Below are 115,343 nucleotides of genomic sequence, written 5' to 3'. Positions count from 1 at the left end.
TAACAAAACCGACCGTGCAGGGAGTGACCCTGAGCGGGTCCTGGAAGAGATCCGGCAGCTGCTTAGCGGCGATGCCTTGCTGTTGCCGGAGCAGCCGGAAGCTGCGTGGACCGAGGAGATGAAATCGTTCCTTGCCGAACGCGAGGAGACGCTGCTGGAACCCTATCTTGAAGGCAGGCTGACAGACAGCGGTTGCCGCATTGCACTGAGGTCTATGGTAAAGCGCGGAGAGATTTTCCCATGTATGCACGGCTCTGCGCTGCTGGACCGCGGGGTGAGTGAATTTCTGGAGATGCTGGATGCGCTCACGTTCACGGAGTACGATCATACGCTGCCTTTTGCCGGGAGGGTCTACAAGATCCGCCACGATGCCAGAGGTACGCGTATCACCTACATCAAAGCGCTGCAGGGCGTGCTGAAGAACCGCGAGAGCTTGGCTTATGGCGCAGAAGCGGAACAAACCTCCGAACGGATTACCGGAATCCGCAAATATAACGGTACTGCTTATAGCGCTGCTGACTGGGCTGCCGCCGGGGAGCTGTTCGCCGTTGTCGGCCTAAGCTCCGTGCTGCCGGGTGCGGGAGTAGGCGAACTTCAGGACGCGCAGAGCAGCGGACTGATTCCCACCTTGAAATCCAAGGTGCTCTTCAAGCCGCCCGTGCACCTGAAGGAGCTGATGCATGCCTTCGGACAGCTTGGCGCGGAAGATCCGTCACTGAATGTAAGCTGGGATGAAGATCTCCAGGAGCTGCATATTCATGTGATGGGCGGGATACAGCTTGAGATTCTGGAGCAGATCGCGGCGGAGCGGTTCCAGCTTAAAATCTCGTTTGGCCCGCCGGAGATTCTCTATAAGGAGACTATTGCGGGTACAGTCTATGGTTGCGGGCATTTTGAGCCGCTGGGCCACTACGCCGAGGTGCATCTCATGCTTGAGGGCGGGGAACGCGGGAGCGGGATCACGTTCATGAACCGCTGCCACCCGGATGATCTCACATTAGGCTACCAGCATCAGATTGAGCAGCATCTGCTGGAGAGCGGCCATCACGGCCTGCTGACCGGTTCCCCGCTGACGGATCTGAAGATCACCTTGCTGACGGGAAAGGCACATAATAAGCACACGAGCGGCGGTGATTTCCGGGAAGCAGCTTACCGCGCCTTGCGACAGGGGCTGGAGCAGGCAGATAATCTGCTGCTGGAGCCGGTCTACGACCTGAAGATCCGGATAGATCCGGACGATGTGGGAAAGGTTATGAGTGATATTCAGCAAGCCGGCGGCCGCTTCAATCCCCCGGATATTTCACCGTCCAAGGCGGTAATTACGGGCATAGTTCCGGCGGCAAGCTTCATGAATTACGGGGTGAGACTGGCGGCGATGACGCAGGGCAAGGGATCGATGTCGCTCAGAGTAGCCGGATATGAGCCTTGCCACCAGACCGGGGCGGTGGTGGAGCAGCGGAATTATAATAAAAATGCAGACCCGGCCTACTCCTCGGCGTCTATTTTTTGCGCTAAAGGTGAGGGATATGCTGTACCCTGGGAAGAGGCCGGACAGCATATGCATATTCAAGCAGCAAGCAGGAACGGGTACACTGTTCTTAAACGGGCAGTTCCGTTTCAGCGTGACGCAGAAGGAAAGGTGCAGACTAACAATGAGTAATGTAATAGATAAGGTAGCCTGGATCTATGTTGTGGACGGCAAGGTACTGGGCGCGCGTTCCACAGGCAAGGACACTTATTATTTCCCCGGCGGTAAGCGGGAGCCCGGCGAGAGTGATGCCGAGACTCTCATCCGCGAGATTGAGGAGGAGCTGTCCGTTCAGATCCTGCCGGAGACGATTGCAGCGTTCGGAAGCTTTGAGGCTCCCGCCCATGGCAAAGCGGAAGGCGTGCTCGTGCGGATGACCTGCCTGACCGCAGATTTCACAGGCGAGCTTGCCCCGGCTTCGGAGATTGAGGAGCTGGCCTGGTTAACCTATAAGGACATAGACAGGGTATCGGCGGTCAGTGTCATCATCATGGACAAACTGCGGGAGATGAGCCTCATCTCCTGAGAGTCAGACGTAAACCCATCTTGTCCGAAAAGTCTATGAAAGCCCGTTTTGAGCCGGAATCCGGCCTGAAACGGGCTTGTTGTCTCTTTAGCAGGGCGATGCAGGCGGCGCGGCTAGCAGACTTTTACCGAATAGGACATATGTCCTTCCCGAATCCGGCGAACTGGCTTTTAATAAGTAGAGAGAAGCAAAAAGAGGAGAGAGACAGATGAAAGGAATACTATTCGCATTTATGGCCGGGGCCTGCATTACACTTCAGGGGGTAGCCAATGCCAGAATCAGCCAGGATATCGGCACGTGGCAGGCGGCAACCATTACCCAGCTTACCGGATTCATTATGGCGTTAGCGATAGCGCTGGTGGTACGGGACGGCAAAAAGCACGGCTTCCGCAAGGTACATCCGCTATACATCAGCGGCGGCGGTCTGGCCGCCTTCGTGATTTTCAGTGAGGTGACGGCGATTCAGAACATAGGGGTTACACTTACGATCTCGGCGCTGCTGATTGCGCAGCTCTGCCTGACGTTCATCATTGATATCCGGGGCTGGTTCGGTGTCGTCCGGCAAAAGATGAAGCTGCCGCAGTTTATCGGCATCGGGATGATGATTCTCGGGGTAGTTGTACTAAAGTTCTAAACGAAGGGGGTAAGAGATATGTTAGCAGGATTAGTACTTGCACTGATCGCGGGCGCGCTGGTCAGTTTACAGAATATTTTCAACGCCAAGGTTAATGAACACACAGGCTCTTGGTCGACTACAACACTGGTACTAGGTATGGGTTTCGCCGCATCCCTCGTCATGGGGCTGATTATGGAAGGGAAAAATATGTTCACGCTGCAGCACATGCAGCCCTGGTACTGGTTAAGCGGAATGATCGGCGTGGGGGTCGTGATCTGCCTGGTCCAGGCCACCAGAATCCTTGGCGCAACTTATGCCATCTCGATTGTACTAACTGCCCAGCTCGGCTTCGCCTTGCTGTGGGATTCACTGGGCTGGCTGGGCCTGGCGAAGGTTCCGTTCTCGTTAAACCAGCTAATCGGCGTGCTGATCATTGTCGGCGGCATCCTGGTCTTCAAGCTGGGCGGCACAAGCGATGCTAAAGAGCCCGCCGGGAGCCAGGGTTCCGGCAAGCCGCAGGGGGCGCTGCATACGGATTAACGACGAAGCATTTGCAGTAACGGACAAGAGCGTGCACCGCAGGAATGCGGATGGCACGCTTTTTAGTGTGTGTGGAACACCGATCTCCCACTCTCATCCCTGTCCGAGTGGAGCAACTCTGCTGCCCGTCATTGCGCGATGCCAGCGCTGATACGTCTCCCAGGCCTGGCCGTTGTCCAGCAGAGGCTTGCAGGTATAGACGCCTTCTTCAATCGAGTTCACACGCCCGGCGGCATGCAGTCTGGCGGCGGCGTTAAGCAGCGTCTGGTTGTAGTAAGCCATATGCCCGCCGCCTTGCAGGACTTCTTCGGCCGTACGGAGCTGCCGCAGAGCCGTCCATTCCTGCTCGACAGGTACGGGAACCTCCAAACCAAGCGAATCGGGGTCGATGATATCCAGCTCCGCCGCTCCGTCCTGAATCCGGTATACGCGGTTCGGCCGGTCAATGTACAGGTCCTCCGAGCCTTCCACGCCCTGCACCACCAGTCCCCGCTGATAGCCGAGCTTCGCAATGAGCCGGGAGCTCCGGTCGAATACCGTATTATGGAATATCCCGAAGACAATAAACGGTGAACAGGAATAGTCGATCAGCTTCTCAGCCGTATTAAAAATCGTCCGCATCCCAATGTCCTCACGGAGTCCGCGAAGCTCACCCAGCGGCGGGCACCACTGCTCCGACTTCACAAACAGCACCCCGCCGGCTTCGGCGGCATGAACCGCGTCACTGCGGCTCAGTCCGGCTACATCCACTCCCCCGGCCTGGATGATATCCTGTAGCGTAATGCCCCATTTGGGCGGCAAGCCCGCTGAACCATGCAGGGTAACCGGCAGACCTGCGGCCGACAGCAGAAAGGCCGTGGGGAAGGTTGCAATGAAGGAATGTACCCTGCCGTCATACGGACCGGCGCAGTCAATTCCCTGGTGAACAGGCTCACGGAAGGCATATTTACGGCAGACTGCTACAAAAGCCTCCAGCTCCTCCAGGCTCTCCAGCTTCATGCGCTCTGCGATCAGGAACGCGCCAATCTGCACCGGCGAAGCGGACCGGGTGAGTATGGCCTCGGCCGCATATTCAGCTTCCCCGTAGCTTAAATCCTTCGCACCGCGTTTGCCGCGGGCAACTTCCCTCAGAATATTAATCATATGGCGTTCTCCTTAAGTTTGATCCTGCAGCATCTGGTAGACCTTGACGATGGAGGTTGCTACATCCACGATCCGTTTGCGTTCATTCATTGCCTGCTTGCGCAGCAGGTCATAGGCTTCCGATTCACTGATATTCTTGGCCTTGGACAGAATGCCCTTGGCCATGTCGATCCATTTGCGTTCTTCAATCCGGGAGAGCAGCTGCTCCCGTTCCTTCAACCATTGCTTGCGCTCGAAGCATTGCCTGGCACTGAAATGCAGCGTCCAGTGAATCTCCGGCGGCTTCATAGCAGGGGATAGAATGCCGTCCACCATAATATCGTCGCCGCAGGCAGAGACGGAGAGGTTAGCGGTATGCGGGGTACACCACCAGATTACTGGCGCAAGCTTATGCTGCACCAGCAGGGTTCTCCAATGGCTGATATCCGTCACCGGAAGATTGAGGATGAAGGCATCGGCATCGCCGATGAACGGGGCAGCCTGCTCCGGTGACGCTGCGCTTCCTACTACATAGCCGCAAGAGCTTAGGATGTGGTCAGGTCCTTCAGAGGAGCGCGCTTCTGCGGGATTCTCTGTTCCAGCAGGTTCTATTACGAGCAGGGAATGCATGGGGACGACGCTCCTTTTACCTAAGAATAGAGACATCTTGTATAATTGCTCACAATCTAATTTACAGGATAGTTAATGTTATATTATATAACACAAAATCAACGTTCTTGTCGATAAATTAAATTAATTAAATTTTATATGTCATAATTATTGACGTATCGTAGACGGCTGTAGTATAGTCGTTTTAACAAATTCAACAATTCACGAATACAACGATGTATTCGGCTGAAGCGGCAATGGCGCCTGCTCTCACTTATAACGCTTACGGGAAAAGTATCTTTTCCGGGCGGAGTGAAGCGGGCTATTTCTGTTGTGCACCTGGAGAGGAGAGAGATACAGATGACAGTGAAACGTAAAAAACTGATATTAGTCGGCAATGGGATGGCGGGGGTCAGAGCCATTGAGCATCTGCTCAAATTGGCGCCGGAGGCGTACGAGATTACGATTTTTGGCACAGAGCCTTATCCCAATTATAACCGCATCATGCTGTCTTCCGTGCTGGCAGGCGGGGCAAGCCTGGATGAAATCGTCATTAATGATCTCGAATGGTACCGCAGCTTCAATATTACCTTATACACAGGACACACAGTAACTTCTATTAACACTGCTGCACGTACAGTCAATACGGATAAAGGAGTTACGGCTGCGTATGATGAGCTGATTCTGGCGACCGGCTCCAATCCCTTTATGCTGCCGATCCCCGGAACAGAGAAGGAGGGCGTTATTGCCTTCCGTGACATCAAGGATACTCAAATCATGCAGGACGTATCGCAAAAATATAACAAAGCGATAGTCATCGGCGGTGGTCTTCTCGGACTTGAAGCGGCCAGAGGGCTGCTGCACCTGGGGATGGACGTCTCGGTGGTTCACATCCACGAGTATATTATGGAGCGTCAGTTAGACGAGACCGCTTCCCGGATGCTGCGGGGAGAGCTCGAAGCTCAGGGCATGAAGTTCCTGCTGAAGAAGCAGTCGGAAGCCATTCTCGGCAAAAAGAGAGTCAAAGGCCTGCTGTTCGCAGACGGCGAGATGGCGGAGGCTGATCTGATTGTGATGGCAGTCGGCATCAAGCCGAATGTGGAGCTTGCCCGCAGCAGCGGGATTGAGGTGAACCGGGGCATCGTGGTGAACGATTATATGGAGACCAGCCTGCCCGGCATTTACGCCGTCGGGGAATGTGCAGAGCATCGCGGCATTGCCTACGGCCTGGTAGCCCCGCTGTATGAGCAAGGCGCTGTGCTGGCCAAAAGACTGGCAGGCGCTCCCACAGAGGGCTACGCCGGTTCGGTGACCTCGACGAAGCTGAAGGTGTCCGGCGTCGATGTTTTCTCGGCGGGACAGTATATTGAACAGCCCGGTACGAAGGCGCTCCGGTTCCAGGATGAGACGGAAGGAATCTACAAGAAGCTGGTCATTCAGGATGATAAGCTAATCGGTGCCGTGCTGTTCGGGGATACCAATGACGGCGCGCAGCTCTTCTCAATGATTAAGAAGGGCGAGAATATCAAGGGGCGCGAGAAGGAGCTGCTGCTCGGCCTTCCGGCCGATGCGCTGGCTTCGCCCAAGGGCAACCGGCTGGAAGGGATGCCGGATGACGAGATCATCTGCGGGTGCAATGGTGTAACGAAGGGAACCATTGCCGAAGCGATTACCGCCGGCGGCTGCACCAGTGTCGGCCAGATCAAGGCCTGCACCAAAGCATCCGCCTCCTGCGGGGGCTGCAAGCCATTGGTAGAGGGACTGCTCCAGCTCTATGCCGGAGAGGCGGCCGTTACGGTCAAGGAGGGAATCTGCGGCTGCACGACGCTTGGACGGGATGAGATTGTCGCCGAGATCAAGCGGATGAAGCTGACCACGGTGAAGGAAGTCATGCATGTATTGTCCTGGAGCAATGAGGAAGGCTGCCCGAAATGCCGCCCTTCGCTGAATTATTACCTGGGTATGCTCTGGCCGGAGGAATACGTGGATGAGAATGAATCCAGATATACGAATGAGCGCTACCATGCCAATATCCAGAAGGACGGGACGTATTCAGTAGTGCCGAGAATCTACGGCGGGGTCACTTCTCCCGCAGAGCTGATCAAGATAGCGGAGGTGGCGGTGAAATACGATGTGCCGCTGGTCAAGTTCACCGGCGGGCAGCGCCTGGATTTGCTGGGCGTGAAAAAGGAGGATCTGCCGAAGATGTGGGAGGAGCTGGATATGCCCTCCGGCCATGCTTACGGCAAAACGCTGCGCACCGTAAAGACCTGCGTAGGCTCCACCTTCTGCCGGTTCGGGACCCAGGATGCGCTGGGGATGGGGATTCGGCTGGAAAAGGCTTTTGAACGGCTGAATGCTCCGGGTAAGGTGAAGCTGGCCGTATCCGGGTGTCCGCGCAACTGTGCGGAAGCGACAATCAAGGACTTTGGGGTGGTGGCGATAGACGGCGGCTGGGAGCTGCATGTCGGCGGCAACGGCGGCGTCCATGTCCGGGCGACCGATCTGCTCTGCGTGGTGAAGACCGATGATGAGGTCCTGGAATGGGCAAGTGCGTTCCTGCAGTATTACCGCGAGCAAGCCGGATGGAATGAACGGACTGCACAGTGGATCGAGCGCGTGGGTCTGGACAGCATCAAGCAGGCGCTGGAATCCCCGGAGGAACGGGCGGCGCTGGTGGAGAGAATCCAGAAGACGCTCAGCCTGACTACTGATCCATGGAAGCAGATTGTAAATACGCCGGAGCTGCGCAAGAATTTCGAAGCGATCTCGTTACCCGAGACGGTCTAAGGAGGAACCCGAAATGACAATGACCAAACTGCTAATCGGCAACCTGAATGAGGTAGATATCAAAGGATCACGTAAATTGCGGGTAGGCGATACCGAGATTGCCTTGTTCCGGCTAAGCAGCGGAGAGGTGCTGGCGGTGGAGAACCGTTGTCCGCACAAGGGCGGGCTGCTCTCGGAGGGCATGGTCTGCGGCTCCAAGGTGCACTGCCCGCTCCATGACTGGCGGATCGAGCTGCATACGGGTGAGGTGCAGGCCCCCGATACGGGACATGTGACTACCTATGAGGTGGAAGTCGATCACGCCACAGGCAGCTTGTACTTAACGATCTGATTCATTCATACAGGGACACGTATAAAGGGGGATTCATCAATGGACTATGTCAAACCAGGCGAAGTGCTGGGCTCCATGATTGAAGCGGGAAAAACCAAAGCAGAACTGGGCATCATGCAGCTCATTGTCCGCGGCAGTCTCGGCGGTGCCATTCTGGCATGCGCGACCACACTGGCCTTCACCGCTGCGGCACAGACCAAGATCCCTATGGCGGGCGCGATTCTTTTTCCGGTAGGCTTCGTGATGATTATTCTCCTCGGGCTGGAGCTGGTTACCGGCAGCTTCGCCTTGATTCCGCTGGCTGTACTGGAGAAGAAGACTACCGTCAGGCGCATGCTGGGGAACTATTTCTGGGTGATTCTCGGGCATTTGATCGGGTGTGCCGTCTATGCCGCATTATACGGGCTGACAATTACGAAGATGGGCACTGATCTGTCGAACCCCATGGTGCAGACGCTCATTACGGCAAGTGAAGGGAAGACGAAGGCTTATCAGAGTCTGGGGGCAGAGGGACTGGGGCTGGCCTTCATCAAGGCAATGCTCTGTAACTGGATGGTTACGCTGGGTGCAGTGATGGCGATGACCTCGAAATCCACCTCCGGCAAAATCCTCGCCATGTGGCTCCCCATCCTGACCTTCTTCGGACAGGGCTTCGAGCACACGGTTGTCAATTTCTTCGTCATTCCGGCGGGGATGATGCTTGGAGCGAATGTGACTATAGCGGACTGGTGGATCTGGAACGGCATTCCGGTGCTGCTCGGCAACTTCGCCGGAGGACTGTTGTTCACAGGCCTTCTATTCTACTTATCGCAAAAAAGCAGCAGACCTGGTGCTTCTGCGGCAGCGGAGCTTCCGGGACGCGGAGAAGCGGGGCTCCCGGGCACACCTGCCCTGGAGAAAAGCCTATGAAGCAGGGCAGCATATCCATTGTTGGTGCGGGTCCAGGCGATCCCGAGCTGATTACATTGAAGGCGCTGCGGCGCATTCAACGTGCCGACGTAATTCTGTACGACCGGCTGGTGAATGAGGAGCTGCTGGTCTATGCCAGAGGCGATGCCCTGCGCATCTACTGCGGCAAAGCGCCGGGTCTGCATTCGATGCCTCAGGAGGCAACGGAGCGGCTGATGATCCGCCATGCGGCAGCCGGAAGCCATGTAGTCCGGCTGAAAGGCGGCGACCCGTTCGTGTTCGGCAGGGGCGGGGAAGAAGCGTTATCCGCAGCCGCAGCCGGTATTCCCTATGAGGTGATTCCGGGAATCACCTCGGCAGTAGGCGCAGCCGCTTCTGCGGGCATTCCGCTGACCCATCGCGGTGTGGCGGCTTCCTTCGCCATCGTGACCGGCAGCCGCTGCCAGAGCCAGGATTCGCCGCTGCGCTGGGATGCACTGGCCCATAGTGTAGATACGCTTGTGATTTATATGGGTGTAAGCAAGCTGGGGGAGATCTGCAAGGAACTGCTGGCCCACGGCAAAGATCCGCAGACTCCGGTTGCATTAATTGAGAACGGAACAACGGTGCACGAACGGATCGTGACCGGCACGCTTGGCCATATCGGCAAGGTCGCCGCTGCGATGAAGATCAGCAATCCGGCCATGATCATTATCGGTGAGGTGGTCCAGGTCAGAGCAGAGCTGCTAAGCCTGGAGGAAGCCGTACGTTCGCAGATCGGGTGAAGCAGAATAGAGCAGGCGTTGGCATTTCCAGGCTGCGGGCCGGGTTATGGCAGCGCCTGTTTCTGTGTTATATTCAGGAAGGAGATTTTATCGATGACTTGGCATGCTGCGCTGAGAGTCATATTTTCACATTCATAGTGACTGCTGTCACACGGGTCTGCGGAGATTAGGGACTATACTTGTCGCCTACAGATACAGCATACCGGGCAGAATGTCCTGAGAGGAGTAATTGCAGATGCAAATTGAGCTTAATAGCATGACCCGCGAACGGCTGGAGCAGAGTTTGGCCGGGAAGCCTGGGCAATTCAAAATGTTCTATGATACGGAGGACTGCGGCTGTAACGGCATGCTGGTCATCCGCGTAGTCAGCGAGCCTTCGCCGACCGATATTGTGTTTCAGACTGAGCCGTTCACCTTCCTGTGTGACCGCCAGCAGGAATTGCTGTTCGATGACGTGATGCGGCTCGAAGCAGAGGCCGGGTATCCGGCCTATAAGCTGACAAGTGATTCCACCTTGTTCGGGAGTAATATCAGGGTGCAGGATGCTCGGAGCTGAAGGAGATTTGTAAAAGGCCATCTACTCGAAGAGGGGAGATGGCCTTTTTTTAAGAGAAAGCCGAACATATTGGGGATGCCGAAGACTCGTGAGCTGATTGTAATCGAAAAACCGATTACAATTGGACTGGATACGCCGCGTAGGCTGAATGTAATCGATAAAACGATTACAATTGGACAGGGCACGCCGCGTAGGCTGAATGTAATCGAAAAACCGATCACAATTGGACAGGCCACGCCGCAGCGTTTGGTCGTCTGGCTCTGGCCCAAAGGTTGCAAATGAGGGTGCTATTTCGCAATAGTGCCCTTCATTTCGTTTGAGGCCCTCAGCTTAATAAGCCGTCCACCCGCCGTCTGCGGTAATGACTGCTCCATTCACAAAGCCTGCTTCCTCTGAAGCCAGGAACAAGGCGAGTTGTGCGATTTCAGCGGGCTGGCCCATCCGTGGATTTAGTGCCATGCCAGGCTGTGTACGTTCCATGCCAAAAGGATTAATATGGGTCATGGTAGAACCAATATTGGTCTCCACACCGCCCGGCGCAATCGCATTGCAACGGATTCCTTTGGCAGCATACATGAATCCGGTATTCTTGGTAAAGCCGATAACCGCATGCTTCGAGGCTGTATAAGCCGCACCGGCCCGGGCACCGAACAGACCGCCTACCGAGGCAACGTTAATAATTACACCGTGTTGTTTTTCCAGAAAAATAGGCAGTACCTTACGCGTTGCACGCATCACCGAAGTTGTATTAACGGCGAGCACCCGCTCCCAGCTCTCATCCTCAATCTCACCCGCCGGTTCAAAATTATCCATGATTCCCGCATTATTCACCAGAATATCTACAGTGCCATAGGTGTTGACAGTACTGTCGATCAGATTTTGGATGTCAGATTCGTCTGCAACATTCGCTTGTACTGCTATGGCTTCCCCGCCGTCAGCTTTGATGTCACCGGCTACCGTCTCTGCAGCCTCCAGATGAATATCCGCCACGACAACCTTAGCCCCTTCCTTTGCAAAAAGGACGGCAATCGCCTTCCCCATCCCTGACGCCGCCCCGGTAACTACTGCCACTTTGTTGTGAAGTCTCATTTATGTACCTCCGTTTATAGTTATACTTTCTCTGTTCTAGTATCTTTTGCTTCTTAGTGTTTTATGCGCCTGGTTGACGCTATCCTTCGCGAAGGCTTAACATATGGCTATACAACAGGGAAGAGGATGGAGCCTATGATTACGGCCGGACTAGATATCGGAACTACATCCATCTCCGGGCTGCTATACGATCTGGAGAAGCGGACGATTCTGCATAGCCTTACGGAAGCGCATGCGAGCCTGCCCTTCAGTCTGAATCAGGAATGTGAGCGGCTGCAGGACCCGGAATTGATTGTGAAGCAGGTAGAACATTTACTCGAACGTCTGCTGGCGCACCAGCCGGAAGTAGCGGGCATTGGCTTAACCGGGCAGATGCATGGGATTGTCTATTTGGATAAAAGCGGAAGGGCACTAGGTCCGCTGTATACCTGGCAGGACGGACGGGCGGGACAGCTCACCGGAGGGACTGGCAGTCCTACCTATGCGCAGCAGTTCAGTGACCTTACCGGTTACACTGTAGCTCCCGGCTACGGACTCGCCACCCATTACTTTAATATTTGCAGGCAGCTTGTCCCGGAAGATGCAGTCAGCTTCTGCACGATTGCTGACTACATTGCGATGAGGCTGGCAAACTGTGATGTGCCGCGGATCGATGCAACGCAGGCAGCGGGAATCGGGGGCTTCAGTCCAAGGATAGGGGATTTCGATAGAACAGAGATTAGTCTTGCCGGTATCGATCCTTCGTTATTGCCGCAGGTCGTACCCTCCGGTACGGCAATCGGTAGCACATCACAAGGCATTCCCGTGTATACCGCGCTCGGGGATAATCAGGCCAGCTTCCTGGGGAGTGTGCCGCAGCCCGGAGAATCTCTGCTGCTGAACATTGGCACAGGGAGCCAGCTCTCGGCTTGGGTACCTGAGTGTGATAACCCTCCTTCCGCGATGGAAGTACGCCCGTTCCCTGGCGGTGGGGTGCTGATGGTCGGTGCAGCCCTGAGCGGCGGCAAGTCTTATGCTCTGCTGGAGGGATTCTTCCGGCAACTGATTACCGCATACACTGGAGAAGCGCCGACAGATATCTATTCCCTGATGTCCAGGCTGCTCAGTGAAGAGGTACCGGGAAGCGGCAGCACAGGACTTACGGTGAACACACAGTTCCTGGGGACAAGGACAGATCCGGGGAAGCGCGGCAGTGTGGAAGGAATCACGCTGGAGAATTTTACTCCCGGCGGGCTGGTCCATGCTTTTCTGCGAGGAATGGTAGATGAACTGCACGGCTTCCTGGCAGTTCTGGAACAGCAGGGCGCAGGCACATTCAGCCGCCTTATAGGCTCCGGCAATGCGCTGCGGACGAATCCGGTGCTGTGCGCCAAGGCAGAAGCTGCCTTCGGGCTACCGCTTGAGCTTGGTGAACACGCTGAGGAAGCGGCTGTAGGGGCAGCGCTCTGTGCTGCTGTCGGCGGCGGGGAGATTCCCAGCTTCAGTGAAGCGGGTGCTTATCTTAGAGCAGAGTCTAGCTGAGTTATCTTAAATAGCGGAGCGTCCACCCAAGTGCTAACGTAGATTCTTCCCATTCTCCCGATCTTCCCTGACACCGTCTGTCAGGGGAGTTTTACTATAATAGGCTATATCAAATAGTGATGGGAGAGTTGCAATATGCAAAACAGACAAGCTTATCTATATGTATTCAATACGATGTCAGACTGGGAATACGGGTATTTGGCCGCAGAACTGAACACAGGAAGGTACTTCAAAAAGGGGACAGCACCCTTAAAAGTCATCACAGTATCCGCCACCAATGAATCGGTTACAACTATGGGCGGACTGACGGTACAGCCGGATCTCACCCTGGATGAGTGCAGTTTGGCAAGCGGCGATCTTTTGATTTTACCTGGAGGCAATACGTGGGGAGAGGCGGAGAATCAGCCGGTCTTGGATAGGGCTCACGAAGCGCTCAAGCTCGGTGTGGCTGTTGCTGCGATCTGCGGGGCGACCATGGCGCTGGCGGATAAGGGGTATCTGGATGCTGTGCCGCATACAAGCAACAATCTGGATTACCTGAAAATGGTCAGCCCCGGCTATAAAGGGGAAGCTTATCATGAGGATGGGCCTGTAGCTGTCAGCGGGAAGCTGGTCACGGCATCAGGAATCGCTCCGCTGGAATTCGCGAGGGAAGTGCTAAGGGTCTTAGAGGTATTTGCTCCAGCGACCTTGGATGCATGGTACAGTCTTAACAAGACACATGAGACCGAATACTTTTTCCAGCTTATGGGCTCGTTAGATCAGGGGTAAACAGGAAATATTGTAACATCTATCATTGACAAAAAATATTTTATATGCTATAATTTACATATTAATATTTTCTGTATATAATAAGGTTCTCCTGGCCAGGGGGAATCTTATTTTTTATGGAGGAACCACCAATGAAGCAGAACAAGTCCAGCATAACTGCCTTAGTGTCCGCATTTGGCCGCGCATATCACAGTCAATTTGACAGTCCGAAGATCATCGATGATTATGTCGCACAGAAGCTGATATCACCGCAGGAGTTCGCGGACATCCGCAGGAATATGGTGCAAGGGATTACGTTCTTCAATCCTGAGATTGCGGAGAAATACCCGGATGATCCTGAAGCCATCTTGAGATGGATTGTCCAGGTTCAGTTATCCCCCACACCGCTGGCACGTGCTGCCTACTGTGAGAGCATAGTGCTGCATGAGATGAGTCTTGGGCTGAAGCAGTATGTAATTCTTGGTGCGGGGCTGGACAGCTTTGCCTACCGTTATCCTGAACTAGGGGAGCAGCTGGAGATCTTTGAAGTGGACGCTCCTGCTACCCAGGCATCCAAACAGCAGAGGCTTAAGGAAGCACAGCTTGCGGTTCCCGGCAATCTTCATCTTGTTCCCATGGACTTTACGGGCGGATTCGCTTATCCCAGTCTGCTCGCACAGGGGTTCGATCCTGATGCCTTAACCCTATTCAGCCTCCTGGGGGTATCCTACTACCTCACCAAGGAGGAGAACGCCCGCTTGATCAGCGCATTGTTCGCGAATCTGCCTGCCGGAAGCTCCATCGTGCTGGATTATGCAGATGAGCGGCTATGGGAGGAGCAGGGCTTGTCTGGCCGGGTTGGCAAAATGGTTCAGCTGGCTGCCGCCGGCGGCGAACCCATGCAATCCTGTTTTTCTTACGCGGAGATGGAGCAGTTGCTGGCTGAGGCCGGTCTGCTGGTCTACGAGCACCTGTCCCCGGAAGCCATCCAGGACCGGTTCTTCGGTAACCGTTCGGATGACCTTGCTGCTTTTGAGACAATTCATTATATTCATGCGGTTAAGAAGTAGCTTCTTCTTCATAAATAAAAGCTTCCACCGCCGCTACCGCGACATTCCGGTCAGGGTGGGAATTGTCGATCTGCGCCACCTGTGCAGGCGGGAGCGGCCAGGCTACGGTGCGGTGGCCTAGCGAAGCGCTGAAGTTCTCCCAGTGGGCGAACTTCCAGGCGTCGAGCGCGGAATGTCTGCCTTCAAGCCGTTCACGGAACATGGCCGCATCCGCAAGTCCTACCATGACGACTTTGACCTCAACCTCCTTCAGTGTGCGCCCGATGCGCGCCAGCTCGCGGCCGATCCACTCCGGATCGGCCGCTTCTTTGGTGAAGGGACCCACCACATAGATATCGCTGGACAGGCCGATATTATCGAGCGCGGCATCCATGGTGATGCGGTAGCCGAGATCGCGGCATAATCTTTTATACTCATCGGAATCTCTGTCGTCAGGGTCAAGCCCGTGCATAGTCATGATCGCGGTTGCTGCCGGACGCAGCAGAATGTCCATATCGAACACCGCCGCCGTACGCCGGGCTGCAACAGCCTTGGCTAAGGTGGTTTTGCCCGCCCCTCCGGAGCCAAGAAAAAATACCAGTCGGTTCATCTGTTTCACTCCTTATTTTGCTTGCAAATTCCAGTATAGCAGGCGCAACGTTCAGCGGGAAATGATATGATAGATTAGCTGTACATGAAGCAGGAAACGAAGCAGATAGAGGATAAAAGGAGGACAAAGATATGATTACCATCCGCCCCATTGAGCGCAGGGATAATGCGGCCATTGAGGGGATTATCCGGGAATGCCTGATTGAATTCGGCGGCAACCGCGAAGGCTTGGCCTGGGCAGATGACAGTCTGCATGATTTATATACCTATTATAATAGCGCGGAGAACCGGGCGTACTGGATTGTAGAAGTGGATGGAGAGGTGCTTGGCGGCTGCGGGATTGCAGCTTTTGACGAAACGCAGCAGATCTGTGAATTACAGAAAATGTACCTGTCCGCAGCTGTCCGCGGCCAAGGCGTTGCAGCAGAGCTGCTGGATAAAGCTCTTGCCTTCGCTAAGCAGCATTACCGCAAGTGTTACCTGGAGACGCTGCTGACGATGCAGGCGGCTGGCCGCTTCTATGTCAAGCACGGGTTCAGCCCGCTGGATGGCCCGCTTGCCGGTTCCGAGCACTATGCCTGCGATGCATGGTATATCCGGGACTTACATATCTGATTTCCTGTGGGAATATGGACACTTCTCAGGGGACCAGCAATATTTCGTATCCAAGCTTGTATTTTACTCAGAGCGGGTTTGGGATGTTGATGTTGATTCAGTAAAAGAAAAGCGGAAGGAGCCAGAAGCAGATTGCTGCTTGTGGCTTCTTGGGCATGCCAGGATTCTATTTTGCCATAATGAGCCCATACCTGTACATCTTCACCATTTGTTCAAAATCAAGCTGTGTCCATACAGACAATAACGCATATCTATGTTAATATACCTTATGAATGAATTAAATAATATTCATTCATAATCAGCGCATAGATGAATTAGAGCCACTATTTTGTATTCTAGTCTGGAGGGACAATCATGAAGAAGGTTATCGCAATCATCGGCAATCAGCAAAAGAACAATACGTACAGAGCGGTCTGCGAATTCGAGGCTCAGCTCCGCACCTTTGGGGAGATAGAGGTTGAGTATATTTTCCTGAAGGATTACAGGCTTGAATTCTGCCGGGGCTGCAAGGTGTGCTTCAATAAAGGTGAAGAGTATTGTCCGCTGAGGGATGACCGGGATGTGCTGATCGAGAAGCTGGAGCATGCGGACGGTGTGATTATGGCGGCTCCCAATTATGCGTTCCATGTTCCGGCAGCGATGAAGAATCTGCTCGACCGGCTGGCGTATGTATTCCATCGGCCGCAGTTCTTCGGCAAGACCTATACGCCGATCGTCAATCAGGGAATTCACGGCGGGAATGCGATCCGCAAATATCTAAGCAGTATGGGAGAGAACTCCGGGTTCCAGGTGACCCGGGGCTGTGTGCTGCAGACGATGGAGCCAGTTCCCACGGCAGCCGCACAGAAGAATGCTGTGAGAATCCGCAAGGCTGCGGCCCGCTTCTACAAAGGTCTGATGCGTCCGGCACCGCCGGCTCCCACATTGTTCCGCTTGCTGATGTTCCGGCTGTCCCGGACCAGCATTCAGCATATGCTGGATGAGCGGTCGAAGGATTTCCGGCATTACCAGGCTAATGGCTGGTTTGAAGCGGCGTATTATTATCCGGTCTCGCTGGGTCCTGTCAAGAGCTTGGCCGGACATCTGTTTGACCGAATCGGTAAAAGAATGGCTAAACGCGCTTGAAAATGAATGAACACAATTATATTCATTCACAGCGAGGGGGATAAACATGAAAAAGAAGGGGAAACGCAACCTGCTGCTGTTGTTTTTTACCGTGGTTCTCTTGAGTCTAATCGGTTCAGGCGCGGCCTTGCTCTATACAGAGAAAGAGCGCCGGGAAGCGAGGACCGTAGAGATTGATAGAGTGAACTTCAACAAGCTGCATGCGGGTGAGTATACAGGTGAATATGCCGGCGGAATGTATAAATGGAGGGCGAATAAGGTTATCGTAACCGTCACGGCTCACAAAGTTACAGCAATCAAGCTCCTGGAGCATGCTGAGAATCAGTCGACAGCATCTGTAGATGAATTGTTCGGCAGAGTGATTCAGGCTCAATCGCTTCAGGTAGACAGCATCAGCGGTGCCACGCTTACAAGTAAAGCCTACCTCAAGGCTATTGAGAATGCCCTTCACAAGGGCGTTGAAAGGTAACGAGTATTTTGTAATACTATATAGATTGAACTAAAAATTTAAGTTAAAGGAAAAGTGGCGGAGGGGAATTTTGGAACTGGAGGAGCGGTAGCGACCGCCTGAAAGCTTTCCGCAGGAAAGCTCGCATCGTAAGCACCAGCAGTCTACGGATTTCAACCATTAAAAATGGTAACAAATCATGAAATCTGTAGAAGGGCAGCGGCCGGAAGTCCAAAACTTCTCTGGAGTCACGGCTAATTCCAAAACATAAAACATTAGTTCAATTTATATAGCTATATCATTACGAGATCCTTATACAAAAAAAGAAACCAAAGGAGCAATCCAAATGCATATCCACCCATTATCCGCCATCGCGGCGGGACACCGCCATTCCGTTGCACTTTTGCCGGATGGATCAGTATGGGCTTGCGGCGAAAATACATACGGGCAATGCGAGGTAAGCGGCTGGAAGGATATTGTTGCCGTTGCAGCAGGCAATGCTCATACAGGGAATTCGCATACAGTAGGGCTAAGATCGGACGGAACGGTGATCGCGGCGGGTTATCTTCATACCATTGGACTCAGAGCAGATGGTACCGTAGTCAATACAGGGCTGAACAAGCGCGGACAAGGTGAGGTAGGCAGCTGGTGCAACATTAAGGCCATCTCAGCTGGCAGTCATCATACAGTAGGCTTACAATCCGACGGAACTGTGATAGCTACAGGCTGGAATGATTACGGACAATGCGAGGTAAGTGAGTGGACAGATATTGTGGACATTGCCGCAGGCTGCACCCACACGCTTGGTCTTCAGCAGGATGGCACCGTAGTTGCGGCGGGAAGTAATGGGTATGGGCAATGTGATACAGCCCTGCTGCATGGACTATCATCTTAATACAATCTTAATGCCACAGCCGAATCCGTAATACTATGCTCATTATGCACATGCTATACTAACGCTACAGTGTACAATGGCTGGTCTATAGATGGGCTTAGCGGGAAGGAAACCTTCAGATGATAGGGGAAAACACAGCGAAGAAGCGGCGCGGAAGGCTGAGGATATTCTTCAGTTATGTACCGGGAGCAGGGAAGACCCGGGCGATGCTGGAGGCTGCCTATGCGGAGCAGAAGAACGGCCAACAGGTGCTGGCAGGCTACATTGCAGCCCATGACAGAGCAGATATAGCGGAGCTTATTAACGGTCTGGAGCTGCTGCCGCCGCTGGACATTTCTGTAAACGGGATCATCGTGCATGAATTCGACCTGGACCAGGCGATCTGCAGGAGGCCGGACCTGATTCTGCTGGATGAACTAGCCCACATCAATGCTCCGGGAGTGCGCCACAAGCGGCGGTATCAGGATGTGGAGGAGCTGCTGCGCGCGGGAATAGATGTCTACACTACGGTTAGTATAGAGCAACTGGAAAGTATGACCGATGTGGTAGCATCCATGACCGGAATGGCTGAACCCGCGCATATTCCCGACAGTGTGTTCGATCGTGCGGACCAGGTCGAGTTCATTGATATCAGTCCGCACGTTTGGCTGGAGCGTCTGCATGAGGGGCGAATCTTTTCCACGGAACCGCTCCGGCAGGAGGCTGGTGAACTGTACACATCGCAGAAGCTGAGTGCTTTGCGGGAAATGGCTTTAAGGTACAGGGCGGATCAATTCAAACGTTATGAGGGCAGACTGGGGGAACGGGCAGTCGAAGCCAGCTTGTACAGCAGAGAACATATCCTGGTCTGTCTGTCGTCGGCAATATCCAATAAGAAGGTCATCCGCACAGCGGCGAGAATGGCCGAAGCTCTGCAGGGGGAATTCACTGCTCTCTACGTGGAGACCTCTCGAACGAAAGAGTTAACGGCAAGGAACAAGTCGGAGCTGCGGGAGAATCTGCGGCTGGCCGAACAGCTTGATGCACAGGTTGCCACTGTGTACGGAGAAGATGTGCCGGGACAGATCGCCGAATATGCCAAAACCAGCCGGGTCTCCAAAATTATCCTGGGCCGGTCGCAGAATCGCAGCCGCTGGTCAGTCGGTTCGAATTTCGTAGACAAACTGACGGCTGCTGCTCCGAACATCGACGTCTATATCATCCCGGATCAAGAGTCTGCCTTGCAATCCAAAATCCCGCAATATGCCAGACCTCCGCTTCTCACCCTGGCTGATACGGGCAAGACCCTGGGGATTCTGCTGGTCTGCACGATCATCGGGTTATGGTTCAAGGTTCTCGGCTTCAGTGAAGCGAACATTATTACAGTCTATATTCTGGGTGTTTTGCTCGATGCGATGGTTACAAAAGGACGGTTGTACAGCGCGGTGACATCGATTTTGAGCGTGCTGGTCTTTAACTATTTTTTCACCGAGCCGTATTTCTCGCTTCAGGCCTATGATTCCGGGTATCCGGTGACCTTCCTCGTGATGCTGGCCGCCTCGTTCATCACCAGTACGTTGACACTGCGGGTGAAGGAGCAGGCCAGGGAATCAGCGCAAAAAGCGTACCGAACCGAGGTGCTTCTGGAGACCAGCCGTAAGCTCCAGCAAGCCAAAGACACGCCCGCCATCCTGAGCGAGACCGCGCTGCAAATGCTCAAGCTGCTGGACCGTAGCATCATCATCTACGAGGTTACAGGGGATGGGCTCTCGGAGCCGCTCGTGTACAGCAAGGATGGGAGCGCGGCGAACGGCCAAAAGGATATGCTGGAAACAGAGCGTGAGGTAGCGGAATGGGTGCTGCAGAACAATAAACGGGCCGGAGCATCTACCGATACCTTCTCTGCCGCCCAATGCCTGTACCATGCGGTGCGAAGCGGCGATACGGTGTTTGCGGTGGCGGGAATTGTGATGCAGCAGGAAGAGCCGCTGGAGGTATTCGAGTCGAGTCTGATGATTGCCATGCTAGGCGAATGCGCCCTCGCGCTGGAGAAAGACAAGCTGAACGAGCTGCAAAAGGAAAGCTCCCTGCAAATCCGGCAGGAGCAGCTGCGCGCCAATCTGCTGCGCGGCATCTCGCATGATTTGCGCACGCCGCTTACGAGTATATCCGGTAACGCGGGCATCCTGATCGGCAACTCGGCGGTGCTGAGCGAGGAGCAGAAGCAGGAGCTGTACAGCGATATCTATGACGATTCGATCTGGCTGATCAATCTGGTGGAGAATCTGCTGTCGATCACCCGGATTGACAATGGGGCGCTTCATTTGAATTTTCAGGCGGAGCTGCTGGAGGAAGTGATCGCGGAAGCGCTGCAGCATGTGAACCGCAACAAGGAGGATCATATAATCCGGGCGGTGCTCGAAGAGGAGCTGCTGATGGCCAGGATGGATTCACGGCTGATCATTCAGGTGATCATCAACCTGGTGGATAATGCGATTAAGTACAGCGGGGCGGGTTCACATATTACCCTATCCGCCAGACAGGAGAATGGGCTGGTTGTGGTCGAGGTCGCTGACAACGGGCCGGGAATATCCCCGGAAGCGAAGGCCAAGGTGTTCGAAATGTTCTATACGGCGGACAATGTGCGGGGAGATGGCAGGCGCGGTCTGGGTCTGGGCCTTGCGCTCTGCAAATCAATTATTCATGCCCATGGCGGGCATATTGAAGTACAAGATTATGCACCGCAGGGAACGGTCTTCCGCTTCACCCTGCTGGCAGAGGAGGTGAATGTCCATGAATAAACCCATGATTCTGGTCGTCGAAGATGACAAGCCGATCCGCAAGCTGATTACCACAACTCTGGAGACGCAGGGCTATAAATACCATACCGCAGAGACGGGGGAGGCATCCATCCTGGAGGCGGTATCCAGTCAGCCGGATCTGATGATCCTGGACCTTGGTCTGCCCGATATGGACGGTGTGGATATTATCCGGAAAATCCGGGCGTGGTCGAACCTTCCGATCATCGTGGTCAGTGCCCGCAGCGAGGACCGCGACAAGATCGAAGCGCTGGACGCCGGAGCCGATGATTATCTGACCAAGCCCTTCAGCGTGGAGGAGCTGCTCGCCCGGCTGCGGGTCAGTCTGCGGCGAATCCGGGGGGACAGCGAGAAGCTGATGAAGGATTCGGCCTTTTTTGCGAACGGAAATTTGCGGATTGACTATGCGGCGGGCTGTGTCTGGCTGGAGGGTGACGAGATCCACCTGACGCCGATTGAGTATAAGCTGCTGTGTCTGCTGGCGAAGAATGTCGGCAAGGTCCTGACCCATAATTATATCCTGCATGAAATCTGGGGCAGTCCTACCTACGATATTCCGGCGCTTCGTGTGTTCATGGCTACGCTCCGCAAGAAGATTGAGCGCAGCCCTTCCCAGCCTAAGGTGATCCAGACCCATATCGGTGTGGGCTACCGGATGCTGCAAGCGGGAGATGATAGCAGAGTGATTTGAACCGGCTTACGGAAGCCGCATAGCGCGTTTCATAGTGCGCGTTTCATAGTGTTCCTAACCATGCCTGAGCAGGCATGGTTTTTTTGCCGTTCCGGGGGATGCTGCAAGAGCGGCTGGAGCGGCGTGCCGGCGGTATTTTAACGTAATCTTAATCTGCTGAAGTAAACCCTAATCCTGAACTAATGGCCGGAGTGGTACGCTGAATTCTGAAGTTAACCTACTGGAGAGAAGGCTTGGAGATGGATGTGTGGGTGAGAAATATCGGATGGGTGAGCATGCTGACGGCGCTGCTGGTGCTGATCAAGCGGCATTATGACCGGATCTGTCTGCTGCAAGAGTGCACCTATGAGAATAGCGGGGTGTACGCTGCGGCATACCAGTTTGCCTGCGGGGCTCCGGCCCGTGAGGTCAGTGAGCTGCTTGTGGTAAGCTTCGAGTTCGATCGTCAGGAAACGGAAGTGATCCTTGCCTGGGCGCTCCCGCACCGGATGGAGGCGGATGGGGGTTATGGTGCTTTTATCGGGGCAGTCAACAGGGTGCTGGGTGAAGAGATTTACCATCCCTCCTGAAGTCTTAATACAATCTTAATGCGCCTGAGGAAACCCTTACCCTGAACTAATGGGAGAAATGATACGCTAGACCGGAAGTTACAAGAGAGAGATTACCCTAAGGTGAGGAGTGGCAAAAACGATGATGGATGTGTATATGACGGCAATGCTGGCAGCAATATTCACCGTGTTCTATGCGTTTGTACAATGGTGCAGCCGTGTGACCGATGAGCAGGGGGGGACGGAGTAATGGCGGTTGTCATCACGGCTACTGTGCTGATGTTTCTGTATTTGGGCTATGCTTTGATTCATCCCGAGAAATTCTAACTACTAAGGAGGGCCATCCGTGGGGATTGTGCAGATTGTAGTCGTCATCTTAATACTAGTACTGCTGGTGAAGCCGGTGGGCACTTATCTATATCATGTATTCTCAAATGAACCGAACCGGACAGACCGGGTGTTCGGCGCAGCGGAGAAAGGGATTTACCGTCTGATCGGGCTGAAGCGGCGTGGCGGGATGTCCTGGAAGAAATATGCGCTCAGCTTCATCGTAACGAACATTGTACTGGTGGTATTTAGTTATCTCTGTCTGCGGCTGCAAAAGGGGCTTCCGCTCAATCCGGGCGGGATTGGCAATATGGAAGAGACGCTGACCTTCAACACGGTGATCAGCTTCATCACGAATACGAATCTGCAGCATTACAGCGGGGAGACGGGCGTATCCTACTTCTCTCAGATGGCGGTCATGACGATGCTGATGTTCACGTCGGCTGCCAGCGGCTTCTCGGTTGCGGTTGCTTTTGTCAGAGGGATTACAGGCCGCCGCTCGGTGGGGAACTTCTTCGAGGATTTCGTCAAAGCGCATATCCGGATCTTCATTCCGCTGGCACTGCTTGTAACACTGGCGCTTGTAGCGCTGCATGTGCCGCAGACCTTGAAGCCTACGCTGGAAGTCACCACGCTCGAAGGGCAGACCCAGCAGATTGCTATCGGTCCAGTGGCTTCTCTGGAGTCCATTAAGCATATCGGCACGAACGGCGGGGGCTTTTTCGGAGCCAACTCTGCGCATCCATTTGAGAATCCGGGTCCGCTGAGCAATGTGCTGGAGATCCTCTCCATGTGGCTGCTGCCCGCATCCCTGCCGTATATGTACGGGAAGTTTGCCGGGAACAAGCGGCAGGGCTGGATGATTTTTGGCGCGATGATGACGCTGTTCGTGGTATTGCTTGGAGTAAATTACGCTGCGGAAAGTGCGGGCAACCCGGCGGTTAACGCCATGGGCATAGACGCTTCACAGGGCAGCATGGAGGGCAAAGAGGTCCGGTTCGGCATCGCACAGTCGGCGCTGTTCACCACCGTTACAACGGCGGCCACTACCGGCAGTGTGAATAATATGCATGATACGCTGACGCCGCTCGGCAGTATTACCCCGCTAACCCTCATGATGCTGAATAACGTGTTCGGCGGCAAAGGGGTCGGGCTGATCAATATGCTCATGTATGCGATCCTCGGCGTGTTCCTCTGCGGGCTGATGGTGGGCCGGACGCCGGAGTTCCTGGGCCGCAAAATTGAAGCGCGGGAGATGAAGCTGATCGCCATCGCGATTCTGATTCATCCGCTGATTATACTGATGCCGACGGCGGCTGCTTTTCTGACAGAGCTTGGTAAAGGCAGTATCAGTAACCCCGGCTTCCACGGAATGACCCAGGTGCTGTATGAATACGTATCGTCTGCGGCCAATAACGGCTCAGGCTTCGAAGGGCTGGCGGATAATACCTCCTTCTGGAATATCACCACCGGGGTGGTCATGCTGCTGGGCCGGTATGTCTCGATGATCGCCATGCTGGCGGTTGCCGGTTCCCTGCTGCGCAAGAAGCCGGTGCCGGAGACCATTGGGACCTTCCGCACAGATAACGGCCTGTTCACTGGCATCCTGATTGGTACGGTGCTGATTATCGGCGCGCTGACCTTCCTGCCGGTGATTGTCCTCGGTCCGGTTGCAGAATATTTGACTTTACGGTAGGGAGAGGGAGAGAAGAGAATGAGTACTGTACACAGAAAGAAGCTGCTGACGGGTCCCATCCTGCTAAGTGCTGCCAAGGATAGTCTGGTGAAGCTGAACCCGGTGACACTAATGAAGAATCCGGTCATGTTCGTCGTGGAGGTGGGGACGGTTATCGTCTTGCTCATGGTGCTGGCACCCGGTTATTTCCATGCGGAGCATGCGGTAGGCTTCAATATAACCGTGTTCTTCATCCTGCTGTTTACCGTGCTGTTTGCTAACTTCGCGGAAGCGCTGGCGGAGGGCCGGGGCAAGGCGCAAGCCGATTCGCTCAAAAAAACCAAGCAGGACATCACCGCTAATAAGCTGGCGGGATCAGGGGTCAAGCAAGTACCGGCCTCTGAGCTGCGCAAAGGCGATATTGTAGTCGTCAGCCAGGGCGAACTGATTCCTGGAGACGGGGAAGTGACCGAGGGGCTGGCTTCTGTGGACGAATCGGCTATCACCGGGGAGTCGGCACCGGTCATTAAGGAAGCCGGGGGTGACTTCGGCTCCGTGACCGGCGGTACCCGCGTAGTCAGCGACCAGATCAAGGTGCGGATCACGAGTGATCCGGGGGAATCGTTCCTGGACCGGATGATCTCGCTGGTCGAAGGGGCGAAGCGCCAGAAGACACCGAATGAGATTGCCCTGAACACGCTGCTGATCAGCCTCACGATTATTTTCCTGATTGTCGTCGTCACCCTGCGTCCCATCGCGGATTATATCGGGGTGAAGCTGGAGATTCCGGTCATGATCGCACTGCTCGTCTGCCTGATTCCGACCACCATCGGCGGGCTGCTGTCGGCCATCGGGATTGCGGGCATGGACCGGGTGACGCAGTTCAACGTCCTGGCAATGTCCGGGAAGGCGGTGGAAGCCGCCGGGGATATCAACACGATGATTCTGGATAAGACGGGGACGATTACCTTCGGGAACCGGATGGCCAGTGAGTTCGTTGCGGTAGGCGAAGCAACTGTAGCCGAGCTTGCGGCCTGGGCGGCGGTCAGCTCGCTGAAGGATGAGACGCCGGAAGGGCGCTCGGTCCTGGAGCTGGCGAAGAAGCTGGAACTCCAATATGACAGCAGCCTCGCGGACGGCGGGGAGTTCATTACCTTCAAGGCAGAGAGCCGGATGAGCGGGATGGATCTGCAGGACGGGCGCTCAGTGCGTAAGGGAGCGGTCGATTCCGTGAAGAAGTGGGTGCTGTCCCGGGGCGGCAGCGTGCCGTCCGATCTGGATACCCACTCGGATGCCATTGCACGGCTGGGCGGCACTCCGCTCGCGGTTGCTGTAGACAACCGGATCTATGGGCTGATCTATCTGAAGGATACGGTGAAGCCCGGGATGAAGGATCGCTTCGACGAGCTGCGCAGCATGGGGATCAAGACGATCATGTGTACAGGGGACAACCCGCTGACCGCCGCCACGATTGCCCGTGAAGCCGGGGTCGATGATTTTATAGCCGAGAGTACTCCGGAGGATAAGATTGCGGTGATCCGCCGGGAGCAAAGCGAGGGCAAGCTGGTCGCGATGACCGGGGATGGAACGAATGACGCTCCCGCTCTGGCCCAGGCCGATGTCGGGCTGGCGATGAACAGCGGGACAACCGCTGCCAAGGAAGCGGCCAATATGGTCGATCTGGATTCTGATCCGTCCAAGATCATCGAGGTTGTAGCCATCGGGAAACAGCTCCTAATGACACGCGGGGCGCTGACCACGTTCAGCATCGCTAACGATATTGCCAAGTATTTTGCAATCATTCCGGCGATGTTCACGCTCGCTATTCCTGAGATGGAAGCTCTGAACATTATGGGGCTGAGTTCCCCAAGCTCGGCGATTATCTCGGCGCTGATCTTCAACGCCATCATCATCCCGCTGCTGATTCCGCTCGCTATGCGCGGGGTCTCCTATAAGCCGATGAGCTCCTCCAGACTGCTGACGCGCAACATTGTCATCTATGGTCTGGGCGGAGTCGCCGTTCCCTTCGCCGGGATCAAGCTGATTGATATGCTCGTCAGTATATGGATCTAGAAGGTGCGGCAGACGATTGACTATACAAGGAGGGCGTATTCATCATGGCACAATCTATTCATGAGACAGACGGAGAGCAGGTCTCCGCTTCAAAAGCTGCTTTTTTCTTCACTACAGTAAGGTTAAGCATTGTATTCATTATTCTCTGCGGAATGATCTATCCGCTGGCTTCCACCGCGCTTGCCCAGGTGCTGCTGCCTGCCCAGGCGAACGGCAGCCTGCTGAAGGATGCGTCCGGGAAGGTGGTCGGTTCTGCGCTGATCGGGCAGAGCTTCACGAACCAGGCTCTGTTCCAGAGCCGTGTATCGAGCATCGGGTACAAGGCCGAAGCTTCGGGCTCGAATAACTATGGTCCATCGAATCCTGATATGCTACAACGCACCAAGGACTCCATTGCCCAGTGGAAGCTGGATAATCCCGGCGTCCCTGTAAGTCAGCTCCCTGTGGATTTGATTACGAATTCCGGCTCGGGTCTTGATCCGCATATTTCACCGGCTGCGGCGCTCGTGCAGGTTCCCCGGATCAGCAAGCTGACCGGCATTCCGGCAGCTACCCTTGAAGCGCTGGTGAAAGAGCATACCGAAGGGCGCGACCTGGGACTTTTCGGAGAGAAACGGGTGAATGTGCTGAAGCTGAATCTGGCGCTGACGGAGGTGGCGAAATAAGCAGGAGCGGACTGTCCCTCATATGTGAGCTATGTTGCAGTTCCTTAGCCTTTAGCAGTAAGTGTTATTTTGGGAGAGAGGAATATTTAGATGCAAACAAGCCCGGAGCATCACGAGGACACTGCCGGGATTCCCACATTCTTTTTGGGGAAATGTGCTAGCGGATTTTTTTCCAGGTCAAGCCGTTCTCCGAAAGGGAAATTCCGCCCTGATAGCCAATGCCGATAAACCATTGGCCCGCCTGAATGACATTCATGTTATTAGGTACGGTTAAGCCAAGGTCCGTCATCGTCCATTTTACCCGGTCTGACGAAATTCCAGCTTTGATGCGAATCACACCGGGGCTGTACCAGTACTTAACAAAGGTATAGTATTTGCTGCCCTTCTTATAGATCGGGCTTCGGCCAAACGGATTCACGATAGCGGAGGGAGCCTTCTGAATGGCAAACAGAATTCCGTTCTTGGAGGTATAGGTATTTCTCTCATCAAACAAGGTGATTACGCCATCCGGCGTATACCCTTCTTCCAACTTGAAATTGTAGCTCGTTTGGGGAACGTCATTCACACTAAACTTGTAGTTGAGGTCCTTTTTGACTGTTCCCGATTGCTGGGTCCAGCTTGTCAAATTGGTCGACGTATACAGAACAAGCTCCGCATAGCGATTGTCACTGGCATCCGTCAGGAACTGGTTGCGGGACAACGTCATGGCCTGTCTTGATAAGAACTCATACTCCCCACAGTAGGCAGAGTATATGTTGCCGTTCCAGGTCAAGTAGTGCACTTCGACGGGCAACAGGCCGGCTTCCTTCCAATTCACTCCATTAGAGGACATATATATGGGACTGATATCATCCGCTTGGCTGCCGATCAGCACATATTGCCCATTTAAAAACTGAACATTGCCGATGGTTGTCGCTTTCCCGTTGCTTGATTCCAGGGTGAAGGGAGTCCATTTGTCGCCATTCGCAGACGTGTAGTTGCCAATCGCGGAATTGTATGAATTCACATGAATGACAGATAAGAAGAAACGTCCCTTGGCATAAAAAACGTTGTACATGTCACTGGAAGGCAGTTTTCGGGAGACCCATTTGTTCCCGTTGTTGTGTGTGACATTCAGGTAGGACGAGTTGGACACGGCGATGATGGTACCTTGTCCATCCGCTGCGATGGTGTTAATTCCATCGCCTGTTGCCCGGTCAAAGGCTAACGGAAACTCCACTTCTTTGGCGGCTGCTTCCGGAGAGGGACTTGTTCCCTCTGCAAATGAAGCCGGGGCCAGCGACACCAGTAAACAAAGAACAAAAAGCCACTTTTTCACATTGCGCATAATTTTCCTCCTATGGTGGGTACAGCATTAAGAAGAATATTATAGCATATATGGAGGATGTGCAGAGACTATTTAAAGAAGGTGAGCCGGTGCCACCCTATAAACGCAAGTCTCCTGAGGAGATTCTATATTCTATCTACCGGCTCCAGCGGGGACGGCTGAAGATCATCATCGGCTCGGTCAGCGGCTCCGGCAAAACCTATCATATGCTGGAGGAAGGCAAGCTGCTGAAGCAGCAGGGGATCGATGTGGTGATCAGTGCGGTCTCGACGATGGGCCGGGCGGAGACGGTTCAGCAGCTTGGCGATCTGGAGCGTGTGCCCAGTATTCACTGGCTGAAGGACGGCAAGGAGGAGAAGGACCTCCCGCTTGATGCTCTGGTGGAGCGCAACCCCGAGGTGCTGCTGGTCGATGGTCTGGCCCACCGCAACCGTGCGGAGGCCCGCTTCCCGACCAGGCTTGCAGACATCCGTTATCTGATGGATCACGGAATCAGCGTAATCACTACTATTAATGTCTATGAGCTGGCCGGTGTGGGGGAGCAAATCTATGAAATGACCGGCATCCGTGCGGAGTGCACCGTGCCGCTCAATACACTGGAACTCGCCGATGAGGTACGGCTGATCGATGTGTCCCCGGAGACTATTCTCAAGCGGCTGGAGGAGGGAGTGCTTGGAGAGGGCGCGCATCCGGCTCTATCCCTCAGGGGCAATCTTGGCGTACTCCGTGAGGTGTCGCTGCGGCTGATGGCGGAAGGGGTCAATGATTCCCTGGAAAAGCACCGCGAGGCCGAGGGACTGATCGGCCCATCCGGCGCGACAGAGCGTATCCTGGTATCCGCGCAGTATCACTGGAATGGTTCCCTCTATATTAGAAGAGGACAGCAGATTGCCAAACGGCTGAACGGAGACCTGCTTATCGTTACCTTCCTCCTGCGCGGCCGCCCGCTGACCAAGGATCAGCAGGTATTCAAGCGCTCCATCCGCAAGCTGACTGAACGGATTCAGGCCCGGTTCGAGGAGCTGGAGCTGCTGCGTCTGCGGATGCTGCCCACCATGCTTGTGCGCTATGCCATTCAGAACAATGTCACCCGAATTGTGATGGGGCATTCGCAGAAAAGCCGCTGGCAGGAGAAGTGGCAGGGCTCCATAGCCAGCCGTGTCCTGCGGCGGACGCGGAATATCGATGTGTTCCTGATGGCTGACCGTGCCGAGCAGGAAGGAGAACGGGTGCTGCCGATCCGTCCCGCCGTGAAGATGGCGGCAGAACCGTTCCACCGGCTGACCGGCCGGGAGCTGGAGCGGCGGATCGAGGACATCCGCCGGGGTACCTTCAAGGTGTATATCGGTGCAGCCCCCGGCGTGGGCAAAACCTACAAGATGCTCCAGGAAGGCAATCTGCTGCTGGGCAGGGGCATCGATGTGGTCATCGGACTGCTGGAGACCCATGGGAGAGAGGAAACCGGCAAGCAGGTAGGCAAGTTAACGATGATTCCAAGAGCGCGGATTGCCTACCAGTCCACTGAGCTTACAGAGATGGACACAGCGGCCATTATCGCCCGCCGTCCCGAGGTGGTGCTGGTGGATGAGCTGGCCCACACCAATGTTCCCGGAAGCGTGACCCGGAAGCGATATGAGGATGTCATCCAGCTGCTGGAGAACGGAATCTCAGTGATTACAACGGTTAATGTGCAGCATCTGGAGAGCCTGAACGATGCGGTGGAGCAATTAACCGGTGTGCGTGTGCGCGAGACGGTGCCGGATGCCATCCTGCGGATGGCGAGTGAGGTGGAGCTGATTGATGTCACTCCGCAGATGCTGCAGCAGCGGATGCGGGAAGGGAAGATCTACGCGCGGGAGAAGGTCAATCAGGCGCTGGAGTCTTTTTTCAAAATAGGCAATCTAATCGCCCTGCGTGAGCTGGCCCTGCGCGAGATTGCCGATGATGTGGATGAGCGGCTGGAGGCCTGGGAACGGGAGCCTGCCTTGCGTGGACCTTGGAGCAGACGGGAGGTCATCTTCGTCTGTGTAGACACAGGGCCGCAGGCTGAACGGCTGGTCCGCCGCGGCTTCCGCATTGCACACCGCCTGAAGGCGGAGTGGCATGTACACTACGTACACTGTGCCCGCATGAAGACAGCGGAGGAGCAGAAACGGCTGGATACGCTGAAGGCTTTGACCGAACGGCTGGGCGGGGTTATGGATATTACGGAGGCGGGAAGCCGCAAGCATCTCTACAAGCATCTGCTGAAGCGGATGAATGATATGCAGACTACGCAGGTAATCATCGGGCAGTCCCGCAGACCCTTCCTGCGCAGCTTGTTCAGAGTGAGCTTTGTTCAATATCTGCTGCGGCATGCCCGGCATATGGATATGCTGATCGTGGCCCTTCATACGCAGATGATGGAATGAGGCGGCTTAGCGTCGTAGGAGCGGTACGGTAATGTACAATTTACACGGGTTTGTTCAGTAATTGACATCCCCGGCACCATTGGCAATTGCGTGATTGAGTCCCCGCCGCTAACATAATGAACAGATGTTCATTTAAATACAACTGTTTGAAGCGGAGAGGGGATTCGAAATGCGAATATTAGTGATCGGTGCAGGGGTAATAGGCAGTTATTTGGCACATGTGCTGGTACGGGGCGGGAATGAGGTCACCCTACTGGCCAGAACGAAGCGGGCGGGCCAATTGCAGAAGGACGGACTGGTCCTTCGGCATTATTTTCAGCGTAAAACGACTGTGGATCAGGTGAAGGTTATATCCGAACTGCGGAGGGACGATGTCTATGATCTGATCTTCGTAGTGATGAAATACAATGACTTCCCGGCCGTGCTGCCGGCGCTGGCGGACAACGGTAGTAAGAATATTGTGCTTGTAGGCAATAACGGGGATACCCGCGGGATGCAGCATTTCTTCCAGGAGAACAGCCGGATTCCGCAGAATATTGCGTTTGGCTTCCAGATAAACGGGGGGACCCGCGAGGAAGATGGGCGTGTTATCGTTGTAAGCGGTGGCGGCAGGATGGTGCTGGGCAGTCTGGAGGGGGAGATTCCGTTCAAGACGGAGCTTGCGGAGGCCTTCCGGCAGACGAAGTATAAGCTGGATTATTCGCAGGATATTAACGCCTGGCTCCTCAGTCATGCGGTTTCAATTATTCCGGTGATGTCAGTCATTTATCTCTATGATTTTGATCTGGCAAAAGCAAGCAAAGACTCTGCCCGCTGGAAACAGGCAGTTGCCCTAATGGATGAAGGGTTCCGCGTGCTCTCCGCGCTGGGCTTACCCGTTAACCCCGCCACCCTGGTTAACGGGGCGAAGAAGCACCCGGCACTGCTCGCCCAAGGGTTGAGATTGTTACAAAAGCTGCCCTTCATGAAGCTGATCGATGGCTCATTCAGCGAGATTGCAGCGCTCTATCAGGCCTTTGAACCTCTAATGCAGCAAGCTCGCCTGTCCACACCGGCGTGGGATGACTTCAAGCAGCAGACGATGAGGAAATATGCGCTGGAGCAGGCTTAGGATGAACGGATGCACCGAGAACAATTGAACTGATGAACAGAGCAACTCCTCCAACGAACAGCTCAGAAAGCTCCGCTTAGGCGGAGTTTGCTGGGCTGTTTTCGCTCTTGTGAGTAGGTGGGGGCACAATGTAATCGGAAAACCGATTACATTGCGCTCGCGAGAGGACAGATGGCTGGATGTAATCGGAAAACCGATTACAATGTGCTCGTGAGAGGGCGGATGACCAAATGTAATCGGAAAACCGATTACAATGCGCTTGTGTGAGGGCAGATGGCTGAATGTAATCGGAAAACCGATTACATTGCGCTGGTTAGACGGCGGATGACAGGATATAATCGAAAAATCGATTACATTGCGCTCGTGAAAAGCACAATGGGCTGGCATCAGTGTGCCTGTGCCGGATGCCGCTAAAAGTGGACAGATGGGTAAGGCTGTTTTTGCCCAGGAGCCAATTCACTTTCAGCATGAAAAAATCAATTAACACCATATACATAATGTTCCAATTAACTTATAACTCCAGATCCCGGTTGCGCTCTAGCTCAAAAGTCTTGTAATTTAACGTGTTAAAGAGATATGCTTATTATCATGTGGATACAAATACAACTGAGGGAGTGGACTAACTATGACTATTATCGATACTATTCAAACGCGAAGAACGATTAAGGCCTTCCGGCCGGACCCGATTAAGGAGGAGGAGCTGAATACTTGGCTGGAAGCCGCCAGCTATGCTCCGAACCACCGGATGAATGAGCCGTGGGAGCTGCTGTTCATTGGGCCGCAGACCCGGGCAGCGCTGAACCATAAGACTGATTTCGGCGGTGCTCCGTTACTGATTGGAGTCTTATCCAAGTCTGCTGCTTCGACAGTGGAGCGTGAAGAGAACATCATGGCTGTGTCCTGCTATATCCAGAATTTCATGCTGGCGGCCCATGCGGCAGGAGCAGGTGTGTTCTGGTCATCACTCGGCGGTACAGCCAAGGGCCGTGAGGTGCTGGGCGTTCCTGAAGAACAGGATGTTATTGCGGTGCTTGCCGTAGGCTATCCTTCGGAAATGCCCGCTGCCAAGCAGAGAACGCCAATGACCGATAAAATCACATATTTACCCTAAAGGGACGAACGGATGCAACAACTGATGAGATGAAGGTGAACTGAATGTGGAAGCTCAGGGGCTTCATGAAGCCGTACGCGCTCTGGAGCGTGCTTGCCCCGCTGTTAATGGTAGTTGAAGTAGTGATGGACCTGCTGCAGCCTGCACTTATGGCCAGCATTGTGGATAAGGGCCTGATGAAGAATGATTTATCACATATCCTTTCAACAGGCGGAATAATGATTGGAATCGCTATCATCGGGATGACCGGCGGTGTGGGTTGTGCGATTTGTGCAAGCATTGCTTCACAGAATTTCGGCAATGATCTGCGTCTCAAGCTGTTTGAGCATATCCAGACCTTCTCGAACCGCAATCTGGACCGGCTGAAGACTGGCTCGCTGATCACCCGGCTGACGAACGATGTAGTGCAGCTTCAGACCTTCGTGCAGATGATTCTGCGGAGCTTCGTGCGGTCGCCACTGCTGCTGATCGGCAGTCTCGTTATGGCGGTTCGGATCAGTCCGTCTCTGGCGATGATCCTGCTGGCTGCGGTGCCGCTGCTGTTCATTCTGCTGTTTGTGCTGATCCGGCTTTCTTTTCCGTTATTTGCCCGGATGCAGGAGAAGCTGGATGGGGTGAGCAATGTGCTGCAGGAGAATCTCACCGGCATTCGTGTAATCAAGGCCTTCGTCCGTGGAGACCATGAGCAGAAGCGCTTCGATACCGCCAATACCGGCTATACGGATACCGGAATCCGGGCGATCCGCCTGATGGCGCTGAATATGCCGCTAATGATGCTGATTCTGAATGCCAGCATTATTGCCGTACTCTGGTTCGGGGGCCTACAGAACTGGAACGGGACACTGCCCGTTGGTGAACTAATTGCCTTCATTAACTATGTTACTCAATTGCTTATGTCGATGATGATGCTGAGCACGATGCTAGCCTTCGTATCAAGGGCCGAGGTGTCGGGAGACCGTGTAAATGAAGTATTCGCCGCCACAAGTGAAATTACCGAAGCGCCTGCGGCGGATCAAGCAGCCATTACGCTAGGACGGATTGAATTCAGAAAGGTCTCCTTCGCGTATAACCGCGGGGATGATAATCTTGTACTTGAGGATATCAGCTTTGCAGCCAGTCCCGGGGAGACGATCGCTATTCTGGGGGCTACCGGAGCAGGAAAGTCTACCCTGGTTAGTCTGATTCCAAGATTCTATGAGGTCTTGTCCGGTGCCGTTCTGATCGACGGAACGGACATCCGGGAGATTGGCATAGAGCATCTACGGAGCAGAATCGGCTTCGTAATGCAGCAGTCCCTGCTGTTCAGCGGCAGCATTAGGGACAATATCCGTTACGGACGGCCGGAAGCAACAGATGAAGAAGTGGAGCAGGCGGCTGTGGCCGCAGAAGCACATGGATTCATCACAGCTATGCCGCAAGGCTACGACACACAGCTCGGGCAACGCGGGGTGAACCTGTCAGGCGGACAAAAGCAGCGTCTGTCCATTGCACGCGCGCTGCTCATCAAGCCGGCCATTTTGATCCTGGATGACAGCACCAGCGCTCTGGATGCGGTTACCGAAGCAAGCATCCGCCTGCTGCTGAAGACAGAGCTTCAGGATTGCACAGTCGTTATGATTGCCCAGCGGGTGTCTTCTATTATAGATGCCGACCGGATCTTGATTCTGGAGAACGGCCGGATCGCAGCGCAGGGCACACATACCGAGCTGATGGCAGGCAGCGAGATCTACCGGGATATCCGCCATTCCCAGCTGAAGGAAGAGGGGGAGCCTTATGTCCAATCAACGTAAAAGAGAGCAGGCTCCCGGCGGACCTGGAGCATTAGTCGGCGGGCCTCCGGGCCGGGCTGGTGTTACACCCAAGGTACGCCCGAAGAACAGCAAGGCAACGATCATCCGCATCTGGTCCTATCTGAACCGTCAGCGGACAGGGCTGATTATGGTCTATGTATTCACGATTCTGAATGCTGTGCTTGCCCTGATCGGTCCCTACCTGCTGGGAAAAGCCATTGATACCGCGATCCTCCCGCAGGATTACAGTCTGCTGGTCCAGTTCTGTCTCCTTCTGGGCGGCATTTATTTGCTGGGCAGCGCCGTCTCTTGGGTCCAGGCTTACGTGATGACCTCCGTCTCCCAGCGCACAGTGTATGAGCTGCGGCGTGACCTGTTCGCCAAATACCAGGAGCTGCCGGTCAGCTTCTTCGATACCCATGCTAACGGTGAGTTGATGAGCCGTGCGACCAATGACATCGACAATGTCTCGAACTCACTGAATCAGAGTGTAACCCAGCTGTTGAACAGTCTGATCACACTTAGCGGCTCTCTGGTCATTATGCTGATGCTGAATGTTCCCCTCACGGGAGTTGCTATGGTAACCATTCCACTGGTCGTGCTGGCGAGCCGCCGGATTACCGGCTTAAGCCGGATCTACTTCAAGGATCAGCAGCAGCATCTGGGTGAACTGAACGGCTTCATTGAAGAAGCGGTCAGCGGCCAAAAGGTGATTAAGCAATACCGCAGAGAACAGGCGGAGGTTACCAGATTCCGCGGAATAAGCGGGGAGCTTAATAAAGCGAGCATCAAGGCGCAGATTGTATCCGGCCTGGTAGGCCCGGTAATGAACCTGATTAACAATCTGAACTTCGCGCTGATTGCCGGAATTGGCGGCTGGATGGCTTATCGGGAGTTGCTTACCGTGGGGGTCATCGTCAGTATGCTGAACTATGCCAAGCAGTTCGGCAGGCCCGTCTCCGACCTTGCGAACCAGTATAACCTGATCCAATCGGCAATCGCCGGAGCGGAGCGCGTATTTGAATTGATGGATATGCCCTCCGAATACAGCGGGGAGCAGCCTCAGGAGCTGGAGCGGATACGCGGCGAAGTTATTTTCCGGGATGTAGTGTTCGGCTATAAACCGGGTGAGCCTATTCTGAACGGGGTAAGCTTCACTGCGCAGCCGGGCGAGACGATCGCCCTGGTCGGACCGACCGGTGCAGGGAAGACGACCATTGTCAACCTGCTGACGCGCTTCTATGAAGTGAGCGGCGGTGAGGTGCTCATCGACGGCAGGGATATCAGGGAGTTCAATAAAAACGGGCTGCGCCGTCAGCTCGGAATGGTGCTGCAGGATGCCCATGTTTTCTCGGGAACCATTCGCGAGAATATCCGGTTCGGCCGTCTGGAGGCCACGGACCGTGAAGTGGAAGAAGCGGCCAATCTGGCCAACGTCAGTGGCTTCATTGCGCGGATGCCTCAGGGGTACGACACACTGCTGGGTACAGACGGGACCACCTTGAGCCACGGCCAGCGCCAGCTCTTGACCATTGCCCGCGCCATTCTGGCCGATCCGGCTATCCTCATTCTGGATGAGGCAACGAGTAGCGTGGATACCCGGACAGAGATGCATATCCAGCAGGCCATGCGGACACTGATGAAGGGCCGCACCAGCTTCGTGATCGCCCACCGGCTTAGCACTATTCAGGATGCTGACCGGATTCTGGTCATCCAGGGCGGCCAGATCGCCGAGCAGGGAAGCCACAGCCAGCTTCTTGCGCTGCAAGGGATCTATTCCGAGCTGTATAACAGCCAGTTCAAGCAAGCCTTTGAAGCCGGGTAAGCAAGGCGCATAAGATATGAAAGTCGAACAGCGATCCTCCGGTTAGTTGAGAATCGCTGTTTTGCGTTATGGCTTGAGGGAAATCCTGCACAGTATACAACAATGCGCATGATCCAGCACCGTGCTGAGGGAATTCCTGCACAAAGTACAACAATATGTGTTTCCCAACAGTTAATCTCACCGAATTCCTGCAATAAGTGCAACAATGTGCATGATATGAGCTTAAAAGGATGGATTTCCTGCAAATAGTACAACATTTGTATTCAGTGAGGTGTTCAGTCAGGTGTTCAGTGAGTTGTTTGGTGGGGCGTTCCGTGAGGCAACTTCCCTTTCAGAATTGCGTTTCGTGAGACTGCTTTCTATTTCAGATTTGTGTTAAGTAGGACAGCCTACGCTCAAACAGCGGAGCGGGCGGAACGATTGTGTAAAAGCGAAGCGTTTGCCTTTGTGTCCGGATTTTCACCGATTAGGTAAAAATAACAAAAATCTGGACACAACAGCGATTGTAACAACGTTCCGTTTGCGCAGCGTCCACCTAATCTAAGAAGTATATCGGACTCAAACCTAGGGTTTCCCAAGTAACTCCACCATAGTTTTTAGCTAATAATAAGCCAATTTCACCCCAGGACACATAAAGGACATAACACTCGACTATGCTGATAGGTATAAACGGGTTGAAAGCAGGGAGTACATTGAAGAAAAAGTTACTGCTTGTCGAAGACGAGCTGCGTATCCGTGAGCTGGTGTCGGATTACTTCATACAGGACGGCTGGGAGGTGCGCGAAGCCGATAATGGGCAGGACGCGCTCCTATGGTTCGATTCGCTGATGCCGGATCTGCTGATTCTGGATATTATGATGCCCAAAATGGACGGATTTCAGGTATGCCGGGAGATCCGCAAGAAATCGGCGACCCCGATCATTCTGTTGACTGCCAAATCCGCCGATGACGACAAAATACACGGCTTCGAGCTGGGAGCCGATGATTATGTGACCAAGCCGTTCAGTCCCAAGGTGCTGGTGGCCCGGGCCGCGGCTCTGATGAAACGGGTGGAAGGCGCGCACCAGCCAGAATCCGGTGTGGTGAGATTCGGCTCGGCCATCTTCAATACTATGGCGCACCGTCTTGAGGTAGAAGGCGCCGACGTCGAGCTGACCCCGAAGGAATATGATCTCCTGTGGCTGCTGGTCCGCAACAAGGGCCATGTAATCTCGCGGGACACCATCCTCAGCCGGGTCTGGGGAATTGAATTCGAGGGGGACTCCCGGGTCGTGGACAGCCATATCAAGAAACTGCGCAGCAAGCTGGGGTATGAATCCCGCCACATCCGCACGGTCATTGGAACCGGCTACAGATTTGAGGACGAAGAATGAAACGATGGGGAATTACCTTCAAGCTGTTCGTAATGACTGTCATCTTCTTCGTCTGCTTCTACGGGATGGTAATTCTGAGCCAGTTCCTGCTGTTTGACCGCTTCTACCAGGTACAGAAGGAGTCCCGTGTGGAGAAGCATCTGAAGAGCTTCGGGACAAGCTACACCAAAGAAGCCTGGGGCAGAACCCGCACCTCCCGCGAGCTGGTCCGGTTCATGCTGCGCAACAAGACACAGATGGTCATTATGAAGCCGGATGGCCGGATGAAGTCGGAAGATCCGTTCCGCATGAAGCTGATCGATGAGAAGGGCCAGACTCAGGTGATTCCCATGTCCCTGTTCATGAATCAGTTCGGCGACATGCTGAGATCGGCCCATCTGAAGGAGAATGACCGGGTGACTATACAAGGAGAGCATGTCGTCAGCGCAAGCGAGCTCGGGCATCTGTTCTATCCGGTTAATATTACTAAACAAGGCGGAACGCCGGTAGGCGAGGAGGCGGATTCGGACAATACCAGCATTACCGGAACCATTACGGAGCTGGTGCTGCCGGATATGAAAATATGGAGTCCGCGCCAGGGCATCCTGTTCGAGGCCATAGAGGACTGGTTTCCTTTAAATCCGGGTCAGCTGGAGAGCCTGAATAATCTGAACATGGTCAAGGAAGAGTGGACGGCTCCCTGGAGCGGTATCCGCAATTCCGTAATGATTCTGCCCGTGAAGCAGGCCGGCGGAGAGATTGAGCTGTTGTTCTCAGTGACCTCGCTGCAGGATGTTAAGGATTCCAATGAAGCGCTGCGCTGGTTCTTTTTATACCTGGGGCTTGGCGGGTTCGTGCTGATTCTGGTTCTGTCGCTGTTCTATTCCAAGATGGTGACCCGGCCCTTAATCAAGCTCAATAATACGGCCAAACGGATGGTGGCGCTCGATTTCACCGGTCATAACTCCATTCGCCAGAAGGATGAGCTGGGTAACCTGTCCAGAAGCATGTTCACCTTGTCCCAAAGTCTGGACACTGCACTGGGCGAGCTTCGGGAGACGAATCAACAGCTGGTGGAGGAAATGGAGCAGAAGAAGAAGCTGGAGCAGATGCAGCAGGACTTTTTTGCCAGTGCCTCCCATGAGCTGAAGACGCCGCTTAGCATTATCAAGGGCTTCGCCGAGGGGCTGGAGGACGGGGTGAGCGCCGGCAAGCAGGATCATTACATCAAGGTGATTATCGAAGAGGCCGACAAGATGGAGTTCCTGGTAAAAGATATGCTAGACCTGGCCCGCCTGGAGTCCGGCACAATCAAGCTGCGCAAAAGCTCCTTCATGCTAAGCGAAATGACGGAGAAGGTGACCGATAAACTGGTGCATTCCCTTCAAAATAAGAAGCTGGATGTGGTCATTATTCCGGCGAATGAATTGCCCGTGTATGCGGATGCTACATGGATTGAACAGGTGCTCAGCAATCTGCTGACCAACGCAATCCGTCATGCCGAAGAGGGCAGTACCATAACCGTTAGACTGGAGAGTCAGCCTAAGAAGCTTCTGTTCACCATCCACAACAAAGGGGAGCGAATCCCCGAGGATCAACTGGCGCATATCTGGGAGCGGTTCTACCGGATCGAGGCTTCGCGCAGCCGTCTGACGGGCGGAACCGGACTCGGATTGTCCATTGCGAAGCAGATTTTAGATATGCATGGCTGCCAGTATGCAGTGATGAACACCACGGACGGCGTCTGTTTTAGTGTAACCTTTGGAGGCTGAGCCGTCCCCTTACTAACTTGTCAGGAAAGGAGTGAACAGCATGAAATGGAGCTGGCTGCCTTCAATGTGCACACTGGGAAACCTGGGCTTCGGATCAATATCCCTGCTATTCACGATTGAAGAACGTTATGATCTTGCTTTATTAATGATACTTCTGGCTGCGATATGCGATGTTATGGACGGACTGCTCGCCCGGATGCTGCATTGCACCAGTGATTTTGGCAAACAACTGGACTCTTTGGCGGATATTATTTCTTTTGGCATCGCTCCCGCCTTTCTTATTCTGCTATACCGGCTGGAAAATGTGCAGTGGGTCGGACCTGTGGCTGCGGTTGCATTCCTGATCTGCGGGGCGCTGCGGCTGGCCAGATTCAATATCTCGGCTCCTTCTAAGGGCTTTGTGGGCATGCCGATTACGGCAGCCGGATTGCTTCTGTCGATGACCACACTTATAGGTGAGCGGCTGAAGCCGGAAATGCTCATTTTAATTATGGGACTATTGTCTATACTGATGATAAGCAGGTTTCCATTCCCTTCATTTAAAAAATTCGGTAACAGGAAGTGATTGTTCATGCCATGGGTCATCGAGATGATCTCACAATACGGTTATATAGCTATATTCGCGCTGCTGGCGCTCGGGCTTCTCGGACTTCCCGTTCCCGATGAGCTGCTGACGCTGTTCGTTGGCTATCTATCCTCTACCATGGTGCTGGATTTCTCGCTTTCGGTTCTGGTCTGCTTCATAGGCTCGATTACAGGCATGCTGATCAGCTATACCATCGGTCTCAGAGTGGGGCAGCCTGTCGTAGACCGGTATGGGAAATGGGTAGGCCTGACGCCCAAAAGGTTCGCCTATGTCAAACGCTGGTTTTTCCGGTTCGGCAACTGGACGATATTCATCGCTTATTTCGTTCCGGGTATCCGGCATGTGACGAGCTACATCTCGGGCATCAGCGCCATGTCCTTCCGAAAATATTTAATGGTCACCCTGGCCGGTGCCTTTATCTGGTCACTCCTGTTTGTCTCAATTGGCTATCTGATCGGTTCGAGGCTAACCTTTGCCTAAATAAGTAATAATCTTTTATAATCAAACAGGAACTTACAGCGGCTTAACGTTCTGTTATATACTGCAAGTAGTATTTATTGCTATGAAGCTAGGAATTATAGCGATCTTAGGAGGTATGACTGTAATGCCCGAATTACAAGAGATAGTGATTGAAGAATATGTGCCGGCTAAGCATGCCGCTTCCATTGCCGAGATGTGGAACAGAAGCGCAGAGAGCTGGGGCGGAGACGGAGCGTACCGGACCGAGGAAAGCGTGCTGCGTGAACACGAGAACAGCCCGATGCTCAAGTTGTTCCTGGCGGTAAGCGGCTCAGAGGTCATCGGATATTGCAGCTTCTCCCACTATAAAGAGGATACCGGGGCGCTCTATATCGCTCTGCTCAACGTGAGACCGGACTACCATGGACGCAAGGTGGGCAAGGCGCTGGTAAGGCGTTCGATTGAAGAGACAATTAAGCTCGGCTGGCCGCGGCTGGATCTCTATACGTGGCCTGGTAATGTCAAGGCCGTGCCTACGTATAAGAAAAGCGGGTTCTTCTGGGAGAACCGGGATGACACCACTCACCTGATGAACTTCATTCCCTCGGTGCTTCAGACCGGAGCGGTGAAGTCTTATTTCGAGAAGATAGACTGGTATAACGACAGCATTCGTGAAATCAAGGTGGAGCCTGACGGTCATGGGGAAAACGGCTTTGACTATTTTACATATGAATGGCTGAAGGATGGTCTATCGCTGAAAATGGAATATGAGCGGACCGGCCGTGGCCTGCGCCTGATCGAGACGGAGGATTACCGGATACAGGTAACGATTCCTGCGCAGCATGAGCTGCCGTTTGGTGCGGAATACCCTGTCATTTACGAAGCCGTGAACAAAAGCGGTAAGCCCCTGTCGCTTCAGATTAGCGGTAAAAGCAATGCGCAAATCCGCATGGAGCTGGACGCTGCCCAGGAAATTGAATCCGAGGCGCGGATCGAAGGCCGCTTCTTCATCCATCCGGTGGAGGAGGAGCAGGATCTCTATCAGACCCACCCTGTGGTGGAGGCAGAACTGCTCATTAACGGCCTGCCGGCTGTATTCAAGCTGGGCATTAAGCCCAAATTCCCGGTTAAGGTCAAGCTCCAGGTACCTGACAGAACGCTTTTCGCGGGCGAAGAGGTAGAACTGGATGTAACGGTGGAGAATGAGTACAGCACAGACACCGTGTTCAGCTTTGAGCTGCCGGAGGACGAGATTCTGTCGTTCAGTCAAAAGCGATACACGTTAGAGGTTCCGGCGAAGAGCCGGAGAACCGTCACCGCAGCAGCCCGGCTGCTCGGGTACGGCATTTGGCACCATACGGTGAGCATCCGCAGTGCAGAAGAAGGAGCGGGTTCCGCCATTCTGGAGCAGGAGCTGAGCCTCGTTTTCACTGGAGCAGAGACGGCTTTTGGCGGCAAAACCGACAAGGATTGGATTATCAGCAATGGACGTTATTCGGCCGTACTGAACAAAACGAATCATTGGCTTACTTTTTTCCAGAACCGTAAATATCTGATGAACCTGCCTTATCCGAAGCTTGGCCTGCCTTATACGAATGAGTTCAACAAATTCTCGGCGCTGGATGTGAAGATCTCCAGAGATCAAGAGGCTATCGTACTTGAAGCTACTTATGAGGCCGGCATCAGGGAAGGCCTGCTGCTGACGATGATTGTGAAGCTGTTCAGCAACGGGATAGTCTCCCGTAATTTCAGAATCGACAACCCGCAGGATTCCGGTCAGGAGGAAGAGCTGTTCCTGAAGGACTGCTTCCGCTTCGGTCTGCATGGTGGAGTCATCCCTTACCGCGGCAAATATATAGATCTGAGCGCAGGGGTTGAAGCCTCCAGCCCGGATTACTGGGAAGCGCAGGAATTCACGGAGAACTGGATGTTCGCTAAGGATGAAGGCTTCTCCAGAGGGATTAGCTGGCCGTCAGAGCTCAAGCTGATCCAAGAGTCATGGATGCATGCTGTGGAGCATTCCCTGGGACGGATTCCTGCTGGCGGACAGAAGGAGACGCTGCCGCTGCGGATCGCGCTTGGTACCTGGGACCATTGGCAGGACTTCCGGGCCTTTGCACTGCAAAGCGGCAACAAGAATGCTGAAGAAGTGACCACAACAGAGCAGCTGGAGCTGAGCTTGAATAACGGGAATCCGTTCATTAGCAGAGAGGCTAAGCTTCTCCTTAAGGACCTGAAGAAGAGCTATCTGGCGGGTGAGATTCGGCTCTCTTCCGATGCAGGCAGCATAGAAGAAGCCCGGATCACGGTATTAGAGGAAGAGAAGCTCAGAGAAGCTGCTCTGCCGCTGACAGTTCCAGCAGGAGCAGCCCCGGATGTGCTGACCCTGCATTTGGATATGGAGAGTTATGTGCAGGATCAATCCTTCCTGGTCTTGCCGGTCGCGGATGTACGTGTCAGGCAGGAAAGGCTCACAGCTGAAGGGGCACAGGTACTGGCTGTGGACAATGGGATTCTGCGGATACAGGCCAGCCCTGACTTCGCGCCGGGATTGTTCTCGCTTGCCCATCAGGGCGAGGAATGGCTTGAATCTTCTTTTCCGCAGCCGGTCGCGAAATCCTGGTGGAATCCTTGGGTGGGTGGTATCTTAACCAGTGTGGAAGAAATCGCCTTACGCAGCTTCATGGAGGAGCCGCTAACGGCTGATTTCGCGGAATTGACTGATAATAAGGGGAACCGCTGGTCGGGGATACGGATGAGCGTAACCATTCAGAAGAATGACAAATACAAAGGGCTTGTATTGCATCAGTATTTCATGCTGCTGCCGGGCGTTCCGTTACTTGCCTCTACGGTACATGTGGAGCAGAATACAGGCGGGCCGCTGCACCCATTGCAGCTTGAGACTTCAACCTTCTATCAGGCCGCTTCTTCCATCAAGGGGGGGAGAGGATACCTCAAGAACAGCAGAGGTGAACAACTGGTATATAAGGCTGGCAAAGTGCAGGCAGGAGCTAAAAGTTCAAACGGACTTCTGCAACTGGGCTCTGAGGAGCGGAAGCAACGCTTGACGTTAATTGCAGCACCTGAGCATTCCTCTCCCTCGCTTATGGTTAATGCAGAGGCAATGTTGTCTTATACGGAGGAGTACCTGCATCTGCAGGATGGCAAAGAGCAATTCAGCAAGCCGCAATTCTATCTGATCTCGGATCTTCAGGTACCTGAACAGGCTTATGGCGATCTGCTATCGATCCGGTTCAAGAAGTGAGTCAGGGAAAGGAAGCTTCTATGAAAATCATTGACGCACATGTGCATTATTCCAATATTGCAGCCTTCCACGAAACGGCGCAGACCTTGGCGCATATCGATTATACCGGCAAGGGACTCCAGGAGGAGTTCCGCCGCAGCGGTGTCATTGCCGGTGTTGGCATGGGAGTGACCGAGACGGTTGCCGGAGCTTTTCCTGACTCCGCTGCCCTGAATCCTATGCTGCTTGATCTGAGCGGGATACTGCCGGTCAATCTGTTCACCTGCGTGGGCATTAACCCGCTCACCCTTCATCTGGAGGGACAGCTGGAAGCCCTGGAGCAATCATTGCAGCGGACGGATGTCGTTGGCATCAAGCTGTACGCCGGGTATTACCACTTCAATGTGGGGGATGAAATATATGACCCGGTCTATAAGCTGGCTGCCGCTTACGGCCTCCCGGTGGTCATTCATGCCGGATTGACTTACGCGGACCAGGGATTACTGAAGTATTCCCATCCGCTGTCCATGGAGGAGACCTTCCTGAAGCACCGGGACATTACCTTCATGCTCTGCCACCTGGGCGATCCCTGGGTCATGGACACTGCGGCCCTGCTAGAGAAGAATCCTAATCTCTACACGGATCTGTCGGGTTGGATTGTCGGCGATAAGGCCAAGGTGGACCGGCTGCTGAACGAGCAGACCTATACCGACCACTTCCGCCGGGCGCTGGTGTTCGCTGAGAAATACGACCGGCTGGTCTTCGGCACCGACTGGCCGCTCGTCCCGCTGGACGCCTATATTACCTTCGTGAAGCACCTGGTGCCTGAAGCCTGTCATGAGGATGTCTTTTATAATAATGCACTCAGAGTGTTCCCTAAGCTTGCGGAGCGGATCAGAGAACTGAATTTGTAATGATGGTTTTTAATGCATGCCCCCGGAATGGTATTCCGGGGGTTTTCGGTTTGTTGCGCCGGGCAGCGGGGCGGGCTACTTCTTCTGACGAACGACCTGTGGTAAGCTGAGATTAATACAGCCTCAGCTTTAAACTGTAATAATGAACCTTAGGGTGTTAAAGTCTGAGTATGAACATCGAGCTGATCCTGGATTGATCCTGGGCTGATATTGAACTGATCCTGAGCTGATCCTGAGTTAATCCTGAGTTGATCCTGCACCCTTTACCGACTTCTGCTCTTAAACTCAACTAGCTGATTGTATTTTCTGCAATAGAAAATGCAAAGCTGACCGTAAAATGAGATTCTATTGTATTTCATACAGTAGAATGTTGTGTTTTGAGTGAAAAATGGCCTTTTTTCAATATTCTATTGTACTGGATACAATAGATGCTATTTTGAAGTCTTTTTTAAAGCATTCTAATGTATAAAATGCAGTTACTATCATTCAAGTGCCTACAGCATCCGAATGACTAATGTGCAAATAAGAAGCTTACTCGTAAAGGTCCGGTAATGGTCTATTCACATTCACAGAGGGAGAGCTATCATGCCATACATACAGGTACACGATCTTGAAATGTTCTATGAACAGATGGGCACCGGAGAACCGGTGATCTTCCTGCACAGTCATTATTCCCGCAGCATGCTGGCCTTCAGCAGCCAGGTTCTGGATTTCCAGAACCAATACAGTTGTTACTTCCCGGATCTGAGGGGGCATGGCAGGACCCGCTGCACGGATCTGGACTGGTCTACTCCACGAATAGCTGAGGATGTCGCCGGATTCATGGATCGGATGAACATTGAACGGGCACATCTTATTGGATACAGTATGGGCGCGGGCGCAGGGCTGTACCTGGCGGTGAATCATCCTGGACGGATTGCTACGCTGACTACGATTGGAACCAGCGGCTTCTGTGAACCGGCTGGGGCCGGAGAGTACGAGCCTGAACAGCTGCTGGCGAATCAGCAGCAAGCCTTCATTAATCAGATGATCGAGAGGCATCAGGAGGCCCATCAGGGGAATTGGCAACATTATCTGCGGCAAACGGTGCAAGACTGGATCAGATACCCGGATCTCACGGAGGAGCAACTGGGCAGTATAACCTGCCCGGCACTGCTAATTTCAGGGGAACATGATCCGTTCGCGGGAGAGGATAGAACTGCAAAGCTCGCTTCCCTCCTCACGAATGCAAGGACACTGATCGTTCAGGGAGCGGGTCACCGCCCGCATATGCTAAGGGAACAGCCCATCCTGGTGAACGATACGATTCTAGTATTCCTTGCACAGAATCCTATCCACTAACACACAAGGGGATTTACACATCCAGAAAGGACGTACAGATGAAGAAAGTCATCGTGATCGGAGCAGGGATTCTCGGGGCATCGGCAGCCTATCAGGTGGCAATGATGGGGGCAGAGGTGCTGATTATAGACCGTCAAGACCCTGGACAAGCTACGGATGCAGCGGCAGGGATTATCTGTCCCTGGCTGTCACAGCGGCGCAATCAGGCCTGGTACCGGCTGGCCAAGGCCGGAGCGGCGTTCTATCCCGAGCTGATTAGCCAGCTTGAGGAAGGCGGCGAAGTGCATACCGGTTATGCCCGGGTTGGAGCGCTTAGTATACATATGGATGAGAGCAAGCTCGACAAAATAGAAGAGCGGGCTCGGATGCGGCTGGCAGATGCCCCGGAGATCGGAGTCGTCACACGGCTTAGCGCACAGGAGACCCGTGAACGCTTCCCGTTGCTGGCGGAAGGATACGCCTCGGTTCATATCAGCGGTGCTGCCCGGGTGGATGGCCGCGCCTTGCGGGACGCTCTGCTTCATTCAGCGAAGCAGCAGGGTGCGGTCATGGTTACCGGTGACGCTGCGCTTGCCTTTGAACCGGGCCGGGTCACCGGAGTCCACGCAGGGGGACACTATTATCCGGCGGATGAAGTGATTATCTGTGCAGGCGCATGGGCGAACCCGCTGCTCCGGCCGCTGGGCATTGACTTCAAGGTGAGCTATCAGAAGGGGCAAATCATGCATTTGCAGGTATCTGACCACAAGGATACGGAAGTCTGGCCGGTGGTGATCCCGCCTAGTGATCAATACCTGCTCGCTTTTGCCCGGCAGCAGATTGTTATCGGAGCTACTCATGAGAATGACGTTGAAGGATATAATACCAGAGTGACCGCCGGCGGGATGCAGGAGATTCTGGCTAAAGGGCTGGAAGCAGCGCCTGGACTGGCGGGCGGTACTTATAGTGAAGTGAGGGTCGGCTTCCGTCCGTTCACTCCGGGATTTTTGCCGGTCATAGGGGCTGTTCCCGGGTGGAGCGGAATCCTTGCGGCTAATGGTCTGGGAGCTTCAGGACTTACGATGGGTCCGTATATCGGTTATCAGCTGGCGAAGCTGGCACTTGGGAGAGAGCCTGATCTGGAGCTGGACGATTATAGCCTTCAGAGAGCCATAGCAGGCGGATGATTACGAATACATTTCCTTCATTGGAACATTATGATTCAATTCGGCTGACCTCATGAATTTTTGTTTGACAGAAGTGAAGGTCTGATCCATAATACAATCCATACTAAACGTATATGATTTATAGGAAGGGTGGATCACACGTGATAAATTTAAAAGCTTCTATGAGAAAAACAGCAGGGCTGGGCACACTCGCGGTACTATTCGTATCGCTGCTTGCCGGCTGCTCCGGATCTGCCAATCCTGCAGATTCCAGTAATGGGGCTAAGGCCAGTACGGCTCCAGCGGCAACGGAAAGTGCAAGCACCGCAGAGCCTGCAACTGGAGGCACCTTCGTGTATGGCCGTCCGGCTTCCGTAACGTCGTTTGATCTGCATAACCAGATTACATCGAATAATGCATTTGCGATTGATAAAGTGTTTGAATCGCTGGTTGCTTTTGACAGCAAGGGTGAAATTACCGATCAGCTCGCAGCCTCGCATAAGATCAGCGAAGATGGCTTAACATACACCTTCGTCCTGCGTGACGGCTTGAAGTTCTCGAATGGTACGCCGGTAACGGCCGCGGATGCGGTGTTCTCTCTGGAGCGGCATCTGAAGGTTGGCGGTCCGCTGGCGATCTCGGCCAAGGTGGATACAGTGAAGGCACAGGATGAGAAGACACTTATCATCACGCTAAAAGAACCCTACACCCCGTTCATCTCGGAGCTGTCCAACTTCTCGAACGGAATCATCCCGAATAACTTCGGCGGCGTGACCGAAGAGGAATTCTTCAAGAAGCCGGTAGGTACCGGGCCGTTCGTGATCGAGACTTGGGACCCGGCAGGTGATGTGACCTTTACCAAGAATACTAACTACTGGAAGGAAGGTAAGCCTTATATCGACAAGCTTGTCTATAAGCTAATTCAGGACGACAGCCAAGCCATCAACCAGTTGAAAGCCGGAGAGGTGAATGCAGTTGAAGCCCTGTCGTTACAGAATGCAGGCGAGATCAAGGACGGTGCAGACACAACGGTGGTTACGAACGGCAGCTGGGTGACTGAGCAGCTCTTCTTCAACACCCTGGACAAGCATTTCTCCGATGTGCATGTCCGCCGGGCGCTGGCGCTGGCGCTTGACCGTGACGGACTGACCAAGGCCTTGACTTTCGGCTATGCACAGACTGCGAAATCCCTGCTGCCGCCAACGATTCCTTACAACGCCAATGATACGCTGAAGACGCTGGATTTCGATGCGGCGGCTGCCAAGGCAGAGCTGGCCAAATCGGCCTTCCCTGACGGCTTCTCCACGAAGCTGCTGGTTGCTTCCGGCAACAGCACCCGGGCCCAGGAAGCCCAGATTATCCAGGCCGCCGGCCAGGCGATCGGGATCAAGATTGAGATTGAATCGGTGGAGCTGGCCACCTTCCGTGAACGCTTCTTCGCTTATGATTTCGCAGCGATGCTGAACAGCGGTCAGGCGGATTCCCCGGAAGCGAACTCGATTCTGGCGTTCCAGACCGACCCGGAAGGCTTCAGCAAATCGTACTGGACGCATTACACGAATGAGAAGGTAACCAAGCTGCTGTATGAAGGCCAGAAGACTGCTGATGGTGAAGGACGGGCTGCCATCTACACCGAGCTTTTACAGACGCTTGCCGATGAAGTTCCTTACATTCCGCTGTACTATCCGGATATTCTGATCGGCGCGCGGTCTTCTGTGGACGGACTTGTGGTTCTGCCTAACGGCAGCATCCGTCTGGAAGATGTCCGGCTAACTAAATGATGAAATCCAAGCTGACCCTGAGCGGTGCAGCTGGAAACAACGGTTCTTACAAGTGGCTGGCCTTAGCCCTTGTAAGAGCCTTACTTGTTATCCTCTGCGTAATGACGGCGGTCTTTTTCCTGATCCGAATTGTACCCGGCGACCCCGCCAAAATGATTCTCGGTGAATACAGCACACCTGAAGCGCTTAAGAATATGCACCACACACTGGGACTGGATCTCTCCTTGTGGGATCAGTTCACCCGGTTCGTGAAGCTGCTGTTCACTCAGGGAGATACCGGGAACTCCATTATTGCCGGCACCTCAACCAGAGAGCTCATTGCAGAGCGTGCTCCGGTCACCCTGCTGCTGATTGTAATAGCTTCGGTGCTTGCGATAATTATAGCTCTGCTGCTGGCAACGGTTGCTGCCACCCACAAGGACAAGCTGCTCGACCATCTGATCCGCATTATTCCAGCGGTTACCCTGGGGATGCCGGTCTTCTGGGTTGGGATTCTGTTCATTCTGTTCTTCAGCGTGCGGCTGGGCTGGTTCCCGGTAGGGGGAATCGGCGAAGGCTGGCCGGGTACGCTCCATAGTCTGGTGCTTCCGGCGGTCACGATTGCTTTTTCACAGATTCCTACGCTGGTCCGCTCGCTGCGTGCACAAATGCTGGAGGTACTGGAATCCGAATTCGTTGTTACTCTCCGTGCAGCTGGAATTCCGTCCAGGGTAATCCTGTTCAAGCATGTGCTGCGCAATTCGGCGTTGCCGACTCTGATGCTGCTGGGAGTGAATGTGTCCTACCTGATCGGGGGAACACTCGTTGTGGAGCAGGTCTTCGGGATCAAGGGCATCGGCAGCCTGCTGTTCACCTCCATCTCGAACAGAGATTTTCCGGTGATTCAGGGGATAGCACTCTATTGTGCACTGGCTGTTGTAATTATCAGTCTGCTGATCGAAATCATCTCCGGGTGGCTTGATCCCAGAACGAAGGGGAAATCATGAATACTACACAGATCGACACAACCCTGCCGGACCTCGGGAAGCCCGCAAGCGGACTCCGAAGAGTACTGAATACCCCGTCACTGCTGATCGGGATCATTATGTTCGCAATACTTATACTGCTCGCTATATTTATCCCTTACTTAAGTCCCTACAACCCGACGGAGCAGAATCTGAGCGCCTTCCTGCAGCCGCCTTCCGCAGCTCACTGGCTCGGTACCGACCAGCTTGGCCGTGATTTGTTCACCAGGCTGATCTATGCCGCCCGGACGGATCTGACGATCATGGTGCTGGCTGAGATTATTCCGTTCTGCACGGGCGTCATGCTGGGCATGATCTCGGGATACTATGGCAAATGGACCGATAGAATCATATCGCTGATCACGGATACTTTTATTGCCTTCCCGTTCTATCTGATCGTCATTATCGTGGCCTTCGCCAGCGGGGCAGGGGAGCGCGGAATCTATATCACCTTCATTCTCGTAGGCTGGATTGTATTCGCCCGTGTGGTCAGAGGACTTAGCGCGTCCTTCCGGAAGCAGGAATGGATTGCCTCGGCGCAGACGCTTGGTCTGCCCGGACACCGCATCCTTCTGCGCCATCTTCTGCCGAATGTATTGCCGCAAGCCGTTGTCGTGCTGATGACGGATATGATCGGACTCCTGGTAGCCATCGTTACACTGGGGTATCTGGGGATAGGGATTGCCCCGCCTACGCCGGATTGGGGAACAATGATCGCTGACGGACAGCCCTTCATTACCACAGCCTGGTGGCTGTCGGCGGTTCCCGGGTTCGCAGTCGTGTATACGGGAATTGCGCTATCTCTCCTGGGGGACGGACTAGCCGATATTTGGAGGAGAAAAGGATGACAACACAACCTGTGCTTGAACTCGAAGAACTGACACTCGCTGCCTCTTCCACAGAAATCCTGGTTAACAGTGTCAGCTTCTCCCTGGAACGCGGCGAAAGCCTCGGACTGGTGGGCGAATCCGGCTCCGGCAAATCGCTGACACTGCGGGCCATTCTCGGCCTGCTTCCGCGCGGGGTGGAGCAGACTGGGGGAGCGGTCCGCAGCAAGGTGAGCAGTGCCATGGTGTTCCAGGACCCCAGAGGGGCGCTGGACCCGCTATGCCCGGTAGTGAAGCAGCTGACCGAGGTTGTCTATTACAGACAAAGAACCAGCCTTAAGGCTGCACGGCGCATTGCCCTGGAGCTGCTTGAAAGACTCGGCCTTCCAGCTTCGCTGAAGACACAAGACCGCTATCCGGGGCAGCTCTCCGGCGGCCAGTGCCAACGTGTCGTCATTGCGCTGGCGCTGGCCTGCAAGCCGGGCATTCTGCTCTGCGATGAGCCGACCACCGCGCTGGATGTGACGGTTCAGCGCCAGATTATAGATACGATTACGAGTCTTCAGGAGGAGCTGGGCTTCGCTATGGTTTTTGTAACCCACAACCTGGCGATTGCCGCCAATCTCTGCTCCAGACTGGTTGTAATGAAGCAGGGCCGGATCATGGAGCAAGGTGAGACGCACAGTCTGCTGCGGCATCCGGCTGAGGCTTATACACAGATGTTAATGGATTCGGTACTCGCTCTGCCTGAGCTGGAAGGAGGCGGGGGCTCATGGAAGTAGCTCTACAGGTGCAGGATGTAACTGTCCGTTATGGCGGGTTCACCGCCCTCGATCAGATCCGGCTGGAGCTTGAGCGGCATACCACGCTGGGGCTTGTCGGTGAGTCCGGCTCCGGGAAGTCTACGCTGGCCCGGGTCATCGCCGGACTGATCACCCCGGATGCAGGACAGCTTCTGCTGGGCGCGGAGCCGTTAGGCAGGAAGCGGAGCAAGACACAGCATAAGCAGATTCAGATGATTTTTCAGAATCCGGATTCTTCCCTCAATCCCAGGCATTCCGTCCGGCAGATTCTGGCGGAAGCCTTGCTGTTCCACCGGATTGTAGAGCGTTCGCAGGTTGAGCGCAGAAGTAAGGAGCTGCTGAGCCGGGTGGAGCTGGATGCCAGATCCCTGGACAGATATCCGCATGAATTCTCCGGCGGCCAGCGCCAGCGGATTGCCATTGCCCGCGCACTAAGTGTAGAGCCTAGCCTGCTGATTGCCGATGAGCCCACAAGCGCACTGGATGTCTCAGTGCAACGCAGTGTACTGGAGCTGTTCCATACGCTGCAAGCCGAGCTTAATCTGACGATGCTGTTCATCTCCCATGATCTGGGAGTCATTCATGCCGTCAGCGATACTGTCGCTGTTATGCGTCAGGGGCAGCTGGTCGAGGTGAATTCGAAGGATGAGTTCTTCGTCCGGCCCCAGCATGAATACAGCCGTGAGCTATTGTCTGCGGTGCCCAAGATGCCGCAATATTGAACATTCAACACATCAGGAGGACTATATGAACCGTCAAACTACAGGATTCGTACCATTGACGTTATCTGAGCTGGACACATTAACACAGCAGCTGTCCCGGTTATTTGGGACACAGCATCCTCCGGCAATCATTCCGGGAGAGGCGATTCTAGGCATTGAGGCGGTAGCAGCAGGAATTGCAGCGCCGGGACGTACGATTCTGAACATAGTAACCGGACCTTACGGCAGCTTGTTCGGAGAGTGGCTTACGCGCGGCGGGGCCACGGTTAAGGAAGTGAAGGTTCCGTTTGACCAGGTGGTTACAGTAGAGGAGGTCGCCGCAGCGATTGAGCTGCATCAGCCGGTTGCGATTTCTTTGGTGCAGGCAGAGGTGGTTACAGGCGGCTCGAACCCGGCGGAGGAGATCTTCAAGCTGGCCCGCAGGCACGACCTGATTACGATAACGGATTCCGTGTCTGCTGTCGGGGGAGAGGCGCTGTCTGTGGATGAGTGGGCAGTAGATTTCGCTGTAATGGGTGCGCAAAAAGCGCTCGCCGGTCCTAACGGAATCAGCGCGGTCAGTATTTCTCCCCGCGGTTGGGCCTTCCTGGAGTCGAACGAACGGGCTCCGCGCAATTCCATTCTGTCCTTGCTGGATCTGCAGCCGTCACAGGATGGCGCTGCGCCGCTCCGCGTCCCGCCGAATATCCCGGTCCTGGAAGCCAGAGCCCTGATCGAAGCCCTGGAAGCTGTTGCCGAGGAGGGACTGTCACAAGTAATCAAGAGGCATGAACGTGCAGCGGCTTCTGCTGTCGCCGGGATCATGGAGCTTGGGCTTGCACCTTGGCAGAAGGACAGCAGGCATTATTCTACGCTGACTACGACTGTCCGGATTGACGAGCAGCCGCTTCTGCTGATCAAGCAGCCTATCGGTATCATAGCTCCAGGGGACGGGGAGTTATTCGGTCAACTGCTGCGGATGAACCATTTCGGAACGAATGCAAGCCGCGAAAGTGTGGAAGCAGCGGTACAGACGCTGGCCAGACTGCTGAAGCTGGATGCTGAACCGGCCGTGCAGGCCGTCCGCCAGGTCTGGGGGGAAGCGGAATGATCCTCAAGCAGCCGCAATTTCAGGCATACACCGGAATCCATATTGCAGGTATCCAGGGAAAACGCTTCGATATCGAGATTACGAACGGGCGGTTCACCGCAGTGGCTGATGCGGCGCCGCAGCCGGAACAGGCGAAAGATGGCTCCCGGCAGCAGCAGCTATGGATCAGTCCAGGCATTCTGGATCTGCACACCCATCTGGCCTGGACTGACTTCGACCATGACGACCAGCTCCGCCGGGACCCAAGAGAGATTGAGGTGATGCAGGCGGAGGCCTTCGCCGCTACCTTGCGGACGGGGGTAACTACAGCCCGCGACGCCGGCGGTATTCTGCCTGCCACAATCCGGCATCTCGTGAAGTATTACCAGCAGCCGCTGCGGGTTGAGACCAGCAGTGAAATGCTGGGAGCTGCCGATGCCAAGGGGATCAAGCATTTGGAGAACCGCCTGACGGAGATCTACGCAACCGGGGCAGGCTGGGTCAAAATCATGGCAACCGGCGGTCTCGGCGCACCGACTGAGAAGGTTACGGAGCCGAACTTCTCCGGGGAGGAATTCGCCTTCATCGTCCGTCATGCCCATGCAAACGGGAAGAAGGTATTGGTGCATACCTGGGGCGGCGTGACGATCGACTGGTCCATCGGGGCCGGTGTGGAATCTATTGAGCACGGGATGTTCATGACCTGGGATCAGGCCGGGAGACTGGCGGAATCCGGCGTGGCTTATGTGCCTACCACTTCCATCTACCGGATTGCCGCCGATCCAAAGGGTGTGCTGGGGCTGCCGCCGGTTATCTGTGAACGTGCAGCCCGTGCAGCCGATGCTCATGCCATCGCGCTCGGATATGCCAGAGAGGCAGGGGTGCGGCTGGGCTTCGGCACCGATTACGCGACGCCTGCGCTGCATGGCTACAACCTGCAGGAATTCGACACCCTGCTGGACTATGGCTTGAGCCGCGCTGAGGCGTGGCGGTCAGCTACAGAAGACGCGGCCGGAATTCTCGGAAGCGGCCATGAGCTGGGCCGGATTGCGGAAGGCTATATTGCCGATGCCGTCATCTACGCCGCCGATCCGTATCAGGCCAAGAATGCGGATCAGCTGCGCACGAGCATTGTTACGGTCATTACCGGCGCGCAGGAGGAGGATTTGCTGTAACAGATGCTTGAAAAGGCTGTCCTTTCTGATGAAGGACAGCCTTCTTGCGGTCTGATGGCCCGCTGGCCAATGTAATCGAAAAACCGATTACATTCGGGCGCTACGCTGGCGAGTGAGCCAATGTAATCGAAAAACCGATTACATTCGGGCGCTTCGCTGGCGCGTGAGCCAATGTAATCGAAAAACCGATTACATTCGGGCGCTTCGCTGGCGCGTGAGCCAATGTAATCGAAAAACCGATTACATTCGGGCGCTACGCTGGCGTGTGAGCCAATGTAATCGAAAAACCGATTACATTCGGGCGCTACGCTGGCGAGTGAGCCAATGTAATCGAAAAACCGATTACATTCGGGCGCTTCGCTGGCGCGTGAGCCAATGTAATCGAAAAACCGATTACATTCGGGCGCTTCGCTGGCGCGTGAGCCAATGTAATCGAAAAACCGATTACATTCGGGCGCTACGCTGGCGTGTGAGCCAATGTAATCGAAAAACCGATTACATTCGGGCGCTACGCTGGCGAGTGAGCCAATGTAATCGAAAAACCGATTACATTCGGACTGGACACGCCGTGGTGGCCCAATGTAATCGAAAAACCGATCACATTGGGCAGCGTCTAGGCATGCACCTCAAAACTAACTTCATTCCCCCGTCAGGGTCAATATTGTTCCAATCGTACCATTCACAGCTCCGTATACTGCTTAACCACTTGATCCAGGTAAGCCTCTACCTCAGGCGTCTTCTTATTCCCGGCAGCATCGAGCAGCGGCATCAGCTTGGCCAGAATGTTCAGCACTTTATTATCACCAGCGCCTTCCGTCAGGACATGGTCGTAGGCTCTTCGCAGCTCAGGGTCTAGCTCATTAGTGTCATAGTCATACGCAGGTGTATTATCAGAGCCGAGCAGTATTAAGGGAACCGTATAGGACATTTCATTGCGGATGGCCGCTGTCCGGTTCGACTTCGGATATTTCTGGACGTAATCGCTCATGATGGCCGCTCTGCCGATCAGCTCATCCCATGTGATCACAACAGCCGCATCGAAAGTGGACGGCTTGTTGCTCTCAGTAGCCATGATATCAATATATGCGGCAATATCCTTGCTGATATAGGGCTTGAACACCTTGAAGCCTTCATAGTGCATAACTGCATAATACATGCCTTCGCTGGTCTCCAGCTTGTAGCCTTTATCCCAGACCTCTTCAATGAGTTTGCGGACCGTAGGCTGTTTCACCTGCTTCAGAATCTCCGTATAGGTCATGTCGTTGTTAATCTGGGCATCCATTAGTGCCTTTTGCACAGATTCTGTATATAGTTTCTCAGAGAAGCGCTCCAGCCCCGCCCTCTGGGCATTCTCCAATTGAAGGGTCATTACTGTGCCATACCAGGAGCCAACTTTGGAGATATGGTTCATCAGATATTTGCGTGCCTGCGCCAGGCTTGCGGGATTGCTGATGTATTTACGGAACTGGTTGTAGACGGCTTGGGCATCGGATGCGGATGCTGCAGCTACCGGCTGTGCACCTGTAAATACTGTACCACCTGCCAGAGTCAGCGCTGTACCGAGCAGCACCGCTCTTACTGTTTTTGTTATGGTTTTTGGTAATTTTTTCATTATGTACCTCCTACGGAATAAGATAAGATGCTTGCTATAACACACTAAAGAAATTAACGAAAAGCAAAAAGAAACGGAGGGGAAATTTGGAACTGGAGGAGCGATAGCGACCGCCTTTGTCAACGGATTTCCACCGCGAAATGCGGGTAAATTCAAGAAATCTGTTGACGGGCAGCGGCCGGAAGTCCAAATGTTCACAGCAGTGACGACCATGCTTCGAGTTCAATCCTAAAGTGTGTTTTTATCTATCCTATTTATTTGTACAAATTTAGGATAAGTGAATCGCACGGCCGCTTCCGAAATAACGCTTGACTTGGAACGCATTTCATAATCTATAGTTCAGTGGAAGACTAGACGAAGGGGAGAAGAGGACATGAATCAGAGCAGCAGAAAGATTATTTTCATCGATATTGACGGAACGCTTCTCATGGAGAATGGATTGGTCCCGGAATCGGCGGTGCAGGCATGCCAGCAGGCACGGAAGAACGGGCATTTGCTATACCTGTGCACCGGACGCTCCAAGGCAGAAATCTATGATTATATCTGGGAGATCGGGTTCGACGGGTTGATTGGAGCCGCAGGCGGTTATGTGGAGAGCGGTGGCGAACTGCTTTATCATAAAAAAGTGACCCCGGAGGATGCCAAGCATCTGATCGATTATTTTAACGCGAACGGGGTCGACTTCATTCTGGAATCCAATACGGCGCTTCACGGCAGCCGCCATTTACAGCCTCACCTGGAACGCAGAATCTATGGTGACTTGCTGAATGACCCGGAGGCGCAGGAGAGAAAACGGCAGTCGCCCCATCCCTATATTGCAACACTCACTTATGGGAACGAGGAGTTATATCTGGATGATGTCAACAAAATATGCTTCTTGGAGAGCAGCCTGCCCTTTGATCAGATTCAGGAGGAATTACAGGACCGGTTCACTGCGATTCAGTGCTCCATCCCGATCTTCGGGGAGAACAGCGGGGAGCTGATGATGCCAGGCGTTCATAAAGCTGCGGCTATTGCTGATGTTCTGAATCATCTGAATATCCCGCTTGAGAACAGTATGGCGATTGGAGACGGGCTTAACGATCTGGAGATGCTGAGTTATGTCCAGGTGGGGGTTGCCATGGGCAATGCCCGCGAGCCGCTCAAAGCCATTGCCGATGATATTACCGATTCGATTGAGAACGATGGACTCTATAACGCCTTCCTGAAGCACGGACTGATCTGACTAACGGGTTGATCTCCAGGAAGAGCTGTGTTAAAATGCACTTAATTAAGCGACAGGAGTTGAAGAGTATCGTGCGGACATTTCTTGCGTAATGTGACCAATAAACAAGCGTTCTTTGTGGCGTGCAATTTATGGTTGATATGCAGGAAGGGTCTGCCTCTTTTCACTCTGGTCCAAATATCCTTGTTCAAGTCCGCCTGGAGATAATTACCTAGGGAACGGATTTGCTGTGTTTATTTGAGCTGCGGGAGGAGAACCTTCTTGCAGCTTTTATTTTTGTGAATACAGGAGGATATGTGTATGTCTTTAATCAATGTGAGCAATTTAACGTTTGCCTATCAGGGCACCTATGATAATATTTTTGAGAATGTGAGCTTTCAGCTGGATACAGATTGGAGGCTGGGCTTCACCGGACGCAACGGGCGCGGCAAGACTACCTTCCTGAACCTGCTGCTCGGCAAATATGAATACAGCGGGACGATCTCCGCACAGGTGGGCTTCGAGTATTTCCCGTATGAGATTGCTGACCGGAAGGTACAGACCCTGGAGATTCTCGATGAGATCGACCCGGAGCTGGAAAACTGGAAGTTCATGCGCGAGCTGTCCCTGCTGAAGGTGAGCGAGGATGCGCTGTACCGGCCGTTTGAATCGCTGTCGAACGGAGAACAGACGAAGGTGCTGTTGGCGGCTCTGTTCGCGCGCGAGAACCAGTTCCTGCTCATTGATGAGCCGACGAACCATCTGGATGCGAAAGGCCGGAAGCTGGTCAGTGACTATCTCCGCACCAAGAACGGGTACATTCTGGTGTCGCATGACCGGGCTTTTCTCGATAACTGTGTGGACCATATCTTATCGATTAACAAGACCAATATTGAGATCCAGAAGGGCAACTTCAGCAGCTGGTGGCAAAATAAGTCCAGACAGGACCAGTTCGAGCTGGCAGAGGATGAGAAGCTGCGGAAGGACATTAAGCGCTTATCGGACTCTGCCAAAAGAACGGGCGGCTGGGCGCATGAAGTGGAGAAATCCAAAAATGGCACCCGGAGCTCCGGCAACAAATTGGATAAAGGCTATGTCGGCCATAAGGCCGCCAAGATGATGAAGCGCTCCAAGTCGATTCAGCAGCGCCAGGAATCCGCGATTGCCGAGAAGTCGAAGCTGCTGCGGAATCTGGAAAGCGCGGACAGCCTGAAAATTGCACAGCTTCCTTATCATAAAGAGCAACTAGTGGAGCTGGAGGAGGTTGCGGTCCATTACGGGGACACTACCGTATGTTCAGGAGTGACCTTCACCATCGAACAGGGGGACAGAATTGCTCTCTCCGGCAGCAACGGCTCAGGCAAATCTAGCCTTCTGAAGCTGATCTGCGGCGGGGACATTAGCTATACCGGCCGCTTCACAAGAGACAGCCAAATGGCTATTTCTTATGTGTCCCAGGACACCTCGCACCTCCAGGGCAGCCTGAACGATTATGCCAGAGAACGGGGAATCGATGAGAGCCTGTTCAAGGCCATTCTGCGGAAGCTTGATTTCTCGCGGCTGCAATTCGAGAAGGAAATGTCAACGTACAGCGGCGGGCAGAAGAAAAAGGTGCTGATTGCCGCCAGCCTCAGCGAGCAGGTGCATCTGCACATCTGGGATGAGCCGCTCAACTTCATCGATGTGATCTCCCGGATGCAGATCGAGGAGCTGCTGCTGGAATATGCTCCAACCATCCTGTTTGTAGAGCACGACCAGGAATTCTGTACGAATATTGCAACGAAGCAGGTGCTGCTCGACTAAGCAGGTCAGCAGACAACGGAATCAGCTTCATCCATTATGCGCATGCCGGTATGATCCGGCATGTGCTTTTTGCTGCACCGGCACATCTGCCTGCCACATCTGCCATCCCCGTCATCCCTTAATCCCGCCTCTGCCTGTAAGCGCTTCACAAGATCAAATCAGAACGATAGATATCCAACCGCTGTTATATAGGCGCGGGCGGCAGTTCCTTTTATGATAGAAGTATCAAGGGGGGAGACGATTGTACAACAAATTCTACAAATACCGCTGGCAATATCTGATGATCTTACCCGGAGTAGTCCTGCTGTTTCTGTTCAGCTATATTCCAATGGCCGGGATTCAGGTCGCCTTCAAGGATTTTCAGATTGGGACCTCGATCTGGGACAGCACATGGGCAGGCCTGGATAACTTCACGTTCCTGGAAGACCCGCAGTTCCTGACCGTGGTCCAGAATACGCTGTACATTTCGGTGCTGAAGTTCATCTGCGGCTTCCCGGCCCCGATTCTGCTGGCGCTCCTGATCAATGAAGTGACCCGGCCGGCGTTCAAGCGCTTCGTCCAATCCGTCAGCTATCTGCCGCATTTCTTCTCCTGGATCGTGGTTGCTTATATTCTGCAATCCTTCCTCACGCTGGACGGCGGGCTGGTCAATCAGTTCATTGGGCAGGCGGGGGGAGAACCGGTGTTTTTCCTGGGCTCGACAGAGTGGTTCCGTCCAATCGTTGTCTTCAGCGGCTTATGGAAAGAAACCGGCTGGAACACCATTCTCTATCTGGCCGCCATTACCACCATTGATCCGCAGCTGTACGAATCGGCGAAGGTGGAAGGTGCAGGCAAGCTGGCACAGATCCGCCATATCACCCTTCCCGGAATCATGCCGACCATCTCCATAGTGCTGATTCTCAGTATTCCAAGCTTAATTACAGTTGGGATGGATCAGATTTATCCGCTCATGAACTCTGCCAATCATAGTGTTGCCGATGTACTGGACACTTATATTCTCCGCAACGGGCTGCAGCAGGGGTACTTCGGGATGGCGACGGCAGTAGGGCTATTGTCTTCGTTAATCAGCCTAACCCTGGTCGTCTCAACCAATCAGCTGTCCAGAAAACTAAACGGGGAAGGACTGTGGTGAAGGCACATGAAAGCAAGCCGAGGTGAGAAAATAGCAGAATACATCATTATTGTGCTGCTATCCCTGTTATGTGTATCGGTGCTGTATCCGTTCCTCTACATGCTGGCGATTTCGCTGAATGACGGTGCGGATGCGGCCAAAGGCGGGGTCTATCTCTGGCCGCGCCGCTTCACACTGATCAATTACGAGATTGTGCTCGGCAATGAGACCATCAGGCATTCCTACCTGATTACAGTGGGCAGAACGATAATTGGCACGGTTGGCGGGCTGCTGGTCACGCTGCTGGTGGCCTTCGGCCTCTCCTACCGGGGCCTGCCGCTGCGCAGCACGATTCTAAGCTACATTCTGCTGACTATGCTGTTCAGCGGCGGACTCGTTCCCTTTTACATTCAGCTCAATAATCTTGGCCTGATTAATACGTTCTGGGTGTATATTCTGCCGGGACTCTTCTCCGTCTGGAACATGTTCGTCATGCTGAAGTTCATTCAGGGCATTCCGGAAGCGCTCGTCGAGTCGGCGGAGCTGGATGGGGCAGGACCGGTCCGTATTCTATGGCAAATCATTGTCCCGTTATCGAAGCCTATGCTCGCTGCGCTGGGGCTGTTCACCGCAGTGGGCCACTGGAATGACTGGTTCGCCGGAGCCTTCTTCGTCACGAAGCAGAATTTGATTCCTGTGCAGACCTTCCTCCAGCAGCTGCTGTCGGCACAGGATCTGTCGGCCGTGCTGGGCTCCAACAACAATCAGGAGGCGCTGGCCCGCAGCTCGCAGCTCCAGAATATTACGCTGATGTCGATCAAAATGTCTGTGGTGATGGTCAGTGCGCTTCCGATTCTCTGTGTGTATCCGTTCCTGCAGAAATATTTCGTCAAAGGCGTTCTTCTGGGGTCCGTGAAGGGCTGATCTCTTAGCTTAATGGCCTAATGGCCGTAGAAGCATTATGCAGTACAATAACATAATAGGGGGAGTATTCTAGTGAAAATCAAACAAGCCCGGCTTACAGCTCTGGCCATGACGGCGCTGCTGACTATCGTCAGCGGATGTTCGGGCTCCAATTCCGGCGGCGGAAATACGAAGGCAAGCAACAGCGGTACAGGAAATAAGACGGCTGCTACCCAAGGGGCAAGCGGTTCTGCCAGCTTCAACCTCTGGCTTGGCTGGACGGCAACCATCAATAATGACAGTTTGGTACAGAAGTATTGGCGGGAAGAGGAGCCGGGGGTCGATATCAAGCTGGAGGCTACACAGGGCGATGCGATGACAGCGCTTAACCTGAAGATCAATACCGGCGGGTTCGAGGATGCGGCGATCTTCAGCCGGAACGAGACGGTGAAAAGCGCCATGCGGCGCTCCAAGCAGGTGCTGCCGGTGGAGCAGTATTTCGAAATGCCAGATAAATATCCGGGACTTGCGACGATCCCCAAGCCATATCTGGAGCTAATGAAGGACGAGGACGGCCATATCTGGTCGATTCCGACCTGGTTTGACCAGAACCCGGAGGCGCCTTGGCCGGGCTCGGCATCGCAGGGCTGGTTTGTCAGAACGGATGTGCTGGAGAAGGCAGGCATGACTACAGCCGATCTGTCCACACTGGATGGGGTTGAGACCTTCCTGAAGAAGGCCGCACAGCAGAAAGACGCCTCCGGCAAAACGCTGCTCCCCCTGTCCTTCCTTATGGACACTAATGATTCGCTCGGCTGGAGTGATGAGAATGCAGTGCTGACTGCGTTTGGCGTCAGTACCGGCGGCAATGGTATTCAGAAGCAGGGGGATCAATTTCTTTTTGCTTATGATAATCCCAATTATAAAGCGGCTTATCAATGGATGAATAAGCTGTACCGGGAGAAGCTGATCGATCCGGAGGTAGTAACCAATAAGGGAGAGCAGTATATTGAGAAGAACAAGTCCGGCCGGGTTGCGCTGAATGTAGGCAGCTTCTGGAACATCAACGCTACAGCCTGGGAGACACTGGATGGCCCTACGGAGCCGGGCTGGTTCTATGAAGTCATTCCTTTTCCGAAGGTTGCAGGGGTAGAGAAGCTTGGCATCAACCAGGTCACGAACCCGAATCCGGGGTATGATGTCTATATCAGCCAGAAGACCAAGAACCTTGAGGCCATTCTGAAGTTCCTGGATTACAGCCTGCAGCCGAAGGCAGAACAGCAGCAGGTAATGAGCGAGGGGCCGGCAGGCAAGTACTGGGACTGGGTGGACCAGCCGCTGGGCAAGTGGAAATTTATAGATGAAACGTACAAGACCGCACGCAATTCCGGCGATGCCGCCCAGAAATCCAAAGTTACACCGGAGCTCTACATGACCTCTTCCTATAGCAATGAGTGGTACCCGTGGTGGAACACAGAAGATGGCGGTAAGGCAGGCGCAGCCAAGACGATTCAGTTCACCGAAGCCATCGGGAAGATGGGGACCATCCGTGTAGCAGAGCCTTATGATCTGATCGAGGTTAAGCAGGGCGGGGTATGGGAGAAATACTCCCTGGAGCTGGAGAATATCCGCAAGGAATACCGGGCTAAGCTGCTGATGGCGGGGGATGATGCCAAGTTCGAGGCGGAGTGGAACGGGTTCCAGGAAGCGCTGGAGAAACGCGGACATTGGAGTGAGGTCAAGGCCGAGTGGCTTGGCAGATATGAGGAAAAAATGAACGCAGGCAGCTAGAAACAAGTGGAAACGGCTTTGCCGTCCTTTTAAAGGACGGTACCGTTTCAGCGAGAAATAGAAGGATAATGTATAACGTGAAACATATTAATTCTTAAATTTTAAAATACGCCGGAGCGCCCTTCACCTGTGAGGGGGGCTCCCTTTATAGTTCTTGGGAGGGCCATATGATCAAACAGAGCGTAGAGAAAGCAATTATTCGTATGACCCGGTCCATGAACCTGAGAGGAAAAATTGTCCTGTTCTACGGCCTGATAGTATTCCTTCCCACGGTGCTGCTTGCAGCGGGAGCAGGCTATCTAATGCTGCAGACCGTCCGGGCCAATTATATTCTGACCATCAGGGAAGCTGTCCGCCAAAGTGCGCAGAGCATTGAGTTCCGCAAGCAGAGCTATGACCTTCTGGCCACACGGACAGCGACAGATGGTGAATTGATCTCAAGATTAACGCGGGATTATGCGGATATCACAGAACAGCTTGGTACCGTCAATTACGTGGACAGATCCTTCCTGTTTACAAGCAAATACCTTCCGGGTATTGAGAATTTCCGCATCTACCATACCAATGATACGCTGGTGCAGGATGGCGGCTTGTTGTGGAAGCCCGAGGGGCGGATGCTGTCCGGACAGCGGGAGCAGGACTGGTATGCGCAGCGGCTTTTTTCTCCGGATAATCTGATGTGGACCAATGCCAAGGATGACAGGAACAAGCTTGTCGTATCCCACAAAATCCTTGACAGCAACGGGGATGTACACGGGCTGGTCTATCTGCTGCTGGATTATAAAAGCGTGTTCGCGGAATCCTTCGACCATCCCTTTGACGGCGCCGGGGAAATGTATATCGTTGACGGCAGTGAACGGATCATCGCCTCCTCGGAACCGTCCGAGATCGCTGCTTCGTTATCCTCCTCTTCGTTAAGTGAGTACTGGGGCAGCGCTGACGGAACTACCCGGACGAACAACGGAACGGTGCTGATTACACAGGAGATCAAATCCGGCTGGCGGGTCGGCGCACTGGTGCATCTGGACCGCCTGGAGGAACAGTCCAGACGGATTCTGTATTATATCGCAGCGGGAATTGCGTTCTTCCTGCTGCTGTCGATTTTCCTGATCATGACTGTCCTGAAGAATACCATCTGGCGCATACGCAAGCTGGGGAGCCGGATGACAGATATATCGGAAGGATACTTCGAAGTAAAGGTGAAGAACCGGGACAAGGATGAGCTGGGTGAGCTGGAGGTGCTGTTTAACTCCATGTCCGGGCGGCTCGGGAAGCTGGTTAAAGAGCATACGGAAGCGCTGCTTAAGGAGCGTGAGCAATCCTTCCGGGCGCTTCAGGCACAGATTAATCCGCATTTCATCTATAATTCGCTCAGCCTGATCCGCTGGCGGGCGCTGGATCTGCAGGATGAGCTGCAAGTCCGCACGATAGATGCGCTGACGACCTTTTACCGGCTGGCACTGGGCAATCAGGTCAATGTAACCCGGCTGCGCGATGAGCTGGAGCATGTGAAGGCGTATATCGATATTCAGCAGCTCCGTTATCCAGGGCAGGTCTCGGTGGAATGGGAGGTGAAGCCGGAGATCCTTGATCTCTATACCATCAAGCTGATCCTGCAGCCGATTGTAGAGAACTGTTATCTGCATGGCGACATTACGGCCAGGGAGCATGCTTTTATTCAGATCACGGCTGAACGCAGTGGGGATGAGGTGCGCATCCAGGTGTTTGACAACGGGCAAGGGATCGGACAGGATAAGCTTGAAGAGATACGTGCCGGTACTTACAGCGGCAGCAGGAACGGGTTCGGCATGAACAATATCAGGGACCGTCTGGCGCTATATTTCGGTCCCGATGGCCGCCTAGAAATCGACAGCGCAGAAGACGAATGGACGGCGGTAACCATCCATATTCCGGTCTGCTTAGAACGTCCCGAGCTGAAGAGGAAGGAGGGGTAACATGCGTGCATTGATTGTTGATGATGAGCCCATGCAAATTCAAGGTCTGCTACGGCATATCCGCTGGGAGGCACTTGGCTACAGAACGCCGCTGACTGCCCATTCCGGGATGGAAGCGCTTGCGATTTTGAAGGAGAACCCTGTGGATGTGCTGATTACCGATGTGTCGATGCCCGGGATGACCGGAATTGAGCTGCTCGCCAGAATCCAGGCTGACTATCCGCAGCAGCAGGCTATGCAATCGGTAATGATCAGCGGCTTCGATGAATTTGAATTTGTGCAGGAGGCGATCCAGCTTGGGGCTAAGGCCTACGTGCTGAAGCCGGTCAAGACGGAGGAGCTGGAACAGAAGCTGGTGGCTCTCCGCGCAGCCGCTGAGAAGAAAAAACAGCTGGAGCAGGAAACAACCCTGCTCAGGGAGAAGGTTACAGAGAGCCGGGAAGTGCTGCTGGAGCGCTTCATTAAGGATTTGACCGGCGGCTGGGTTCACAGTGCTGAACTGCTGGATTCATGGCGGCGTCTGCTTGATCTTCCGGCAGGAGAGTGGCAGGCTACACTGTTCCTGTTCGACTGTGACAGTCTTCACCTGCATCATAGCCAGGATGCCAAGGAGCAGATTCTGCTGGGTGAAGCACTGCAGAATGCGGTGAAGCTGGGGCTGGAGGGCTTTTCCGGCGCTTATATCGGGAAAGCGGGAGCGGGTGAGACCGCTGTGCTGGTGCTGGAAGCGGTTCCGCAGGTGCGGGCCAGGCTGGAGAAGCAGCTAAGCTTCATTCAGGAAGTGCTGCGGGAGCAATAAGCTGCTTCCGTTACGGTCGGCGTCAGCAGAGAGGCATGCAGCTGGACAGAAATTCCGCTCCTGTATAAAGAGGTCCGGCATATGATTGCCGATGCACGGCTTGCCGGATACGGACAGATTGTCTATTGTGACCGGTATCTGATGAATGAATACCAAGACTTCCGGCTGCGTGAGGAGTATATTCCGGAAATCGTCAAGCTGCTGGAGCTTGGGGAAAATAGCAAAGCGTCGGCTTATGCAAGCCATGCTTTTGAGATGATGCTGGCCGGAGAGCCGATCTCCTTCTCCTATGTACAGGCGTTCGGCATGGGACTGCTCAGCGAATTGGCACGCAAGCTTAAGCGGGATCAGGATACGGATACCGAAACGAACATTCTGATGTGGCAGCGTCTCATTGACTGCACCGGAGTGGAGGAAGTGCGGAAGGCCGTTCTGGAATATCTCGCCCATTACACACAGCGTAAGGAGAAGGAGCAGACTGCACAGCAGCATCATCTGATCCAGCAGGTCCGGCGGCATCTGGCTGAACATCTGCAGGAGAATCTGACGGTGAAGCAACTGGCGGGGCTGTATCATCTGAATTCAAGTTATTTAAGCGTATTGTTCAAAAAAGAAACCGGCCAGACGATCTCCGAATATGTCCAGGAAACGCGCATGAATAAGGCCAAGGAGCTGCTCCGTGATCCTGGCATCAAGGTGTATGAGGTGGCGGAACAGGTAGGCTTTCAGACGGCGGCCTATTTCACCTTTCTTTTCAAGAAGACCACGGGTACCACCCCGCAGGAGTATAGAGATTACTATTACTAGGAGTGATAATTGTGCTGTCAAAGATCAGCCTTGAAGGCGAATGGAAGCTGCAACTGGAAGAGAAGGGGAAGGGACTGGTATTTCCTTTTACCGATGCAATCAGGCTGCCGGGAACTACGTCCCATGCCCTTAAAGGGCCGAAGAACAGCAAGATTCTCGTTGGCGCACTGACGGATGAATATCTGTTCGAAGGACCGGTCTGGTACTCCAGAGAGGTTGTGATTCCGGAAGAGCTGGCGGGTAAGCAATGCTGCTTATATCTGGAACGTACAAGGCTTACCACCCTATGGGTGGATGATGTGGAGATCGGCAGCCGTGACAGCCTGAACACTGCGCATGTATATGAGCTGCCGCAGCTGCAGCCCGGGAATCATACGCTTACGGTCCGGGTCGACAACACCGGCTATCCGACCAAAGGCGGGCATATGACCTCGCCGGATACCCAGACTAACTGGAACGGGATTACCGGCCGGATGGAGCTGCAGTTCTATGGGGAAGCCCGGATTAGCGGTCTCCGGCTGAAGCCTGATCTGCCTGCACGTTCGGTACGGATCACCGCCACGCTGGACAGCAAGCAGAGTGCTACACTCGCGGTATCTGCCAGTAGCTTCAATAGTGAGCTCACACATGCCGTAGAGGAACAGGAATATGTCATCGTACCGGGTCCGTTCACTATAGACTATACACTGGGTCCGGGTGCGCTGCTGTGGAGTGAATTCGCTCCCAATCTGTATACTCTCAGCCTTGTTCTCAAGGGCAGTGATGGTATTCCCGTTGACCGGCAGGAGGTGATCTTTGGGCTTAAGTCCTTCCGGGCTGAGGGAGATAAGTTCACCATTAACGGTGAGCAGACCTTCCTGCGCGGCAAGCATGACGGCCTGATCTTCCCACTCACCGGCTATGCTCCGACAGACGTGGAAGAGTGGGTACGGATTCTGGGGATTGCGAAGTCTCACGGCATTAACCATTACCGCTTCCATACCTGCTGCCCGCCGGAAGCAGCCTTCACCGCAGCCGATCTGCTCGGAATCTACATGCAGCCGGAGCTGCCGTTCTGGGGAACGATTACCGCAGAGACGGACGAAGGCCACAACCAGGCGGAGCAGGATTACCTGATCAGCGAAGGATATGCCATCCTGCGGGAATTCGGCAATCATCCATCGTTCGTGATGATGTCGCTGGGTAATGAGCTGTGGGGCAGCAAGGAGCGGATTGATTCGTTCCTTGCAGATTATAAAGCGTTCGATGACCGTCCGCTCTACACTCAAGGCTCCAATAACCATCAGTGGGTCCCGGAGGTGCTGGAGCATGACGATTTCTTCAGCGGTGTACGCTTCACACACGATCGGCTGTTCAGAGGCTCCTATGCCATGTGCGATGCTCCGCTGGGACATGTCCAGACCTCGCTGCCAGGTACAATGAAGGATTACGACGACCAGATTGTTCCGCCGGGCTTTGGGAGCGGTGAAGCCGTGTCCGCTGAGGCAGGCGGCGAGATCCTGATCCAGTACGGTACTGAAGCCAAGGCTGTGCAGGGTGGCAGTGAATCCAGAGAATGGATTCCCCGGGTACCCGTGGTCTCGCATGAGATTGGACAATATGCGACGTTTCCGAATTTCGCGGAAATTGAGAAATATACCGGCCCGCTCAAAGCGGAGAATTTCATCATCTTCCGCGAACGGCTGGAGAGCAAGGGGCTTGGCCATCTGGCCGATGCTTACTTCAAAAGCTCAGGCCAGCTCGCTGTCGCTTGCTACAAGGAAGAGCTTGAGGCTGCCTTCCGTTCCCGCCGGCTGGCAGGGTTCCAGCTTCTGGATCTCCAGGACTTCAGCGGCCAGGGTACAGCACTCGTAGGTGTTCTGGATGCCTTCATGGATTCCAAGGGTCTGATCAGCCCGGAAGAGTGGCGGACCTTTTGTAATGATGCCGTGCTGCTGGCAAGATTCCCTAAGTACAACTACGGCGCCGGGGAGACCTTCGCAGCCCATGTGGAGCTGAGCTGCTTCCGCAGTGGAATGCCGGAATCCATCGAGCTTCACTGGGAGCTGGCGGTTGAAGGGGGAGCTCGGACAACAGGCTCAGCCGGAGCCTTTATTCCTGCCGGAATCCATTACATTGACATTTGCGATCTAGCGGTTGAGCTTCCGGCGGTGGACCGGATGAGCCGTGCGGAGCTGGCGCTCCGGGTTCAGGGAACCGATATCCGCAAGAGCTATGACCTGTGGATATATCCGGAGCAAAGCGATAACCCGCTTGAAGCTGAAGGCATTCATGTGTTCACAGAGCTGTCTGAGGAGGCAGTCTCCCTGCTGGAGCAAGGCGGTAATGTGCTGCTGATGCCGGAACCACAGTCGGTTCAGAACGGAATCGAAGGCTATTATTGCACGGATTTCTGGTGCTACCCGATGTTCCGCTCGATCTCGGAGAGCATGAACCGGCCGGTGCCAATTGGTACCATGGGTCTGCTGATCGATAACGGCCATCCGGTGCTGCGCGATTTCCCGAGCGAGGCACACTCCACCTATCCGTGGTGGACTATCGTGGAGCATTCCAAATCGCTTATCATGGATGAGGCGGACCGCAGCTGGAATCCGATTGTACAGACGATCGATAATTTCGAACGTAATCACAAGCTGAGTTTCCTCACAGAGTGTCGCGTAGGTAATGGTAACCTGCTGCTGTGTGCACTGGATGCTGCTAAGGTAAGCGGAGCTCTTGAAGGCAGACAATTCTTGACCAGCATATCCGGTTATATGAATTCTGCTGATTTTAAGCCGCAGTACCAGGCAACGATTGAAGAGCTTCGGGCATTAATTTGTTAAAATGATCTAATAGAGCTGTCCCCAAGCCGTAAATCGGCTATTGGGGCGGCTCTTTATTTAGGTATAACGCCAGAATCCATAGGCTTCGCGCTATAAACTGTAGGTGCCGGAACGGTGGTAACTGCATTTTATACAATGGAATGCTGTAAAAAAGGCTTCTAAATAGAATCTATTGTATTCGGTACAATAGAATATTGAAAAAAGGCCCTTTTTCGCCCAAAACCCAACATTCTAATGTATGAAATACAATAGAATCTCATTTTAAGGTCAGCTATGCGTTTTCTATTGCAGAAAATACAATTAGCTACTTGAATTTAAGAGGAAAAGTCGGTAAAGGGGCAGGATAAGACTACTATTAGTTCGATGTTCATTCTCACAGGTTTAAAACAGGTACATGACTACTCTGCTGAACATACTCCAGGAACCTTCTGGAGGCGGGGGACAGATAATGGTCCTTGCGCCATTGCAGGCCAACCTCCCATTCCCAACCCGGTTCCTGGATGGGAATCCAGACCAGACCGTCAAGCATCAGTCCCAGCGTCTGCGGAAGCACGGAGACGCCGAGCCCGGCTTTGATGAAGCCGGCCACAGTAATCAGATCCTCAGCATAATAGGTTGAGGACAGCTCAAAATTAGTATTTTGGAAGAGGGAGGTGATGGTGTGCTTGAGTCCGCAATTCGTCTTCAGTCCTACAAACGGCTCACCCGACAGCTCGAACAGACTCAGCGAGGAACGCGCTGCGAACCGGTGGGAACTGGAGACCACAATATAAATCGGCAATCTGCGAAACACCATCCATTCCTTATTCTCCGCCGTAGTCTCTTTGGACGTAATCAGCATATCTGAGGTCCCGTTATCCAGCGCTTCGTCAATGTCCCCGTGATTCCCCTGATACAGATCGAACCGCACCTTCGGATGGTCTGCCTGATAGTCTCTGATGAGCGATGGGATCAGGTCCACGCCAAGAATATTCAGATAAGACAGATGAACGGTTCCGCTCTCCGCATTGGACGACTCCTCAATCTCCCGCACCCCATTCCTGATATTGCGCAGCGCTTCTTCGACCCGTGAACTGAACATAACCCCATAGCGGTTCAACTGGACATTGCGGCCCTTACGCTCAAATAAAGGAACCCCCAGCTCACTTTCCAGTTTGGAAATTGCATGGCTCAGGGCAGGCTGCGTAATTCGCAGCGCTTTGGATGCAGAGGTCATATGCTCAAGCCGGGCTACGGTCAGAAAATACTCCAATTGTGTGAGCTCCATGCAGACAGCCTCCTTATATATTACTATTATTAATGAATTTAATGAAAATAATAAATTAGACGCTCATATTAATCAAGTCTAATATATACATATAGACCTCAGGACGGCTCGACTTCCAGCCTAACCTGAGGAATCCTTAATGAAAAGAGGCTGTAACGATGGCTATAACTTATGCAAGTCCGCTGACAGAATACGAAGGTAAAAGAATCCTGGTAACAGGCGGTACCAAGGGAATGGGACAGGCAATCGCTGCCCGGTTCACAGCGGCAGGAGCTGAAGTTATGACTACTGCCCGGACACTTCCGAAGGAAGGGCCCGCTTCGGATTTGTTCGTCCAGGCCGATCTGTCCACGCCTGAAGGCGTGGAGCGAGTCATTGCAGCAGTCAAGGCCCGGTTCGGGCGGCTCGACATTCTGGTGAATAACGCTGGCGGCAGCTCAACACCAGCTGGAGGATTTCTCGCAGCATCCGATGAACACTGGATGGATGCGCTGAATCTGAACCTGCTGGCAGCTGTGCGGCTGGACCGGGGACTGATCCCGCTCATGCTGGAGCAGGGCAAGGGAGTCATCATCCATATCTCTTCCATTCAAAGAGTGCTGCCGCTGATCGAATCGACCATCCCCTATGCAGCCGCCAAAGCTGCGTTAAGCAGTTACAGCAAGAGCTTATCCAAAGAATTCTCTCCGAAGGGCATCCGGGTGAACCGGGTCGCGCCGGGCTTCATTCAAACCGAAGCAACCGGGGACTTTTTGAAGAGTATTGCGGAGGTGACCGGCAGTGTAGAAAGTGCGCTGCAGTCGGTAATGGACGCGCTGGGCGGCATACCCATCGGACGCCCCGGCTTCCCTGAGGAGGTGGGCGAGCTGGTGGCCTTCCTCGCTTCTGACCGCGCAGCATCCATAACGGGTGCCGAGTACGTGATTGACGGTGGAACTGTACCTACGGTGTAAGGTGAAGCTAACCCTCACCTGCAAGCTCTGACTAAGCAATCCCCTACTTGATAGAACAGTCGGTTCAGCTATTTATTGGCTGTACAGCTGTTCTTTTTTTGTATTATTCAGTCTATTATTTTCTTGAAATTGTTGAGGATTATTGGAACTGTAAGAGGTTTTACAAACGAAAAGCAAAAAGAAGCGGAGGGGAAATTTGGAACTGGAGGAGCGGTAGCGTCCGCCTAAAAGCTTTCCGAAGGAAAGCTCGCATCGGAAGCATAAGCTTGTGTTTGGATTTCAACCGCGCACAGCGGTCTAATAGAAGAAATCTGGAGTCAACAGCGGCCGGAAGTCCAAATGTTCACCGCAGCGACGACCAAGCTTTAAGTTGTAATAATTCTTTATCTTTTCTTTAGATTTGGTTTAGACTGGATTAAGAATGGCAGGCTATAGTTACAAAGAGCGCGGCTTGCATGACAAGATAGAGGGGGATTCACCATGTATACCATTCTCATAGCCGATGACGAATCGGAGATTGTTGAGCTTCTGCAGCTGTATCTGGAGAAGGAATATACGATTTTGACCGCGGGGAACGGAATTGAAGCGCTCCAGCGGATGCAGAATAACAAGATTGACCTGGCGATCCTGGACATTATGATGCCGGGGATGGACGGGCTGCAGCTGCTGAAGCGGATTCGGGAGCATGAGCATTTCCCTGTGCTGTTCCTGTCCGCCAAGAGCCAGTATCATGATAAAATCCTGGGGCTGGAGCTTGGAGCGGACGACTATATCGCTAAGCCTTTTAATCCGCTGGAGATTGTGGCGCGTGCCGGGGCCATGCTGCGGCGGGTGCATCAGTTCGATGCTAAGGCACCGGAGGAGGAGAAGCGCAGTGAGCAGATTGTTCTTGGAAGGCTGACGCTGGACCGGAGCACCTGTCAGGTTGAGGTGGCCGGGGAGGCCGTCGCTCTGACTTCGACCGAATACAAGATCCTGGAGCTGCTGATGCAGCAGCCGGGACGTGTTTTTACACGCAAGAAGATCTATGAGACTGTCTGGGAAGATTTCTACGTCTACGAGGACAACAGCATAATGGTGCATATCAGCAACATCCGCGACAAGATCGAACGAGATTCCAAGAGACCGGAATACCTGAAGACGATCAGGGGATTGGGGTACAAAATTGAAGCACCCGTGGAAAAGTAGAGATAACCGTCCGCTGCAGACGTCGCTGACCATCGACTTCCTGCTGTTCAACTGTATGCTGCTTATGCTGGTGTTAGTGGTCTATCTATTCGTCCAAAAGGATATTGCCCAGGTCATCCGGGAGCAAATGAAGCCAGACCCCAATCTCTCTGTGGAGGCCGGAGCGTACCAGGAGGAGCTGGGCCAAGGGCCGGAGAGTGAGCGTCTGCTGAAGAGCGGTGGCTGGCTGGAGCTGCTGGATTCCGGCAAGCGGGTGATTCAGGTCATTGGTGAGAAGCAGGATGATATTCAAGCTTATGACGAGGACATGCTGTATATCGGACTGGAGAACCGCAGCGACCAGCCTTTTTACTATTCTATTACGAGTGTTACGGAGCAGGACAGCGGGGCAGCCTGGATGTTGCTTAAGATTCCCCGCGATGTAATCAATATCTCCATTAACAACGAGTTTCTGGTCTCCTATCTGAATCATTCGGTGTTCTTTTATGTATTCCTGGTCAGCGGTTTGATTCTGCTGCTGATTTTTGTGTACAGCTATTGGGTCTCCAGACGGATCAAGAAGCCGCTGCGGGTGCTGAATCTGGGCTTGAACCGTATGATGGAAGGGCATTACAACACGCGGATTGCCCTGTATGCAGAGACCGAGTTCCTGCGGATCGGCCACAGCTTCAACTATATGGCTGATGTGATTGAGAAGACGACTGAGGAGAAGCGCCTGGCCGAGAAAAGCAAGCAGCGGCTGATGGTCGATCTGTCGCATGACCTGAAGACCCCTATTACCAGCATCCAGGGGTATGCGCAGGCGCTTGTCGAAGGACGCGTTACTGACCCGGAGCGGCAGACGAAATATTTGAATTACATCTACACCAAGTCCGTGCAGGTCACGAAGCTCATTACGCATATGCTGGATCTGCTTAAGCTGGACTCACCGGATTTCATCCTGCGGATAGAGCGGCTAGAGCTGGGCGATCATCTGCGGGAGATGATTGCCGACACCTACGGCGAGTTTGAGCAAAAAGACTTCGAGCTTCACCTGCAGGTGCCCGAAGAAGAGGTCTATGCCCGTTATGATCCCGAGCTGTTCGCCAGTGTCATTAATAATCTGATCGGCAATGCGCTGGCCTATAATCCCGAAGGGACGCGCATCCGGGTATCCGTGATTCCCGAGGATACGCAGATCAGGATCGAGATTGCAGACAATGGCGTCGGCATTCCGAGGGAGCTGTGGGACACGATTTTTGATCCGTTTGTGCGGGGAGATGAGGCGCGGACGACGGCCAGCGGAGGAACCGGACTGGGCTTGTCCATCGCCAAGAAGAACGTGGAGAAGATGGAGGGTTCACTGCTGCTGGAGAGCAGGGAAGGGGAGCCGACGGTGTTTGTGATCCGTATCCCGAAATAGAGGAAATAATTAACTTCTTGTCGAATGTACTGATCTGGAAGATTCCGGCACCTTGCCGGGACACCTAACTTACATCGGGGGAAGGAATTAGAACATCTATGAAAAAACTTGCATTACTGCTCACCACTCTGCTGCTTGCGCTCGGACTGGTCTATCCGGGAGGCGCCGGACAGGCAGCGGCCGCAACCGCACCGGCGTACACGGAGATTGCTACGTTTGTCGAAGGCAACCTGCTTATTTCGCCAGTCAAATCTGTGCTTGTAAATGGCTCTGCCTATGTACCGGTTAAGCTGGCCGGGCAGATTCCGGGTTTCACTGTGGCTTCAGATGCTAATGGCGTAACTATCACAGGCAGTAAAGGAAGCACCAAGCTGAAGAAGGATAACTCTATTTTGTACAAAAGCTCCAATTACGTAGCCTTCAAAACCCTGCTGAAGCTCGGCGCGATCGACGGCAAATACGCCTCCAGCGCCATAGCGTTGTTCGTCTGGAGTACAGAGGATGGCAAGAATAAGAGCAACAGTATGCTCTACGCGATCAGCAAGCTGCCTGGAACGATGGGGACTGCGCTAGGTAAAAAGGTATACTTATATGGACATCCGGGCAGCCACTGGGTGAAAAGTGTACAGTACGTTGATGACAACAACCAGAACTTTGTGATGCAAAATGAGGCCGGAACCGAATGGGTCCTGGATTTGAATGATTTTGTGGACAATACCATGTATTATAGTGAGAATATCGATTATCTGAAGTATTACTATAATGGACAAACGGTGTGGACCCGGAACGCCAAGATTAGCGATAGTCCGTTCAAAAACTTTGAAAAAGCGACTATCGCTAACTTCCGCTCCAATCCTGTAAACGGGAATTTAGAGATGATCATCCGCCGGGCCAACGGGCAGGAGATTCCGGTGGAGATTGATCCAACTGCGGGTGATTATGGTGATTACGTCGAAGACATCTTATATTTCAAGAATCCGCAAACGACCTTCAAGATCAGCGATAAAATGTGGAATTCCATCCGTGAAGAGCGGGCGGTCAGCGGCATGACGATCACCGAGCTTCTGCTCTCCTGGGGAGATCCGGACGAGGTTTATGATGGTTATGTAGTGTACGGACGCCAATACGTCTATTTCCTTAATGATAAGGTTTTCTCTATAGTTGATCTTTAATTATCAGCGTCACCGGGCTTGCTTAAGGAATTCTTCGGGTTCCTTGGGCAGGCTCTTTTTTTCATGTATAATGAATGCACTGGAACCAGCTATTCTTTTACACTATAGGAGGGCCTTATGCAACTCATTCAACCCCAGGCGATTCAGACCCGCATCGACCAATTCGTCGGCGAGGATCTATATATCCATCTTGAGCTCACAACAGGAGCTTATGCCAGTCATATCGACAGCACACGTCCCCCAGGCTCGGCGTTCATCAGCAATGCAGTGATCCGTTACACGAACGGCTCTATCTCAGGCACAGGACCTTACCGGGTTGGCCTGAAGACAGAGCAAGGCTGGATTTACGCCGAAGGACTTACCCATGTAGATGAGCACGATAAGGAGCGGCTGATTCTGGCCGGCCATGACAGTCAGGGCAAGCTGATTGTGGCGTTGCAGCTTAGCCGGACCCCTTTTTAAACAAAATGGAGGAACAACTAGCGTGAATAATAAATCTATGAACCATGCAAGAATTCTGGTTGTGCTTCCCCATCCCGACGATGAGGCTTACTTCGTATCCGGGACACTGGCGATGTATATCGCAGCAGGTGCAGAGGTGACCTATGCCTGTCTGACACTGGGAGAGATGGGCCGGAACATGGGCGTTCCGCTCCTTGCAAACCGCACGACCCTGCCGGCTATCCGCCAAGCGGAGCTCGAAGCTTCCTGTAAGGCCATTGGGATTCAAGACCTGAGGATGCTGGGCTTCCATGACAAAATGATTGAGTTCGAAGACCCGGCACTCCTGGATCACCGGATTGCATCGCTCGTGAAGGAGCTTACCCCGTCGCTGGTTATTACGTTCTACCCTGGTTATAGCGTGCACCCGGATCACGATGCTACTGGTGCTGCGGTTATCCGTACCATTGCCCGGCTGCCCGCTGCGGAACGTCCGGTTGTACATAGTGTCGCCTTCTCGAACGGCCATCAGCAGCGGATTGGAGCAGCCGATGTAGTCACCGATGTGACTCCTTTTATCACGGTCAAAATCAACTCCATTCTGGCGCACCGCACCCAGTTCCAGCCGGAGAAAGTGCTTGGCGGCCTTAAACCCACCGATCCGGTAATCTGCGGCAAGTACGGTACGGAACGCTTTTGGACCTACCGGTTCCCGGAATGCAAGGAACAGCCGGAGGAAGCGGTACTGTGCAGCAATTAAGAATGGAGGGGTAGAAATGACAGAAGAGCGGGTATATATCCGCTTCCCCGGGCCTGAAGATGCCGCTGAGCTGTTGGGGATGTATTTGCGTAACCGTGAGTTTTTTGAAGAGCATTCGCCGGAGATCTGCGGGGATTTCTATACAGAGGAGTACCAGCGGGACAAGCTTACGCAGTATGAAGAGTTCAGGGCAGCAGATGAGAGATACGACTTCCTGGTCATTCACAAGGCTGACCGCCGGATCATCGGCAGTGTCAGTCTGTCTTTTGTGGTGAGGGGACCGCTGCAGAGCTGTATGATCGGGTACAGTCTGGACAAGGAATATAATGGTAAAGGCTATATGACGGAGGCGGTGAAACAGGTCGTGCGCTATGCCTTCGAGGAGCTGAAGTTCCACCGGATTACAGGGGAAGCTTCACCGGATAATCCCGGTTCTATCCGTGTACTGGAGAATGCAGGCTTCCATAAGGAAGGCATTGCCCGGCTGAATGTGAAGATCCGCGGCGTGTGGAAGGACCACCAGATTCTTGCCATCATCAACCCGGCGGATATTAGTTAACGGATTTAACGCACGGATTAGCTTAAATATTAACATTGTGGAGGATCACCGATGAGCCAGCGTTTACGAATTACCCGTTCCATGCAGGAAGAGAATGCAGAGCAGGCACTAACCCTGGAGGAATGCAAGCAATATTTTGCCGGTAAATCCGGCTTCAGTTATTCACAGGTCTACACTGTGCAAGGTGCAGAGAGCACGATGTCGATCGAAGGGGATTTTTTCATGTGGAGTCATGAGGGTGCGGAGTACCCGTTCCGGCTGTACATGGGCGAGCTGTACGTGGCCTTGTCCATGGAGGCGATTGTGCCTGTGATTCTTGAGATTGCCACGGACCTGCGGGCCGATGTGGTTGAGGGGTAGGGAGGAATGAACCTATGAACAATACACAGACTACAGAACATAAGCGCATACTGGTGGTGTTTCCGCATCCTGACGATGAGGCTTTTGGAGCGGCTGGCACTATTGCGAAGTATATTCAGCAAGGCGCCGAAGTAACCTATGCCTGCCTGACGCTAGGCGAAATGGGACGCAATATGGGGATTCCGCCGTTTGCCAACCGGGTGACGCTGCCGGAGATCCGCAAGGAAGAGCTGCGGGCGTCCTGCCGGGCTATCGGCATACAAGACTTAAGAATGCTGGGCTTCCACGATAAAATGATTGAATTCGAGGATCAGCAGCTGCTGGATCAGACACTGCTGGCGCTGATCCATGAGCTGGCTCCTACGCTTGTGATTACCTTCTATCCCGGCTACAGCGTACACCCGGATCACGATGCTACAGGAGCAGCCGTTATCCGGGCAGTCCGGCAGCTGCCGCCTGCAGAGCGGCCGGTGGTTCACTGTGGCGCATTCGCCATCGGCCATGAGAAGCACATCGGCCTCCCGGATGTGCATGTCGATGTCACCGCATTCCTGGACAAGAAGATGGCCTCTATCCAGGCACACCGTTCGCAATTCCAGGCGGCGGAGCTTGTCGGCAATCAGGTGCTGACGGCCGAGGAGATTCAGCTCCGCTTCGGACGGGAAGTCTTCTGGACCTACCCCATGAACACACAACACTAAGAGAAGGCAGGAATACCTTATGAATCCTATGAATCAGAAAGACAGAATGCTCGCAGGCTTGCCCTATAAAGCATGGCTGGACGGATTAACCGAAGAACGGACAGCCGCGAGGCTACTGGTTCACCAGCTGAATTCACTCTCTCCCGACGCACACGAGGAGAGAGACGGGCTGATCCGCAAGCTTTTGGGCAAGACAGGGGAGCTTGTGCATATTGAGACTCCCTTCCGCTGCGATTATGGATCGAATATCACTGTAGGGAATAATTTCTATGCTAATTTCAACTGTACGATTCTCGATGTAGGCAAGGTGGTCATTGGCGAGAATGTCATGTTCGCTCCGAATGTATCACTCTATACAGCAGGCCATCCCGTCCATCCCGATTCCAGGAATTCAGGCTATGAATACGGAATTGCCATCACCATCGGCAACAATGTGTGGATCGGCGGCAATGTTATTGTGAATCCAGGTGTAACTATCGGGAATAACGTGGTCATCGGTGCGGGCAGTGTAGTGACTAAGGATATCCCTGATAATGTCATCGCCGTAGGCAGTCCGTGCCGGATTATCCGCGAGATCACGGAAGAAGACCGGAAATATTACTATAAGGATCGGGAATTTGACGTTACGGACTATTTGTAGAACGGGTTAGGCCGTCCTTAAGGGACAGGCTTCATTTCAAATCAGCACATAAGCGGCCCTCAGCGGCCCGTGTACCCCGACCACCAGCTTCATTTCAATATCCGCGGAATTAGAGGGACCGGAGATGAAATTAATCGATGAGCCCATCGGTTCCCCGGCCTGGATTCTCCGGTTAAATGCTGCGGCCGCATCCGTAGAGCGAAGCACCAGCTTCTCGCGTTCAATCACCGCAATATAATGCGCAGGCAGGAAATGGAGCGAACGTCCCTGATCGGGGCGGCTCTCCACCACAACCGTTCCCGATTCCGCAAGTGCATAGTCGGCGAAGACAATAGCTGTATTCGCCGATTCGGCACGCCTGGTATTCTCCGCCCGTCCCGCCGCTTCCTCCCATACGGCAGCCTCCGGGAAGACCAGCCCGTACTCCTTGAACCGGGAATCACCGGAAGTCATCACGTTCCCGCCGCCATTAGCCTCTATCAGATCATCTAACGTTCTCTGCAAAAGCTCCCGCGTCGTTTCAATCACCTGCGTGTGAATGAAGAAGCATTGCTCTTTAAGCATCTCTACAAGATCCTCTTGGGTAAGAGGGCCATAGCTGTCAGGAATCAATTCCCGGATCGCAGGACGCTGAACCTCTGACTTCCGTGCCCGTCCCAGCTTGGCGGCAATGGTATTCAGAAAAACCTCCTTATTCATGTTCATATTACTCTGAACCTCCTTTGCGCTTCTCCAGCCATGCCCGGAAGCTGTCCTGCGGCTTGACGGGCTGGTTCAGGTCGCGTGAACCAATCCACCCCTGAATGATGGCCGGTCCCCGTACAATACGTCCATGCTTGCTCATGATCCGGCTGGCCGAATGGGCGAGTCTGAGAGTTTTGCCGAATAGGGCAGGGGAGGAGAGCAGCTTAGCGGCGGCCTTCATCTGGAATCGGTCGGCAGCGCCGGTTCGCTTCTGCTTCACAATATTCTGGCGGTGCATCACAAGCTGCTCATGCAGCGGGATTTTTACTGGACATACATCTGTACACGCCCCGCAGAGACTGGAGGCATACGGCAGCTCCTTATAGTCGTCATAACCGCCAAGCAGCGGCGTAATGACCGCACCAATCGGACCCGGGTAGATGGAACCGTAAGCATGGCCGCCGATATGACGGTAGACCGGACAGACATTCAAGCAGGCGCCGCAGCGGATACATTGCAAGGCTTCGCCAAATTCACTCCCCAGAATATCGGAACGGCCGTTATCGACGACCACCAGATGGAATTCCTCTGGTCCGTCGGTCTCTCCCGCCGCTGAGGGACCCATGACCGTGATATAGCTGGTCAGCTTCTGGCCGACCGCACTGCGGCAGAGCAGATTATCCAGGATTTCCATTTCCTCAATCGACGGTACAATCCGTTCCATGCCCATCACTGCGATATGCGTTTTGGGAATCGCGGCGGTGAGGTCGCCGTTCCCCTCATTCGTGACGAGATTTATTGCGCCCAGGTTGGCAATGGCAAAATTACAGCCCGTAATCCCAACCTCCGCATCCAGGAACTTCTGGCGCAGGACGCTGCGGGCGAACCCGGCCAACATCTCCGGCGTCTCATCGCCGGTGTATCCGAGCTTCTCCGCGAAGACGCGCCTGATCTGCTCCCGGTCTTTATGCAGAGCGGGGGCTACGATATGGGAGGGAGGGTCCCAGTCATCCATCTGCAGAATGTATTCTCCGAGATCCGTCTCAATCAGCTCACAGCCGGCTTCGAGCAGCACATGGTTCAGTTCAATCTCCTCAGTAACCATGGACTTGGATTTGACGACCCGGGTCGCCTGCTTGCGTTCAATGACATCCCGTATATAACTGCTGGCCTCTTCCTTGGTTGCGGCAAAATAGATATGTCCACCCTGCCGCTCAACATTATCCGCAAGCTGCTCCAGATAAAAGTCCAGGTTTGCCAGCGTATGCTGACGGATCAGCTGGCCCACCGTCCGCCACTTCTCCCAATCTCCAAGTGCGGTAGCAGCGGTCAGCCGCCGGGTCTTAAGGCTGTCTTGTGCGGACCCCACGGCACTGCGCATAAAGGAATCCCCAAGGCCCTCCGCGGTCCGTTCGCTGAAGCTGCGTGAATCCGTTTGCAGGCTCAAGTCAGTTTCCCCCTTTCTGATTGGCAGGCGTATGCTGGTTGAGCACCTCTGCAATATGCATGACGCGTACCGGCTCACCCTTGCGGGACAGGCGCCCCCCGATGTTCATCAGGCAGCCCATATCTGCACTGATCAGGATATCCGCTCCGGTATCCAGTACACAGCCGCATTTCTCATCGGCCATCTGCCCGGAGATTTCAGGCATCTTCACCGCAAAAGTGCCGCCGAACCCGCAGCAGTTGTCGCTGTTTTTAAGCGGCTCAAGCTTAAGTCCCTTCACCTGCTCCAGCAGCTGGAAGGGCGTTTCCTTCTCGCCCAGCAGCCTTGTCATGTGGCAGGAGCGGTGGTAGGTTGCCGTTCCTTCGAGCGTGGCACCTATATCGGTGACCCCCAGCACTTTTACAATGAACTGGGTGAGTTCATATGATTTTGCTTTTAACGCAACCGCTTTCAATTCCCAGTCCGGGTCCCCGCTGAAGATCTTCGGATACTCATGAAACATAGCGATACAGGAGCCGGAGGGCCCTACGACATAATCCGAAGCCTCGAAGGCCAGCATCATGTTCTGCATAGCAAGCTTAGATTCCTGAAGATAACCGCTGTTATATGTGGGCTGTCCGCAGCAGACCTGTGAAGCCGGGTAATCAATCTCGCAGCCAAGCCGCTCCAGGACCTCTACCATGGCAATACCAGCAGCCGGAGCCATAAGATCTACAAGACAAGTGGAAAAAATACTGACACGCACTCCCATCCCTCCCATCAATGAAAACCTATACTCACAGCTTAACTCAACAAGTCAATGAAAAACAACACAAAAACAAATAAAAAATGTGAAACTTATTGACAATAAATATTGATAGCGTTTACACTATGGGTGGGCTAATGGAATAATCTACCTTGAGGGGGAGAAACAGTGACCAAGCATTTGATGTATATCAACGGCCAATTTACGGAATCCGAAGGCAAAGAGTGGATGGAAGTGACCAATCCGGCAACCGATGAAGTCATCTCACAGGTTCCCAAGGCAACCAGGAATGATGTTATACGCGCCATTGATGCAGCGGAGCAAGCACAGGCTGAGTGGGAGGAGACTCCTGCGGTAGAGCGCGGCAAGTATTTGCATGCAATTGCTGACGGCATCCGGGCAGAGGCGGACAGCATCGCCAGGCTGATCTCGGAGGAAGTCGGCAAGACACTGGAATTATCGACCGTAGAGGTTCATTTTACTGCGGATTATTTGGATTATATGGCGGAATGGGCACGGCGTTATGAGGGGGAGATCGTGCAGAGTGACCGTGATAATGAGCATATTTTTGTATTCAAAAGAGCGATCGGCGTCACCACGGGCATTCTGCCCTGGAACTTCCCGTTCTTCCTGATCGCCAGAAAAATGGCCCCGGCGCTCATCACCGGCAACACGATTGTCGTGAAGCCCAGCGCGGAATCTCCGAACAATGCCATGGCGTTCAGCCGGATTGTGGATCAGGCCGGATTGCCTAAGGGGGTATTTAACCTTATTACAGGCAGAGGTGCGGAAGTGGGCAACGAGCTGTCCAGTAATGCCAAGGTAGGCATGGTTAGTCTTACAGGCAGCGTACCGGCAGGGCAGAAGGTGATGGAGGCGGCAGCTGAGAATATCATCAAGGTCAGCCTGGAGCTGGGCGGCAAAGCGCCTGCTATCGTCATGAAGGATGCCGATCTGGAGCTGGCGGTTCAGGCGATTGTCGCTTCCCGGGTCATTAATACAGGCCAGGTCTGTAACTGTGCGGAGCGTGTCTATGTCCATGAAGACATCAAGGAGGAGTTCACCACGCGGCTGGTTGAAGCGATGAAGGCCGTGAAGTATGGAGACCCGCTCAAGGACACGGACATCCAGATGGGACCGCTCATTAACAAGGCCGCGCAGGAATCGGTACAGCAGAAGGTGGACCGTGCCGTTCAGGAAGGGGCTAAGATCGCTCTGGGCGGTAAAAAAGTTGAAGGAACCGGCAGCTTCTTCGAGCCGACAGTGATCATAGACGCTACGAATGAGATGGAGATTGTGCAGGAGGAGATTTTCGGTCCGGTCATTCCCGTCATTTCGTTCTCAACCCTGGACGAGGCGATTGCCCTCGCCAATGACAGTGAGTTCGGCTTAACCTCATCGCTATATACGCAGAATCTCAATGTCGCCATGAAAGTCATCAAGCGGCTGAAATACGGGGAGACGTACATCAACCGCGAGAATTTCGAGGCGATGCAGGGCTTCCATGCAGGCTGGAGAAAATCCGGCATCGGCGGCGCTGACGGCAAGCACGGCTTGAACGAGTACCTCCAGACGCAGGTCATCTACCTGCAATATGATAAATCGGTGAACTGAATACGCAGCGATGGTTTGCTGCTTTGGTGAGGCGGCCCTTGTTTGGGGCCGTTTTTTCTGTTGTTTCTCGTAGAGGCAGGTGCGAGGGGCGGGGGCAGATGTAGGCGGAAAACCGATTACATTCGGCGCGGTGGAGGCGTGTAGGCGAAATGTAATCGAAAAACCGATTACATTCGGTGTGGCGAAGGCGTGTAGGCAAAATGTAATCGAAAAACCGATTACATTCGGTGTGGCGAAGGCGTGTAGGCAAAATGTAATCGAAAAACCGATTACATTCGGCGCGGTGGAGGCGTGTGGACCAAATGTAATCGAAAAACCGACTATATTAGACAGGCGCGGAGGTTAGAGGAGGAGCTGTAGCGGAAAACCGAACACATTAAGCAGAATTATACCCGGGCAATATTGCATTTATATTTTTACCCGGGTATAATTAGGCCAAATAGAAGGGAGGTCAACATATAACATGAGTACGATTAATGAACAGACGAATACTTACTGCACAGCATTTTTGGGAGTGGAGATCGCTGCCAGCGGTGCCTTACAGCACGTGGTTACGGTGGTGAAGAGTAAGCTGAGTGACAGCGAGCTGGCCCGGGTGCTTATCTTTGACGATTCCACGGGGAAGCCGATAGATGTAGATTATCACGGGGAAATAGATGAGGTGCTTACGCGGTTAGCTGAGCCTTCAGAAGAGTCAGCTGCTACAGAAGTGAATCCCCAGAACACGCGCCGGGCCGGACGGCCCAAGCTGGGGGTCGTATCCGGTGAGGTTACTTTATTGCCAAGGCAGTGGGAATGGCTCAAAGCCCAGCCTGGAGGGGCATCCGTAACCCTGCGCAAGCTGGTTGATGACGCCCGGCGCAGCGGAGAACAGCAGGGCACCATCCGCAAGTCACAAGAAGCAGCTTATGCCTTTATGACAGCTATGGCCGGGGATTTCAACCATTACGAAGAAGCTCTGCGTGCGCTGTATGCCGGTGATTCGGAGCGTTTTGACCAATACACTCAGGACTGGGCACCTGACATCCGCAGCCATGTGAAGCAGTTAGCTGCAGATGCATTACAGAAGAATTGAAGGAGAACAAACCACTTATGAACATTATACAAACGAACAACATTGAGCTGGCGTATGACAGCTTTGGCAATGAGAATGACGAGGCCATCATCTTGATTGCCGGACTTGGCACCCAGATGATCCGCTGGACAGTTCCATTCTGTGAACAACTGGCAGCGCGGGGCTTCCGGGTGGTCCGTTTTGACAATCGGGACACGGGCTGCTCGACACATTACAGCCATTACCCGGCAATGGATTTCAGTGCCTTGGCGGCTGCGCTCATGTCGGGCCAACGGCCGGACATACCTTACACGCTCGATGACATGGCCGGTGACGTGATCGGACTGCTCGACGCCCTGGGAATTGACAAGGCACATGTCGTTGGCCGGTCCATGGGCGGAATGATCGCCCAGCTTGTTGCCAGTAAGTACCCTGAGCGGGTCCTGTCGCTCACCTCTATCATGTCTACGTCCGGGAATCCTTCCCTTTCACAGGCTTCTCCGGAGGTGATGGGGATGATGACAACTCCGGGGCCGAATCCGTTTGAGAATGAGGCAGGATTTGTGGCGCACAGCATGGCTTTTGCCAAGCGCATTGCCGGCACCGGCTATCCATTTGAAGAAGCAGCTTACCGGGCACTCATTGCGGAGGAAGTCCGGCGGGCCTACGATCCAGGCAGCGTGGGACGGCAGATTGCCGCGATTGCGGTCTCCGGTGACCGCCGTCCGCTACTGGCAGCCATACAAGTCCCTGCCCTTGTCATTCATGGCATGGACGATCCCCTGTTCGTTCCGGCGTGCGGGGAGGACACTGCTTCCTCTATCCCGGGCGCTAAGCTGATGCTCGTTGAAGGCATGGGACATGACCTGCCGCACCAGTTGTATCAGCAGATTATAGATGCTATTGAGCGGGCAGCTCATCGCAGTTGACTAATCACTACATTCTGTAGTAGATTATAACTACTACGTAGTGTAGTAATAATGTTATGGACGCATAACAGACATACGAGGTGTTCACGGTGAACAAGATTCAAAAGCTATCGGATACAGAATTAGAGTTAATGGAAGCCATTTGGGCGAGTACGCCGCCAGTTACTTCAACGGAGCTGCTGAACCAGTTCGCGCATAAGGGTAGGGATTGGAAGGCGCAGACGATATCTACCTTTTTGTCACGGTTAGTGGATAAGGGGTTTCTGACGGCTACCCGGCATGGGCGGCTCAACAAATATGTGCCCGGCATTTCGCCTGAGGACTATAAGCTGGTGGAGACTCAGCATGTCCTGGATGGGCTGTATCAGGGTTCGGTCAAGAATCTGATCTCTGCCATGTATGATGGCGACAAGCTGTCGGACCAGGATATTGATGAGCTGAAGCAATGGTTCTCGGAAAAATAGGTGATGATCATGAACACTCTTCTGAATCTTCTGATTTCACTAACCGTTGCCGGAAGTGTAGTAACTATCAGTATATACGCACTGAAGAGGTTATCGACCGGACATTTCCCGGCCCGATGGCGTTACGGACTCATTAAGCTGGCCTTAATCTTTTATTTGTTCCCTATAGCTCTTATAATGCCGTGGCTATCAGAGCACTTCATCGCGCCGGGTGCAGCCACAAGTGTACAGAATCTCCAGAGTTGGAAGCCCGAAAATATAACAGATTCACCCCAGCCTGCAACATTAACTTTAACAACAAGTACCGCCTATGTCCTGTTAGGAATTTGGGCATCGGGAGCTATCACTTTTGCCGCCTGGCAAGGGTATGCTTACCGCAGGTTTACCAGAGTACTTAAGCGTAACCGGACCATGGTACCGGAGAATAGTGAGACAGCCATGATGCTGAGGAGCATCAAGGAGGAGCTTGGCCTCACCTGTAGCGTGAAGCTCGCCTACAGTCCTGTCACACGCAGTCCTTTTCTGGCAGGACTATGGAGACCGGCGGTCTATCTGCCTGTAGACAGCCATGCCAATCTGGATATGGAGATGGTGCTGCGCCATGAGCTGGTTCATCTGAAGCGGAAGGATCTGTGGATCAAGGCTGCATTGCTATTCGTCCGTACCTTGCATTGGTATAATCCGCTGGTTCATAAGGTACGTCATGAGCTTCATACCTGGAGCGAGCTGACCTGTGACCAGGAGGTGGTGCAGGAGATGTCTCATGCCGACCGTAAGCGTTACGGCGGGACGATACTGAATGTCATGGCAGGGCCAGCCAGTCAACCCGGAGCGTTCTACGCCTCATTATCCGGTGACGGTAAACAATTACAAAGGAGATTAACCCATATGCTTAACGTCAAAAAACTAAACAGACAAACCCTCTTCCTATCGGTTACCGCAGTACTGTTAATTGCAGGGATCGGTACCTCTACGGCGGCATTGGCCTCTAAGATGACACCACAAGTGGTCGCCGACACGGAGTATACTTCTTCCGATAATGCCGCCTCCGAACTTGCAGCTTCTAAAGTGCCCGAAGGTAAAATAACCGAGCCTGCCAAAGTATCTGGCACCCGGTCAGCCGAGAGCAGCACTATCCCCGTCCAGGAATATAAAGCAGGACAACTCGTTGCCGGGCCTGCTGAATCTGCTGATTCTGTAACAGTTCCCGCTGAAGTGGCTCCCGGAGCTGCTCAAGCAGACATCACTGCACAGCCGCTGCCTGAGCTTGTACCAGCCCCGGCTGAAAGTGCTCCCGTAACTGTGCCAAAAGCAAACGCCACCCAATCTGATTCCGGGCTTGCCCCGGCACCAGTCCCTGACCAGAAAGAGGCTATTGCAGAGGCGCCTCCCGAGCTGGTGCCGGCTCCTGCAATCGTTGAGGATATTCCAGCACCTTCTAAGTAATCATCCGGCATTCAACCTGCTGGTATATAATCACAGCCAGGGGCAGCTTCCCATGTGGGGGGCTGTCCCTGATTTTTTTACGAACAAAGGCAGGCAAAAATAATTGGATAAACGTCATCTATTGCGGCGGAAATCCTCGCAAGCAGTCTTAGGATAAATAAGTGTTGAAAATCCAACTGCTGCCCCAAGCAGTTGCTCCAATCCACTGAAATTAGACTTTTCCTCCCCGCCTGTGACCACACGCACCACATCTTCTGTGAAGTAGGCTACATTTAGAGTATGCCAAATGAAAGGTTTCACAAACTTCCGAAATTTGATTTGAATCCTCCTTTTTAAGCGGCTGGCGTAATAGAATGAGGTTGCTGATAAGGATTATCAATCAAATATTGGAGGCTACCACTAATGAGTACACAAACCAGACAAATCGCCGAAGGCATCCACTGGGTAGGCAAAATAGACAACCGTGAAGTTCCGTTCCACCGCCTGATTCTCGCCAAGGGCACCACCTATAACTCCTATCTTCTCAAAACCGGCAAGCCGACCGTAATCGATACCGTGGATATGGAATTCGGCCGCGAATATGCCGAGTGTCTCGCCGGAATGATTGATCTTATGGATATTCATTACATTGTCATTAACCATACCGAGCCTGACCACTCCGGAGGACTGGCGGCACTGGCAGCGCAGGCCTTGAATGCTACGATTGTCTGCACCGAGATCGCAGTGCCGGAGCTGCAGGAGATGTATAAGCTGCATAGCCGCAACTTCCTGGTGGTGAAGGACGGGGACACACTGGATATCGGCGGCAAAACCCTGCTGTTCAAAGAAACGCCGTACCTCCACACCGCAGAGACGATGATTACGTACTGTGTGGAAGACCAGATCCTGTTCCCTTGCGATATTTTCAGTACGCATGTGGCTGCCGAGCATCTGTTCAGCGATGAAGCAGGCTTCGATATCACGGAAGATTACAAAGGCTATTATGCAGCGATTATCCACCCGCACAGAAGATATGTAAGAACGCTGCTGGAAGCGGTGAAGGATCTGCAGATCCGCATGATTGCGCCCTCCCACGGGTTCCTGATCCGCGAGGACATTCCTAAGTTCATCGGGCTGTACGCCACCATGAGCCGGGAGACCACCCAGGGCAAGAAGGCTGTCATTGTCTATACCACCATCAAGAACAGCACGAAGAAGATGGCCGCGATCATTGAGAATTGCCTGAAGGAGAACAATATTGAGACAGAAGTCTGGAACGCAGATAAAAGCAGCACCGCAGACATCCTGCGCAGCATCGAATCGGCAGACGCCGTCTTCATCGGCAGCTCCACGAAGTATGCGGACATGATCGGGAACCTGGAGGAAGTGCTGAAGGGCATGCAGGAGATGAACCTGGAAGGCAAGCTTGCTACGGCATTTGGCTCTTACGGCTGGAGCGGAGAAGCCATCGAGGTCATTCAGGATTACCTGAACGGAACGAACATGACTATACAGAGCACCTCCGATGTGATCAAAACCACCGGTATGACCCATGTAGAATTCCCTGTCCGGGTGAGATTCTCCCCAAGAGAGCCTGAGAAGGTCCAGAAGATTAAGCATGCAACCGAATTTGTCTCGGATCTGCTGCTCAGTTCAATCTAGGGAGGAGGAAGCGAACATGTCGAAGCATTACGTAATCGTTGGGGGCGGTGTAACCGCCGTCCATGCTGCCAAAGCGATCCGCGATCAGGACGCGGACTCGGAAATCTCGATTATCGGGGAAGAGAGCGGCCTGCCGTATAACCGGATCAAGCTGACCAAAGGCCTGTTCACCGACCTGCACAGCGAGAAGGTTCTGATCAAGAAGGAGAAATGGTACCGTGATAACCGCATCACCGTGCAGTCGTCCACCCGCATCGTGTCTATCCATCCGGAGCGCCAGACGGTAGAGACAGAGAGCGGCCAGTGTGTGGAATACCATAAGCTGCTGCTCTGCATGGGGGCGAAGAACCGCGCATTAACCATCCAGGGTGCCGGACTTGCCAACGTACACACCATCCGGGAGCTGGCTGACGCAGACCGGCTGAAGGACAGTCTTAAGGAAGGCAGCCGCGTAACCGTCATTGGCGGAGGGGTGCAGGGGATTGAGACCGCCTGGGCGCTTCACGAGGCAGGGTATAAGGTGACCGTGGTTGAATATGCACCTGCCCTGATGGGCAGACAGCTCGACAGCTACTCTTCCAAGCATCTGCAAGAAACCCTTGAACATTCAGGGGTGAAGGTGATTCTTCAAGCGGGTGTGGCTTCCATCGAGGGGACAGAGGTTGTCACCGGGGTTACGCTGAATGACGGCACGAGCTTCCCGTGTGACCATGTGGTCTACTCGATTGGGATTGTTCCGAATACTGCTCTGGTTGACGGCTCGGTGATTGAGGTCCGCAGCGGCATCATTGTGGATGAACATCTGCAGACGAGTGCTCCGAATATCTATGCAGCCGGGGACGTTGCAGAGTTCGGCGGGCTGGTGGAAGGCCTGTGGGGCGGAGCAATGGAACAGGGCAAGATCGCAGGAAGCAATATGGCTGAAGCCCTGAGTGTGTACCGCAGAGCGGTTCCGGTAACCTTGTTCAATGCGTTCGGGGTGTCCTTATTCTCCATTGGCAACACCGATGAGCGGAATTGCGATGAGTCGGTATGCGGTGAAGAGAATGGAGCGTACACACGGATTTTTGTGAAGGATCATGTCATTGTCGGGGCGTTGTCCTGGCAGGGTGCTGCAGCTTCGCTGGCTTACAAGGCGGCTGTTGAGCAAGGCGTCCGGCTGAGCGGAAGTGCTGACGGCAAGAGCATCGAAGAGATTATAACTGAGGCGCAGGCTGTATTGAATTAATTCACTAACCATAAAAACAGGAGCTGATTACGATGAAAAAATATATCTGTACCCCTTGCGGCTACATCTACAACCCGGCGGTAGGCGATCCCGATGAGGATGTAGCCGCCGGCACAGCATTCGAGGATCTGCCGGAGGATTGGGTCTGCCCGGTCTGCGGAGAGGATACCAGCCACTTCGTACCTGTCGAAGAGAAGAATACAATTACCCAATAGAGGATTAAAGCTAAGGCTTCACATTTCACATTACAGGGGGAATCGGTATGAAAGAGCATTCCTGCCAGCACGCCGCAGAACCTTGTACACGCAAGGTACCGATTTTTGCCGCGCTGACCGACGAGGATCTTACCCGGATCAGCGCGATGATTAAGCACCGCAAATTCACCAAGGGCCAGCCGCTAATTCTCGAAGGCGCGCCGTCCGATACGCTGTACATTATTCAGCAGGGACATGTGAAATTATCCAAGCTCACGCCCGAAGGGAAGGAGCAGATTTTACATATCCTGACGAACGGGGATTTCTTCGGAGAGCTCAGTATTTTCAACAGTGACGAGCTTAGCAACTTCAGTGCGTATGCGCTGAAAGACACCAATATCTGCCTGCTGACCCGCAGCGATATGGAGCAGCTAATGACCGAGAATCCCGACATCTCCCTGCGCCTGCTCTCAAGCGTAACCAAACGCCTCGCCCACACCGAGAATCTGGCGCAGAGTCTGGCCACCAAGGACCCGGAAATCCGGATCGCTTATATGATTATGGAGCTGAGTGAGAAATACGGCAAGCCGCGCGGCGGACGCGTTCATATCGACCTGCCGCTGTCCCGCGAAGAGCTGGCCAGTTATGTCGGAGTGACCCGGGAGACGATCAGCAGGAAGTTCTCCCGCTTCGAGGACTCCGGCCTGATCAAGCTGATCGGCAACAAGCAGATGGTCGTCATGGACCCGTCGGGTGTGGAGAAATATATGGGCCTTTAATCGATATAGAAGAGCGGCATTCCTGTCATTTCATGATGGGGATGCCGTTTTCATTGTGAGGGAATGTTAATTCCCGCAGAGATGATTCCCAAAAATCCTTCTCCTCAGACAACAGATCGTTGCCTGCCACATGTAATGAAAGGGTTAGCCGGTCCTCAAAGGTACAGATGCCAACGATCCGCCTTGCATTTGGGACAAGAGGGGGTACGAAGTTGACTGCGGTCAAGCTATATTTGCCTTGTGATTTGTGTATATCTAGTGTAGTCAGGTTGGTGATGCTGATGCTCTTGGGCTTTACTCCATAGCCGAACAGGTTCGAAACGGTGTGAGCCGCTTTGTTCACGTAGCCACCATAGGCAGAGAAATAGGCAGCATCAATCAGTGTCGGTGATACTTCATTCATGAACTGAAGCAAGAAGAACTTCGCTTTATGATTATTTAATTTCTTATAAATTCGTTTATGTACCTTATGGGCGTTCGCCCCAAAATCGTGAGTCTTGTTATAACGGTACCGGATTGAAATTCCTGTGGCGTAATTACCCATTCCCCGATAGTTTTTTGGACGAACACTAACCGCCAGGCCGATGTCAGAGTGACCTTGAGCCGATTTAGCGAAGGCTGTCGTAAGCAAACTGTTAATGGTAATTCCCTGGCGTTTGGCGGTTTCTTTCAAAGCGGATAACTGCGATTCATTAAGCTCCTTACAATAAATTTTAGTTGTTCGGCTACTCCAATAGCTCTGATACATCTCCTGATATTCTGTATAATTAAATGCCTTTCCAGTTGAATTCCATTTACGGTTAAGCCCGTGAAGAATGATGCGCATCCACGGGGGTAGTTTGGAACGAGGAGGAACCGTCTTTGGATCAAAAAGCTGCAGCCGCTTATAAATCAGCTCATCTCCATTTAACGCGTGTAGAACGTCATTCAGTAAATAGGAGACTGCCAGGCCATCGCCTGTCAGATGGTGAGCGAGAATCAGCAATTGGAAGCTGTCCTGTTGCCGCTTAACAAAGAAACGGATCAGTTCGCCGTTAGCCCAATCAAAAGCAATCGTTTCCTGATCCTGCACAACTGCCTTCCAATCACGGTCAAACGGCTCGATATGAATCCGCGGCTGCTCTATTTTTTCATAAAAGGCTTCTCCTTGCTCGTCGAATGTTATTTTACAGCTTAAAATTTCATGATTGGATACTGCTGCGGCAATGGCCGCACCTAGATCATGATCGGAGACATCCCCCTGAATGACTCCTAACATTGCAATGGTAATGCTGGGTGAGAATATATGAGTGCGTTCCTTTTGTATGCGTAAGGGTGTGTAAGTGTTCATCGGTAACCTCCTCCCCAATTTATTGATCACTTCTCTTAAAAGAATCGTACGCCTTCACAATCATTCCTTTAACGGTATCCCATGGCAATGGAAGTGTATTGTAGGCCATCATCATAACAATGCCGTGAGCATAAATGATCATGTTCAAGTCGATTCCGCTCTCCTTGGGCATAAACGGCTGATCAGCTTCTCTGTTCCCCCCGCCGGAGGCGAAAATAAGCTGGAACAGATATTTTTCCGTATTGGCAAATTGGACATATCCCAGGATACGTGACAACTCAGCAGGTAAATCCGCATCCCCGTTCATGGAAATAAACTTCATCATCCACTCTTGGGCTTTGTGGGTGAGAGCAAGCTTAAGGCCATTCATGTCGGTGAAGGACTGATAGATCGGTTGTGTGGAACAGTTGAGCGCTTGGGCAAGCTTCCTAGCGGTAATGGATTCATAGCCCTCTTGACGTACCATTTCAAAGGCTTTTTCTACAATCTGAATAGCTGTGATTTGCTTTTTTGGCGGCATCGTACACCTCATATTTTCAATAACATCGTTATATAACAACGTTATTTTACAACTCAAGGAATAAAATGTCAATGGGGCAGGTGAGTTTTGACCGAACCTCTATAAACTGCTTAGACAGCCGCTTCGTATGATAAATCTTAAGGCAATGTTAAGGTAACCCGTGTTTAACTGAAAGGTAGAGCCAACATAATGGACTTACAGCCCTGCGGGATGGGCAGGAGGAGAGGTGAAATGATGAACCAAACAATTCTGATAGTGGATGATGAGAAGGAGATCCGGGAGCTCCTGCGCCTGTATGTTGAAAAGGATGGATATACCGTGATTCAGGCCGGTAACGGCCGGGAAGCATTGAAGCAGGCGGCCGCTGCACGGATTGATCTGGCTGTCATCGACATCATGATGCCGGAGCTTGATGGCTATCAGTTAATTAAGGGCCTGAGAGAGTACAGCAATCTGCCTATTATCGTCGTTAGTGCCAAGACGGAGAATCACGAGAAAATTCTGGGGCTTGACCTTGGCGCGGATGATTATGTGACTAAGCCGTTTGACCCTTTGGAGGTGCTTGCGCGGATTAAAGCCCAATTACGCCGCAGTAGCGGAGTTGAAGCGGATTCCGCAGCGGATAAGCTGATGGCAGGGGAGCTCTGCCTGGATATATCTGTTTGCAGTCTAAGCTGGGGGAGCACCGCGATCCACCTTACCGCAACAGAATTTAACATCTTGAAGCTGTTTATGCAAAGCCCAGGGCGCGTATATACCAAACAGCAGTTGTATGAAGCGGCCTGGCAGGAGACGGCTATCGTGGATGATAATACGGTGATGGTGGCCATCAGCAAGCTGCGCGCCAAGCTTCCCGGCGGCTGCGGGGTGTCCATTGGAACCGTTCGGGGATTAGGGTACCGGCTGGAGGTTCAGCCGTGAAGAACAAGCGCAGCTTCAGAGGAGTCATCATGCGCAGATTCATAGGCTACACCTTCGGCATTGCGCTGACGCTGCTGGTCCTGGAGTTATTGTTCGGTCTGTTGACATGGAAGAACGGGATGAACTTCGCGGAGCTGGCCTCTTCCCCGCTGGCTAAGGGAACGGAGTCGCTTCAGGTCACGCTGTCCGTAATCTGGATTCTTATTACAGCCGCCGTTTATGTTATCGGGATTGCCTTGTTCGGGCGCGGGATCAACAGGAAGCTTATGGAGCCCGTAAGGAAGATGGAAGAAGGGTTCAAGGCGGTGACCTCGGGCGATATGGAGATCAAGCTGGATTTTGAGACCGAAACAGAATTTGGAGAAATGCGGGATGCGTTCAACTATATGGCCCGGAGGCTGAAGGATGCAGAAGAACAGAGGAAGAGCATAGAGAGTGAACGGATGCAGCTGTTCTCGCACATAGCCCATGACCTGCGGACTCCTATGACAACAATCTCCGGCTATGCAGGGGCTTTGGCAGGAGGGTTGGTTGAGGAACCGGACAAACAGCGGGAATACCATCTGGCGATCCAAGCGAAATCGGGGCAGATGAACCAATTGATAGACCAGCTGCTGGCCTATTCCAAGCTGGGTGCACCTGAATACAAGCTGAAGCTGGCGAAGGTTGATCTTGTGGAGTTGCTTCGAGTATCTTGCGCTGCTCTGTTTGGTGAAATCGAAAGTAAGCAGTTGAGCTTAGAGCTGCAATTACCGGGCCAGCCCGTGTTTTACATGTCAGACCCGCTGGAAATAAGCCGGGCCATCAACAATCTGCTGACCAATGCAATCCGTCATAACCCGTCAGGCAGCCTGCTATATGTGGGATTAACGGATGAATCTGGCCGGATTGCAATCCATATTGCCGATAATGGAGCAATGATTCCGGAGTCTATCGCCGGCAATCTGTTCGAGCCGTTTGTATCCGGCAGCGCTTCAAGAAGTGCGAGCAGCGGAACCGGGCTCGGGCTGGCTATTGTGCACAAGGTGATGGAACGGCATTCCGGCGGGGTTAGTGTATTGAACGCAGCTTCACCTTATACGAAGGAGTTTGTCCTCGATTTTCCCAAAAAATAAATCTGTAAGGACACAAATAGACGGAGGAGTGACATGTATCTTCAAATGATCAATAACGATCTGCGCAAAAGCAAGCTGATTACCGCCACGATTATGGTATTCATCCTCGTTGCCGCCATGCTGACCTCGCTCGCCGCATCGCTGACCGTGAATCTGTCCGGCGCGATTGATAACATGCTTCGATCTTCGAAGGCGCTCCACTTCATGCAAATGCATACTGGCAAGGTTGATATGAATCAATTGCGGCACTTCGCGGAGACGAATGGAAGTGTTGAGGAATATCAGGTGCTGGAGTTCCTCAATATCGAGGGTGCAGAGATTGTGATCGGGGATGATACGCTTGCCGGAAGCATACAGGACAACGGCCTTTCCGTACAGGGTGAGAAATTCGACTACCTGCTGGACTTAAACGGTAAGGTGATTCATCCGGCTGACGGTGAAATCTATGTCCCTGTCTATTACAGGCAGGAAGGGAAGGCAGTACTTGGAGATACAGTGAAGATCCATGGTATTTCCTTCCATGTTGCGGGGTTTTTGCGGGATTCGACCATGAATGCGGCGCTTGTAAGCTCCAAAAGGTTCCTTGTGAGCCCGGCGGATTTCGAGCGGGTCCGTGAGTTCGGACAGTTGGAGCACCTGATTGAATTCCGGCTACTGGATGGGGTTAACTATCCGGCATTTGAGGCTGCTTATCTGGATGCTGGACTCCCGGCCAACGGTCCGCCTGCGATCACGTACAATCAGGTGAAGATGATCAACGGCATTACGGATGGCATTATGATTGCTGTGCTGGTACTGATTGGCATACTGGTCATCATCGTGGCGTTCTTGTGCATTCGCTTTACGCTACTGGCAACGATTGAAGAGGATTATAAGGAAATAGGCGTAATGAAGGCCATCGGGATACGGGTATCACAGATTAAGAAGCTGTACCTTGCGAAATATGGTGCGATTACGGGTGCAGCTTGTGTGCTGGGCTTTCTGGCCTCTTTGCCGCTCCAAATGCCTTTTATGCAAAATATACGTCTGTACATGGGCGATAGCGGGAGCCGGTTCCCCGGATTACTCTGCGGGCTTGCAGGCGCAGTGCTCATCTGCGTGGTGGTCATGCTATATGTGAATGGTGTGCTGCAGCGCTTCCGTAACATCTCCCCGGCGCAGGCGGTGAGGTTCGGTACTTCGCGCGAATCCTCGGCACCGGCCAGAGGCTTCCGGCTGAGTCACAACAGACTGTTCACCCGAAATATCTTTATAGGCGTCAAGGATGTGCTATCCCGCAAGAAGCTGTATGTCACCATGACGATAGTGCTGGTGATCTCTTCATTCATTATGATTGTGCCGTATAATATCAGCCGTACAATCTCTGCCCCAAGCTTCATCACCAATATGGGGATGGGCATCAGCGATGTGAATATCGGAGTGCTGCGGACACGGGTGGAGGATGTTCAGGGGAAGGCACAGGAGGTTGCAGCCCGGCTGGATGAAGATCAGAATGTTGAGAAATATGCATTATTCACCAGCCGGATGCTAGAGAGAAGAACAGATGAAGGAACGCTGGAGAAGCTGCGGGTGACCTTTGGGGACTATTCCGCTTTTCCTATTACGTATTCCAAAGGCCGTGCGCCGCAAGCGGAAGCAGAGATCGCCCTCTCGGTACTGAATGCGGAAGACCTCGAACAGAATATTGGGGATGAGCTCATCGTAAGGGTTGACGGCATGGAAAAGCACCTGAAGGTGTGCGGGATTTACTCCGATGTCACGAACGGCGGGCGTACAGCACAGGCTAATTTCAACATGAATAACGGGGAGATTCTAAGCGTGGGGGTTGCGGTTACGTTCCGGGACCGTCAGAGTGTTCAGGCAGCCATATCACAGTACCGGGAACAATTCCCCTCAGCCAAAATTACCGGCATCGACGAGACCATCGGGCAGATGCTCGGTCCTATGCGTAAGTCTATACAAAAGGCATCAATAGTCTCTACTCTGGCAACCGTCCTGCTCACACTTCTGGTAACAACGTTATTTATGAATATGTTGGTGATGAAGGATCGTTATCCCATTGCGATAATGAAAGCTATCGGCTTCACCAGCAGGGATATTCGCAGGCAGTATCTTTCGCGTTCCATCACCGTGCTGGTGGCTGGTGTCATCACTGGTACGCTTTTGGCAAATACGCTGGGAGAGCTTGTGGGGGTGGCCATCGTGTCTTCCTTCGGCGCAGCAGCCTTTCAGTTCGCGGTAGACCCGTGGTTTGTCTATTTCATTTCGCCTCTGCTAATTGCAGGCTGTGTCGTTGCCGCTGCCAGGTTAGGGATTTCGGGCATCCAGGCCTTACCAATTGCCGGGCATATCAAGGAGGATTAACAGATGAGCAGCATTATTACAGGTACCCATATCGTGAAAACGTACGGCAAGGGTATAGAAAAGGCGACAGTGTTGAATGGAGTAGACGTAGATATAACAGAAGGTGAATTTGTTGCTGTAATGGGACCGTCAGGCTCAGGCAAAACGACATTGATGTTCGCGCTCAGCGGCATGGATGAGATTACAGAGGGATCGGTCAAATTTGGCGATACAGAATTATCCGGTCTCCGGGAAAATAGGCTTGCGGATCTTCGCCGTACCCGGATGGGGTTTATCTTTCAGCAGCCTACAATGCTGATGAACCTGAATCTGCTGGATAATATCATGCTTCCCGCCGCGCAGGATGGCAAGAGGAATACAGCGGAACTCGTGCAAAAAGCGGCACACCTGATGATCCAGACAGGCATTGCCGGTCTGGAAAACAGGCGTACCACGGAGGTATCCGGTGGCCAGCTCCAGCGGGCCGGAATCTGCCGCGCGCTGATCAACACCCCGGAGATCCTATTTGCCGATGAGCCAACCGGTGCGCTGAACTCAAAGACCGCAGAGGAAATCATGGAATTGCTGGTGGCCATCAATCAAGCGGGCACAGCCATAATGCTTGTGACCCATGACACGAGAGTCGCCGCCAGGGCGGAGCGGGTACTGTTCATGAGGGACGGGAGCATCGTCTCCGAACTGGTGCTGCCAAAGTTCAGCGGCGGGGATCTGGTGGCCAGAGGGGAGAAGGTGCTTGCCCGGATGGCGGCTGCGGGCATTTAGTTTAGCAGCTTCACGCGGAATCAAGTGGAAACGGCATTTCTCATCGCTGCCGGAACCTTACAAATACCTGACGCATATTGTATGGTTATAAGCCTATCAGGCGGCAACAGGAAAGGAAGTGGATGTATGGCTGCGGGAATTTTAAGATATTTTGCCGACGGGAATACGGCACTTGGCTTCTACAGTTTGTTCGAATCAAATCTTCAAGGACTCCGGAGGATATTCATCTTGAAAGGCGGACCCGGTACCGGCAAATCCTCGCTGATGAAAGCAATCGGCACAGAATGGGCAGAGCGGGGTTATCAAATTGAGCTGATCCATTGTTCATCCGATAAGGATTCTATTGACGGGGTCATTATTCCCGCGCTTGGCGTGGGCATTGTTGACGGGACTGCGCCCCATGTGATCGAGCCTAAGGCTCCCGGAGTAATTGAGGAATACGTGAACCTGGGGGAAGCACGGGACTCGGCAGCGCTTATCGGCCAAAGGGGGATCATTGAGGAGCTGAACCGGAAGACCGCGGATGCCTATGCGGCAGCGTACAGCAGATTTGCGGAGGCCCTGAACATTCATGACGAATGGGAAAAGATCTACTTTGAGCATATGGACTTCGGCCAGGCGGATCAACTAACGGCCTTAATGCTGGAACAGTTGTTTGGCGAAGCGAATCTTCAGAAGAGTGCTGAAGTGAAGCACCGGTTTCTGGGCGCAGCAACGCCGGCAGGATCGGTTGACTTTGTGCCTAATTTGACCGAAGGGCTGTCCAGACGCTTCTTCCTCAAAGGCCGGGCCGGAACCGGCAAATCAACCATCCTCCGCAAAATCGCCGCTGAGGCGGAGAAGAGGGGCTTTGATACGGAAATCTATCATTGCGGATTTGATCCCCACAGTCTGGATATGGTTATTGTGCGTGAGCTTGATTTTGCGATATTTGACAGCACCAGCCCGCATGAATATTACCCGGAGCGGGCAGGAGACGTAATCATCGATACCTATGAAGCTGTTGTTGCACCTGGAACGGATGAGCGCCTCGCCGGTCCGCTAGAGGAAATAAGCGCACAATATAAGGCCACAATGAAAACAGCAATAGCTGCGTTGGCAAAGGCCAAGTTGCACCGGGATGAATTAAAGGGAATATATATCGCAGCAATGGATTTTAGCGTGGCGGATGCGGCCAGAAACCGGATTTCTGCTGAACTGGCAAGTATGCTGGCTTAGCAGGTACTATGCTCTGAACCAGCCTTGGGGCTTACTCAGCGGAGGTATTCGCCTTCCGTAGAGTAAGCCTTTTTTGGCTTATATAGGGTGTATAGGATGCGGTGTCTCCTGTCCGGAACACCAGTTGCGCAGTGTCGCGAAGAATAATAGACTTTAATAGGTAACAGTGTTAGAAGTTATAACCACTACAAGTATGGAGGAGAGAACAGCGATGAGTACTTACGAAATGGCTTCCTTTAATATCCGCCTGGACACTACGGCAGATGGAGAGAACAGCTGGGAGTTCCGCAAGGAGCATATGCTGCGCATGATCCGGCATTACCGCTGGGACGTCTTCGGACTGCAGGAGGCGCGGGGCAATCAGCTGAGGGATTTGGCAGCACTTGAGGATTATGAGGTGGAGGGCATCAGCCGTGATCATGATCCTGAAGGCGAACACTGCCCGGTCTTTTATAACAAGTCCGTATTCACCAAGGAAGACGGAGGCACCTTCTGGCTATCGGAGACGCCGGAGGTTCCGTCCAAGTCCTGGGGTGCTGACTACAACCGGATCTGCACCTGGGTGAGACTGCAGGATACAAGAAACGGGAATCGGATTCACTTTGTGAATACCCATCTGGACCATATCAGTGAGGACGCCAGATACCGCGGTGCGCGGATGATTCTGGACTGGATTCGTAATCAAAGCGGGAATCTCCCGGTTGTATTGACAGGGGATTTCAATGCCATACCGGACGAACGTTGCTACCGGGAGATTATAGCACATCTGACCGATACCCGCAGAGCAGTTGATGCACACTATGGTCCCTGGGGTACATTCACCGGTTTCCGCTACGATATTCCGTGGGATGAGCTTCAGGAGATCGATTATATTTTTACGGACAAGCAGGTGAAGGTGCTGAAGACCCGGACGGTAACCGACAGCTTCGACCGGAAATACCCTTCGGATCATTATCCTGTTACAGCAACTCTGGTAATCTAACGGGGCGAAACTCAGCGAATTGGCTTGGGCTCTGGCAGAGCCTATTCCCGTAACACAAAGAAACCGGACCTCAAGGGGGCTGGTTTCTTTGCGCTGCATGGAGATATGGAGACAGTGGATTGTTTAGGCGATAAATGTCTGATACGATAAATAAGCTTCAAGATGGAAGTCCAAACACTCTCAGGAGTCACGGTTATCCCATTCTGAATAGAGTATCTTATTATCACACAAATGGGGACAACAGCATGATGAAGATGTTCAGACATAAGGGTTATTTTATCGGAGTCCATATTGTATTGTGTATTTCCTTGTTCTCCACCCTGTACGCGTATTCTCCGGTCATCCGGGTGAAAGTGAAGGAGATCATTGAACCGGCAGACAAAGTCTATACGATTGCCCACCGCGGCGCGTCCGGTTATGCTCCTGAGAACACGCTTGCCGCCTTCGAGCTGGCGCGTGAGATGAATGCCGACTCGATTGAGCTCGATATCCATCTGACCAAGGACCTGATTCCGGTCGTGATTCATGACGAGACGGTTAACCGTACCACCAGCGGCAAAGGCTATGTGAAGAATATGACCCTGGAGCAGATCAAGCAGCTCGATGCAGGCTCATGGTTCAATCAGGCTTACCCGATGTTCGCCAGAGATCTCTATATTGGACTTACCGTCCCTACTCTTGAGGAAGTATTCGAGATGTTCGGCAAGGACATGAGCTATGTGATCGAGATCAAGGAGCCTGCCCCGAAGTTCGGGATCGAAGCGATCCTGAATGAAACGATTCTGAAATATGATCTCGCCAAAAGGGTATCCGTACACTCCTTCAGCGCAGCCAGTCTGCGGAAGCTTCATGCGATCAACCCGGATATCCCGCTATATCAGCTGGTATGGAATGATTATGCGGCTACAAGGGTGACTCAGTCCTATCTGGATACCGTGAAGACTTATGCCGTAGGCATCAGTCCCAATTTCCAGGGAATTAGTGCTGCTTATGTAGCGCAGGTGAAGAGGGCCGGGCTGAAGATCATCCCGTACACGGTGAACTACCAGCTCAATATGGATAAAGCCTACTCCTGGGGAGTAGACGGAGTGCACACCAATTATCCCGACCGCTTCCTTGAAGTGATTGCTGCCAACAGGGCGAAAGGCAAATGGTAGGGGTGGAGTGGGAACACAGAGCCGCTCATTTACTATAAAAAGTCCAGAAAAAGAGTCCAGTTCTTGTCCGGGTAGCCGGACAAAGACTGGACCCTTATCGTTGTGCCTATAATGCGCTTAATACGATATTCCGCAGCTTACGTGTAATGGGCAGGGTACCGGAGTCCTTTCTCTGGATCATGAACAGGAGGGTCAGGCGTTCCAGCGGACAATTGGCAAAATAAGCTCCCAGCCAGCCGTCCCAGCCGTATTCTCCCAGGCTGCCGAGTCCTCCGGCTTGATCCGGATTGGTCAGGACGCGCATCTGATTGCCGTAGCTGTAGCCTTGCAGCGAATGCCAGGGGTTGAAGCCTTGCTGCTGCCAGCTGGTCAAGCTGGCCGAGGTCATAAACTGAACGGTGCGGGGCTTCAGCAGCTGCACCTCGTTCAAGCTGCCCTGATTCATCAGCATAGTGGTGAATTTGGCAGCATCCTCAATGGTCGAGACCAGTCCGGCTCCGCCTGCTTCATAAGCTGCCTCCCGGTCCATATGATGGTTAACGCCCAGGGGACTCTCCGAGAACGGTGTCAATCCGCCCTCGCCATCATCCTGGTAGACAGTGGCCAGCCGCTCTCGCTTGTCTTCGGGCAGCCAAAAGCCGGTATCGTTCATTTGCAGCGGACCGAAGATCTCCTGTTGCAGGAATTCTCCGTACCGCATGCCGCTGACAACTTCAACCAATGCACCTAGTACATCCGCAGAGGTTCCATACTGCCAGGAGGATCCCGGCTCGAAGGCCAGCGGACCCTCACCCAGCCGGTTAGCGAATTCCAGGGTGCTCATCGGGTTCGTGCCAAGCAGGCGGCTGTTCAGCTCCTGGTACAACAACTCCGTATACTGACCTGCCAAGCCTTCTCCGCCGTAGACCAGGCCGGAGGTCATGTTCAGCAAGTCATTAATATCAACCTCACGAGTTACGGGCACAAGCTCGCCGTTCTTTTCCGCCTTCTGATTCTTGAATCCGGGTATGTACTGGCTGACCGGATCGAACAGGTCGATCTCCCCACGCTCCAGAAGCAGCATAACGGCTGCGGCAGTAACCGGCTTCGTCATCGAGTAGAGGCGGAAGATCGAATCCCTGGACATTTTACGGCCAGCTTCAATATCGGCAAAACCGTCTTCGTGATACCAGCTTTCATGTCCGTCCTGAATCACCATGAAGTTCGCACCGGCAATTTCCTTATTGGCAATGCTTGCGCTTATCGCTTTGGTGATTAGACGGGTAGTGTTTAAATCCAGCATCTCTAGGTCTCCTTTGGTTATATTTCACATAGAAAATATTATACGTCTTTCAGAGTGAAATGTAAGCGCATTTCAGCGAAAAAATTGAATAAGTATAGGTTTTCGTTGCTTTGCTTAATTCAATGTTACCTTTCTGGTCATCTATACTTACAGGGAGACTATCACAGGGAGGTAATAATTTGAAACAGAGAACAAGATGGCTTGCAGCGGTTCTTACGTTTACAATGCTAATCATGTCGCTGACTGCACTTGGATTACCGGCACAAGCCGGAGCGGCTCCGATTCCGCAATCCTTCGCCAAGGGCGCAGATGTCAGCTGGCTGCCGCAAATGGAAGCTCAGGGTTACAAATTCTATAACGATCAGGGAGACGAAGCGGACCTGCTCCAGATTCTGAAGGATCACGGCATTGATTCCATACGACTCCGGGCCTTCGTCAATCCCTCCGATGATCCGATTAACGGGCATAACAGCACCGGAGAGCTGGTTCAGCTGGCCTCCCGTGTAAGCGCTCTCGGCTTCCGGGTGATGGTTGATCTGCACTACAGTGATTCCTGGGCCGATCCCGGGAAGCAGGTTACTCCGGCAGCATGGGAGAGTGATAACCTGGAGCAGCTCAAAGCACATGTCTCGGAGTATACCACCGAGGTAATGCAGGCGCTGAAGACTGCGGGGGTAACCCCCGAGTGGGTGCAGATTGGCAATGAGATTAATAACGGGATGATGCATCCGCTGGGCAGCTATAGCAATACGGCGAATCTGGTGGAATTGATCCAGTCGGGATCACATGCGGCCAAGGCTGTTTTTCCTGAGACCAAAATCATTATTCACAGAGCCAACGGAGCAGATAGCGGTGTAGATCCTTTCTATGCCGGGCTGGTCGAAGCAGGGCTTAAGGACAGCGATTATGACATCATCGGGTTATCCTATTATCCGGATTCTATCTATACTTCTTCCATTAATGAACTATCCTCCAACATGAATCTTCTGGCTGCAAAATACGGCAAGGAGGTTATGGTCGTCGAGGTTGGCGGCGATGTCAGCAAGAATGTAGATAATGTATATAACATGCTGGTTGCTGTGCAGAACGGCGTGAAGGCCGTACCTGGCGGCCAGGGAACAGGCGTGTTCTATTGGGCACCCGAGGGAGTCTATTTCGGCTATGGGCTGTCTGCCTGGAACCCGGACGGAAAGCCTTCCTTCGCGATGGATGCTTTTATTGAAGGTGCTTCTGCAATCAACCGGGTACCCGTTCAGTCGGTAAAAGTAGAGAAACAGACCGCTATCCTTGAAGTAGGCGGAACCGGCAGCGTCAAGGCAACGATCAGCCCGGGAAATGCAACCTATAAGGGGCTGACCTTCACCAGCTCTGATGAAACCATCGTTAAGGTAGACAAGTATAAAGGAACGATCTCCGGGCTTGCTGCCGGGACCTCCACCGTAACAGCGGTTACTTATGACGGCGGATTTACAGATTCAACTGAGATTACAGTCTCGCCAAGCACCAGCTTCATTCAGAATCCAGGCTTCGAGGACGGGCTGAATGGCTGGACCGTAAGCGGCGACAGCACGGCGGTCAATGTGGAGTCAGATGCCCACTCCGGTTCGGCTGCACTGCACTACTGGAGCTCAGGGGCTGCGGAATTCCAAATCTCCCAGACGGTCACCGGACTTGAGAATGGTACCTATCAGTTATCTGCTTGGGTCTCGGGTAACGGCGGGGAAGAGACGGCAGAGATCTTTGCAGGTAATCAGAAGCAGCCGTTCGTCAATACAGGCTGGCAGCATTGGAGTAATCCAACCATTGATACCGTTGAGGTTACAGATGGAACGCTGACACTAGGCGCTAATCTGAAATACGCGGGAGACAAGTGGGGGAATATTGATGACTTCAAGCTGGTCAAAAAAGCCGGAGCCGTCAGCACTAATAATCTCACGGTGAACGGCGCGAAGTCCGACTGGTATCTGAGCGGCACCAAGCCCGCTACCTTCGGAGACAGCAATGCTTCAGGCGGCTTCGATTACGGGGATGACAAGCCCATTAACTTCAGCCTTACTCATGAAATTACCGGACTGGAGCCGGGAACCTATACCTTCCAGGCCAAAATCTTCGGGGACAAGGGAGAGCCTTCTCCCGGTTCGGTGATGTATGTGATCTCCGAGGGACAGACGTATTCGGTGCCGGTTACCTATTCAGGCAGCGCCTGGCTGAAGCCCCGGACTCTGACGCTAAAGCATGTGCACATAGGGGAAGACGGCAGCGCATCGCTGGGCTTCAAAGTCATGACGGACTCAGATAATCATTACGGTTATCTGCAAGAGGTGACCTTCGTGCGTAATAGCACAACTGCACCTGAAGTTCCAAGTGAACCAAGCGAACCCAGTGAACCAAGCGAACCTGTAACACCTCCAACAACAGAGCCAGTAACACCTCCGGTTACAGAACCGGTAACACCTCCGGAAGAGAATCCTGCGCCAAGTGCGGAAGCCAGTCCGGCACCAAGTCCGGCTGTGGCACCTGGAACGGGCTCCGGTTCAGGCTGGACAGCTCCGCTGGCAACAGCACAAGCGTCAGCTGCACCGCAGGCCACACCGCAGCCGGAGATTCTGACGGTAACGGAGCCGAAGGTGAATGCCCAGAACCAGATTGTGATTCCAGTGGCCGAAGGGCAGAAGGAAGTAAGAATTCCGGCAGACGCTGCGGCGCTTAAGGGAATCGCTGCGCTGAAGGTGGAGGGCCAGACCGTGGCTATAGAAATTCCAGGTAAGGTTGTTCAGCAGCTTCAAGCGTTGGCAGGACAGCAGCTGAAGGGCTCGATGATGTCTATCGTGCTTGAGCCATCGTCCCCAGAGCAGAAGACAGCCTGGATTCTTCAAGCGGGTAAGAAGAATAAGGCTGAACTGAGAACAGCCGGAGAAATGTTCAATCTCAGTCTGTCTGTACTGAATCAGCAAGGGGTTAAGACTCCGCTGGCCTCCTTCACCGAGCCTGTCATGCTTCGTCTGAAGCTTCAGGAGAACGGGAATCGGAAGCTGGCTGGTGTGTACGCGGTAGCAGATGACGGGACGATTGAATATGTGGGGGGAACCAGCGAACAGAGCTTGATGATTGTACAGGTTCCGCAATCCGGCAAGTATGCTGTGCTTGAGTATGACAAGACCTTTGCCGATGTGGGGCAGGGGCACTGGGCCTATCAGGCGGTTCAGGAACTGGCAGCAAAGCATATCATTGCCGGCAACGGCGGGGACAGCTTCGCGCCGAAGCGGGAAGTGACCCGTGCCGAATTTGTTACGATGCTTGTACGCGCGCTTGGGCTAAAGGCGGAGGGCATGAGTTCGTTCGCTGACATAACCAGCAGCAAGTGGTATTCGGCCGATGTGGCAGCCGCTTATGAAGCGGGAATCGTGAAGGGAGATGCGGCCGGCCGGTTCGCAGCAGAAGCGCCGGTCACGCGCCAAGAGATGGCCGCGCTGCTTGTGCGAGCTTACGAGCTGCGCTCGGGAAGCCCGGCTCCGGCAGGAACACCAGCCGCTTATACCGATGCCGGAACCATCGGCGGCTGGGCGAAGGAGGCCGTGGGTGCTGCAAGTTCGCTTGGCTTCCTTGCGGGCAGCCCGGACGGGGCTTTCAAGCCCCAGGCTTATGCAACGCGCGCAGAGAGTGCGAAAGTGTTGGCCTTGCTGCTAAATCAGTAAGCCGAAGACTAAAAGCATAAGTAACAGTAGAGTAGAGCAGCGATCCTCCTGTAAAGGGGGCGCTGCTCTTTTTACTGGCATGGGATCGTGCGGTTGCGAAGGAGCAGGGCGGATATATGCGAAAAACCTACTACATTGGATCGCGGGATGGCAAACGGGCCAAATGTATGCGAAAAACCGATTAGCATTGGGCAGCGGGATGGCAAACGGGCCGAATGTATGCGAAAAACAGGCATGACAAGACAGAGACCTTGTCACCCCCAGGAATGAAAATAAGTGGGTGGCATCCGTCGCATCCATTCTAAAAGAGGCTGTAGTCGTCAACACTACATATACAAATCAAAGGGCGGAAACGGTTACTGGGATACACCCCGTGCGAAAAACTGTTCTATTGCGCTTTTCGAGCATCGCCTATTGTAGCCCCCAAAAGTACGTGTATTAAATTACACTCACTCGAGCGCATGATTTGTAAGCTGACGATGGAGGATGATTGGAATGGATGCTGTACGTATGTGTTGCGCCGGTCTGGACGTGCACCAGGAAACCGTTGTGGCCTGCGTGTTGAAAGGACCGATCGAACAGAAACCCCAATGTCACCTGAAAACCTTTGGGACGACAACCAAAGAATTGCTAGGCCTGCAAGATTGGCTGAGTGAACAAGGCTGTCGGGAGGTGGTGATGGAGAGTACGGGCGTGTTATGGAAACCGGTATGGAACATCTTAGAGGGCAGTTGTGATCTGGTCTTGGCCAACGCCCAGCGGGTAAAGAATACGCCGGGTCGAAAAAGTGACATGCAAGATGCGCGCTGGTTAGCGCAATTGCACCGTTGCGGGCTCATTGAAGGCAGTATGGTGCCCGAACAAGACATCCGGGATTTGCGAGACTTGACCCGTTACCGGAGTAAGATGGTGCAGGCGGTGACGGCGGAGAAAAACCGCATTCACAAAATCCTGCAGGATGCCAACATTAAGCTAACCACCTTTATGTCCGATCTATATGGGGTTTCGGGACGGGGCCTGCTCCAGAAGATCATGGACGGCGAGGTCATCGACGAAGGGACCGTTAAAAACCTGGTCAAAACCCGTTTGAAAAAGAAAGTTCCGCAGTTGCTAGACGCGCTCAATGGCAAGTTGCGCCGTCATCACCGCGAGATGATTCGAGACCACTGGGACCACTTGGTCTATTTGGAGAAAAGGATCACGGAGCTGGAAGCTCGAATCGAGGCGAAGGCAGAACCGTACCTGGAGGTGATTGAACAAATTGACTCCATTCCAGGAATTGAGCGGACGTCTGCCGTGACCATCTTTGCCGAAGTGGGGCCGCATGTCGCGGAAATGTTCCCGAGTGATGCGCAGTTTGCATCATGGGCGGGGGTGTGTCCAGGGAACAACGAAAGCGCGGGAAAGCGAAGAAAGTCAAAAACGATGCAAGGGAACAAGCATCTGAAAGGGGCCTTGTGTCAGGCGGCTTGGGCGAACTCTCGCTCCTCGAACCGGATCGGCCAATTTTTTCGACGAATACGTAAGAGAAGAGGCGATAAAAAAGCAAACGTCGCCACCGCGCATTTGCTGATTCGAATCCTCCATGCCCTGATGCGGGAGAAGAGGTCATACCAAGAAATAGACGTCTCACTAGGCGATGAGACGTCCAAGAAAAACACGTTAGATAGGTACGTGAACTATATCCAGCAGTTAGGATATAGCGTGCAATTAAATCCTATCCAATAGTCTTCCCTTTTTCAAAAAAAACGAAACGTTTTTTTGGGGCGGTGGGTCTTTTTTTGTCAAAACCCGTTCTGCTGCGCATTTTCCGGTACTTTTATTTTCGTATTAAACCGATCACATTGGACAGCGGGATGGCAAACGGGCCGAATGTAGTCGGAAAACAGAACACATTGGATCGCGGCGAACGCAACAGTAGGCGGGCCGCACACTCCCTAAGTCTGAAACAAATCTACCCTCGCTTGCAGCTCCGCCCGTACTTCCTCCGGGATTTCCTTCATCTTAAGATCATCGCCCAGGAACAACAGCCAGTTTGTGATCTCCTTCAGCTCCTCCATCCGATTGACCTCGACATCCATCTTCAGGATAGCGGTAGTCTGATAGGGATTGGTGTAGGACAGCGCAACCCGGAACGGGTGATATTTGCGGTATTGGGCAATGGCCCGGGGACCGAGCTCCAGGACAAGGTTGTTTTTTACCTGCTGCTTGCTTAGCTTCTCCTGAATTTTTTTGGTGCTCAGCCTCTTGGGTTCGGGGGAGGGGATCACATCCGTAAGCTGATCAACCGGGATGATCCGTTTTCTGGAGGCGTCCAGGTCGAAGGACTCGATGAGCCACAGGCTTTTCTCCTGATAGAGACGTAAAAGATACACAGCATATGTGATATCCTGTTGCTCTTCCCGGCAGGTGAGTAGCAGATAGCGGTCCGCCAGCAGGAGCCGGATCAGCTTGTCCAGCATAGGGTGGGGGAGATCAGACAGATCCAGCAGATCAGGATTGCCCGGATGGGTGCCCTCGAACAGCAGGATCTGATTGAGAAGAACAAGCTCCTCCTGCTGATTCTCCGAGATGAGCCCCAGTAATTTCTCCGTCAGCGACTGGCGGCTTTTGAGATAAGGAAGTTGGCCGTTTCTTGTCGCCATGAAGGCAATGAACAGCGCTTTGACCTCGTTATCCGTGAACCGGACCACCGGAAGGATAGAGTTACGCATGACGGAATACCCGCCATCCCGGCCCACCTCAGCAACCAGCGGCATACCCAGAGCCTCGATTTCCCGGATATCCCGCTGGGCGGTCGAACGTGAAATGTTGAATTCCCGCATGATTTCCGTCAGGGTAAAATGGGCACGATTGTTAATGTACCGCATGATGATGTTGATCCGTTCTACTTTTTTCATCGCGGCTCCTAAACAGGTTCATTTTTTGACATGATTTAAGGTTATCATATACATAGCAGGTGAGGAACACAAATATGAATAAAGGCGGGATATGACAATGGCAGGGTACACTATTGAAGAGAAAGACAGCTTTACGGTGATTGGTCTGGGCGTTGATCTTAAGAGTGATTATACGGACTATGCGGGGATCTATAAGGAGAAGATGGATTTTTGGCAGGCAGTCAGTGATGATGGCAGGCTCGACTTATTAAAAGGGATTGCGGCGAATGAATATGTGTTTGTAGTAAACGAAGCAGTGAACGGCAAAATGATGCATTACGCCGGGGTAATGGCTGATGCAGCCGCGCAGATTCCGCAAGAGGCCCGGGTGATCCAGTTCCCGAAAGGGGAATACCTCGTAGTGGCAGGAGAAGGAGCGACGACTGAGGAATTAAGCAATACCGTGACGGGCATAGCCTTCGGACAAGCCTTGCCGCAAGCAGAAGGGTACGCCTACGTGGGCGGGCCCAATACGGCTGTGGAGATGGGACGGCGTGACGGCTCGCTGTATGGTGAAATGTGGATTCCGGTCGTCAGAAACTAAAGTAATGTAATGGAGGATAACTAACTATGGCGTATACAGTTGATTTCAAAGAAGTATCTGTGCAAGGTCTGGAGTCGTCGCCCGTTGCTGAGGCGCTGGCGGGTCTGCGTGCGAATGAGGCGCGGTATTTCATGAACAAGTATAAGCATGAATTCACAGTCGTTCCGGCCAGTGAAAGCCAGGAGACGCTGGATTACGTGAACGGGATTCTGAGCAAGGAGCGGGGTCTTGAATTTGCAGCCAAGCCACTCCAAACATCGCGCTTCCAGGTGGAGAATATCCGGTTCGCCTACGTTTTCTATGAGGATGGTCTTGCCCTTAACGTGATGTACACTGTGGATGACCCGAAGAAGCGGGCAGTTGGCTTCAAGCTCTCAGAGGGGATGGAGATTCCGAAGGAGCTGGCGGACAAGTTCAAGTTCGCGCGGCAGAAGTCGAAGCTGGCCGGTACGATCCGGGGATCGTTTTTTGTGATTAAAGGGGAGCACTAATTTCCATCCCCACAAAGTGGAGCTTAAGCTTCGAAGTATATTCAGATACTTTGTGGGGGCCTCAAAACAAATAAATTCGTAAAGAGGGGCTGCCAAACGGCAGCCCCTTTCGAGCGTTCAAATCTCCTCCGCTGTATACGTCTTCTGGGTACGGAGGACCGGGAAGAACCGGTACATCCAGAGCACGGTAATAATCAGGGTGCCCACTCCGCCGATCACGGTTGCAGGCACAGCCCCGACCAGCCCGGCCATGGTGCCGGACTCGAATTCGCCAAGCTGGTTCGAGGTACCGATGAATAACGAATTCACTGCGTTTACCCGGCCCTGCATTTCCTGCGGCGTGTTGACCTGCACCAGTGTCGAGCGGATAACGACACTCACGACATCCGAGCCGCCGATCAGAACCAGCGCGAACAGGGACAGCCAGAAGCTGTGGGAGATGCCGAACAGCATCGTTGCCAGGGCGAAGACGACCAGCGAGGCGAACAGCATCCGGCCGATGGCCCGTTCCACCGAATAGCGGGTCAGGATGAGCGAGACGATAATCGCACCTACCGCCGGGGCGGAGCGCAGCAAACCAAGACCGAGCGAGCCGGTCTTCAGGATATCCTCGGCGAAGATTGGCAGCAGTGCCGTGGCCCCGCCAAGCAGTACAGCGAACAGGTCCAGCGAGATTGTACCCAGGATAATCTTGCGGGCGAAGACAAACCGCAAGCCGCTGAGAAAGGTGTCCATGCTGACCGCGTCCAGCTTCTTGACGAAATGGACGGTCTTGACGAAGAAGATTAGCACCGTAGATACCAGCAGCGCGGCAAGCGAGGCGAGATAGGCGGCAGCCGTACCCCAGACGACGAGGACACCTCCGAGCGACGGGCCCACGATCATCGCCGTCTGCATAGCAGACGCGGACCATGCCGCTGCCTTCGGAAGCTGCTCCCGATCCACAATGTCCGGCACCAGCGCTGCCGAGGCCGGACTCTCGAAGGTACGGCATGCACCAAGTACTGCTGCGGCTGCCAGCAGTTGGACCGCGCTGAGCCAGCCTTCGATGCTGCCGAGGACAAGCATCAGCACGATGAGGCACTCTGTAAGCTGGCACAGGAACACAATGGTTCGGCGGTCATAGCGGTCAGCCGTCTGTCCGGCAGGCAATGTCAGCAGCAGCATGGGCAGGAATTGGGCCAGCCCGACCAGTCCAAGCTGGTAGGCGCTGCCGGTCAGCGCATACATCTGCCAGCCAATCGCCACCGACAGCATCTGGAAGGCACTGGTGGAGAAGATCCGCGCGATCCATAGGCGCAGGAACGAGCGGTTATGCAGTACAGATGAGTGTGAAGTAGTCATATCCGGTGTATTCAATCTATTCAATGGGAGTCATCCTCCAAGCAATCTGGATTAGGTTCCGATTCGGGGGCTGGCTTCCGCCCGCGCATTTCTGGGTGTTCCTGGAATATTAAGGAGTAATTCTTGCCATAACGCGCCTCCAGCTCCAGGGCGAAATCCTGCTCAATGCGCATCATCACGACATCGTGATAATAAGACGTCTGAAGGACATCCAGCACAGCCGGATGGTTGCTCTCCAATGCAGAAGCCTGCCCGTGGCGGGTGAAGCTGCCCAGCAGAGAGGTCTCCTTATCCAGCAGGAGAGAGAAGTTCCGGGAGGTCTTCGGCCCGCCTGCCGGAACACTATGCACAATGACACGCGACAGCGCTGTAGGTATGTCGCCTATCACCATCAGGTGGACGGCAATGCCCCGTTCTTCGGCGGCAAGCAGTGTGTCTTCTATCCGGTGCAGATCCTCCGCCCAGATATCTGCCAGAATCTCCTCGCTGGCATTGGCAGCAAGACGCTTTACTGCCAGACCGACCTGTGCATCTCCCTTCCAGTTGCTGAAGAATGGCGGTGCGGCAGGCAGGTGGGTCAGCTCGTTCTCCAGCAGGCGGGCGGTGCGCTCAAACTCTGCCTGAAGCAGCTTGACGACCTGACGGACTGGAATTGCAGCAAAGGTAACCGGCTCGCCTTCGATTGTCCGGCAGACTCCTTTATCTACCAGACTGCGTAGTGCGGCGTATACATTGGAGCGGGACACGGACACCTGCTTGGCGACCTCATAACCCGAGGAGGGCGGCTGCCCGTGCAGCGCCAGATAACAGCGGGCTTCCAGGTCGGATAAGCCGAGCTTGCGTAATGCTTCAATCATGGGTGAACCGCCTTTCTGTGAGAGTAAATAATGCTTCGTTGTATGTAGAAGTATTTCAAAATACTACTCCGATCCCAAAGTGCTGTCAAGCAGTAATATTCGGCCGTCCGCGCTTCCAAGCGTTTCAAAAAATGATTACACCCGGGTGAAATCAGGTAATAACTCTCAAGACGGCTTATGAACAGCCGGTATACAATAGAGTCTCAACTATAAACCAATGACAGGATGAGGACTTATGCGAAAAGCAATTCTGACTACCATGCTCATCTCCAGTCTCTTACTGGCTGGCTGCGGCAATAACGAGGCGGCAAATGGCGGTGCGGCGGCTACGGCAGAGACCGGACAAGCAGCGACGGCAAGCCCGGAGGTTACACCAGAGGTCACGCCGGAACCGGCATCTGAGGCTACCGTAGAGCCCGCACCGGAAGCTACGGCACAGGCTCCTGCGCAGACAGCCGCGCCTGAAGCCACTCCGCAGGCCAGTGCAGCGGCGGGGGAATCCCAGCGGCAGACTTATTTTGACAAGCTGGATAAGATTGAAGAAGGACTAAGCGATCTGAAGGCGATGTCAGCCAGCGGTGTAACGGCAGACATGAAGGAGGCCGCCTCCAAGGAGCATGAACGCTGGGACAAGGCGCTAAATGAAATCTACCAGGAGCTTAAAGCGCAGCTTACCGAAGCCGATATGGCGAAACTGAAAGAGGAGCAGCTAAGCTGGATCAAGGAACGCGATAAAGCAGCAGAGGAAGCAGCTGCCAAATATAAAGGCGGAACGATGGAGGGGCTGGAGTACGCGGCGACCTTGGCTTCAGTAACGAAGGAGCGTTGTTATAAGCTGGTGGAATTGTATATGAAGTAATCAAATAGCGCAGCGATTTTCTCATAAGGAGGGCCGCTGCGCTATTTTTTTGACCACTTGAATGGCTGAAGAATTATTAACTCTAACACGCGGATGAAGACACCCCCTGCACTAACAAATCCCTTTCTGCCCTGATTGCGCTCTTGCTCCACTTTCAGTTCAGTAACGGACCTCAGAATTACCTCATCCAGCGCGCTTTCACGGTCTGTGCCATATGGACAAGCTGATTCTCTTGGTTATGGTGCTGGCTAAGGCTGTAATTCTCATCTCGTTCCATTATCCAAAGATGCCTGTTCTGCATTCCGGTTATGGTGTCCAACCCTGATAAAGGCCCAATTGAGAATAATTCATTAAAAGCCAGAACTTGGCTTGTCTCACGTTTACCGAGGGCACTAAGCGCTACTTTTAAAGAACCCGCATCCGACATGCCGAAAAGAATATGTACATATTCCTGTTCCATTCCTTCAATTGAAGCTCCATGTTCCTCTGCCATAAACACTCCCCTAACCAAACATATCCTTTATGATACCACATATTGGAACCTGGCTTAGCCGTTATAATAGTCGATTCTAGGCTGAAAGTGCTTTTTTTTGAGCAGAATGAATCCCTATTATTTGTTACGCTCCATATGAATGTTACCAGGAAAGGAGGCGGGAGTGCTCAAGCTCAAGCCGGAAGACAACTATGAGAGCATCTGCACAAGTGTCCCCTGATTTCTAAATTGATTTTAGAATAATAGGAGGAGTGAAGTACATGGGTAGAAAAAAGAGGTCTGTTCAGAAATCCTTGCTCACATTCATATTATCCTGTCTGCTTGTCTTACCGCTTGCCCTCCCGCCTGCTCCGGCACACGCAGCAACTACAGGGAATCTTCCTGCCCGTCAGGCAGAATATCTGGACCGTGGCTTGGTGGCTGTTCTGACGGATGGCGGTGTTTTTGTGAGCTGGAGGTACTTGAATACGGATTCGGATGAAATCGCTTACAATGTCTACAAGAACGGGATGAAGGTGAACCCGGCACCGATCACGGATTCTACCAACTATCTGGACACCACAGGTGCAGACAGCTCACAATATCAGATTGCTACAATTGTTGCCGGGAAGGAAGAGATGCAGGCCGAGCGGGCAGCGGTGTGGCATAATTCTTATCTGCCGATTCCGCTGGATAAGCCTGAGGGTGGCCGAACCAAGGACGGGGGGACGTATTCCTATTATGCCGGGGATGCGACCGTTGGCGATCTGGACGGGGACGGGGAATATGAGATCGTTTTTTTGTGGAGTCCGAGCAATTCCAAGGATAATTCACAAGCCGGGTATACAGGGAACGTCTACATCGATGCGGTCAAAATGGACGGCACCAAGCTCTGGCGCATTGATCTTGGCGTGAACATCCGGGCCGGGGCGCACTATACGCAGCTGATGGTGTATGACCTGGACGGCAACGGCAAAGCTGAGGTGGTGGTCAAAACGGCAGACGGCACCAAAGACGGGCAGGGTACAGTCATCGGTGACGGCACCAAGGATTACCGTAACGATGGAGGTTATAT

101 protein-coding genes and 1 pseudogene (2 of these 102 running past the window's edge) are annotated in these 115,343 nt (G+C 53.4%); 85 read left to right on the top strand and 17 right to left on the bottom strand.

Features of this window, described 5'->3' with window-relative positions; all coding sequences use genetic code 11:
* From NSU18_RS04245 to NSU18_RS04230, 4 genes are all read left to right on the top strand, one after another.
* A protein-coding gene (locus NSU18_RS04245; protein WP_341148323.1) for a translation factor GTPase family protein crosses the window boundary here: on the top strand, window positions 1-1,660 show its 3' portion. It extends 377 nt beyond the left edge of the window; only the last 1,660 of its 2,037 coding nucleotides appear in the window; its start codon lies off the left edge, out of view; the stop codon is at window positions 1,658-1,660.
* Window positions 1,653-2,054 (top strand): NUDIX hydrolase, encoded by a 402-nt coding sequence (locus NSU18_RS04240; protein WP_341148322.1) that lies wholly within the window; start codon window positions 1,653-1,655, stop codon window positions 2,052-2,054. The genes NSU18_RS04245 and NSU18_RS04240 overlap by 8 nt, the downstream gene beginning before the upstream one ends.
* Window positions 2,055-2,262: 208 nt before the next feature.
* On the top strand, window positions 2,263-2,688 hold the full coding sequence (locus tag NSU18_RS04235; RefSeq protein WP_341021717.1) for a DMT family transporter: 426 nt from the start codon (window positions 2,263-2,265) through the stop codon (window positions 2,686-2,688).
* An 18-nt stretch (window positions 2,689-2,706) separates the two neighbouring features.
* Window positions 2,707-3,210: a DMT family transporter gene (locus NSU18_RS04230; protein ID WP_341021719.1), complete on the top strand. Its 504-nt coding sequence runs from the start codon at window positions 2,707-2,709 to the stop codon at window positions 3,208-3,210.
* 93 nt (window positions 3,211-3,303) lie between these two features.
* Here NSU18_RS04230 and NSU18_RS04225 read toward each other — a convergent pair whose 3' ends face one another.
* Together NSU18_RS04225 and NSU18_RS04220 are read right to left on the bottom strand one after the other, a co-directional pair.
* Entirely contained in the window at window positions 3,304-4,353 is a 1,050-nt protein-coding gene (locus NSU18_RS04225) for an anthranilate phosphoribosyltransferase (RefSeq protein ID WP_341148321.1), read from the bottom strand.
* A gap of 12 nt (window positions 4,354-4,365) precedes the next feature.
* The gene (locus NSU18_RS04220) at window positions 4,366-4,962 is read right to left on the bottom strand and encodes an ANTAR domain-containing response regulator (RefSeq protein ID WP_341021722.1); all 597 of its coding nucleotides are present in this window, start codon (window positions 4,960-4,962) and stop codon (window positions 4,366-4,368) included.
* Window positions 4,963-5,301: 339 nt separating this feature from the next.
* Between NSU18_RS04220 and nirB the strand changes: the two genes are divergently transcribed.
* The 6 genes from nirB to NSU18_RS04190 all read left to right on the top strand — a co-directional run bounded on the left by nirB (window position 5,302) and on the right by NSU18_RS04190 (window position 10,573).
* Entirely contained in the window at window positions 5,302-7,731 is a 2,430-nt protein-coding gene (nirB, locus tag NSU18_RS04215) for a nitrite reductase large subunit NirB (RefSeq protein ID WP_341148320.1), read from the top strand.
* Between the two features lie 19 nt (window positions 7,732-7,750).
* Window positions 7,751-8,062, top strand: a complete 312-nt coding sequence (gene nirD, locus NSU18_RS04210) for a nitrite reductase small subunit NirD (RefSeq protein WP_076086655.1) — start codon at window positions 7,751-7,753, stop codon at window positions 8,060-8,062.
* 39 nt (window positions 8,063-8,101) lie between these two features.
* Complete coding sequence (locus tag NSU18_RS04205; protein ID WP_341148319.1) at window positions 8,102-8,971, top strand: formate/nitrite transporter family protein; 870 nt, start codon at window positions 8,102-8,104, stop codon at window positions 8,969-8,971.
* Window positions 8,968-9,735, top strand: a complete 768-nt coding sequence (gene cobA / locus NSU18_RS04200) for a uroporphyrinogen-III C-methyltransferase (protein ID WP_341148318.1) — start codon at window positions 8,968-8,970, stop codon at window positions 9,733-9,735. The genes NSU18_RS04205 and cobA overlap by 4 nt, the downstream gene beginning before the upstream one ends.
* A 235-nt stretch (window positions 9,736-9,970) precedes the next feature.
* Entirely contained in the window at window positions 9,971-10,291 is a 321-nt protein-coding gene (locus tag NSU18_RS04195) for an iron-sulfur cluster biosynthesis family protein (protein ID WP_341021730.1), read from the top strand.
* A gap of 75 nt (window positions 10,292-10,366) precedes the next feature.
* Window positions 10,367-10,573, top strand: a complete 207-nt coding sequence (locus NSU18_RS04190) for a hypothetical protein (protein ID WP_341148317.1) — start codon at window positions 10,367-10,369, stop codon at window positions 10,571-10,573.
* Between the two features lie 48 nt (window positions 10,574-10,621).
* Here the strand turns inward: NSU18_RS04190 and NSU18_RS04185 are convergent, their stop codons facing one another.
* Window positions 10,622-11,380: an SDR family oxidoreductase gene (locus tag NSU18_RS04185; RefSeq protein WP_341148316.1), complete on the bottom strand. Its 759-nt coding sequence runs from the start codon at window positions 11,378-11,380 to the stop codon at window positions 10,622-10,624.
* A 135-nt stretch (window positions 11,381-11,515) separates the two neighbouring features.
* Here NSU18_RS04185 and NSU18_RS04180 point away from each other — a divergent pair, with 135 nt between their 5' ends.
* The 3 genes from NSU18_RS04180 (at window position 11,516) to NSU18_RS04170 (ending at window position 14,721) form a co-directional block, all read left to right on the top strand.
* Window positions 11,516-12,901 carry a sedoheptulokinase gene (locus NSU18_RS04180; protein WP_341148315.1) on the top strand — a complete coding sequence of 462 codons (1,386 nt, stop codon included), beginning with the start codon at window positions 11,516-11,518 and terminating at the stop codon, window positions 12,899-12,901.
* Window positions 12,902-13,036: 135 nt separating this feature from the next.
* Window positions 13,037-13,672, top strand: a complete 636-nt coding sequence (locus NSU18_RS04175; RefSeq protein ID WP_341148314.1) for a type 1 glutamine amidotransferase family protein — start codon at window positions 13,037-13,039, stop codon at window positions 13,670-13,672.
* 131 nt (window positions 13,673-13,803) lie between these two features.
* Window positions 13,804-14,721 (top strand): class I SAM-dependent methyltransferase, encoded by a 918-nt coding sequence (locus NSU18_RS04170; RefSeq protein WP_341148313.1) that lies wholly within the window; start codon window positions 13,804-13,806, stop codon window positions 14,719-14,721.
* Here the strand turns inward: NSU18_RS04170 and NSU18_RS04165 are convergent.
* Window positions 14,711-15,310 carry a hypothetical protein gene (locus NSU18_RS04165; RefSeq protein WP_341148312.1) on the bottom strand — a complete coding sequence of 200 codons (600 nt, stop codon included), beginning with the start codon at window positions 15,308-15,310 and terminating at the stop codon, window positions 14,711-14,713. The two genes, NSU18_RS04170 and NSU18_RS04165, sit on opposite strands and share 11 nt — an antisense overlap.
* 131 nt (window positions 15,311-15,441) lie before the next feature.
* Here NSU18_RS04165 and NSU18_RS04160 point away from each other — a divergent pair, with 131 nt between their 5' ends.
* The 11 genes and pseudogenes from NSU18_RS04160 (at window position 15,442) to kdpC (ending at window position 27,169) form a co-directional block, all read left to right on the top strand.
* On the top strand, window positions 15,442-15,924 hold the full coding sequence (locus tag NSU18_RS04160; protein WP_341021743.1) for a GNAT family N-acetyltransferase: 483 nt from the start codon (window positions 15,442-15,444) through the stop codon (window positions 15,922-15,924).
* Between the two features lie 354 nt (window positions 15,925-16,278).
* Window positions 16,279-17,049, top strand: a complete 771-nt coding sequence (locus tag NSU18_RS04155) for a flavodoxin family protein (RefSeq protein ID WP_341148311.1) — start codon at window positions 16,279-16,281, stop codon at window positions 17,047-17,049.
* Window positions 17,050-17,095: 46 nt separating this feature from the next.
* On the top strand, window positions 17,096-17,518 hold the full coding sequence (locus NSU18_RS04150) for an FMN-binding protein (RefSeq protein WP_341021746.1): 423 nt from the start codon (window positions 17,096-17,098) through the stop codon (window positions 17,516-17,518).
* A gap of 334 nt (window positions 17,519-17,852) precedes the next feature.
* Window positions 17,853-18,392, top strand: a pseudogene (locus tag NSU18_RS04145) (RCC1 domain-containing protein); the annotation flags it as partial.
* Window positions 18,393-18,511: 119 nt separating this feature from the next.
* A complete protein-coding gene (locus tag NSU18_RS04140; protein WP_341148310.1) occupies window positions 18,512-21,172 on the top strand; it encodes a sensor histidine kinase KdpD in 2,661 nt (886 codons plus the stop codon).
* On the top strand, window positions 21,165-21,881 hold the full coding sequence (locus NSU18_RS04135; RefSeq protein WP_341021752.1) for a response regulator transcription factor: 717 nt from the start codon (window positions 21,165-21,167) through the stop codon (window positions 21,879-21,881). Before NSU18_RS04140 ends, NSU18_RS04135 begins: the two co-directional genes overlap by 8 nt.
* A 239-nt stretch (window positions 21,882-22,120) precedes the next feature.
* Entirely contained in the window at window positions 22,121-22,450 is a 330-nt protein-coding gene (locus tag NSU18_RS04130) for a hypothetical protein (protein ID WP_341148309.1), read from the top strand.
* A gap of 228 nt (window positions 22,451-22,678) precedes the next feature.
* Window positions 22,679-22,756: a potassium-transporting ATPase subunit F gene (locus NSU18_RS32345; RefSeq protein ID WP_445321845.1), complete on the top strand. Its 78-nt coding sequence runs from the start codon at window positions 22,679-22,681 to the stop codon at window positions 22,754-22,756.
* 19 nt (window positions 22,757-22,775) lie between these two features.
* Window positions 22,776-24,452: a potassium-transporting ATPase subunit KdpA gene (gene kdpA, locus NSU18_RS04125; protein ID WP_341148308.1), complete on the top strand. Its 1,677-nt coding sequence runs from the start codon at window positions 22,776-22,778 to the stop codon at window positions 24,450-24,452.
* 18 nt (window positions 24,453-24,470) lie between these two features.
* Complete coding sequence (kdpB, locus tag NSU18_RS04120) at window positions 24,471-26,504, top strand: potassium-transporting ATPase subunit KdpB (RefSeq protein WP_341148307.1); 2,034 nt, start codon at window positions 24,471-24,473, stop codon at window positions 26,502-26,504.
* A gap of 44 nt (window positions 26,505-26,548) precedes the next feature.
* Window positions 26,549-27,169, top strand: a complete 621-nt coding sequence (kdpC, locus tag NSU18_RS04115; RefSeq protein WP_341021759.1) for a potassium-transporting ATPase subunit KdpC — start codon at window positions 26,549-26,551, stop codon at window positions 27,167-27,169.
* 157 nt (window positions 27,170-27,326) lie between these two features.
* Here the strand turns inward: kdpC and NSU18_RS04110 are convergent, their stop codons facing one another.
* Window positions 27,327-28,496 (bottom strand): hypothetical protein, encoded by a 1,170-nt coding sequence (locus NSU18_RS04110; RefSeq protein ID WP_341021761.1) that lies wholly within the window; start codon window positions 28,494-28,496, stop codon window positions 27,327-27,329.
* 89 nt (window positions 28,497-28,585) lie between these two features.
* On the opposite strand from NSU18_RS04110, the gene NSU18_RS04105 reads away from it, so the two are divergent.
* The 20 genes from NSU18_RS04105 (at window position 28,586) to NSU18_RS04010 (ending at window position 54,938) form a co-directional block, all read left to right on the top strand.
* A complete protein-coding gene (locus tag NSU18_RS04105; protein WP_341021763.1) occupies window positions 28,586-30,907 on the top strand; it encodes a universal stress protein in 2,322 nt (773 codons plus the stop codon).
* A gap of 169 nt (window positions 30,908-31,076) precedes the next feature.
* A complete protein-coding gene (locus NSU18_RS04100) occupies window positions 31,077-32,018 on the top strand; it encodes a ketopantoate reductase family protein (protein ID WP_341021764.1) in 942 nt (313 codons plus the stop codon).
* Window positions 32,019-32,643: 625 nt separating this feature from the next.
* On the top strand, window positions 32,644-33,129 hold the full coding sequence (locus NSU18_RS04095; RefSeq protein WP_341021766.1) for a nitroreductase family protein: 486 nt from the start codon (window positions 32,644-32,646) through the stop codon (window positions 33,127-33,129).
* A gap of 44 nt (window positions 33,130-33,173) precedes the next feature.
* On the top strand, window positions 33,174-34,919 hold the full coding sequence (locus NSU18_RS04090; RefSeq protein WP_341148306.1) for an ABC transporter ATP-binding protein: 1,746 nt from the start codon (window positions 33,174-33,176) through the stop codon (window positions 34,917-34,919).
* Complete coding sequence (locus NSU18_RS04085; protein WP_341148305.1) at window positions 34,903-36,744, top strand: ABC transporter ATP-binding protein; 1,842 nt, start codon at window positions 34,903-34,905, stop codon at window positions 36,742-36,744. Before NSU18_RS04090 ends, NSU18_RS04085 begins: the two co-directional genes overlap by 17 nt.
* A gap of 692 nt (window positions 36,745-37,436) precedes the next feature.
* Window positions 37,437-38,117, top strand: coding sequence for a response regulator transcription factor (locus tag NSU18_RS04080; RefSeq protein WP_341021772.1), 681 nt, complete (start codon window positions 37,437-37,439; stop codon window positions 38,115-38,117).
* Window positions 38,114-39,868, top strand: a complete 1,755-nt coding sequence (locus tag NSU18_RS04075) for a sensor histidine kinase (RefSeq protein WP_341148304.1) — start codon at window positions 38,114-38,116, stop codon at window positions 39,866-39,868. Before NSU18_RS04080 ends, NSU18_RS04075 begins: the two co-directional genes overlap by 4 nt.
* A 40-nt stretch (window positions 39,869-39,908) precedes the next feature.
* A complete protein-coding gene (gene pssA, locus NSU18_RS04070; protein ID WP_341021776.1) occupies window positions 39,909-40,433 on the top strand; it encodes a CDP-diacylglycerol--serine O-phosphatidyltransferase in 525 nt (174 codons plus the stop codon).
* Between the two features lie 6 nt (window positions 40,434-40,439).
* Window positions 40,440-40,934, top strand: coding sequence for a DedA family protein (locus NSU18_RS04065; protein ID WP_341021777.1), 495 nt, complete (start codon window positions 40,440-40,442; stop codon window positions 40,932-40,934).
* 124 nt (window positions 40,935-41,058) lie between these two features.
* A complete protein-coding gene (locus tag NSU18_RS04060; protein WP_341148303.1) occupies window positions 41,059-44,178 on the top strand; it encodes a GNAT family N-acetyltransferase in 3,120 nt (1,039 codons plus the stop codon).
* Window positions 44,179-44,198: 20 nt separating this feature from the next.
* Window positions 44,199-45,071 (top strand): amidohydrolase family protein, encoded by an 873-nt coding sequence (locus NSU18_RS04055; protein WP_341148302.1) that lies wholly within the window; start codon window positions 44,199-44,201, stop codon window positions 45,069-45,071.
* Window positions 45,072-45,656: 585 nt separating this feature from the next.
* Window positions 45,657-46,412 carry an alpha/beta fold hydrolase gene (locus NSU18_RS04050; protein ID WP_341021780.1) on the top strand — a complete coding sequence of 252 codons (756 nt, stop codon included), beginning with the start codon at window positions 45,657-45,659 and terminating at the stop codon, window positions 46,410-46,412.
* A 38-nt stretch (window positions 46,413-46,450) separates the two neighbouring features.
* Window positions 46,451-47,578 carry an NAD(P)/FAD-dependent oxidoreductase gene (locus NSU18_RS04045; RefSeq protein ID WP_341148301.1) on the top strand — a complete coding sequence of 376 codons (1,128 nt, stop codon included), beginning with the start codon at window positions 46,451-46,453 and terminating at the stop codon, window positions 47,576-47,578.
* Window positions 47,579-47,739: 161 nt separating this feature from the next.
* Complete coding sequence (locus NSU18_RS04040; RefSeq protein ID WP_341021782.1) at window positions 47,740-49,338, top strand: ABC transporter substrate-binding protein; 1,599 nt, start codon at window positions 47,740-47,742, stop codon at window positions 49,336-49,338.
* Complete coding sequence (locus NSU18_RS04035; RefSeq protein WP_341021783.1) at window positions 49,335-50,324, top strand: ABC transporter permease; 990 nt, start codon at window positions 49,335-49,337, stop codon at window positions 50,322-50,324. Before NSU18_RS04040 ends, NSU18_RS04035 begins: the two co-directional genes overlap by 4 nt.
* Window positions 50,321-51,190 (top strand): ABC transporter permease, encoded by an 870-nt coding sequence (locus NSU18_RS04030; RefSeq protein ID WP_341021785.1) that lies wholly within the window; start codon window positions 50,321-50,323, stop codon window positions 51,188-51,190. The genes NSU18_RS04035 and NSU18_RS04030 overlap by 4 nt, the downstream gene beginning before the upstream one ends.
* Window positions 51,187-51,951, top strand: a complete 765-nt coding sequence (locus tag NSU18_RS04025) for an ABC transporter ATP-binding protein (protein ID WP_341021786.1) — start codon at window positions 51,187-51,189, stop codon at window positions 51,949-51,951. The genes NSU18_RS04030 and NSU18_RS04025 overlap by 4 nt, the downstream gene beginning before the upstream one ends.
* The gene (locus tag NSU18_RS04020; protein WP_341021787.1) at window positions 51,942-52,694 is read left to right on the top strand and encodes an ABC transporter ATP-binding protein; all 753 of its coding nucleotides are present in this window, start codon (window positions 51,942-51,944) and stop codon (window positions 52,692-52,694) included. Before NSU18_RS04025 ends, NSU18_RS04020 begins: the two co-directional genes overlap by 10 nt.
* A 25-nt stretch (window positions 52,695-52,719) precedes the next feature.
* On the top strand, window positions 52,720-53,784 hold the full coding sequence (locus tag NSU18_RS04015) for a pyridoxal-phosphate-dependent aminotransferase family protein (RefSeq protein ID WP_341021789.1): 1,065 nt from the start codon (window positions 52,720-52,722) through the stop codon (window positions 53,782-53,784).
* Window positions 53,781-54,938 (top strand): amidohydrolase family protein, encoded by a 1,158-nt coding sequence (locus NSU18_RS04010; protein ID WP_341148300.1) that lies wholly within the window; start codon window positions 53,781-53,783, stop codon window positions 54,936-54,938. Before NSU18_RS04015 ends, NSU18_RS04010 begins: the two co-directional genes overlap by 4 nt.
* A gap of 679 nt (window positions 54,939-55,617) precedes the next feature.
* Here the strand turns inward: NSU18_RS04010 and NSU18_RS04005 are convergent.
* A complete protein-coding gene (locus tag NSU18_RS04005; protein WP_341148299.1) occupies window positions 55,618-56,550 on the bottom strand; it encodes a hypothetical protein in 933 nt (310 codons plus the stop codon).
* A 373-nt stretch (window positions 56,551-56,923) separates the two neighbouring features.
* Between NSU18_RS04005 and NSU18_RS04000 the strand changes: the two genes are divergently transcribed.
* From NSU18_RS04000 to NSU18_RS03960, 9 genes are all read left to right on the top strand, one after another.
* Window positions 56,924-57,775 (top strand): HAD family hydrolase, encoded by an 852-nt coding sequence (locus NSU18_RS04000; RefSeq protein WP_341148298.1) that lies wholly within the window; start codon window positions 56,924-56,926, stop codon window positions 57,773-57,775.
* Window positions 57,776-58,075: 300 nt separating this feature from the next.
* Window positions 58,076-59,557, top strand: a complete 1,482-nt coding sequence (locus NSU18_RS03995; protein ID WP_341021798.1) for an Lsa family ABC-F type ribosomal protection protein — start codon at window positions 58,076-58,078, stop codon at window positions 59,555-59,557.
* Window positions 59,558-59,798: 241 nt separating this feature from the next.
* Entirely contained in the window at window positions 59,799-60,692 is an 894-nt protein-coding gene (locus NSU18_RS03990; protein WP_341021799.1) for an ABC transporter permease, read from the top strand.
* A 6-nt stretch (window positions 60,693-60,698) separates the two neighbouring features.
* The gene (locus NSU18_RS03985) at window positions 60,699-61,595 is read left to right on the top strand and encodes a carbohydrate ABC transporter permease (protein ID WP_341021800.1); all 897 of its coding nucleotides are present in this window, start codon (window positions 60,699-60,701) and stop codon (window positions 61,593-61,595) included.
* Window positions 61,596-61,667: 72 nt separating this feature from the next.
* Window positions 61,668-63,365: a hypothetical protein gene (locus NSU18_RS03980; RefSeq protein WP_341148297.1), complete on the top strand. Its 1,698-nt coding sequence runs from the start codon at window positions 61,668-61,670 to the stop codon at window positions 63,363-63,365.
* 167 nt (window positions 63,366-63,532) lie between these two features.
* Complete coding sequence (locus NSU18_RS03975) at window positions 63,533-65,320, top strand: sensor histidine kinase (protein WP_341148296.1); 1,788 nt, start codon at window positions 63,533-63,535, stop codon at window positions 65,318-65,320.
* A gap of 1 nt (window position 65,321) precedes the next feature.
* On the top strand, window positions 65,322-66,119 hold the full coding sequence (locus tag NSU18_RS03970; RefSeq protein WP_341148295.1) for a response regulator: 798 nt from the start codon (window positions 65,322-65,324) through the stop codon (window positions 66,117-66,119).
* 81 nt (window positions 66,120-66,200) lie between these two features.
* Window positions 66,201-66,926 (top strand): helix-turn-helix transcriptional regulator, encoded by a 726-nt coding sequence (locus tag NSU18_RS03965; protein ID WP_341148294.1) that lies wholly within the window; start codon window positions 66,201-66,203, stop codon window positions 66,924-66,926.
* 11 nt (window positions 66,927-66,937) lie between these two features.
* Window positions 66,938-69,748 carry a glycoside hydrolase family 2 TIM barrel-domain containing protein gene (locus tag NSU18_RS03960; protein WP_341148293.1) on the top strand — a complete coding sequence of 937 codons (2,811 nt, stop codon included), beginning with the start codon at window positions 66,938-66,940 and terminating at the stop codon, window positions 69,746-69,748.
* Window positions 69,749-70,121: 373 nt separating this feature from the next.
* Here the strand turns inward: NSU18_RS03960 and NSU18_RS03955 are convergent, their stop codons facing one another.
* Window positions 70,122-71,015 carry a LysR family transcriptional regulator gene (locus tag NSU18_RS03955; RefSeq protein ID WP_341021806.1) on the bottom strand — a complete coding sequence of 298 codons (894 nt, stop codon included), beginning with the start codon at window positions 71,013-71,015 and terminating at the stop codon, window positions 70,122-70,124.
* A 158-nt stretch (window positions 71,016-71,173) separates the two neighbouring features.
* Between NSU18_RS03955 and NSU18_RS03950 the strand changes: the two genes are divergently transcribed.
* From NSU18_RS03950 to NSU18_RS03905, 10 genes are all read left to right on the top strand, one after another.
* Entirely contained in the window at window positions 71,174-71,968 is a 795-nt protein-coding gene (locus NSU18_RS03950) for an SDR family oxidoreductase (RefSeq protein ID WP_341148292.1), read from the top strand.
* 480 nt (window positions 71,969-72,448) lie between these two features.
* Complete coding sequence (locus NSU18_RS03945) at window positions 72,449-73,156, top strand: response regulator transcription factor (RefSeq protein WP_341148291.1); 708 nt, start codon at window positions 72,449-72,451, stop codon at window positions 73,154-73,156.
* Entirely contained in the window at window positions 73,134-74,558 is a 1,425-nt protein-coding gene (locus NSU18_RS03940) for a sensor histidine kinase (protein ID WP_341148290.1), read from the top strand. Before NSU18_RS03945 ends, NSU18_RS03940 begins: the two co-directional genes overlap by 23 nt.
* Before the next feature lie 98 nt (window positions 74,559-74,656).
* A complete protein-coding gene (locus tag NSU18_RS03935) occupies window positions 74,657-75,730 on the top strand; it encodes a hypothetical protein (protein WP_341148289.1) in 1,074 nt (357 codons plus the stop codon).
* A gap of 117 nt (window positions 75,731-75,847) precedes the next feature.
* Window positions 75,848-76,192, top strand: coding sequence for a YojF family protein (locus NSU18_RS03930; RefSeq protein ID WP_341021811.1), 345 nt, complete (start codon window positions 75,848-75,850; stop codon window positions 76,190-76,192).
* A gap of 37 nt (window positions 76,193-76,229) precedes the next feature.
* A complete protein-coding gene (gene bshB2, locus NSU18_RS03925) occupies window positions 76,230-76,931 on the top strand; it encodes a bacillithiol biosynthesis deacetylase BshB2 (RefSeq protein ID WP_341150980.1) in 702 nt (233 codons plus the stop codon).
* 16 nt (window positions 76,932-76,947) lie between these two features.
* The gene (locus tag NSU18_RS03920) at window positions 76,948-77,490 is read left to right on the top strand and encodes a GNAT family N-acetyltransferase (protein ID WP_341021812.1); all 543 of its coding nucleotides are present in this window, start codon (window positions 76,948-76,950) and stop codon (window positions 77,488-77,490) included.
* Window positions 77,491-77,541: 51 nt separating this feature from the next.
* The gene (locus NSU18_RS03915; protein ID WP_341021813.1) at window positions 77,542-77,850 is read left to right on the top strand and encodes a hypothetical protein; all 309 of its coding nucleotides are present in this window, start codon (window positions 77,542-77,544) and stop codon (window positions 77,848-77,850) included.
* A 14-nt stretch (window positions 77,851-77,864) separates the two neighbouring features.
* The gene (gene bshB2 / locus NSU18_RS03910; protein WP_341148288.1) at window positions 77,865-78,551 is read left to right on the top strand and encodes a bacillithiol biosynthesis deacetylase BshB2; all 687 of its coding nucleotides are present in this window, start codon (window positions 77,865-77,867) and stop codon (window positions 78,549-78,551) included.
* A gap of 28 nt (window positions 78,552-78,579) precedes the next feature.
* Window positions 78,580-79,191, top strand: a complete 612-nt coding sequence (locus tag NSU18_RS03905; RefSeq protein ID WP_341148287.1) for a sugar O-acetyltransferase — start codon at window positions 78,580-78,582, stop codon at window positions 79,189-79,191.
* Between the two features lie 36 nt (window positions 79,192-79,227).
* On the opposite strand, the gene NSU18_RS03900 is transcribed toward NSU18_RS03905, so the two are convergent.
* The 3 genes from NSU18_RS03900 to NSU18_RS03890 are packed head-to-tail and all read right to left on the bottom strand — an operon-like array spanning window position 79,228 to window position 82,067.
* The gene (locus tag NSU18_RS03900) at window positions 79,228-79,896 is read right to left on the bottom strand and encodes a LutC/YkgG family protein (protein ID WP_341021816.1); all 669 of its coding nucleotides are present in this window, start codon (window positions 79,894-79,896) and stop codon (window positions 79,228-79,230) included.
* A 1-nt stretch (window position 79,897) separates the two neighbouring features.
* Complete coding sequence (locus NSU18_RS03895) at window positions 79,898-81,322, bottom strand: LutB/LldF family L-lactate oxidation iron-sulfur protein (RefSeq protein WP_341021817.1); 1,425 nt, start codon at window positions 81,320-81,322, stop codon at window positions 79,898-79,900.
* Between the two features lies 1 nt (window position 81,323).
* Window positions 81,324-82,067: a (Fe-S)-binding protein gene (locus NSU18_RS03890; protein ID WP_341021819.1), complete on the bottom strand. Its 744-nt coding sequence runs from the start codon at window positions 82,065-82,067 to the stop codon at window positions 81,324-81,326.
* Between the two features lie 168 nt (window positions 82,068-82,235).
* Here NSU18_RS03890 and aldA point away from each other — a divergent pair, with 168 nt between their 5' ends.
* The 9 genes from aldA (at window position 82,236) to NSU18_RS03845 (ending at window position 91,416) form a co-directional block, all read left to right on the top strand.
* Window positions 82,236-83,681, top strand: coding sequence for an aldehyde dehydrogenase (gene aldA / locus NSU18_RS03885; RefSeq protein ID WP_341148286.1), 1,446 nt, complete (start codon window positions 82,236-82,238; stop codon window positions 83,679-83,681).
* A 463-nt stretch (window positions 83,682-84,144) separates the two neighbouring features.
* The gene (locus tag NSU18_RS03880; RefSeq protein WP_341148285.1) at window positions 84,145-84,756 is read left to right on the top strand and encodes a DUF2239 family protein; all 612 of its coding nucleotides are present in this window, start codon (window positions 84,145-84,147) and stop codon (window positions 84,754-84,756) included.
* Between the two features lie 17 nt (window positions 84,757-84,773).
* A complete protein-coding gene (locus NSU18_RS03875) occupies window positions 84,774-85,664 on the top strand; it encodes an alpha/beta fold hydrolase (RefSeq protein WP_341148284.1) in 891 nt (296 codons plus the stop codon).
* A gap of 89 nt (window positions 85,665-85,753) precedes the next feature.
* On the top strand, window positions 85,754-86,128 hold the full coding sequence (locus NSU18_RS03870) for a BlaI/MecI/CopY family transcriptional regulator (RefSeq protein WP_036693854.1): 375 nt from the start codon (window positions 85,754-85,756) through the stop codon (window positions 86,126-86,128).
* Between the two features lie 3 nt (window positions 86,129-86,131).
* Window positions 86,132-87,574, top strand: a complete 1,443-nt coding sequence (locus NSU18_RS03865) for a M56 family metallopeptidase (RefSeq protein WP_341150979.1) — start codon at window positions 86,132-86,134, stop codon at window positions 87,572-87,574.
* Between the two features lie 402 nt (window positions 87,575-87,976).
* On the top strand, window positions 87,977-89,215 hold the full coding sequence (locus tag NSU18_RS03860; protein WP_341148283.1) for an FprA family A-type flavoprotein: 1,239 nt from the start codon (window positions 87,977-87,979) through the stop codon (window positions 89,213-89,215).
* A gap of 16 nt (window positions 89,216-89,231) precedes the next feature.
* Complete coding sequence (locus NSU18_RS03855) at window positions 89,232-90,443, top strand: NAD(P)/FAD-dependent oxidoreductase (protein ID WP_341021827.1); 1,212 nt, start codon at window positions 89,232-89,234, stop codon at window positions 90,441-90,443.
* A 32-nt stretch (window positions 90,444-90,475) separates the two neighbouring features.
* Window positions 90,476-90,658: a rubredoxin gene (gene rd / locus NSU18_RS03850; RefSeq protein ID WP_036693846.1), complete on the top strand. Its 183-nt coding sequence runs from the start codon at window positions 90,476-90,478 to the stop codon at window positions 90,656-90,658.
* Between the two features lie 47 nt (window positions 90,659-90,705).
* Window positions 90,706-91,416: a Crp/Fnr family transcriptional regulator gene (locus NSU18_RS03845; protein WP_341021828.1), complete on the top strand. Its 711-nt coding sequence runs from the start codon at window positions 90,706-90,708 to the stop codon at window positions 91,414-91,416.
* Between the two features lie 25 nt (window positions 91,417-91,441).
* Here the strand turns inward: NSU18_RS03845 and NSU18_RS03840 are convergent, their stop codons facing one another.
* Window positions 91,442-92,746 (bottom strand): hypothetical protein, encoded by a 1,305-nt coding sequence (locus NSU18_RS03840; RefSeq protein ID WP_341148282.1) that lies wholly within the window; start codon window positions 92,744-92,746, stop codon window positions 91,442-91,444.
* A gap of 19 nt (window positions 92,747-92,765) precedes the next feature.
* Window positions 92,766-93,266, bottom strand: coding sequence for a TetR/AcrR family transcriptional regulator (locus NSU18_RS03835; protein ID WP_341021830.1), 501 nt, complete (start codon window positions 93,264-93,266; stop codon window positions 92,766-92,768).
* A 231-nt stretch (window positions 93,267-93,497) separates the two neighbouring features.
* On the opposite strand from NSU18_RS03835, the gene NSU18_RS03830 reads away from it, so the two are divergent.
* The 7 genes from NSU18_RS03830 to NSU18_RS03800 all read left to right on the top strand — a co-directional run bounded on the left by NSU18_RS03830 (window position 93,498) and on the right by NSU18_RS03800 (window position 101,785).
* Window positions 93,498-94,187, top strand: a complete 690-nt coding sequence (locus tag NSU18_RS03830) for a response regulator transcription factor (protein WP_341021832.1) — start codon at window positions 93,498-93,500, stop codon at window positions 94,185-94,187.
* Window positions 94,184-95,302 (top strand): HAMP domain-containing sensor histidine kinase, encoded by a 1,119-nt coding sequence (locus NSU18_RS03825; protein ID WP_341148281.1) that lies wholly within the window; start codon window positions 94,184-94,186, stop codon window positions 95,300-95,302. Before NSU18_RS03830 ends, NSU18_RS03825 begins: the two co-directional genes overlap by 4 nt.
* Window positions 95,303-95,335: 33 nt before the next feature.
* A complete protein-coding gene (locus NSU18_RS03820; RefSeq protein WP_341148280.1) occupies window positions 95,336-97,666 on the top strand; it encodes an ABC transporter permease in 2,331 nt (776 codons plus the stop codon).
* Between the two features lie 3 nt (window positions 97,667-97,669).
* Window positions 97,670-98,428 (top strand): ABC transporter ATP-binding protein, encoded by a 759-nt coding sequence (locus tag NSU18_RS03815; RefSeq protein ID WP_341148279.1) that lies wholly within the window; start codon window positions 97,670-97,672, stop codon window positions 98,426-98,428.
* 126 nt (window positions 98,429-98,554) lie between these two features.
* The gene (locus NSU18_RS03810; protein ID WP_341148278.1) at window positions 98,555-99,646 is read left to right on the top strand and encodes a PRK06851 family protein; all 1,092 of its coding nucleotides are present in this window, start codon (window positions 98,555-98,557) and stop codon (window positions 99,644-99,646) included.
* 211 nt (window positions 99,647-99,857) lie between these two features.
* The gene (locus tag NSU18_RS03805) at window positions 99,858-100,628 is read left to right on the top strand and encodes an endonuclease/exonuclease/phosphatase family protein (RefSeq protein ID WP_341148277.1); all 771 of its coding nucleotides are present in this window, start codon (window positions 99,858-99,860) and stop codon (window positions 100,626-100,628) included.
* A gap of 245 nt (window positions 100,629-100,873) precedes the next feature.
* Window positions 100,874-101,785 (top strand): glycerophosphodiester phosphodiesterase, encoded by a 912-nt coding sequence (locus NSU18_RS03800; protein ID WP_341148276.1) that lies wholly within the window; start codon window positions 100,874-100,876, stop codon window positions 101,783-101,785.
* Between the two features lie 106 nt (window positions 101,786-101,891).
* Here NSU18_RS03800 and NSU18_RS03795 read toward each other — a convergent pair whose 3' ends face one another.
* Window positions 101,892-103,067 (bottom strand): serine hydrolase domain-containing protein, encoded by a 1,176-nt coding sequence (locus NSU18_RS03795; protein WP_341148275.1) that lies wholly within the window; start codon window positions 103,065-103,067, stop codon window positions 101,892-101,894.
* Window positions 103,068-103,246: 179 nt separating this feature from the next.
* Between NSU18_RS03795 and NSU18_RS03790 the strand changes: the two genes are divergently transcribed.
* On the top strand, window positions 103,247-106,762 hold the full coding sequence (locus NSU18_RS03790; protein ID WP_341148274.1) for a glycosyl hydrolase 53 family protein: 3,516 nt from the start codon (window positions 103,247-103,249) through the stop codon (window positions 106,760-106,762).
* 495 nt (window positions 106,763-107,257) lie between these two features.
* Window positions 107,258-108,490 (top strand): IS110 family transposase, encoded by a 1,233-nt coding sequence (locus NSU18_RS03785; RefSeq protein WP_341148273.1) that lies wholly within the window; start codon window positions 107,258-107,260, stop codon window positions 108,488-108,490.
* 209 nt (window positions 108,491-108,699) lie between these two features.
* On the opposite strand, the gene NSU18_RS03780 is transcribed toward NSU18_RS03785, so the two are convergent.
* Window positions 108,700-109,662, bottom strand: coding sequence for a helix-turn-helix transcriptional regulator (locus tag NSU18_RS03780; protein ID WP_341021843.1), 963 nt, complete (start codon window positions 109,660-109,662; stop codon window positions 108,700-108,702).
* Window positions 109,663-109,759: 97 nt separating this feature from the next.
* On the opposite strand from NSU18_RS03780, the gene NSU18_RS03775 reads away from it, so the two are divergent.
* Entirely contained in the window at window positions 109,760-110,245 is a 486-nt protein-coding gene (locus tag NSU18_RS03775) for a GyrI-like domain-containing protein (protein ID WP_341021844.1), read from the top strand.
* 26 nt (window positions 110,246-110,271) lie between these two features.
* Window positions 110,272-110,736, top strand: a complete 465-nt coding sequence (locus NSU18_RS03770; RefSeq protein WP_341148272.1) for a phage tail protein — start codon at window positions 110,272-110,274, stop codon at window positions 110,734-110,736.
* A 117-nt stretch (window positions 110,737-110,853) separates the two neighbouring features.
* On the opposite strand, the gene NSU18_RS03765 is transcribed toward NSU18_RS03770, so the two are convergent.
* Complete coding sequence (locus tag NSU18_RS03765) at window positions 110,854-112,104, bottom strand: MFS transporter (protein ID WP_341021846.1); 1,251 nt, start codon at window positions 112,102-112,104, stop codon at window positions 110,854-110,856.
* Window positions 112,101-112,937 carry a TrmB family transcriptional regulator gene (locus tag NSU18_RS03760; protein ID WP_341021847.1) on the bottom strand — a complete coding sequence of 279 codons (837 nt, stop codon included), beginning with the start codon at window positions 112,935-112,937 and terminating at the stop codon, window positions 112,101-112,103. Before NSU18_RS03760 ends, NSU18_RS03765 begins: the two co-directional genes overlap by 4 nt.
* Before the next feature lie 235 nt (window positions 112,938-113,172).
* Here NSU18_RS03760 and NSU18_RS03755 point away from each other — a divergent pair, with 235 nt between their 5' ends.
* Window positions 113,173-113,796, top strand: coding sequence for a lysozyme inhibitor LprI family protein (locus tag NSU18_RS03755; RefSeq protein WP_341021848.1), 624 nt, complete (start codon window positions 113,173-113,175; stop codon window positions 113,794-113,796).
* Between the two features lie 178 nt (window positions 113,797-113,974).
* Here NSU18_RS03755 and NSU18_RS03750 read toward each other — a convergent pair whose 3' ends face one another.
* Entirely contained in the window at window positions 113,975-114,289 is a 315-nt protein-coding gene (locus tag NSU18_RS03750) for a DUF1835 domain-containing protein (protein ID WP_341148271.1), read from the bottom strand.
* 260 nt (window positions 114,290-114,549) lie between these two features.
* Between NSU18_RS03750 and NSU18_RS03745 the strand changes: the two genes are divergently transcribed.
* A protein-coding gene (locus NSU18_RS03745; protein ID WP_341148270.1) for a rhamnogalacturonan lyase family protein crosses the window boundary here: on the top strand, window positions 114,550-115,343 show its 5' portion. 4,846 nt of this gene lie beyond the right edge of the window; 794 of the gene's 5,640 nt are visible here — the first part of the coding sequence; it begins with the start codon at window positions 114,550-114,552; its stop codon lies beyond the right edge, outside the window.

Origin of the sequence: Paenibacillus sp. FSL H8-0048 (assembly GCF_038002825.1) — a bacterium.
GTDB lineage: Bacteria > Bacillota > Bacilli > Paenibacillales > Paenibacillaceae > Paenibacillus_AQ.
Note: the sequence above shows the minus strand (reverse complement) of the source record. Positions and strands in the feature narration are given on the sequence as shown.

What these genes read in the sequence shown, in the direction of transcription:
- NSU18_RS04240 (WP_341148322.1), top strand. Translation starts at nt 1,653, where the DNA reads ATGAGTAATGTAATAGATAAGGTAGCCTGGATCTATGTTGTGGACGGC.
- NSU18_RS04235 (WP_341021717.1), top strand. Translation starts at nt 2,263, where the DNA reads ATGAAAGGAATACTATTCGCATTTATGGCCGGGGCCTGCATTACACTT.
- NSU18_RS04230 (WP_341021719.1), top strand. Translation starts at nt 2,707, where the DNA reads ATGTTAGCAGGATTAGTACTTGCACTGATCGCGGGCGCGCTGGTCAGT.
- NSU18_RS04225 (WP_341148321.1), bottom strand. Translation starts at nt 4,353, where the DNA reads ATGATTAATATTCTGAGGGAAGTTGCCCGCGGCAAACGCGGTGCGAAG.
- NSU18_RS04220 (WP_341021722.1), bottom strand. Translation starts at nt 4,962, where the DNA reads ATGCATTCCCTGCTCGTAATAGAACCTGCTGGAACAGAGAATCCCGCA.
- nirB (WP_341148320.1), top strand. Translation starts at nt 5,302, where the DNA reads ATGACAGTGAAACGTAAAAAACTGATATTAGTCGGCAATGGGATGGCG.
- nirD (WP_076086655.1), top strand. Translation starts at nt 7,751, where the DNA reads ATGACCAAACTGCTAATCGGCAACCTGAATGAGGTAGATATCAAAGGA.
- NSU18_RS04205 (WP_341148319.1), top strand. Translation starts at nt 8,102, where the DNA reads ATGGACTATGTCAAACCAGGCGAAGTGCTGGGCTCCATGATTGAAGCG.
- cobA (WP_341148318.1), top strand. Translation starts at nt 8,968, where the DNA reads ATGAAGCAGGGCAGCATATCCATTGTTGGTGCGGGTCCAGGCGATCCC.
- NSU18_RS04195 (WP_341021730.1), top strand. Translation starts at nt 9,971, where the DNA reads ATGCAAATTGAGCTTAATAGCATGACCCGCGAACGGCTGGAGCAGAGT.
- NSU18_RS04190 (WP_341148317.1), top strand. Translation starts at nt 10,367, where the DNA reads ATGCCGAAGACTCGTGAGCTGATTGTAATCGAAAAACCGATTACAATT.
- NSU18_RS04185 (WP_341148316.1), bottom strand. Translation starts at nt 11,380, where the DNA reads ATGAGACTTCACAACAAAGTGGCAGTAGTTACCGGGGCGGCGTCAGGG.
- NSU18_RS04180 (WP_341148315.1), top strand. Translation starts at nt 11,516, where the DNA reads ATGATTACGGCCGGACTAGATATCGGAACTACATCCATCTCCGGGCTG.
- NSU18_RS04175 (WP_341148314.1), top strand. Translation starts at nt 13,037, where the DNA reads ATGCAAAACAGACAAGCTTATCTATATGTATTCAATACGATGTCAGAC.
- NSU18_RS04170 (WP_341148313.1), top strand. Translation starts at nt 13,804, where the DNA reads ATGAAGCAGAACAAGTCCAGCATAACTGCCTTAGTGTCCGCATTTGGC.
- NSU18_RS04165 (WP_341148312.1), bottom strand. Translation starts at nt 15,310, where the DNA reads ATGAACCGACTGGTATTTTTTCTTGGCTCCGGAGGGGCGGGCAAAACC.
- NSU18_RS04160 (WP_341021743.1), top strand. Translation starts at nt 15,442, where the DNA reads ATGATTACCATCCGCCCCATTGAGCGCAGGGATAATGCGGCCATTGAG.
- NSU18_RS04155 (WP_341148311.1), top strand. Translation starts at nt 16,279, where the DNA reads ATGAAGAAGGTTATCGCAATCATCGGCAATCAGCAAAAGAACAATACG.
- NSU18_RS04150 (WP_341021746.1), top strand. Translation starts at nt 17,096, where the DNA reads ATGAAAAAGAAGGGGAAACGCAACCTGCTGCTGTTGTTTTTTACCGTG.
- NSU18_RS04140 (WP_341148310.1), top strand. Translation starts at nt 18,512, where the DNA reads ATGATAGGGGAAAACACAGCGAAGAAGCGGCGCGGAAGGCTGAGGATA.
- NSU18_RS04135 (WP_341021752.1), top strand. Translation starts at nt 21,165, where the DNA reads ATGAATAAACCCATGATTCTGGTCGTCGAAGATGACAAGCCGATCCGC.
- NSU18_RS04130 (WP_341148309.1), top strand. Translation starts at nt 22,121, where the DNA reads ATGGATGTGTGGGTGAGAAATATCGGATGGGTGAGCATGCTGACGGCG.
- NSU18_RS32345 (WP_445321845.1), top strand. Translation starts at nt 22,679, where the DNA reads ATGGCGGTTGTCATCACGGCTACTGTGCTGATGTTTCTGTATTTGGGC.
- kdpB (WP_341148307.1), top strand. Translation starts at nt 24,471, where the DNA reads ATGAGTACTGTACACAGAAAGAAGCTGCTGACGGGTCCCATCCTGCTA.
- kdpC (WP_341021759.1), top strand. Translation starts at nt 26,549, where the DNA reads ATGGCACAATCTATTCATGAGACAGACGGAGAGCAGGTCTCCGCTTCA.
- NSU18_RS04110 (WP_341021761.1), bottom strand. Translation starts at nt 28,496, where the DNA reads ATGCGCAATGTGAAAAAGTGGCTTTTTGTTCTTTGTTTACTGGTGTCG.
- NSU18_RS04100 (WP_341021764.1), top strand. Translation starts at nt 31,077, where the DNA reads ATGCGAATATTAGTGATCGGTGCAGGGGTAATAGGCAGTTATTTGGCA.
- NSU18_RS04095 (WP_341021766.1), top strand. Translation starts at nt 32,644, where the DNA reads ATGACTATTATCGATACTATTCAAACGCGAAGAACGATTAAGGCCTTC.
- NSU18_RS04090 (WP_341148306.1), top strand. Translation starts at nt 33,174, where the DNA reads ATGTGGAAGCTCAGGGGCTTCATGAAGCCGTACGCGCTCTGGAGCGTG.
- NSU18_RS04085 (WP_341148305.1), top strand. Translation starts at nt 34,903, where the DNA reads ATGTCCAATCAACGTAAAAGAGAGCAGGCTCCCGGCGGACCTGGAGCA.
- NSU18_RS04075 (WP_341148304.1), top strand. Translation starts at nt 38,114, where the DNA reads ATGAAACGATGGGGAATTACCTTCAAGCTGTTCGTAATGACTGTCATC.
- pssA (WP_341021776.1), top strand. Translation starts at nt 39,909, where the DNA reads ATGAAATGGAGCTGGCTGCCTTCAATGTGCACACTGGGAAACCTGGGC.
- NSU18_RS04065 (WP_341021777.1), top strand. Translation starts at nt 40,440, where the DNA reads ATGCCATGGGTCATCGAGATGATCTCACAATACGGTTATATAGCTATA.
- NSU18_RS04060 (WP_341148303.1), top strand. Translation starts at nt 41,059, where the DNA reads ATGCCCGAATTACAAGAGATAGTGATTGAAGAATATGTGCCGGCTAAG.
- NSU18_RS04055 (WP_341148302.1), top strand. Translation starts at nt 44,199, where the DNA reads ATGAAAATCATTGACGCACATGTGCATTATTCCAATATTGCAGCCTTC.
- NSU18_RS04050 (WP_341021780.1), top strand. Translation starts at nt 45,657, where the DNA reads ATGCCATACATACAGGTACACGATCTTGAAATGTTCTATGAACAGATG.
- NSU18_RS04045 (WP_341148301.1), top strand. Translation starts at nt 46,451, where the DNA reads ATGAAGAAAGTCATCGTGATCGGAGCAGGGATTCTCGGGGCATCGGCA.
- NSU18_RS04040 (WP_341021782.1), top strand. Translation starts at nt 47,740, where the DNA reads ATGAGAAAAACAGCAGGGCTGGGCACACTCGCGGTACTATTCGTATCG.
- NSU18_RS04035 (WP_341021783.1), top strand. Translation starts at nt 49,335, where the DNA reads ATGATGAAATCCAAGCTGACCCTGAGCGGTGCAGCTGGAAACAACGGT.
- NSU18_RS04030 (WP_341021785.1), top strand. Translation starts at nt 50,321, where the DNA reads ATGAATACTACACAGATCGACACAACCCTGCCGGACCTCGGGAAGCCC.
- NSU18_RS04025 (WP_341021786.1), top strand. Translation starts at nt 51,187, where the DNA reads ATGACAACACAACCTGTGCTTGAACTCGAAGAACTGACACTCGCTGCC.
- NSU18_RS04020 (WP_341021787.1), top strand. Translation starts at nt 51,942, where the DNA reads ATGGAAGTAGCTCTACAGGTGCAGGATGTAACTGTCCGTTATGGCGGG.
- NSU18_RS04015 (WP_341021789.1), top strand. Translation starts at nt 52,720, where the DNA reads ATGAACCGTCAAACTACAGGATTCGTACCATTGACGTTATCTGAGCTG.
- NSU18_RS04010 (WP_341148300.1), top strand. Translation starts at nt 53,781, where the DNA reads ATGATCCTCAAGCAGCCGCAATTTCAGGCATACACCGGAATCCATATT.
- NSU18_RS04005 (WP_341148299.1), bottom strand. Translation starts at nt 56,550, where the DNA reads ATGAAAAAATTACCAAAAACCATAACAAAAACAGTAAGAGCGGTGCTG.
- NSU18_RS04000 (WP_341148298.1), top strand. Translation starts at nt 56,924, where the DNA reads ATGAATCAGAGCAGCAGAAAGATTATTTTCATCGATATTGACGGAACG.
- NSU18_RS03995 (WP_341021798.1), top strand. Translation starts at nt 58,076, where the DNA reads ATGTCTTTAATCAATGTGAGCAATTTAACGTTTGCCTATCAGGGCACC.
- NSU18_RS03985 (WP_341021800.1), top strand. Translation starts at nt 60,699, where the DNA reads ATGAAAGCAAGCCGAGGTGAGAAAATAGCAGAATACATCATTATTGTG.
- NSU18_RS03975 (WP_341148296.1), top strand. Translation starts at nt 63,533, where the DNA reads ATGATCAAACAGAGCGTAGAGAAAGCAATTATTCGTATGACCCGGTCC.
- NSU18_RS03970 (WP_341148295.1), top strand. Translation starts at nt 65,322, where the DNA reads ATGCGTGCATTGATTGTTGATGATGAGCCCATGCAAATTCAAGGTCTG.
- NSU18_RS03965 (WP_341148294.1), top strand. Translation starts at nt 66,201, where the DNA reads ATGATTGCCGATGCACGGCTTGCCGGATACGGACAGATTGTCTATTGT.
- NSU18_RS03955 (WP_341021806.1), bottom strand. Translation starts at nt 71,015, where the DNA reads ATGGAGCTCACACAATTGGAGTATTTTCTGACCGTAGCCCGGCTTGAG.
- NSU18_RS03950 (WP_341148292.1), top strand. Translation starts at nt 71,174, where the DNA reads ATGGCTATAACTTATGCAAGTCCGCTGACAGAATACGAAGGTAAAAGA.
- NSU18_RS03945 (WP_341148291.1), top strand. Translation starts at nt 72,449, where the DNA reads ATGTATACCATTCTCATAGCCGATGACGAATCGGAGATTGTTGAGCTT.
- NSU18_RS03935 (WP_341148289.1), top strand. Translation starts at nt 74,657, where the DNA reads ATGAAAAAACTTGCATTACTGCTCACCACTCTGCTGCTTGCGCTCGGA.
- NSU18_RS03930 (WP_341021811.1), top strand. Translation starts at nt 75,848, where the DNA reads ATGCAACTCATTCAACCCCAGGCGATTCAGACCCGCATCGACCAATTC.
- bshB2 (WP_341150980.1), top strand. Translation starts at nt 76,230, where the DNA reads ATGAACCATGCAAGAATTCTGGTTGTGCTTCCCCATCCCGACGATGAG.
- NSU18_RS03920 (WP_341021812.1), top strand. Translation starts at nt 76,948, where the DNA reads ATGACAGAAGAGCGGGTATATATCCGCTTCCCCGGGCCTGAAGATGCC.
- NSU18_RS03915 (WP_341021813.1), top strand. Translation starts at nt 77,542, where the DNA reads ATGAGCCAGCGTTTACGAATTACCCGTTCCATGCAGGAAGAGAATGCA.
- bshB2 (WP_341148288.1), top strand. Translation starts at nt 77,865, where the DNA reads ATGAACAATACACAGACTACAGAACATAAGCGCATACTGGTGGTGTTT.
- NSU18_RS03905 (WP_341148287.1), top strand. Translation starts at nt 78,580, where the DNA reads ATGAATCAGAAAGACAGAATGCTCGCAGGCTTGCCCTATAAAGCATGG.
- NSU18_RS03900 (WP_341021816.1), bottom strand. Translation starts at nt 79,896, where the DNA reads ATGAACATGAATAAGGAGGTTTTTCTGAATACCATTGCCGCCAAGCTG.
- NSU18_RS03880 (WP_341148285.1), top strand. Translation starts at nt 84,145, where the DNA reads ATGAGTACGATTAATGAACAGACGAATACTTACTGCACAGCATTTTTG.
- NSU18_RS03875 (WP_341148284.1), top strand. Translation starts at nt 84,774, where the DNA reads ATGAACATTATACAAACGAACAACATTGAGCTGGCGTATGACAGCTTT.
- NSU18_RS03865 (WP_341150979.1), top strand. Translation starts at nt 86,132, where the DNA reads ATGATCATGAACACTCTTCTGAATCTTCTGATTTCACTAACCGTTGCC.
- NSU18_RS03860 (WP_341148283.1), top strand. Translation starts at nt 87,977, where the DNA reads ATGAGTACACAAACCAGACAAATCGCCGAAGGCATCCACTGGGTAGGC.
- NSU18_RS03855 (WP_341021827.1), top strand. Translation starts at nt 89,232, where the DNA reads ATGTCGAAGCATTACGTAATCGTTGGGGGCGGTGTAACCGCCGTCCAT.
- rd (WP_036693846.1), top strand. Translation starts at nt 90,476, where the DNA reads ATGAAAAAATATATCTGTACCCCTTGCGGCTACATCTACAACCCGGCG.
- NSU18_RS03845 (WP_341021828.1), top strand. Translation starts at nt 90,706, where the DNA reads ATGAAAGAGCATTCCTGCCAGCACGCCGCAGAACCTTGTACACGCAAG.
- NSU18_RS03840 (WP_341148282.1), bottom strand. Translation starts at nt 92,746, where the DNA reads ATGAACACTTACACACCCTTACGCATACAAAAGGAACGCACTCATATA.
- NSU18_RS03835 (WP_341021830.1), bottom strand. Translation starts at nt 93,266, where the DNA reads ATGCCGCCAAAAAAGCAAATCACAGCTATTCAGATTGTAGAAAAAGCC.
- NSU18_RS03830 (WP_341021832.1), top strand. Translation starts at nt 93,498, where the DNA reads ATGATGAACCAAACAATTCTGATAGTGGATGATGAGAAGGAGATCCGG.
- NSU18_RS03820 (WP_341148280.1), top strand. Translation starts at nt 95,336, where the DNA reads ATGTATCTTCAAATGATCAATAACGATCTGCGCAAAAGCAAGCTGATT.
- NSU18_RS03815 (WP_341148279.1), top strand. Translation starts at nt 97,670, where the DNA reads ATGAGCAGCATTATTACAGGTACCCATATCGTGAAAACGTACGGCAAG.
- NSU18_RS03810 (WP_341148278.1), top strand. Translation starts at nt 98,555, where the DNA reads ATGGCTGCGGGAATTTTAAGATATTTTGCCGACGGGAATACGGCACTT.
- NSU18_RS03805 (WP_341148277.1), top strand. Translation starts at nt 99,858, where the DNA reads ATGAGTACTTACGAAATGGCTTCCTTTAATATCCGCCTGGACACTACG.
- NSU18_RS03800 (WP_341148276.1), top strand. Translation starts at nt 100,874, where the DNA reads ATGATGAAGATGTTCAGACATAAGGGTTATTTTATCGGAGTCCATATT.
- NSU18_RS03795 (WP_341148275.1), bottom strand. Translation starts at nt 103,067, where the DNA reads ATGCTGGATTTAAACACTACCCGTCTAATCACCAAAGCGATAAGCGCA.
- NSU18_RS03785 (WP_341148273.1), top strand. Translation starts at nt 107,258, where the DNA reads ATGGATGCTGTACGTATGTGTTGCGCCGGTCTGGACGTGCACCAGGAA.
- NSU18_RS03780 (WP_341021843.1), bottom strand. Translation starts at nt 109,662, where the DNA reads ATGAAAAAAGTAGAACGGATCAACATCATCATGCGGTACATTAACAAT.
- NSU18_RS03775 (WP_341021844.1), top strand. Translation starts at nt 109,760, where the DNA reads ATGGCAGGGTACACTATTGAAGAGAAAGACAGCTTTACGGTGATTGGT.
- NSU18_RS03770 (WP_341148272.1), top strand. Translation starts at nt 110,272, where the DNA reads ATGGCGTATACAGTTGATTTCAAAGAAGTATCTGTGCAAGGTCTGGAG.
- NSU18_RS03760 (WP_341021847.1), bottom strand. Translation starts at nt 112,937, where the DNA reads ATGATTGAAGCATTACGCAAGCTCGGCTTATCCGACCTGGAAGCCCGC.
- NSU18_RS03755 (WP_341021848.1), top strand. Translation starts at nt 113,173, where the DNA reads ATGCGAAAAGCAATTCTGACTACCATGCTCATCTCCAGTCTCTTACTG.
- NSU18_RS03750 (WP_341148271.1), bottom strand. Translation starts at nt 114,289, where the DNA reads ATGGCAGAGGAACATGGAGCTTCAATTGAAGGAATGGAACAGGAATAT.